Source organism: Type-F symbiont of Plautia stali (assembly GCF_059731105.1).
In genome coordinates this window covers 2,629,170-2,744,512 of record NZ_AP035909.1, presented here as the reverse complement: position 1 = coordinate 2,744,512, position 115,343 = coordinate 2,629,170, and the positions used below count along the sequence as shown (strand labels likewise).

At 56.7% G+C, this 115,343-nt stretch carries 80 protein-coding genes, 1 tRNA gene and 3 pseudogenes (2 of these 84 cut by a window edge); 43 read left to right on the top strand and 41 right to left on the bottom strand.

Annotated elements, in window-relative coordinates:
* Window positions 1–1,846 carry the 5' portion of a class 1a ribonucleoside-diphosphate reductase subunit alpha gene (nrdA, locus tag AC6I7A_RS12830; protein WP_009089060.1) on the bottom strand. It extends 440 nt beyond the left edge of the window, so the window shows 1,846 of its 2,286 coding nt (coding positions 1–1,846); its start codon is at window positions 1,844–1,846; the stop codon falls past the left edge of the window.
* A 502-nt stretch (window positions 1,847–2,348) separates the two neighbouring features.
* Window positions 2,349–3,074 (bottom strand): bifunctional 2-polyprenyl-6-hydroxyphenol methylase/3-demethylubiquinol 3-O-methyltransferase UbiG, encoded by a 726-nt coding sequence (gene ubiG, locus AC6I7A_RS12825; protein WP_009089062.1) that lies wholly within the window; start codon window positions 3,072–3,074, stop codon window positions 2,349–2,351.
* A 177-nt stretch (window positions 3,075–3,251) separates the two neighbouring features.
* On the opposite strand from ubiG, the gene gyrA reads away from it, so the two are divergent.
* Both gyrA and rcsC read left to right on the top strand, forming a co-directional pair.
* Entirely contained in the window at window positions 3,252–5,918 is a 2,667-nt protein-coding gene (gene gyrA, locus AC6I7A_RS12820; protein ID WP_058957784.1) for a DNA topoisomerase (ATP-hydrolyzing) subunit A, read from the top strand.
* A 668-nt stretch (window positions 5,919–6,586) separates the two neighbouring features.
* Window positions 6,587–9,439: a two-component system sensor histidine kinase RcsC gene (gene rcsC / locus AC6I7A_RS12815; protein WP_058957783.1), complete on the top strand. Its 2,853-nt coding sequence runs from the start codon at window positions 6,587–6,589 to the stop codon at window positions 9,437–9,439.
* Window positions 9,440–9,482: 43 nt separating this feature from the next.
* Here rcsC and rcsB read toward each other — a convergent pair whose 3' ends face one another.
* From rcsB to AC6I7A_RS12800, 3 genes are read right to left on the bottom strand one after another with little or no spacing between them, the layout of a single operon-like run.
* A complete protein-coding gene (gene rcsB / locus AC6I7A_RS12810; protein WP_009089068.1) occupies window positions 9,483–10,133 on the bottom strand; it encodes a response regulator transcription factor RcsB in 651 nt (216 codons plus the stop codon).
* Window position 10,134: 1 nt separating this feature from the next.
* A complete protein-coding gene (gene rcsD, locus AC6I7A_RS12805; protein WP_058957782.1) occupies window positions 10,135–12,792 on the bottom strand; it encodes a phosphotransferase RcsD in 2,658 nt (885 codons plus the stop codon).
* A gap of 19 nt (window positions 12,793–12,811) precedes the next feature.
* Window positions 12,812–13,966, bottom strand: coding sequence for an MFS transporter (locus AC6I7A_RS12800; RefSeq protein ID WP_058957781.1), 1,155 nt, complete (start codon window positions 13,964–13,966; stop codon window positions 12,812–12,814).
* Window positions 13,967–14,705: 739 nt separating this feature from the next.
* Between AC6I7A_RS12800 and AC6I7A_RS12795 the strand changes: the two genes are divergently transcribed.
* The 6 genes from AC6I7A_RS12795 to ompC all read left to right on the top strand — a co-directional run bounded on the left by AC6I7A_RS12795 (window position 14,706) and on the right by ompC (window position 41,375).
* Window positions 14,706–32,426, top strand: coding sequence for an Ig-like domain-containing protein (locus AC6I7A_RS12795; RefSeq protein WP_058957780.1), 17,721 nt, complete (start codon window positions 14,706–14,708; stop codon window positions 32,424–32,426).
* A gap of 350 nt (window positions 32,427–32,776) precedes the next feature.
* The gene (locus tag AC6I7A_RS12790) at window positions 32,777–34,675 is read left to right on the top strand and encodes an Ig-like domain-containing protein (RefSeq protein WP_058957779.1); all 1,899 of its coding nucleotides are present in this window, start codon (window positions 32,777–32,779) and stop codon (window positions 34,673–34,675) included.
* Between the two features lie 303 nt (window positions 34,676–34,978).
* On the top strand, window positions 34,979–36,334 hold the full coding sequence (locus tag AC6I7A_RS12785) for a TolC family outer membrane protein (protein WP_058957778.1): 1,356 nt from the start codon (window positions 34,979–34,981) through the stop codon (window positions 36,332–36,334).
* A 16-nt stretch (window positions 36,335–36,350) separates the two neighbouring features.
* Entirely contained in the window at window positions 36,351–38,492 is a 2,142-nt protein-coding gene (locus AC6I7A_RS12780; RefSeq protein ID WP_058957777.1) for a type I secretion system permease/ATPase, read from the top strand.
* The gene (locus AC6I7A_RS12775) at window positions 38,489–39,658 is read left to right on the top strand and encodes a beta-barrel domain-containing protein (RefSeq protein ID WP_046102252.1); all 1,170 of its coding nucleotides are present in this window, start codon (window positions 38,489–38,491) and stop codon (window positions 39,656–39,658) included. The genes AC6I7A_RS12780 and AC6I7A_RS12775 overlap by 4 nt, the downstream gene beginning before the upstream one ends.
* Before the next feature lie 598 nt (window positions 39,659–40,256).
* Window positions 40,257–41,375, top strand: a complete 1,119-nt coding sequence (gene ompC, locus AC6I7A_RS12770; RefSeq protein ID WP_058957776.1) for a porin OmpC — start codon at window positions 40,257–40,259, stop codon at window positions 41,373–41,375.
* 17 nt (window positions 41,376–41,392) lie between these two features.
* Here the strand turns inward: ompC and AC6I7A_RS12765 are convergent, their stop codons facing one another.
* Both AC6I7A_RS12765 and AC6I7A_RS12760 read right to left on the bottom strand, forming a co-directional pair.
* Window positions 41,393–41,584: a hypothetical protein gene (locus AC6I7A_RS12765; RefSeq protein WP_058957775.1), complete on the bottom strand. Its 192-nt coding sequence runs from the start codon at window positions 41,582–41,584 to the stop codon at window positions 41,393–41,395.
* Window positions 41,585–41,736: 152 nt separating this feature from the next.
* Window positions 41,737–41,847 (bottom strand): hypothetical protein, encoded by a 111-nt coding sequence (locus AC6I7A_RS12760; RefSeq protein WP_009089087.1) that lies wholly within the window; start codon window positions 41,845–41,847, stop codon window positions 41,737–41,739.
* Between the two features lie 171 nt (window positions 41,848–42,018).
* On the opposite strand from AC6I7A_RS12760, the gene apbE reads away from it, so the two are divergent.
* From apbE to AC6I7A_RS12745, 3 genes are all read left to right on the top strand, one after another.
* On the top strand, window positions 42,019–43,068 hold the full coding sequence (gene apbE, locus AC6I7A_RS12755) for an FAD:protein FMN transferase ApbE (protein ID WP_009089088.1): 1,050 nt from the start codon (window positions 42,019–42,021) through the stop codon (window positions 43,066–43,068).
* Entirely contained in the window at window positions 43,068–43,709 is a 642-nt protein-coding gene (gene alkB, locus AC6I7A_RS12750) for a DNA oxidative demethylase AlkB (protein ID WP_009089090.1), read from the top strand. Before apbE ends, alkB begins: the two co-directional genes overlap by 1 nt.
* Window positions 43,710–43,805: 96 nt before the next feature.
* Window positions 43,806–45,458, top strand: a complete 1,653-nt coding sequence (locus tag AC6I7A_RS12745) for a multidrug ABC transporter permease/ATP-binding protein (protein ID WP_058957774.1) — start codon at window positions 43,806–43,808, stop codon at window positions 45,456–45,458.
* Between the two features lie 156 nt (window positions 45,459–45,614).
* Here the strand turns inward: AC6I7A_RS12745 and AC6I7A_RS12740 are convergent, their stop codons facing one another.
* The 3 genes from AC6I7A_RS12740 to AC6I7A_RS12730 form a co-directional block, all read right to left on the bottom strand.
* A complete protein-coding gene (locus tag AC6I7A_RS12740; RefSeq protein WP_058957773.1) occupies window positions 45,615–46,331 on the bottom strand; it encodes a 4'-phosphopantetheinyl transferase family protein in 717 nt (238 codons plus the stop codon).
* Window positions 46,332–46,402: 71 nt separating this feature from the next.
* Window positions 46,403–46,606 (bottom strand): hypothetical protein, encoded by a 204-nt coding sequence (locus AC6I7A_RS12735; protein WP_009089095.1) that lies wholly within the window; start codon window positions 46,604–46,606, stop codon window positions 46,403–46,405.
* A gap of 446 nt (window positions 46,607–47,052) precedes the next feature.
* Window positions 47,053–47,439, bottom strand: coding sequence for a hypothetical protein (locus AC6I7A_RS12730; protein WP_153009213.1), 387 nt, complete (start codon window positions 47,437–47,439; stop codon window positions 47,053–47,055).
* Window positions 47,440–47,876: 437 nt separating this feature from the next.
* Here AC6I7A_RS12730 and AC6I7A_RS12725 point away from each other — a divergent pair, with 437 nt between their 5' ends.
* The 3 genes and pseudogenes from AC6I7A_RS12725 (at window position 47,877) to AC6I7A_RS12715 (ending at window position 50,319) form a co-directional block, all read left to right on the top strand.
* Window positions 47,877–48,824 (top strand): hypothetical protein, encoded by a 948-nt coding sequence (locus AC6I7A_RS12725; protein ID WP_058957772.1) that lies wholly within the window; start codon window positions 47,877–47,879, stop codon window positions 48,822–48,824.
* On the top strand, window positions 48,818–49,090 hold the full coding sequence (locus AC6I7A_RS12720) for a hypothetical protein (protein WP_058957771.1): 273 nt from the start codon (window positions 48,818–48,820) through the stop codon (window positions 49,088–49,090). The genes AC6I7A_RS12725 and AC6I7A_RS12720 overlap by 7 nt, the downstream gene beginning before the upstream one ends.
* Window positions 49,091–49,233: 143 nt before the next feature.
* Window positions 49,234–50,319 (top strand): annotated as a pseudogene (locus AC6I7A_RS12715) (IS3 family transposase).
* A gap of 31 nt (window positions 50,320–50,350) precedes the next feature.
* Here the strand turns inward: AC6I7A_RS12715 and AC6I7A_RS12710 are convergent.
* Both AC6I7A_RS12710 and AC6I7A_RS12705 read right to left on the bottom strand, forming a co-directional pair.
* Window positions 50,351–50,470 (bottom strand): annotated as a pseudogene (locus tag AC6I7A_RS12710) (relaxase/mobilization nuclease domain-containing protein); the annotation flags it as partial.
* A 10-nt stretch (window positions 50,471–50,480) separates the two neighbouring features.
* A complete protein-coding gene (locus tag AC6I7A_RS12705; protein WP_498003717.1) occupies window positions 50,481–50,873 on the bottom strand; it encodes a hypothetical protein in 393 nt (130 codons plus the stop codon).
* Between the two features lie 248 nt (window positions 50,874–51,121).
* Between AC6I7A_RS12705 and AC6I7A_RS12700 the strand changes: the two genes are divergently transcribed.
* The 6 genes from AC6I7A_RS12700 (at window position 51,122) to AC6I7A_RS12675 (ending at window position 58,351) form a co-directional block, all read left to right on the top strand.
* Window positions 51,122–51,316 carry a hypothetical protein gene (locus AC6I7A_RS12700; RefSeq protein ID WP_498003715.1) on the top strand — a complete coding sequence of 65 codons (195 nt, stop codon included), beginning with the start codon at window positions 51,122–51,124 and terminating at the stop codon, window positions 51,314–51,316.
* Between the two features lie 741 nt (window positions 51,317–52,057).
* Window positions 52,058–52,330, top strand: coding sequence for a His-Xaa-Ser system protein HxsD (gene hxsD / locus AC6I7A_RS12695; RefSeq protein ID WP_058957790.1), 273 nt, complete (start codon window positions 52,058–52,060; stop codon window positions 52,328–52,330).
* Window positions 52,327–53,721 (top strand): His-Xaa-Ser system radical SAM maturase HxsB, encoded by a 1,395-nt coding sequence (gene hxsB / locus AC6I7A_RS12690; protein WP_058957769.1) that lies wholly within the window; start codon window positions 52,327–52,329, stop codon window positions 53,719–53,721. Before hxsD ends, hxsB begins: the two co-directional genes overlap by 4 nt.
* Entirely contained in the window at window positions 53,714–54,826 is a 1,113-nt protein-coding gene (gene hxsC / locus AC6I7A_RS12685) for a His-Xaa-Ser system radical SAM maturase HxsC (protein WP_058957768.1), read from the top strand. Before hxsB ends, hxsC begins: the two co-directional genes overlap by 8 nt.
* On the top strand, window positions 54,823–55,455 hold the full coding sequence (gene hxsA, locus AC6I7A_RS12680) for a His-Xaa-Ser repeat protein HxsA (RefSeq protein ID WP_072215508.1): 633 nt from the start codon (window positions 54,823–54,825) through the stop codon (window positions 55,453–55,455). Before hxsC ends, hxsA begins: the two co-directional genes overlap by 4 nt.
* A 151-nt stretch (window positions 55,456–55,606) precedes the next feature.
* Entirely contained in the window at window positions 55,607–58,351 is a 2,745-nt protein-coding gene (locus AC6I7A_RS12675) for an SIR2 family protein (RefSeq protein ID WP_498003712.1), read from the top strand.
* A gap of 181 nt (window positions 58,352–58,532) precedes the next feature.
* On the opposite strand, the pseudogene AC6I7A_RS12670 reads toward AC6I7A_RS12675, so the two are convergent.
* The 4 genes and pseudogenes from AC6I7A_RS12670 to AC6I7A_RS12655 form a co-directional block, all read right to left on the bottom strand.
* Window positions 58,533–59,762, bottom strand: a pseudogene (locus AC6I7A_RS12670) (integrase domain-containing protein).
* Window positions 59,763–59,975: 213 nt separating this feature from the next.
* Window positions 59,976–60,052: transfer RNA gene (locus tag AC6I7A_RS12665), tRNA-Pro, on the bottom strand.
* Between the two features lie 73 nt (window positions 60,053–60,125).
* Window positions 60,126–61,880 (bottom strand): LPS biosynthesis-modulating metalloenzyme YejM, encoded by a 1,755-nt coding sequence (gene yejM, locus AC6I7A_RS12660; protein ID WP_058956728.1) that lies wholly within the window; start codon window positions 61,878–61,880, stop codon window positions 60,126–60,128.
* A 22-nt stretch (window positions 61,881–61,902) separates the two neighbouring features.
* Entirely contained in the window at window positions 61,903–62,130 is a 228-nt protein-coding gene (locus AC6I7A_RS12655; RefSeq protein ID WP_009089108.1) for a YejL family protein, read from the bottom strand.
* A 158-nt stretch (window positions 62,131–62,288) separates the two neighbouring features.
* Between AC6I7A_RS12655 and yejK the strand changes: the two genes are divergently transcribed.
* Entirely contained in the window at window positions 62,289–63,293 is a 1,005-nt protein-coding gene (gene yejK, locus AC6I7A_RS12650; RefSeq protein ID WP_058956727.1) for a nucleoid-associated protein YejK, read from the top strand.
* A 118-nt stretch (window positions 63,294–63,411) separates the two neighbouring features.
* On the opposite strand, the gene rplY is transcribed toward yejK, so the two are convergent.
* Together rplY and radD are read right to left on the bottom strand one after the other, a co-directional pair.
* Window positions 63,412–63,696 carry a 50S ribosomal protein L25 gene (gene rplY, locus AC6I7A_RS12645; protein ID WP_058956726.1) on the bottom strand — a complete coding sequence of 95 codons (285 nt, stop codon included), beginning with the start codon at window positions 63,694–63,696 and terminating at the stop codon, window positions 63,412–63,414.
* 153 nt (window positions 63,697–63,849) lie between these two features.
* A complete protein-coding gene (gene radD / locus AC6I7A_RS12640; protein ID WP_009089113.1) occupies window positions 63,850–65,604 on the bottom strand; it encodes a DNA repair helicase RadD in 1,755 nt (584 codons plus the stop codon).
* A gap of 155 nt (window positions 65,605–65,759) precedes the next feature.
* Here radD and rsuA point away from each other — a divergent pair, with 155 nt between their 5' ends.
* From rsuA to AC6I7A_RS12625, 3 genes are all read left to right on the top strand, one after another.
* Window positions 65,760–66,479: a 16S rRNA pseudouridine(516) synthase RsuA gene (rsuA, locus tag AC6I7A_RS12635; RefSeq protein WP_058956725.1), complete on the top strand. Its 720-nt coding sequence runs from the start codon at window positions 65,760–65,762 to the stop codon at window positions 66,477–66,479.
* A gap of 50 nt (window positions 66,480–66,529) precedes the next feature.
* Window positions 66,530–67,726, top strand: a complete 1,197-nt coding sequence (locus AC6I7A_RS12630; protein WP_058956724.1) for a Bcr/CflA family multidrug efflux MFS transporter — start codon at window positions 66,530–66,532, stop codon at window positions 67,724–67,726.
* Between the two features lie 283 nt (window positions 67,727–68,009).
* Window positions 68,010–68,327, top strand: coding sequence for a YejG family protein (locus AC6I7A_RS12625; protein ID WP_009089120.1), 318 nt, complete (start codon window positions 68,010–68,012; stop codon window positions 68,325–68,327).
* Here the strand turns inward: AC6I7A_RS12625 and yejF are convergent.
* The 9 genes from yejF to yeiP all read right to left on the bottom strand — a co-directional run bounded on the left by yejF (window position 68,314) and on the right by yeiP (window position 79,145).
* A complete protein-coding gene (gene yejF, locus AC6I7A_RS12620; RefSeq protein ID WP_058956723.1) occupies window positions 68,314–69,918 on the bottom strand; it encodes a microcin C ABC transporter ATP-binding protein YejF in 1,605 nt (534 codons plus the stop codon). The genes AC6I7A_RS12625 and yejF overlap by 14 nt on opposite strands.
* Window positions 69,919–70,941, bottom strand: coding sequence for an ABC transporter permease (locus AC6I7A_RS12615; protein WP_058956722.1), 1,023 nt, complete (start codon window positions 70,939–70,941; stop codon window positions 69,919–69,921).
* The gene (locus AC6I7A_RS12610) at window positions 70,941–72,032 is read right to left on the bottom strand and encodes a microcin C ABC transporter permease YejB (protein ID WP_009089127.1); all 1,092 of its coding nucleotides are present in this window, start codon (window positions 72,030–72,032) and stop codon (window positions 70,941–70,943) included. The genes AC6I7A_RS12615 and AC6I7A_RS12610 overlap by 1 nt, the downstream gene beginning before the upstream one ends.
* 10 nt (window positions 72,033–72,042) lie before the next feature.
* Complete coding sequence (locus tag AC6I7A_RS12605) at window positions 72,043–73,851, bottom strand: extracellular solute-binding protein (RefSeq protein ID WP_058956721.1); 1,809 nt, start codon at window positions 73,849–73,851, stop codon at window positions 72,043–72,045.
* Window positions 73,852–73,900: 49 nt separating this feature from the next.
* Complete coding sequence (pdeN, locus tag AC6I7A_RS12600) at window positions 73,901–75,463, bottom strand: cyclic di-3',5'-guanosine monophosphate phosphodiesterase PdeN (RefSeq protein ID WP_058956720.1); 1,563 nt, start codon at window positions 75,461–75,463, stop codon at window positions 73,901–73,903.
* Between the two features lie 221 nt (window positions 75,464–75,684).
* A complete protein-coding gene (mepS, locus tag AC6I7A_RS12595; protein ID WP_046102239.1) occupies window positions 75,685–76,260 on the bottom strand; it encodes a bifunctional murein DD-endopeptidase/murein LD-carboxypeptidase in 576 nt (191 codons plus the stop codon).
* A gap of 514 nt (window positions 76,261–76,774) precedes the next feature.
* Window positions 76,775–77,482 carry a phosphatase PAP2 family protein gene (locus AC6I7A_RS12590; RefSeq protein ID WP_058956719.1) on the bottom strand — a complete coding sequence of 236 codons (708 nt, stop codon included), beginning with the start codon at window positions 77,480–77,482 and terminating at the stop codon, window positions 76,775–76,777.
* Between the two features lie 42 nt (window positions 77,483–77,524).
* Window positions 77,525–78,499 carry a CobW family GTP-binding protein gene (locus tag AC6I7A_RS12585; RefSeq protein WP_058956718.1) on the bottom strand — a complete coding sequence of 325 codons (975 nt, stop codon included), beginning with the start codon at window positions 78,497–78,499 and terminating at the stop codon, window positions 77,525–77,527.
* A gap of 73 nt (window positions 78,500–78,572) precedes the next feature.
* Window positions 78,573–79,145 (bottom strand): elongation factor P-like protein YeiP, encoded by a 573-nt coding sequence (gene yeiP / locus AC6I7A_RS12580; RefSeq protein ID WP_009089138.1) that lies wholly within the window; start codon window positions 79,143–79,145, stop codon window positions 78,573–78,575.
* Between the two features lie 163 nt (window positions 79,146–79,308).
* On the opposite strand from yeiP, the gene AC6I7A_RS12575 reads away from it, so the two are divergent.
* From AC6I7A_RS12575 to fruA, 4 genes are all read left to right on the top strand, one after another.
* The gene (locus AC6I7A_RS12575) at window positions 79,309–79,563 is read left to right on the top strand and encodes a YkgJ family cysteine cluster protein (protein WP_009089140.1); all 255 of its coding nucleotides are present in this window, start codon (window positions 79,309–79,311) and stop codon (window positions 79,561–79,563) included.
* Between the two features lie 271 nt (window positions 79,564–79,834).
* Window positions 79,835–80,965 (top strand): fused PTS fructose transporter subunit IIA/HPr protein, encoded by a 1,131-nt coding sequence (gene fruB / locus AC6I7A_RS12570; RefSeq protein ID WP_058956717.1) that lies wholly within the window; start codon window positions 79,835–79,837, stop codon window positions 80,963–80,965.
* Window positions 80,962–81,900, top strand: coding sequence for a 1-phosphofructokinase (fruK, locus tag AC6I7A_RS12565; protein WP_009089145.1), 939 nt, complete (start codon window positions 80,962–80,964; stop codon window positions 81,898–81,900). Before fruB ends, fruK begins: the two co-directional genes overlap by 4 nt.
* A 16-nt stretch (window positions 81,901–81,916) precedes the next feature.
* Window positions 81,917–83,635 (top strand): PTS fructose transporter subunit IIBC, encoded by a 1,719-nt coding sequence (fruA, locus tag AC6I7A_RS12560; RefSeq protein ID WP_058956716.1) that lies wholly within the window; start codon window positions 81,917–81,919, stop codon window positions 83,633–83,635.
* Between the two features lie 111 nt (window positions 83,636–83,746).
* Here fruA and nfo read toward each other — a convergent pair whose 3' ends face one another.
* Complete coding sequence (gene nfo / locus AC6I7A_RS12555; protein WP_058956715.1) at window positions 83,747–84,592, bottom strand: deoxyribonuclease IV; 846 nt, start codon at window positions 84,590–84,592, stop codon at window positions 83,747–83,749.
* Between the two features lie 51 nt (window positions 84,593–84,643).
* Window positions 84,644–85,696: a YeiH family protein gene (locus tag AC6I7A_RS12550; RefSeq protein WP_058956714.1), complete on the bottom strand. Its 1,053-nt coding sequence runs from the start codon at window positions 85,694–85,696 to the stop codon at window positions 84,644–84,646.
* A 106-nt stretch (window positions 85,697–85,802) separates the two neighbouring features.
* On the opposite strand from AC6I7A_RS12550, the gene AC6I7A_RS12545 reads away from it, so the two are divergent.
* The 5 genes from AC6I7A_RS12545 to AC6I7A_RS12525 all read left to right on the top strand — a co-directional run bounded on the left by AC6I7A_RS12545 (window position 85,803) and on the right by AC6I7A_RS12525 (window position 90,807).
* Window positions 85,803–86,168 carry a YkvA family protein gene (locus AC6I7A_RS12545; protein ID WP_058956713.1) on the top strand — a complete coding sequence of 122 codons (366 nt, stop codon included), beginning with the start codon at window positions 85,803–85,805 and terminating at the stop codon, window positions 86,166–86,168.
* Between the two features lie 18 nt (window positions 86,169–86,186).
* The gene (gene yieE, locus AC6I7A_RS12540) at window positions 86,187–87,053 is read left to right on the top strand and encodes a DNA-binding transcriptional regulator YeiE (RefSeq protein WP_009089154.1); all 867 of its coding nucleotides are present in this window, start codon (window positions 86,187–86,189) and stop codon (window positions 87,051–87,053) included.
* A 116-nt stretch (window positions 87,054–87,169) separates the two neighbouring features.
* Window positions 87,170–88,636, top strand: coding sequence for an amino acid permease (locus tag AC6I7A_RS12535; protein WP_046102232.1), 1,467 nt, complete (start codon window positions 87,170–87,172; stop codon window positions 88,634–88,636).
* 306 nt (window positions 88,637–88,942) lie between these two features.
* Complete coding sequence (locus tag AC6I7A_RS12530) at window positions 88,943–90,019, top strand: FecCD family ABC transporter permease (protein ID WP_058956712.1); 1,077 nt, start codon at window positions 88,943–88,945, stop codon at window positions 90,017–90,019.
* Window positions 90,019–90,807 (top strand): ABC transporter ATP-binding protein, encoded by a 789-nt coding sequence (locus AC6I7A_RS12525; protein ID WP_058956711.1) that lies wholly within the window; start codon window positions 90,019–90,021, stop codon window positions 90,805–90,807. The genes AC6I7A_RS12530 and AC6I7A_RS12525 overlap by 1 nt, the downstream gene beginning before the upstream one ends.
* A 71-nt stretch (window positions 90,808–90,878) precedes the next feature.
* On the opposite strand, the gene fghA is transcribed toward AC6I7A_RS12525, so the two are convergent.
* The 3 genes from fghA to ptrR all read right to left on the bottom strand — a co-directional run bounded on the left by fghA (window position 90,879) and on the right by ptrR (window position 93,861).
* Complete coding sequence (fghA, locus tag AC6I7A_RS12520) at window positions 90,879–91,721, bottom strand: S-formylglutathione hydrolase (protein ID WP_046102229.1); 843 nt, start codon at window positions 91,719–91,721, stop codon at window positions 90,879–90,881.
* Window positions 91,722–91,733: 12 nt separating this feature from the next.
* Window positions 91,734–92,858 (bottom strand): S-(hydroxymethyl)glutathione dehydrogenase/class III alcohol dehydrogenase, encoded by a 1,125-nt coding sequence (locus AC6I7A_RS12515; protein WP_009089162.1) that lies wholly within the window; start codon window positions 92,856–92,858, stop codon window positions 91,734–91,736.
* 91 nt (window positions 92,859–92,949) lie between these two features.
* Entirely contained in the window at window positions 92,950–93,861 is a 912-nt protein-coding gene (gene ptrR, locus AC6I7A_RS12510; protein ID WP_033736177.1) for a putrescine utilization regulator PtrR, read from the bottom strand.
* Between the two features lie 117 nt (window positions 93,862–93,978).
* On the opposite strand from ptrR, the gene AC6I7A_RS12505 reads away from it, so the two are divergent.
* From AC6I7A_RS12505 to mglC, 7 genes are all read left to right on the top strand, one after another.
* Window positions 93,979–95,106 carry a YbfB/YjiJ family MFS transporter gene (locus AC6I7A_RS12505; protein WP_058956710.1) on the top strand — a complete coding sequence of 376 codons (1,128 nt, stop codon included), beginning with the start codon at window positions 93,979–93,981 and terminating at the stop codon, window positions 95,104–95,106.
* A gap of 124 nt (window positions 95,107–95,230) precedes the next feature.
* Window positions 95,231–95,896, top strand: coding sequence for a GTP cyclohydrolase I FolE (gene folE / locus AC6I7A_RS12500; protein WP_009089168.1), 666 nt, complete (start codon window positions 95,231–95,233; stop codon window positions 95,894–95,896).
* Between the two features lie 50 nt (window positions 95,897–95,946).
* Window positions 95,947–97,107 carry a DUF418 domain-containing protein YeiB gene (gene yeiB, locus AC6I7A_RS12495; RefSeq protein WP_058956709.1) on the top strand — a complete coding sequence of 387 codons (1,161 nt, stop codon included), beginning with the start codon at window positions 95,947–95,949 and terminating at the stop codon, window positions 97,105–97,107.
* A 147-nt stretch (window positions 97,108–97,254) separates the two neighbouring features.
* Window positions 97,255–98,295, top strand: coding sequence for an HTH-type transcriptional regulator GalS (gene galS / locus AC6I7A_RS12490; protein WP_009089173.1), 1,041 nt, complete (start codon window positions 97,255–97,257; stop codon window positions 98,293–98,295).
* A gap of 307 nt (window positions 98,296–98,602) precedes the next feature.
* Window positions 98,603–99,598, top strand: a complete 996-nt coding sequence (gene mglB, locus AC6I7A_RS12485; RefSeq protein ID WP_009089175.1) for a galactose/glucose ABC transporter substrate-binding protein MglB — start codon at window positions 98,603–98,605, stop codon at window positions 99,596–99,598.
* Between the two features lie 68 nt (window positions 99,599–99,666).
* A complete protein-coding gene (mglA, locus tag AC6I7A_RS12480) occupies window positions 99,667–101,187 on the top strand; it encodes a galactose/methyl galactoside ABC transporter ATP-binding protein MglA (protein WP_046102225.1) in 1,521 nt (506 codons plus the stop codon).
* A gap of 19 nt (window positions 101,188–101,206) precedes the next feature.
* Entirely contained in the window at window positions 101,207–102,217 is a 1,011-nt protein-coding gene (gene mglC / locus AC6I7A_RS12475; RefSeq protein WP_009089178.1) for a galactose/methyl galactoside ABC transporter permease MglC, read from the top strand.
* A gap of 645 nt (window positions 102,218–102,862) precedes the next feature.
* Here mglC and sanA read toward each other — a convergent pair.
* The 6 genes from sanA to metG form a co-directional block, all read right to left on the bottom strand.
* Window positions 102,863–103,582: an outer membrane permeability protein SanA gene (gene sanA, locus AC6I7A_RS12470; RefSeq protein ID WP_058956707.1), complete on the bottom strand. Its 720-nt coding sequence runs from the start codon at window positions 103,580–103,582 to the stop codon at window positions 102,863–102,865.
* Between the two features lie 135 nt (window positions 103,583–103,717).
* A complete protein-coding gene (locus tag AC6I7A_RS12465; RefSeq protein WP_046102224.1) occupies window positions 103,718–105,415 on the bottom strand; it encodes an NAD-dependent malic enzyme in 1,698 nt (565 codons plus the stop codon).
* A gap of 268 nt (window positions 105,416–105,683) precedes the next feature.
* On the bottom strand, window positions 105,684–106,574 hold the full coding sequence (gene cdd, locus AC6I7A_RS12460; RefSeq protein ID WP_009089184.1) for a cytidine deaminase: 891 nt from the start codon (window positions 106,572–106,574) through the stop codon (window positions 105,684–105,686).
* A gap of 120 nt (window positions 106,575–106,694) precedes the next feature.
* Window positions 106,695–107,387, bottom strand: a complete 693-nt coding sequence (locus AC6I7A_RS12455; protein WP_009089186.1) for a CidB/LrgB family autolysis modulator — start codon at window positions 107,385–107,387, stop codon at window positions 106,695–106,697.
* Window positions 107,380–107,772 (bottom strand): CidA/LrgA family protein, encoded by a 393-nt coding sequence (locus AC6I7A_RS12450; protein ID WP_058956706.1) that lies wholly within the window; start codon window positions 107,770–107,772, stop codon window positions 107,380–107,382. The genes AC6I7A_RS12455 and AC6I7A_RS12450 overlap by 8 nt, the downstream gene beginning before the upstream one ends.
* 206 nt (window positions 107,773–107,978) lie before the next feature.
* Complete coding sequence (gene metG / locus AC6I7A_RS12445) at window positions 107,979–110,012, bottom strand: methionine--tRNA ligase (protein WP_058956705.1); 2,034 nt, start codon at window positions 110,010–110,012, stop codon at window positions 107,979–107,981.
* A gap of 175 nt (window positions 110,013–110,187) precedes the next feature.
* On the opposite strand from metG, the gene apbC reads away from it, so the two are divergent.
* Window positions 110,188–111,300, top strand: a complete 1,113-nt coding sequence (apbC, locus tag AC6I7A_RS12440; RefSeq protein WP_058956704.1) for an iron-sulfur cluster carrier protein ApbC — start codon at window positions 110,188–110,190, stop codon at window positions 111,298–111,300.
* Here apbC and AC6I7A_RS12435 read toward each other — a convergent pair.
* Complete coding sequence (locus AC6I7A_RS12435) at window positions 111,297–111,752, bottom strand: GNAT family N-acetyltransferase (RefSeq protein ID WP_058956703.1); 456 nt, start codon at window positions 111,750–111,752, stop codon at window positions 111,297–111,299. The two genes, apbC and AC6I7A_RS12435, sit on opposite strands and share 4 nt — an antisense overlap.
* Window positions 111,753–111,986: 234 nt before the next feature.
* Between AC6I7A_RS12435 and ahpC the strand changes: the two genes are divergently transcribed.
* Both ahpC and ahpF read left to right on the top strand, forming a co-directional pair.
* Window positions 111,987–112,550 carry an alkyl hydroperoxide reductase subunit C gene (gene ahpC, locus AC6I7A_RS12430; RefSeq protein ID WP_009089196.1) on the top strand — a complete coding sequence of 188 codons (564 nt, stop codon included), beginning with the start codon at window positions 111,987–111,989 and terminating at the stop codon, window positions 112,548–112,550.
* 71 nt (window positions 112,551–112,621) lie between these two features.
* Window positions 112,622–114,190: an alkyl hydroperoxide reductase subunit F gene (ahpF, locus tag AC6I7A_RS12425; protein ID WP_009089198.1), complete on the top strand. Its 1,569-nt coding sequence runs from the start codon at window positions 112,622–112,624 to the stop codon at window positions 114,188–114,190.
* Between the two features lie 65 nt (window positions 114,191–114,255).
* On the opposite strand, the gene AC6I7A_RS12420 is transcribed toward ahpF, so the two are convergent.
* On the bottom strand, window positions 114,256–115,215 hold the full coding sequence (locus AC6I7A_RS12420) for an AEC family transporter (protein ID WP_058956702.1): 960 nt from the start codon (window positions 115,213–115,215) through the stop codon (window positions 114,256–114,258).
* A gap of 99 nt (window positions 115,216–115,314) precedes the next feature.
* Window positions 115,315–115,343, bottom strand: the end of a protein-coding gene (locus AC6I7A_RS12415) for a hypothetical protein (RefSeq protein WP_072052741.1). 169 nt of this gene lie beyond the right edge of the window; the window shows 29 of its 198 coding nt (coding positions 170–198); the start codon falls outside the window, past its right edge — the gene reads right to left on this strand; it ends in the stop codon at window positions 115,315–115,317.

Sequence of the window (115,343 nt, the reverse complement as noted above, 5' to 3'; positions counted from 1 at the left end):
GCGTCGAGTTGCGCAGGCCGTGAGTTTTGATCTCTTCACGCAGGCTTTCCCAGTCGAGATGCAGCGGTTCGTTGCTGATCGCGTCCAGATCTTTCTTGTAGGTGTCGATAGGCAGGATGCCCTGCGCATAGGTGGTTTCGTTGAACCACGGGCAGGCACCTTGCTCTTTCGCCAGCGCGTTTGAGGCTTTCAGCAGGTAATACTGAATGGCTTCAAAGGTCTTGTGCGTCAGGCCATTGGCGCTACCGTCGGAGTAGCGCACACCGTGCTTCGCCAGGTAGTAAGCGTAGTTGATCACGCCGATACCCAGGGTACGACGACCCATCGCGCCACGCTTCGCTGCCGGGATGGGGTAATCCTGATAGTCGAGCAGGGCGTCAAGCGCACGCACCGCCAGGGTCGCGAGCTCTTCCAGATCGTCGAGGCTGTCAATGGCACCCAGGTTGAACGCAGAGAGCGTGCACAGGGCGATCTCACCGTTCTCGTCGTTCACATCTTCCAGCGGCTTGGTCGGCAGCGCGATCTCCAGGCAGAGGTTAGACTGGCGAACCGGCGCGATGCTGGCGTCAAACGGGCTATGCGTGTTGCAGTGATCGACGTTCTGAATGTAGATACGGCCGGTTGAGGCGCGTTCCTGCATCATCAGAGAGAAGAGATCGACCGCTTTGACACGCTGTTTGCGGATGCTCTGATCCTGCTCATATTTGGTGTAAAGGCGCTCAAACTCATCCTGATCGGCGAAGAAGGCGTCATACAGACCCGGGACATCAGACGGGCTGAACAGGGTAATCTCTTCCCCTTTCAGCAGGCGCTGGTACATCAGTTTGTTGAGCTGCACGCCATAGTCCATGTGGCGCACGCGGTTGCCTTCAACACCACGGTTGTTTTTCAGCACCAGCAGACTTTCGATTTCCAGATGCCACATCGGGTAGAACAGCGTGGCGGCACCGCCGCGAACGCCGCCCTGAGAACAGGACTTCACCGCAGTCTGGAAATGTTTGTAGAACGGGATACAGCCGGTGTGGAACGCTTCACCGCCGCGGATCGGGCTGCCCAGCGCACGGATGCGACCGGCGTTGATGCCGATACCGGCACGCTGAGAGACATATTTCACGATCGCGCTGGAGGTGGCGTTGATTGAGTCCAGGCTGTCGCCGCACTCGATCAGCACACAGGAGCTGAACTGACGCGTCGGGGTACGCACCCCCGACATGATGGGTGTCGGCAGGGAGATCTTAAAGGTCGAAACCGCATCATAGAAACGTCTGATGTAATCCATGCGGGTGTCGCGCGGATAGCCAGAGAAGAGGCAGGCGGCAACCAGGATGTAGAGGAACTGCGCGCTCTCGTAGATTTCACCGGAGACGCGGTTCTGCACCAGATATTTGCCTTCCAGCTGCTTCACGGCAGCATAGGAGAAGTTCATGTCGCGCCAGTGATCGAGGAACTCGTCCATCTGTGCAAACTCTTCCGGGCTGTAATCTTCCAGCAGGTGGCGGTCATATTTGCCGAGGTCCACCATTTTTACGACCTGGTCATAGAGCTTTGGTGGCTCAAACTGACCATACGCCTTTTTGCGCAGGTGGAAGATTGCCAGGCGGGCAGCCAGGTATTGATAGTCAGGGGCATCGCGAGAGATGAGGTCTGCTGCGGCCTTGATGATAGTCTCATGAATGTCAGAGGTCCTGATGCCATCATAGAACTGAATATGGGAACGCAGCTCCACCTGTGACACTGAGACGTTGTTCAGCCCTTCAGCTGCCCAGTCCAGCACACGGTGAATTTTGTCGAGATCAATGCGCTCCTGGCGGCCATCGCGTTTAGTAACGAGCAGACTCTGGTTCATGTCGCGTTTTTACCTTTGCGTGAGTATCCAAAAATTAAAAGAAATCCCGGTTTATACACAGCATATTCATTGTGAATAATATGTGGATAAACACAACATCTAGGGGGTGATGGGAAAACCTGCAACTACATGGAGGCATATTTTAGTATTTTGCGGCGGGTTAACAAGAGCAAAAAATGATGACGGGAGGGGTTGTAATTCTGGCGAAAATTCTTAGCCCACGCCTTATAAGGCCTGACACCCTGTCAACCCGATCACACTTTTTTTTGTTAATTTGATCGGACGCGTATTTCTTATTCAATCCTCAGAAGTCAGCAGAAAAAGGGATGAAAATTGCGCAAAAGCCGCTAGCGCTCTGCGGCTCTGGCAGAAAAGGCGGGCGGGCAGGTGAAATCTGTCAGGGCCAGCCTGAGCTAAGTGACTGGCAGATATCAGAATGGTGTGGCGGTCTTAGCGGCTGCGCGGGGAGAAGGCCCGCCGGAGAAAGAGGCGGGCCAGAGACTTAGCGGGCGCGGTGGGTATGCACCATATAATTGACGTCGGTGCCGGGTGCCAGTTTGAAGCGGTTGGTCACCGGGTTGTAGTGCAGGCCAATGATGTGACGTTCACGCAGGGTGGTTTCATCGACCCAGCCGAGCAGCTCAGAGGGACGGATAAACTTTTTCACGTCATGGGTGCCGCGTGGCACCATGCGCAGCACATATTCTGCGCCGAACACCGCCAGCAGCCAGGCTTTGGGATTGCGATTCAGCGTGGAGAAGAAGACCTCGCCGCCCGGCTTAACCAGCTGCGCACAGGCGTGCACCACCGAGCGCGGGTCCGGAACGTGCTCCAGCATCTCCATGCAGGTCACCACATCATATTTTCCGGCATTCTCTTCCGCATGCGCTTCTACGGTCTGCTGCACGTAGTCCAGCGTGACGCCGCTCTCAAGGGCATGCAGACGTGCGACCGCCAGAGGTTCCGCTCCCATGTCCAGTCCAGTCACTACCGCACCTTCGCGCGCCATGCTCTCGGCTAAAATGCCGCCGCCGCAGCCGACGTCGAGCACGGTTTTACCGAACAAACCGTTGCTGTGCTCCGCGATATAGCCCAGGCGAAGCGGGTTAATGCGGTGCAACGGTTTAAATTCACCCTCCAGATCCCACCAGCGCGAGGCAACGGCCTCAAACTTGGCAATTTCCTGTGCATCGACGTTCTGCTGATGATTCTGCGGTTGTGCATTCATTGAATCGTAACTCCTGACAAAATGTCCCCACAGTATAAACGCTTAACCGCCGATGGCACACCTTTCAGGCACAAGGAAAAGCGGGTGAAATCGGTGGTTAACGTTCACCAGAGCATTGCAGTGTGATATACTTTCGCACCTTTAAAATCCGGGATTAAGTAGAGGGATAGCGGCTCCATGAGCGACCTTGCGAGAGAAATTACACCGGTCAATATCGAAGAAGAATTAAAGACTTCTTACCTCGATTACGCCATGTCGGTCATCGTTGGCCGAGCTTTACCCGATGTGCGTGACGGCCTGAAGCCGGTGCATCGTCGCGTACTCTTTGCGATGAGCGAACTGGGTAACGACTGGAACAAACCCTATAAAAAATCTGCCCGCGTCGTCGGTGACGTTATCGGTAAATATCACCCGCATGGTGATTCCGCCGTTTACGACACCATTGTACGTATGGCCCAGCCTTTCTCCCTGCGTTACATGCTGGTGGACGGACAAGGCAACTTCGGCTCCATCGATGGCGACTCTGCCGCGGCGATGCGTTATACCGAAGTCCGCATGTCAAAAATCGCCCACGATCTGTTAGCTGACCTGGAAAAAGAGACCGTCGATTTTGTGCCGAACTATGACGGCACAGAGCAGATCCCTGAAGTTCTGCCGACCAAAATCCCTAACCTGCTGGTTAACGGTTCCTCCGGTATCGCCGTGGGGATGGCAACCAATATTCCGCCGCATAACCTGCGCGAAGTGATTAACGGCTGCCTGGCCTACATTGAAGATGAGAACATCAGCATTGAAGGGCTGATGGAGCACATTCCGGGACCTGACTTCCCGACCGCCGCCATCATCAACGGCCGCCGTGGCATTGAAGAAGCGTACCGCACCGGACGCGGTAAGATTTATATTCGTGCGCGTGGCGAAGTGGAAGCGGATGCCAAAACGGGCCGCGAGACCATCGTCATTCACGAGTTGCCTTATCAGGTCAACAAAGCCCGCCTGATCGAGAAGATTGCAGAGCTGGTAAAAGAGAAGCGTGTCGAAGGCATCAGCGCGCTGCGCGATGAGTCTGACAAAGACGGCATGCGCATCGTGATCGAGATTAAGCGCGATGCGGTCGGCGAAGTGGTGCTGAATAATCTCTATTCACTGACTCAGCTGCAGACTTCGTTTGGTATCAACATGGTTGCCCTGCATCAGGGTCAGCCGAAGATTATGGCGCTGAAGGAGATTCTGGAAGCCTTTGTTCGCCATCGTCGTGAAGTGGTGACGCGCCGTACCATTTTTGAACTGCGTAAAGCCCGTGACCGTGCGCATATCCTTGAAGGTCTGGCGATTGCGCTGGCGAATATCGATCCGATCATCGAGCTGATCCGCCGTGCGCCAACGCCGGCAGAAGCAAAAGCGGGTCTGATTTCGCAGGCGTGGGATCTCGGTAACGTGTCAGCGATGCTGGAGCGTGCCGGTGATGACGCCGCCCGTCCGGAGTGGCTGGAGCCGCAGTTTGGCATCCGCGACGGTCAGTACTACCTGACCGAGCAGCAGGCTCAGGCGATTCTGGATCTGCGTCTGCAGAAACTGACCGGCCTTGAGCACGAGAAGCTGCTGGATGAGTATAAAGCGCTGCTGGATCAGATCGCCGGGTTGCTGCTGATTCTGTCGAGCGCTGAGCGTCTGATGGAAGTGATCCGCGAAGAGCTGGAGCTGATGCGCGATCAGTTTGGTGACGATCGTCGCACCGAGATTACCGCGAACAGCGCGGACATCAACATCGAAGACCTGATCAATCAGGAAGACGTGGTGGTGACGTTGTCGCATCAGGGCTATGTGAAGTATCAGCCGCTGACTGACTACGAAGCGCAGCGTCGTGGTGGTAAAGGCAAGTCAGCGGCACGCATCAAGGAAGAGGACTTCATTGATCGTCTGCTGGTGGCCAATACTCACGATACGATTCTCTGTTTCTCCAGCCGTGGCCGTCTCTACTGGATGAAGGTTTATCAGCTGCCGGAAGCGAGCCGTGGTGCGCGTGGACGTCCAATCGTCAACCTGCTGCCGCTGGAAGCGAACGAGCGTATTACGGCGATTCTGCCGGTTCGCGAGTATACCGAAGGCTTCAATATCTTTATGGCGACCGCGCTGGGCACCGTGAAGAAGACCGCGCTGAAAGAGTTCAGCCGTCCGCGCAGCGCCGGCATTATTGCCGTGAATCTGCGTGACGACGATGAGCTGATCGGTGTGGCGCTGACCAACGGTAATGACGAAGCGATGCTGTTCTCCGCCGCCGGTAAAGTGGTGCGCTTCGCCGAGAGCGCTGTGCGTGCCATGGGCCGTACCGCATCAGGTGTTCGCGGTATCAAGCTGGCTGAAGGCGATCGCGTGGTTTCTCTGATTGTGCCGCGTGAAGAGGGTGCGATTCTTACCGTGACGCAGAATGGTTACGGCAAGCGTACCGCCAACAGCGAATACCCGACCAAGTCGCGTGCGACGCAGGGTGTGATTTCAATCAAGGTGACCGATCGTAACGGTCCGGTGATTGGCGCTGTTCAGGTGGTGGATAGCGATCAGATTATGATGATCACCGATGCCGGTACGCTGGTGCGTACCCGCGTTTCAGAAGTCAGCGTCGTGGGTCGTAATACCCAGGGTGTGATTCTGATCCGCACCGCAGAGGATGAGAACGTGGTCGGATTGCAGCGTGTCGCCGAGCCGGTTGAAGAGGAAGAGCTGGATTCAATCGACGGCAGCGTGGCGGAAGGCGAGGATGATATCGCGCCTGAAGCGGATTCTGACGATGAAGAGATTGCACCGGAAGCGGAAGATGAAGACGACGCGGCTGAAGACGACGAGTAAGTTGTCTGGCATAAGCTGAGGTGCGTTGCAGAAACGGCAGGTCAGGGGAAACCCGGCCTGCCGTTTTTTTGTATGGGCCGTTCGGCCGCAGATGGGTGTGGCGGTGAGGCCGCTGCGATCGAAAGGCCCGCCATGCCCGATCGCAAAGGATTCCCGCATCCCTGCGGATCGGCCACGCCATCCCTGGCGTGGACGCTTTGCTCTTCGGGCATGGCAGGCCTTTCTCGCCGGGATGTGGTGTCGCTTCAGGCGGGTGAGTGCGCGGGCGGGAGGATGCGGATTCTTGTGGATGTGGCGGCGAGGCCGCTGCGATCGAAAGGCCCGCCACGCCCGACCGCAAAGGGTTCCCGCATCCCTGCGGATCGGCCACGCCATCCGTGGCGTGGACGCTTTGCTCTTCGGGTATGGCAGGCCTTTCTCGCCGGATAGGGTGTTGCTTCAGCTTTTTCTGGCCGGGATGTGGTGTTGCTTCAGCTCTTTCTTGCCGGGATACGATTTCGCTTCAGGCGGGGAATGGGGGACGTCAGGCGTGACAGCAAAAGCTGTCCGAAAAGCGTCCCAAACTGCCTGCCGGGCCTTCCGCTGGCTGGCTTTTTTCGCCCGATGAAGCTAGTGTATGGGCAATAAAAATTGATGATGCGACTAACCTTGCCAACTGCGAGTTCCCTTTGAAATATCCTGTCTCTTTCCGCACTACGCTTCGCATCTCGCGCTATCTTTTCCGCGCGCTGGCGCTGCTAATCTGGACGCTGGGCGCTGTTCTTACCGCGTTTTACATCATCAGCGTGCTGCACAATAAAGAGACGCAGGTTCGTCAGGAGTTTGCCAGCAACTACGGCACGATACAGTGGTATGTGCGGCACTCCGCCGACATGATGCGGGAGCTGAAATATATCACGGAGAACCGGCTGACGAATGCCAGCAACGGCATGGATGCGCTGACCGGCATGATCCCGGGTAAAACGACCCAGCCGCAGTTTACGCCGCTGTTTTCAGATGGCGACTGCACCGCCATGAGCAACACCTGGCGCAACTCGCTCGACTCCCTCAGTTATTACATCAACTACTGGAAAAGCAACTTCGCCTCCTCGTATGAGCTGAACCGGGTGTTCTTTATCGGAGGGGAAAGCCAGTGTCTGGCTGACTTTACGATTGGCAGCAGCACCGCCGATCGGGAGCGCAGCCTGAAATCGCTGCGTGAGAATGTGCTGCGCTACCGTAACAGCAACGAAGAAGAGCGCCGCAACCCGATGTACTGGATCAACAGCAGTGCTCAGCCGGGTGTCGGCACCTTCTATATGGTGGTGCCGGTCTACGTGGCCAACAAGTTGCAGGCGCTGCTGGGCGTCGAACAGAATATCCGCCTGGATGAGTTTATTCAGCCGGGCAGTCTGCCGATCATCGCCTCAATTACCGACGAAAATTATCGTCCACTGCTCAATTCGCGCCGTGGCGGGCTGGGCTTCTCGCTCGACAGTCTGCCCGATGACAAAACCTGGTTCGGTTATCTGAATGGTTACCGTCAGCTGGTGCTGAAAAAGCCGCTGCCGCCTTCCGATCTCAACGTGGTGTGGTCGATACCCACTGACGTGATGATGGATCAGCTGAAGCTGATGATCATCAATGCGCTGCTGCTCAATGTGTTCAGCGCCATTATTCTGTTTACGCTCGCCTGGCTGTTTGAGCGCCGGATGTTCCTGCCCGCCGAGGAGAATGCGCACCGGCTGGAGGAGCATGAGCAGTTCAACCGTAAGATTGTGGCCTCGGCGCCGGTGGGGATCTGTATTTTACGCACCAGCGACGGCACCAATATTCTGAGTAACGAGCTGGCGCACAATTACCTGACCCTGCTGACCCAGGAAGATCGCCTGCGGCTGAATGAGATTATCGGCGGCCAGCAGGTTAACTTTGTCGATGTGCTCACCGGCAGCAACACTAACCTGCAAATCAGCTTTGTCCATTCGCGCTATCGCAATGAAAACGTGGCGATTTGTGTACTGGTGGACGTGTCGGCCCGTGTCCGCATGGAGCAGTCGTTGCAGGAGATGGCCCATGCGGCAGAGCAGGCGAGCCAGTCGAAGTCGATGTTCCTTGCCACCGTCAGCCATGAGCTGCGCACGCCGCTCTATGGGATTATCGGTAACCTCGATCTGCTGCAGACCCGGCAACTGCCCAGCGGGATCGACTCGCTGGTGACGGCGATGAACAACTCCTCCAGCCTGCTGCTGAAAATCATCAGCGATATCCTCGACTTCTCTAAAATCGAGTCAGAGCAGCTGAAGATCGAGCCGCGTCCGTTTGCACCGCGTGAAATCGTGACCCACATCGTCGGCAACTATCTGTCGCTGGTGGTGAAGAAGCGGCTGACGCTCTACTGTTTCATCGAACATGACGTTCCGCAGGTGCTGGATGGCGATCCGCTGCGTCTGCAACAGGTGATCTCCAACCTGCTGAACAACGCCATTAAGTTCACCCATACCGGCTGTATTATCCTGCACGCCTACGTCTCGCAGGGCTATCTGGCTTTCCGGGTGCGCGATACCGGGGTCGGAATTCCGGCGAAAGAGCTGCCGCGCCTGTTTGATCCATTTTTCCAGGTCGGGAATGGCGTGCAGCGTAATTTCCAGGGCACCGGACTGGGACTGGCGATCTGTGAAAAGCTGATCAATATGATGGACGGCGACATTGAGGTCGACTCAGAGCCGGGCATGGGCAGTCAGTTCATTGTGCGTATTCCCGTCTACAAAGGGCAGAAGCCGTCGCTGATGCTGCTGGAGGATTTGCAGGAGAAGAAAATCTGGCTGGCGATGCGCAATGATTATCTGGCGGCGTTTATCACACGTCAGATGCAGCAGCAGGGGATTCAGGTTGCGGATTATAACGGCAGACCGGGCCCCGACGATGTGGTGATGACCGATTACGAGCTGGAGATCGATTTACCGCTGCGGGCGCTGGTCACATTTGATGGATCGCATGTGGATATGCCGCGTGAACGTCAGCCTGGACGCTGGGTTCACTCGACCGCCACACTGCATGAGGTACCGGCGCTGCTGGCGCGTATCTATCGCATCTCGCTCGGCCACGACGCGGCGGATGCGCTGCTGCTGGCTGGCCCGGTGGAAGAGAAGATTCACAACGATGACATCATGGTTCTGATCGTTGATGACCATCCGATTAACCGTATGCTGCTTTCAGAACAGCTCGGCACGCTGGGGTATCAGGTGAAAACCGCCCAGGATGGCGTCGATGCGCTTAACGTGCTGAGCCGCAATGAGATCGACATCGTACTGACCGACGTGAACATGCCGAACATGGATGGGTATCGCCTGACGCAGCGGTTGCGTCAGCTGGGGCATCTCTTCCCGGTCATCGGCGTCACGGCAAATGCGCTGGCCGAAGAGAAGCAGCGTTGTATGGACGCGGGCATGGATAACTGCCTGTCGAAACCGGTGACGTTAGATGTGCTGAAAAGCACGCTGGCAATCTATGCTGAGCGGGTGCGTAAAACGCGCATGAAGTAGGGCAGAGGGGAGGCGGTGCAGGCTGCACCGCCTCAGCGATCGATTAGTCTCTTTCGACCTGGGTCTGGCTGACAGAGGAGAGGTAGTTCAGCAGGGCAATATCGTTATCCACGCCCAGTTTCATCATCGCTGATTTCTTCTGGCTGCTGATGGTTTTGATACTGCGGTTCAGTTTCTTGGCAATTTCTGTCACCAGGAAACCTTCTGCGAACAGACGCAGCACTTCGCTCTCTTTCGGTGACAGGCGCTTGTCGCCGTAACCGCCCGCGCTGATTTTCTCCAGCAGTTTTGCCACGCTTTCCGGCGTATATTTCTTGCCTTTCTGCAGGGCTGCCAGCGCTTTCGGCAGGTCGGTTGGTGCGCCCTGTTTCAGCACGATGCCTTCGATGTCGAGATCAAGCACAGAGCTCAGGATCGCCGGGTTATTGTTCATCGTCAGAACAATAATGGAGAGATCCGGATAGTGGCGTTTGATGTATTTAATCAGCGTGATGCCGTCGCCATACTTCTCACCAGGCATAGAGAGGTCGGTGATCAGGACGTTAGCATCCAGCTTGGACAGATTGTTGATCAGTGCTGTTGAGTCTTCGAACTCACCTACAACGTTGACCCATTCAATTTGTTCCAGAGACTTTCGGATACCGAAAAGGACAATTGGATGGTCATCGGCAATAATTACATTTAAGTTATTCATCTTATTGGTTACCTTGCTGCAGCAGTTGATTGACGTAAGCGTCAATATCACTGGTGGTATTTGTAATGTTTGAATCGTCACACGCTTTAATGTGGTGTTCTAACTCTTCACAAAGCTGTTTGCCGGGAGACAGGTTGAGCATGGCAAACACGCCCTTCAGGCGATGCGCTGTCTGAGCAAGCGAGTCGTAGTCCTTTTCTGCTGACTCAGTATACAGTCTCTTCACATCAACCGGTACTGTCTCGGTAAACAGCTGGAAATAGCCGCCGCTCATCAATGGCGTGGCTGTGTCGTCTTCCCTGTCATTATCCATCACATCATGCGACAGTTGCTTCTCAATCAGGGCCAGCAATGCATCCAGCAGCGCATTACTGAGATTGAAATTGACCCGATACTGCTGGTCGTTCAGTGTATGATGACCGAGCTCATCTTCCGCCAGCAGCAGTGCCCAGCCGCTCAGCTTCGACGGATCGTCGGTTACCAGCACGTCGTGATCCTGTCCGGAAATACGCTCGTCCGGGGTGAGACAGCGCGCTCCCCAGTTTTCCAGATGGCGGCAGACGATTTTATGGACGTCCTCCACGGTGATCTCCACCAGGGCGGTGACCCCATCCAGAATTTTTTCCTCTTCTTCTTCCTGCTTCTGCTCCAGTGCCATCGGCAGCTGCATATTATAGCGGGTGCCGATATCCGCTTTCGCGACGATATCCAGACTGCCCCCCATCTGCTTGCAGAGCTGTTTGCAGAGGAAGAAGGCCATGCCTGACGCCTGACCATATCGATCCTGGCTGGTGTCGCCCAGGAACGGGAAATCGACATTCGCCAGCTCATCCACGGTCAGGCCCGCGCCGGTATCAACCAGTTCGATGATGAGTCTATCGGCCTGTTTATTCGCAACCTTAACTTCCAGGGTAATTTTTCCCCAGCGGGTGGTGGTCAGCGCATAGTGCATCAGGGTGGTCAGCACCTTACGCAGGGCGCGACGGTCGCCAAAGCGCATCTCATCATTGGCCAGATGGTTATTCACCACCAGTGACAATCCTTTGCGACGCATCAGCGGCAGGCTTTCCAGTGCGATCTCATCCAGCAGTTCCTGCAGGTTGAAGATGGTGGCATCCGGTGACCAGTCGTGCGCCTCCAGCCGGTTCAGCAGCACAATATCATCCACCAGCCGCGCCAGCCCCTGGCTTTCATCAAGCAGGTCGAGTACGGATTCATCGGCATCCCGCTGGCTGAGCTGCACCAGCTGCGCCACGATCTTCTCCAGCGGCTGATTCAGCGCATGGCCAAGATTGTGCAGCAGCTGCTGACGCATCTGATGGTTGCGATCCAGAACCTGCTGCGCTTTCTGCAGCTTCTTGTTCACCAGCAGTTCGCGATCCTGGTCACGCATCATAAACAGCTGGGTATGGGGTGAGAGCACGCTACGGGCGTGGCGGATCTCATACACTTCGTTATTGATGGTAGCCTGCAGAACGCCCTGATGCTGGTCGGACATATTAATAATCTTCTGCAGATTGAGGTGCGGCAGAAGATGCTCTGCAATCTTGTTGCTCAGCAGGGTGCGGTTGCTGGCAAAGTCATAGACCAGCAGGCCCACCGGCAGGCTGCCCACAATCTCTTCATTCAGTACCCGAAGCGAGTCGAGTTCCGCGCTCTGGTTCTCACTGGGGCGCAGGGACTGCTGACGCAGCAGCATCACACCGCCCAGCGACAGCAGGAACAGCAGCAGGTTGATCAGCAGCGGCCAGAGCAGGTTATGCAGGGTGTCGACGATCAGGCGGGTAATCGGCACCTGATAGACCAGCTGCAGCGGGGTGCTGGGCAGCGTGGCGGCAATCTCGACGTTCGGATTAACCAGCGAGATGTGTGTATTTTCCACCTCCTGCTGTTCACTGCTGGCAGAGGGCAGTGAGCTGTCCTGACGCAGCTGGAAATTCTCCAGCGGCATATTCTGCGGCACCAGATCGTTCACCGGCAGATCAAAGGCGACCACGGTGGCCAGGTGGCCCGGCTGATTAAAGGTGGTGCGCAGCGTGAAGTAGTGATCGTTCTGGAAGGCGAGGTGACGCAGGGGCGAGAAGCTCTCACGCTCGTCCAGCGCGTTTGCCTGCTGCAGCATTTCAGCGCGACGGCTGTCCACCATTGAACTGATGGCGCTCTCTTTGTAGCGCGTCGCCATATCCTTCAGCGGCAGCGTGGAGATCATGATCAGGCTATTGTCCTGACCATTTAAAAAGTACATCGACCAGGTCGGGTTTTCCGCGCCCCAGAGCGTATCCAGATAGTTGGACATCCGCATGGTCATATCCAGCGTGCTGCTGTCATGCGATCCGAAGATAAGCGCTTCGGTCTTGCGGCGGGTTTTTTCCAGATAGTAGACGTCAGGACGCAGGCGCGTCTCCTGCAGGCTGCTGCCCGGAGGCGTTCCTGCCGCACTGGTGGAGAGGTTTTCATAGATCTGCCAGGTGGCAAAGCGATAGGCGTCGATACGCTTCTGAACGTCGCGGGCCAGATCGTCCATAGCATAGCGTTTTCCGGTGAGCCAGGCATTCACGGAGTTCTGCACCATAAAGCCCAGCGCCAGCAGGAGCACCAGATTGAAAACCACAAAAAAGCGGGTGACATTGCCGGATGTCAGTGGAAACTTATACAACATAGCGTGTCAGGTACCTGAATTATCGCGCAACTCTTCGCGCACTGGCGGCTACCACTAACAGCAGCAGGGCGATCACTAAAAACGCGCCGCTGAGGCTGATCCATTGCGAAATGAATCCGATTAAAGCCGGACCTGAGAGAATACCCGCATATCCCAGCGTTGTCATGGCAGAAATCGCCAGGTTCGCGGGCATATCCTGTTGATTCCCGGCAGCATTGAACAACATCGGCACCGTATTGGATAAACCAAAGCCGACCAGCAGGAAAGCCAGCAGGGCGATCTCCGGCCACGGCAGCCACACCGCCAGCGTCATGCCCGCTGCGGCGGTCAGCGCCCCGGTTATCATCACCGGATAGCGACCAAAGCGCTGGATGATTTTATCGCCGCTGAACCGCCCCAGCGTCATTGCCACGGAGAAGGTGGCATAGCCGAGGCCGGCATAGGCCGTTGACATCGCCGGGTTCTGCAGCAGCAGCAGCGCGCCCCAGTCGAGCACCGCACCCTCTGCCAGAAAGAGAATAAAGCAGAGCAGGCCGAGAAACGCCACCCAGCCACGCGGTATCACCAGCCAGGGCTGGTCGGGCTGATGGAGACGCTCATTCATTAAAACCGGGATGCGCCACAGTAACAGCAGCAGCATCACGGCCATCACCACCAGCGTGGCGGCCAGCGGGGAGAACGACTGGCTCAGCAGCAGGCTGACCGTCCCTGCACCCAGAATGCCGCCAAGGCTGAAGAAGCCATGAAAGCCGGACATCATCGGTTTACCCGCCGCCTGTTCAACCTGAACCGCCTGATAATTCATGGCGACATCCAGCATGCCCAGCCCGGCACCAAACAGCATCAGCGCGGCCGCCATCAGCAGATGCGAGTCCGCCGTGGCCAGCAGCGGCATCATGACCAGCACTAACAGAGTGGAGAAGCACATCACCCGACGGCAGCCAAACCGCGCAACCAGCGTGCCGGTGACCGGCATCGCCGCCAGTGAACCGATGCCGAGACAGAGCAGCAACGCACCCAGTGAGGCGCCGCTCAGCTGCAGACGATCACGGGCAAACGGCACCAGCGGTGCCCAGGCTGACATGCCTAACCCGTTGATCAGAAAGATGGTGCGGGTGCCCCAGTTCAGGCGGCTCTGCTGTTGATGTTGTTGTGCAGCGTCCAGTGCGGTCATAGGTCAGATTCATCAGTGATAAAGCGAAAAAGTGTAGCACCGGCCGGCAATCTGTGGCCGTCGCGCCTCTTATCAGCAGGGGTGCAGCACCCTCATCAATATGACAAAACCGGGAGTTTACCGATTTTTAATGCGCTGCGGATTTTTTCCAGAACTTTCCTGGCAGGACGGGACGCCGCGCAGGTCGACTTAACTCAAATTTCAGTGCCGTTTTCAACGGGTTGTCTGCTTAAACGAAGCTGTCGTCCCGGTGGGAAATGCTGGCTGAATCGCATAACTAAAAAAATCTTTTCAGCGCCCTGAAGTTCTCAGAATGGCGATATTTTAGCCGTTTTGTGACATTTATGGAAACATCCCGCCACAAATTGACATGAAAAATCAAGGGCAAAGCGTTATTTCATGAACGTTTTATAGCAAGACTGACTTATGTAATAAAGGTTAAATCATAATTAAATCTGTACATTGGTGTTGATTTTCAGCACGTTTAGGATAAAAGTTATTTTGTCAGAACCGCTACGTTTCGCGTCCGTCTGTACAACTTAATCTAACAATAAAAGCGTTGTTTTCTGCCCGGACCAGGATCTGAGGCGCCGCTTGGCTTTGCCCTTACTACATACACCAGGTTAACGCGCCCGCTGTTTTTCAGTGGGTGGAACTAAGTGTGAATATCGTAAACGTAAAATAAATTTATGTTTACGGATTCAGTATATTAGCTAATCTGGTGGAGTAGAGGTTACAAATGGCAGAACTCACGCAAGGCCGTGTAGACATCATCTCGCGCGAAAACGGCACGCTCATCTCGCAGGCCACTCCCGGTTCATCACAATCCATTAACCTCACCGAGCCCAGCGTCGTGCGCATCAATGGCACCCGCGAACTGGTCACGCAATATGAGCGCCAGGGAAATGACCTGGTCCTGCACATGCGTGACGGCAGCACCGTCCGCTATCAGAAATTTTTTGTTGATGATGCCGAGGGTAATCACAGTGAGCTGGTGTTCGATGATGGGGTCAATCCACCGGAACATGCCCTGTTCCCGCAGACCGCAGAAGGCACTGAACTGGCCTCCGGTTCCGTCACACCAACCTACGAATCACTCGAGAGCGTCGAGCCACTGCTGCTGGCCGATAACACCAACGCCTCGATGGGTGTGATCACCGCGGGCGGTCTCGGCGTACTGGGCTTAGCCGGGCTGGCCGTGGGTCTGGGGGGGGGCGGCGGAGGCGGTGGCGGCGGAAATGACGGCGGCAGCGATCCCGGTACGAATCCCGGCACGGATCCCGGTACCGACCCTGGCACTGACCCCGGCACGCCAGGTACGCCAGGCAGCCCCGCCATCACGCTCAACACCTTTGCCGGCGATAATGTGCTGGATAATGCCGAAAAAACCACCGATCAGCTGCTGAGCGGTTCCACCAGCAATGTCGAGGCGGGACAGGTTGTCACGGTGACCCTGGGCGGCCAGACCTACAACACGACGGTGGGCGCTGACGGCAGCTGGAGCGTGACCGTGCCTGCTGCCGCGCTGGCGGCCCTGGCCGCCGGCTCTGCCACGATCGCGGTCAGCGTGACAAACGCAGCAGGCACCGCCGCCAGCGGGTCGCTGCCCATTACCGTGGCTGCTGCCGATCCGGGCACCCCTGCGACGCCCGCCATCAGCCTGAATCCTTTCGCCGGCGATAACGTGCTGGATAACACGGAAAAAACCACGCCGCAGGCCTTATCCGGCAGCACCAGCAATGTCGAAGCCGGACAGATTGTTACCGTCACGCTCGGCGGTCAGACCTACAGCGGCACCGTTGCCGGTGATGGCAGCTGGAGCGTGACCGTGCCTGCTGATGCGCTCGCAGCGCTGGCATCAGGCACCACCACGGTGACGGCCACGGTCGCGAATCAGGCGGGTGCCTCCGCCAGCGGCAGCCTGAGCGTCAGTGTTGCAGCCCCTCTGACCCAGCCGGGGACGCCGGTCATTACCATCGATCAGTTTGCCGGCGATGACATTCTCAGTAATCCGGAGAAAAACAGCGCCCAGACGCTGAGCGGTTCCACCACCAATGTGGAAGCGGGACAGGTTGTCACGCTGACGCTGGGCGACCAGACCTACAGCGCTGTGGTCGATGCCCAGGGCAACTGGAGCATTACGCTGCCGTCTGCCGCGCTGAATGCCCTGGCCGCCGGAACGGTCACGATCTCCGCAGTAGTCACCACCCAGGCGGGCATTGAAGCCAGCGAAAACCGCGCGATCAGCGTCGATACGCCCGCCGTCCCGGGCGCGCCCGCCCTCACGCTGGATGATTTTACCGGCGACAATCAGCTGACTAACGCAGAAAAAACCAGCGATCAGACCGTGACCGGCAGCACCAGCAATATTGAAGCCGGACAGATTGTCACCGTCACGCTGGGCGGTCAGACCTACAGCGGCAGCGTGGATGCGCAGGGCAACTGGAGTGTCACGCTGCCCCAGGCGGCCCTGAGCGCCCTGGCGGCTGGTGAAACCACGCTGACGGTGTCAGTCAGCGATGCAGCCGGTAACACCGTGACCAGTAGCCTGCCGATTACGGTAGAGGCCCCGGTGACACAGCCGGGCGACGTTACCCTGACCATCGATCAGTTCGCCGGGGATGACATCCTGAGCAACGACGAAAAAGGCACGGCGCAGACTCTCTCAGGCAGCACCACCAATGTCGAAGCGGGGCAGACGGTAACCGTTACCCTGGGGGGACAGACTTACCTCGGCACTGTGGATGGCAGTGGAAACTGGAGTGTGATTATCCCGGCCGCTGCCCTGAGCAGCCTGCCTGCGGGCAGCAATGCCATCAGCGTTACGGTCAGCAACCTCGCGGGGGCAACCGGCAGTGAAACCCGCGATATTGCGGTGGAAGCGCCTGCTACAGAACCTGGCGTGCCGGGGCTGATCCTGAATGATTTTGCTGGCGATAACCTGCTGAGCAACGACGAGAAGACGGTCGACCAGGCGGTCAGTGGCACCACCACCAATATCGAAGCCGGGCAGGTGGTCACGGTCACACTGGGCGGCCAGACCTACAGCACCACCGTGCAGCCGGATGGCAGCTGGAGCGTCACGGTGCCCGCCACGGCGCTCTCCGCGCTGGCAGCGGGCACAACCACGCTGACGGTTGCCGTCAGCAATGCGGCGGGTGACAGCGTGACCGCAACGCAGCCGATCACGGTAGACGCCCCGGCGACGCAGCCGGGAGCCGCCACACTGACCCTCGACGCCTTTGCCGGGGATGACATCCTCAGCAACAGCGAAAAAGCCAGCGACCAGCTGCTGACCGGTACGACCACTAATATCGCAGAGGGCCAGCAGGTTACCGTCACCCTGAACGGGGAAACCTTTACCGCCACGGTCGGCGCGGATGGCAGCTGGAGCCTCACGGTGCCGGCCAGTTCACTGGCGGCGCTGGCGGCAGGCAGCGCCACCCTGAGCGCCACGGTAACGGATCAGGCGGGGAACCCGGTCAGCGAAACGCGTGACTTCCTGGTGGAGTCCTCGGGCACCGCACCAGGCAACCCGACGCTGACCCTGAATGCCTTTGCTGAAGACAACGTGTTAAGCAATGAGGAGAAGCTGGAGGCGCAGGCCATCTCCGGCAGCACCACCAACGTCGAGGCGGGCCAGATTGTGACGGTCACGCTGGGTGGACAGAGTTACAGCGGAACGGTCAGCGCTGACGGCAGCTGGAATATTGCGATTCCGGCCGATGCGCTGGGCGCACTGGCAGCAGGCCCGGCCTCACTGGTGGTGACGGTCAGCAATGCGGCCGGTACAACTGTCAGCGACACGCTGGGTATCGTCGTTGAAGCCCCGGTGACCGAACCGGGCCAGCCGGTCATCACACTCAATCAGTTCGCCGGTGATGATGTGCTGAGCAACGACGAGAAAGCCAGTGACCAGCTGCTGAGCGGCAGCACCAGCAATGTTGAGGCGGGCCAGGTGGTGACGGTGACGCTGGGCGACCAGAGTTACAGCGCCACCGTCGGGGCCGATGGCAGCTGGAGCCTGACCATCCCCTCCAGCGCCCTGGCCGCCCTGGCGGCGGGCAACGCGACCTTCAGCGCCAGCGTAACCACCCAGGCGGGTGTGGTCGCCAGTGAAGATCGGGTCATTGTGGTGGAAGCCTCACCGGAGCCGGGCGCACCAACGCTGACGATCGCTGTTTTTGCCGGCGACGACCTGCTCGACAACAGCGAAAAAGCGCTGGACCAGACGCTGTCAGGCAGCACCAGCAACGTAGAGGCGGGCCAGACGGTCACCCTCACGCTGGACGGGCAGACCTACAGCACCACCGTTCAGGCGGATGGCAGCTGGAGTCTGCCGATCCCGTCCGCTGCGCTGAGCGCACTGGCAGCAGGCACCACCACCCTGGTCGCCAGCGTAACCACGGCGGCGGGCGTTTCAGCCAGCGGCAGCCGGGATATCAACGTCGCGCCTGCCGCAGGCGAACCGGGCGTGCTCACCATCGCTGAACCACTCAGTCTCGACGGTTTCCTGAACCAGCAGGAGGCCGCCAGCGATCTGATCATCAGCGGCTCGGCAGTGGGCGTTAACCCCGGCCAGACGGTGCTGGTGGCCTTTAACGACAACACCTACAGCGCGGTGGTAAACAGCAACGGCTTCTGGAGCGTCATCGTTCCGGCCAGCGACCTCACCGGCATCACCGACGGGACAAAACTGATCTCCGCAACGGCCACCGATGCCAGTGGAGCGCTGCTGACCGACGCCGCACAGCTCAATGTGGTGGTGAACACGCTGCCGCAAATCACCCTGGATGAGAGTGCGATCAGCGATGGCATTCTGAATCAGGCGGAAGCAGGCAGCGACCTGACGATCGGCGGAAACACCGGTAAAGCCGTGCCGGGCCAGCAGGTCACCCTGGAACTCAACGGGAAAACCTACAGCACCACGGTGAATGAGGACGGCAGCTGGAGCCTGACGCTGCCCGCCGCCGATCTCGCCTTACTGCCGCAGGGCGCTAACACGCTGACGCTGACCGCGATTGATGAGGCGGGTAACCGTGTCGACCAGACGCTGGACTTCAGCGTCGATACCCTGCCACCGAATCTGATTGTGGCGGCGGTGGCAGGCGGAGATGGCATTCTTAACGGCGCTGAAGTGGCGGCGGGCGTGCCGGTCAGTGGTTCAGGTGCCGCGCCGGGCGACGTCGTCTCGGTCACGCTGAATAACCTGATCTACAGCGCCACGGCAGATGCACAGGGTAACTGGACGGTGGATCTGCCCGCGGAGGATCTGCAGGCGCTGGCTGAGGGCAGCAGTTATACGCTGGTGGTCACCCTGACGGATGCCAGCGGCAATACGGTCAGCCAGTCGCAGACGCTGGCCGTCAGCACCCTGTCGCCGGACGTGTCAGTTAACGCGCCGGGCGGTGACGGTGTGCTGACCAGTAATGAACTGACCCAGCCGCTGCTGATCAGCGGAACCGGCACCCCGGGCGATCAGGTCACGGTTGAGTTAAACGACAAAACCTACAGCGCGCTGGTTGACGAAAATGGCAACTGGAGTGCGCAGGTGCCGGTGGCCGATCTGGGCACGCTGACCAGTCAGACCTATCCGGTGACGGTCACCGTGACCGATCCGGCGGGCAACAGCAGCGTAGAGAACACGTCACTGCGGGTTGCCACCGCAGTGCCTGCGCTGACGCTGGATGCGATCAGCGACGATGGCGTCATCAACGTCATCGATGCACAGCAGCCGCTGATCGTCAGCGGAAGCGGCGACGCGGGCGATACGATCAGCGTGACGCTGAATAACCAGACCTACACCGTCGTCGTGGCGGAGGGGGGCCGCTGGAGCGTCACCATTCCGGCATCCGACCTGGCCGCTGTTCCTGACGGAACACAGCCGCTGGCAGTGGTGGCGACGGATGGTGACGGGAATACCACGTTGATCAACAGTGCCCCAATCTTTGCGACCACGCCGCCGCAGCTGACCGTCTCCACACCGGGCAGTGATGGTTACATCAATATCGCGGAACATAGCCAGGATCTGACGATTGACGGGCGCGGAGGCGTGCAGGGCGACACGGTTTCGGTGAGTTTCAATGGCGAAACCTACACTGCCACCGTGGATACCAGCGGCGCGTGGCAGGTTACGGTGCCTGCGGCGGTCGTCAGCCAGCTGGGCGATGCCCGCTATCCGGTGGAGGTGGTGCTCAGCGACGCGTATGGCAACAGCAGCAGCGTCGCCTCCAGCGTGACGGTACTGGCGGCCGCATCGCCGGTGCTGACCCTGGATCCTGTGACCGGCGACAACCAGATCGACAGCGCGGAACAGCGTGTTGACACACTCATTACCGGCAGTGTGACTGGCGTACCGGCAGGCCAGCCGGTCGTGGTAACCATCAACAACCAGTCTTATGAGGGTGTGGTGCAGGCAAACGGAAGCTGGAGCGTGACGCTGCCTGCCGGATCGCTGGGAGGCGCGGGCGATAAGCCCTTTACCGTGGCGATCACCGATGTGGCTGGCAACCCGGCGCAGCCCGCGCAGGGGCTGATCACCGTGGTCACCAGTGACACGCCGCTGCTGTCGATTGCGCCGATAAGTGAAGATAACGCGCTGAATGCGCTGGAAGCGCAGAGCGATCTGATCCTCAGCGGCAGTTCCGCCAGCCTGCCTGAAGGCAGCTCGGTCAGCGTGACGCTGGTGCCGGGCGGGACCGTTTACAGCACCACCATCGATCCGGACGGTAACTGGACGGTTACCGTGCCCGCCGCCGATCTGGCGAACCTGTCGCAGGGTGACACCACGGTGACCGTTACTTCCGGCGACGTGCAGAGCAGCCAGACGCTGCTGGTGGCAACCACACCGCTGGCAGCCCCGCAGATTGATACTCCCTTCACTGACGGCATCCTCAGCAATAACGAGGTCACCGCGCCGCAGACCCTGACCGGTTCCGTCACGGAAGGCCAGGCCGTCAGCGTCACTCTGGGCGGCGTCAGCTATCCGGCAACGGTCGCGGCGGATAACACCTGGAGCGTCACGCTGCCGCCGGAAGCGCTGCAGGCCCTTGCTCAGGGCAGCAACCCGATTACCGTAACGGTGAGCGATAGCGCGGGTAACAGCACCAGCATCAGTGAACCGCTGACGGTGGATACCGGCACACCGGCGCTGACCGTGAACCCGATTGCCACCGATGGCGTCATTAACGCGGCGGAAGCCGCCGCCGACCTGATCGTCAGCGGTACCGCTGCGCCGGGCAGCAGCGTCAGCCTTCTGCTGGGCGGCGAAACCTATAACGCCGTCGTGGCCGCCGATGGCAGCTGGAGTGCAACGCTGCCCTCCGCCGATCTGATTCAGCTGGCCGATGGCCGTTACGATCTCAGCGTCACCGTAACTACCGTGGGCGGCAACGTCGCCACCACGCCGGTGCCGGTTACCGTCGACACCAGCGTGCCGGACTTCAGCATCAACCCGCCAACGGGCGATGGTGTGCTGAACCTTGCTGAACAGGCGGCCGGGTTCAGTTTCAGTGGTGCAGGCAGTGAGGGCGACCAGGTCAGCCTGACCCTGAATGGCGTGACCTACACCGGCACCGTCGGCGCAGACGGTCTCTGGGCTCTGGCCGTGCCGCCTGCGGCACTGGCCGGTCTGGCCAGCGGCAGCAGCTATCCGGTTGTGGTGACGGTGACCGATGCAGCCGGTAACAGCAGCAGCCAGAACAGTTCGCTGACCGTCGACACGACGCCACCTCCGCTGGTGGTTGCGCCAATCAGCGAGGATAACGCGCTGAGCGTCGGCGAACTGGCAGAGCCGCTGGTGGTCAGCGGCAGCGGACAGAACGGCGACCTCGTGACGGTTCAGCTTAATGGTCAGACTTACAGCACCACCGTCGCGGTGAACGGTCAGTGGACGCTGGAGATCGCGTCTGGCGATCTGGCGGCGCTGCCGTCCGGCCCGAATCCCGTTACGGTGACCGAAACGGACGCCAGCGGAAATCAGAGCAGCCAGGTGGTGGATCTCAATGTGGCCACCTCGCCAGCGGTGCAGCCGCAACTGAGCGTCGACAGCAGCACCTTTGCCGGTGACGGCATCGTCACCGCCGCGGAGCAGTTACAGCCGATTACCCTGCGCGGCAGCAGCCTCAACGTCGAGCCAGGTCAGCAGGTCACGGTTTCACTGAACGGCACCGATTACAGCGGGGTGGTTGAGGCAAGTGGCAACTGGAGCATCATTCTGCCCGCGGGCGCGCTGGCGGATCTGGGCGAGGGCAGTCAGACGCTGATTGTCAGCGTGAACAACGCCGTCGGTAACAGCGCCAGCGCGCCGCTTAACTTCAGTGTGGACAACACACTGCCTGCGATTGCGCTGGCACCCGTCAGCGACGATAACTATCTGAATGCAGGCGAGCTGAACGGCCCCGTCGTCGTCAGCGGCAGCAGCAGCGGTCTTCCTGCCGGAAGCCTGGTCACCGTTGACGCCAACGGGACGCCGTTCACCACCACGCTTAACGCCGATGGCAACTGGAGCCTGGCATTACCGGCAGGCACCTTCAGCGGCGTGGCGGATGGGCCGCAGACCCTGACCGCCACCGTCAGCGATGCAAACGGCCAGCCGCTGGCGACCACAGACACCACCCTGACGGTCGTGGCCAGCGCGCTGCCGGTCGCGACGCCGGGCGTGGCCTTTGATGATGGCATTGTGAATAGCGGCGAAGCCGCAACCGGAGGGGCTATCACCGGTAACACCGGCGTAACGGGTGACGGTCAGACGGTCACCATTACGCTGGATGGCGTCAGCTACAGCGGCACGGTCGATGCTGCGGGCAACTGGCAGGTCACGGTTCCGGCTGGCGCACTCGCTGCGCTGCCGCAGGGCGACACGGCTTACAACGTGGTGGTCAGTGATGTGGCGGGCAACAGCAGCCAGGCGACAGGCACGCTGCGGGTCGATACGCTGCCGCCGGTGCTGACCGTTGTCACGCCGTCCGACGGCATCATCAACGCCGCTGAAAGTCAGCAGCCGCTGACGCTGAACGGCAGCAGCGAAGCCAATGCACTGATTGTGGCCAGCTTCAACGGCACCAGCCTGAGCACCACCGCTGACGCCAGCGGCAACTGGTCGCTGACGCTGCCCGCCACCGTCTACAGCGGGCTGGTTAACGGCAGCTATCCACTGACGGTTACCGCCAGCGATGCGGCCGGCAACGTCACCACCACCAGCCGCGATCTGGCGCTGAAAGTGGAGGCGGGCACGCTGCCGACGCTGACCCTGGATGCCTTTGCTGGCAACAATGTGGTCGATGGCGCGGAACGCCTCACCGACCAGCGGCTGAGCGGCACGACAACCAATGTCGAGGCGGGCCAGCTGGTGACCGTCACGCTTGACGGAACGGTCTACAGCGCCGCCGTCCAGGCCAGCGGGGCCTGGAGTCTGATTGTGCCAGCCGGCGCGCTGGCTGCGCTTGCCGATGGCAGCGCCACATTTACCGTGGCGGTCAGCGACGTGGCGGGTAACACCACCACCAGCAACCTCGCTTTTGACGTCAACAGCAACGCGTCTGGTCTGGCGCTGGATGCCATCAGCGAAGATAACTACCTCAATGCGCAGGAGCTGAGTCAGCCGCTGATTGTCACCGGCACTGCGGTAAACGTGCCGGCGGGCAGTACCGTCACGCTGCTGTTCAACGACACCGCTTACACCGCCCAGGTTTCGGCCAGCGGGCGCTGGAGCGTTATCGTTCCGGCGGAGGCACTGACGGCGCTCGCCGATGGACCTTACACGCTGACGGTCACCGCGACCGACAGCGGCGGAGCAACCCTCAGCAGCGAAGCCACGCTCAGCGTGCTGGCGACCGGCCTGCCTGAACCGCTCATCGTCTCGGCGTTTGGTGATGGCGCGCTCAACAGCAGCGACGTTACCGCGGCACAGAGCCTGAGCGGCACCACCGGCGTAACGGGCGACGGACAGAGCGTCAGCGTGCTGCTGAATGGCGTGACCTACACCGGCACCGTCGACGGCAATGGCAACTGGCTGGTGACCGTTCCCGCGACGGCGCTGGCTGACCTGCCGGAAGAGACCCTCAGCTACACCGTCACGGTGCAGGATGCCGCCGGTAACACAGGCAGCACCCAGGGCAGCGTCACGGTGGATCTGACGCCACCTACGCTGACGCTGGCGGCCGTCGCGGATGATGACATCGTGAATATCGCAGAGAGCACCGGACCGATCGTGCTCAGCGGGACGACCAGTGCCGAAGCCGGACAGACGGTCTCCATCACCCTCAACAACCAGCGCTATACCACCACTGTGACTCAGGATGGCGACTGGAGCCTGACACTGCCAGCCGGTGCGCTGGCCGGTATCCCGGCCGGGGCCTATACCCTGACGGTAACGGTCAGTGATGCGGCGGGTAATCCGGTGACGGAAACCCGTGACATTACGCTGGCGACCGGCGCGCTGTCGGTGACGATTGATACCCCGTTCGGCAACGGTTATCTGAACCAGAGTGAGACCGGCGTCAGTCAGACCCTGAGTGGCAGCACCGGCGTCACCGGTGAGGGCCAGACGGTCACCGTCTCCCTGGGTGGCGAAGACTACAACGCCACGGTGGATGCACAGGGCAACTGGACGCTGACCCTGACGCCGGAGGCGGTGCAGACGCTGGATGAAGGGGTGAATACCCTGGTGGTGAATGCCAGCGATGGGGCCGGAAACAGCGGTTCGCTGACCAGTGCGGTCACGGTGGATCGGACGCCGCCTGCGCTGAGCCTGGACCCGATCAGTGACGATAATATTGTTAACGCTCTGGAAGTGCTGGAAGCCGTCACCATCAGCGGCAGCGCGTCAGCGGAGGATGCCGGACAGACGGTCACCGTCACTTTCCAGAACAGTAATTACACCACTCTGGTGCTCTCTGATGGCAGCTGGCAGGTGACGCTGCCGGCCAGTGTGATGCAGGGGCTGACCGATGGCGGCTACCCGGTCAGCGTGACGCTGACGGACGCGGCGGGCAACAGCAGCAGCGCGACCACCACCCTGACGCGTGATGCAGACAGTGCCGGCCTGCCGACCCTGACGATCGGGCCGATCAGCGGTGACAATTTCCTGAATCAGGCTGAGTCGCTGCAGGATCTGAGCATCAGCGGCAGCAGCACCAATCTGGCCGAGGGCCAGCTGGTCACGGTGACGCTGAACAACGTTCAGTACAGCGGCACGGTGACTCAGGATGGCAGCTGGACGGTAACCGTGCCGGCCGCCGATCTGGGCGCGCTGCCGGATGGCGATCAGCTGCTGGTGGTGGTCTCTGCGGATGCCTCCGGCAACCCGGCCAGCAGCAGCGCCTCACTGGTGGTGCTGGCCAGCGCCCAGGCGCAGCCAACGCTGACCCTGGATGTGGTGGCAGGGGATGATGTGATCAATGCCAGCGAGGCCGCCGCGGATGTGGTGGTCAGCGGTAGCAGCACCCAGCTGGCCGCGGGCACCCCGGTGACCGTGTCGTTTAACGGCACGGACTATGTGACGACGCTGGACGCTGACGGCAACTGGACGGTGATTCTTCCCTCCACCGCCTTTGCCGGCGTGACGGCGGGCAGCACGGAGACCCTTACCGTGACCGCCAGCGACATTGCCGGGAATCCGGCCACTGCCAGCCAGACGGTGACGTTCAGCACCACACCGCCAGCACTGACGGCGATCACCGTCAGTTCAGGTGACACCCTGAACTTTGCAGAGTCGCTGGAGGATATCAGCGTCAGCGGTTCCACCACGGGGGCCCTGCCGGTGACGGTGACGCTGAATAATGTCAGCTACAGCACCACGGCCGATGCCGACGGTAACTGGTCCGTCACCATCCCGTCAGCCGATCTGCAGCAGCTTGCAGATGGTGCTAACGCGATCGCGGTTTCCGTCACCGACGCGGCGGGCAATACCACCACGGATACCACCACCTCGCTGGACGTGGCGTTTAATACGCTACCTGCGCTGACGCTGGATACGCCGTTTGGCGATGCGCTGGTCAGTGCTGCAGACGCTGCGGGCGCGCTCACGCTGAGCGGCGACAGCACCAATCTGCCGGAGGGCAGCCTGATTAGCATCACCATTGGCGGGCTGGACTTCAGCACCACGACCAATGCCAGCGGCAACTGGACGCTGAATCTGGCCGCGGGCGCGCTGTCAGGGCTGGACGATGGCGTGACCGACGTGGTGGTGACTGCCACCGATGCGGCGGGCAATCCGGCCCAGGTGACCGCCGGGGTTGAGATCCTGCAGGCTGCGCCGGATAACGCCACCTTTGACAGCACGTTGTTCGGCGACAACATCATTAACATCAGTGAAGCGGGTGTCGTTCAGCTTGTCACCGGGACATCGGACCCTCTCCCGGGCCAGACCCTGAGCGTGACGGTGGGCGATCAGAACATCCCGCTGTCCGTGACGGTGGATGCCAGTGGCAACTGGACAGCCAGCCTGACGCCAGAGGTGATCGCCAGCCTGGGGGCGGGTGAACAGACGCTGACCCTCACCACCACCGATCGGGCAGGTAATACCAGCGTCACGACCCAGACTTTTGTCTCGGCGATTACGCCGATTGCGGCGCCCACGCTGGACACGCCCTTTACCGATGGAAGGCTCAATGCGGATGAGGCGGCCGCAGGGGGTTCACTGAGCGGCGCGGTCAGCATTGATAACGCGGCGTCGGTGACGGTAAATGTGAATGGCTCCGTCTACGCCGCCCAGCTCAGCGAGGATGGGACGCGCTGGTCGCTGGCGCTGTCACCGGCGCTGTTGCAGTTCCTGCCGGATGGCAGCTGGCCGGTGACGGTGACCGTCACCGATGAGGACGGCAACATTGCCAGCACCAGCGGCAGCCTGCTGGTCGCCGTTAACGCGCTGCCGGACGTCACGCTGAACCTGCCGTTCGGGGATGGTGCGCTGAATGCTGAAGAAGCGCTCAGTGAACAGACGCTCAGTGGCACCACCGGCATTACCGGTGCCGGGCAGACGGTCTCGGTACTGATTTCAGGCTTTAACGGCGATGCGCCGCTGACGGCCACGGTGCAGGAAGATGGCAGCTGGTCTCTGGCGCTGTCGCCTGCGCAGTTAAGCACCTTCACCAGCGGGGCGCACACCATCACCGTGACCGCCACCGATGTCGCCGGTAACAGCGACACGACGGCGCTGAGTGTGGTAACGGAAGTGGCGGTGCCGGTGCCGACCTTCAGCCCGGATGCCTTTGGCGGCGACGGCCTGCTTAACATCAGTGAAGCGGCGGCTGGCGTGATCCTGACCGGCACCACCGGCAGCGTCGGGGCAAACCAGGCGGCCAGCATTACCGTTGATTTCAATGGCAGCCGTTATTCGGGTGTCGTTGACAGTAACGGGAACTGGCGCGTCACGATCCCTGCTAACGCGCTGAGTGCCCTGGATGATGGCGCGCAGACGCTGACGGTGAACGTGGTGGATGCGGCAGGCAACAGCGCCTCGGCGCAGCTGCCGTTCACCGCCGATCTCAGCGCACCTCAGCCTGCGCTCAATCCGGACTACTTCGGGGGCTATGTTAATGCGGCTGATGTGGCAGGCGGCATTACCCTGGGCGGCACCGCGGGTGTCAATGAGACGGTGCAGCTCACGCTGGCAGGCACAGTCTATACCGCGACTGCGGATGAGAACGGCAACTGGTCGGTGCCGCTGACGACGGCGCAGCTTTCCGCGCTGACGGATGGCACCTATCCGGTCATCATCACGGCCACGGACGCGGCGGGTAACAGCACGACGCTTAACAGCGCCTTTGTTCTGGACAAAACCCCACCCGTGCTCACTGCCTCGGCGTTCACTGGCGACAACGTACTCAATTACGCGGAGAGCATTCAGCCACAGACCCTCAGCGGCACCGCAACGGGAGCAGGGACGGGCGCAGTGGTCACCGTCTCGCTGAATGATACCCCGCTTGGCACGGCGATAGTGGCGGCCAACGGCAACTGGAGTCTGACGCTGACGCCAGAGCAGATGGCCACCTTCGGGCCTTCCACCACGCTGGCCTTGTCGGTGACCGATCTGGCAGGCAACCTCGCCACCGGCTCCGTTCCGCTGACGGTCGATCTGACCCCACCGCCAGGCCCGCTGGTGACACTGGGCACCGTGTCGGGCGATAACATCATCAGCACCCAGGATGTCGCGGGGGGCGTGGTGGTGAGTGGCACCTCGGCCAATCTCGGCACCGGGGGCACGGTGACGGTGGTGATCAATGACCTTGAATACACCACCACGCTGGATGCGTCAGGCAACTGGTCAACGGCGACCCTGCCGGTCAGCGCGTTTGGCGAAACAGATGGCAGCGCGACCGTCACGGTAAATGCGACGAACGGCACGGATACCGTCAGCGTCAGCAATAACATCGTGATTGACCTGACGCCACCGACGCTGAACCTGGATGCCTTTGCAGGCGACAATCAGGTCAACGGCAGTGAAAGTGCCACCAGTCAGACCATCAGCGGCACCGCCGATGTCAGCGAAGCCGGTCGCACGGTGCTGGTGACCTTTAACAACAAAACCTACAACGCGGTGGTGCAGGGGGATGGCAGCTGGTCGGCCACGGTGCCCGCCAGCGATATGCAGGCGCTCACCAGTGGCAGTTCACTGCAGATCACCGCGCAGCTGGCGGATGTGGCGGGCAACGTGACCACGGCGACACAGACGGTCACGGTGGATACCGGGGCGCCCGTGTTGCAGGTGGATGCCCTGGCGGGCGATAACGTCCTTAATGCCACGGACCTGGTGACCACGCAGGTGCTCACCGGCAGTGCGCAGGGCGCAGAAGGCCAGACCATCGGCCTCTACCTGGGCGATGCCGCGCCGATTGCCACCGCCATTGTCGGAGCCGACGGCCGCTGGAGTATCGATCTGACGCCGGAGGTGCTGACGAACCTCACTGAGGGCGCGCTGGTCTTTGGCGTGCGGGTCAGTGACACCGCCGGGAACCAGACGGATGCCACGCTGACGGTCAACAAAGTGGTCAACAGTGCGCTGACGCTGGTCGTCGATTCGGTCTTCGGCGACGGCACACTCAGCGCGCTGGATACCACGGTGGCGCAGACCATCTCCGGGGTGGCGACCTCGGCGGGCGTCGGTGCGACGGTCTCCGTGGTGCTGGGCGGTACGACGCTCTCGGCAGCGGTGGGGCAGGATGGTAAATGGGCTATCGTGGTGCCGCCGTCGGTGCTGGGTCTGTTAAGCGATGGTCAGCTGGACGTTGACGTCACGCTGACGGATGCGGCAGGCAACACCCGTACCGTGGGTGAAACCGTCACCGCGATTGTCGATGCGGTGCCGGTCGTCGGCGCGCTCACCGGGCTGTTTGGCGGTGATAACCTGCTGAACATCGCGGAAGCCGCAGCCGGACAGGTGGTGGGTGGCGTCATCGACAATGCGGCGGTGGGTTCACAGGTCACCGTGACCCTGGGCAGCAGAAGTTACAGCACTACCGTGCAGGCGGGCGGTGCCTGGAGCGTTAACCTGCCAGCCAGCGATCTCACCTCCCTGCTGGATGGCAACCTGACGCTGGGCGTCAGCGTCCGGGATGTGGCGGGCAATGTCGCCTCCAGCAGTGCCACGGTCGGCATCTTCACCCAGACGCCATCCATCTCGCTGACTTCGCTGTTCGGGGATGGGGTGCTTAATCTGGCGGATATCGCGACCGGGCAGGTGATCAGCGGGGTGGTAAATAACGTCGCCCAGGGCAGTGTCGTCACACTCTCGGTGGGGAACAGCCAGCTGACGGCTACCGTCGGCGCGGGCGGGGCCTTCAGCGCCACGGTCACACCGGATATCCTGGGCACCCTGGCGCAGGGGAACCTGACGGTAGGGGCATCGGTGACCGATGCGGCGGGTAACACCGCCAGCACCAGCGCCGGCATCCGCGTCGACACGCTGCTGCCGACCATCACCGTCAATCCGCTGTTTGGTGACGGTCTGCTGAACGTGGCGGATGCGCTGGTCACCCAGGTGATCGGTGGCGTGGTGGGCGGCGCGGAAGCGGGCTCGCGCGTGGTGGTCTCCGTAGGCGCCCAGCAGTTTGTGACGGCGACCGATGCGAACGGTAATTTTAACGTCTCGCTGACGCCGACGCTGCTGCAGGGCATTGCGGACGGCAATCTCACGGTGGGCGTGAGCGTCACCGACAGCGCCGGTAACACTAACAGTGCCACGGCGGGGGCACTGGTCGGCATTCACAACGTGCCGAAAGTGACGCTCAATCCGCTTTTTGGTGACGGGGTGCTCAACCTGGCCGAGTCGCTGGTCACGCAGACCATCAGCGGCACCGTCTCCGGCGTGGCCGCGGGCAGCAGCGTCAGGCTGGCGATTGGTAACACCACCGCGACCGCGCTGGTCAACGCCGACGGCACCTTCTCAACCACCGTCTCTCCTGCCGTGCTCTCGACGCTGCTGAACGGTAACTTCACTGTCAGCGCTTCGGTCACCGATCCGGTCGGCAACGTCAGCAGCACCAGTGCAGGCGTTTCGCTGGGACTGGTTCAGCCGACCCTCTCGGTTAACACGGTATTCGGCGATGGCGTGCTGAGCGCGGCCGATCTGGCCTCAAACCAGACGCTGAGCGGCAGTTCCAGCCTCTCTGCGGGGTCAACCGTCAGCGCCACGCTGAATGGTATTACCTACACCACTAAGGTGGCCAGCGGCGGTAACTGGAGCATCAGCGTGCCGAAAGCGGATCTGGCTGCGCTGACGGACGGCAGCAAAACCGTGACGGTGACCGGTACGGATGCCTACGGCAACGTGGCGAATGCCAGCGGCTCGCTGAACGTCATCAGCCAGTCGACGCCGGTGGTGGCGATTACCTCGCTGTTTGGTGACGGCGCGCTCAGCGCGGCGGATGTGAAAACGGCACAGACCATCAGCGGCACCGCGAGTAACGCCGAGGGATCGGTGGTGCGGGTCACGCTGGGCGGCCAGACCTACAGCACCACGGTGAGCAGCAACGGCAACTGGAGTCTGTCGGTTCCGGCGGCCAGCCTCGCCGCCATCGCGGATGGTCTGCAGACCGTGACGGCCAGCGTCACCAACGGCGCGGGCAGCAGCGGCACCATCTCCGCGTCGCTGGGTGTCGTCAGCCACACCACGCCAACGGTCAGCGTAAGCAGCTTCTTTGGCGGCGATGGCTACCTCAATATCGCGGAAGCCAGTGCGGCGGAAACCATCAGAGGCACCAGTACTAATGCGGCGGGCGGCACGGTGACGGTAAACGTGGCGGGTAACATTCTCACGACCACCATTGGTGCCAATGGCGCATGGAGCGTCAGCGTGCCGTCAGCGACGCTGAAAAGCATCCCCGATGGCAGCCGTCCTCTGACGGTGACGGTGACGGATATTGGCGGTAACACCGCCACCAGCACCAGCAGCTTTACCGCGCTGTCGCATAATCAGCCGGTCGTGGGGGTCGATCCGGTGCTCAGCCTCGTCGGTTCGCTGCTCACCGGTCTGGTGGTGCAGGGCGGATCGCTCAATGCGGCGCAGGGATCAAGAGTCAGCGTGACGCTGCTGCTCGCCAACGGCAGCAACGGCCCAACGCTGAATACCACTACCGACGCGCTGGGGCGTTATGCCGTCAACTTCTCACCGTCACTGCTGTCGGTGGGTGGCCTGCTGCTGTCGCTCAACACGCTGGCAAAAGTGTCGATTACCGACGTGGCGGGTAACAGCTATACCACCACCAACACCCTGCTGCTGGGTTCTGTACTGCCGGTCACCCTGGCCGCTACCGAGTCCGTGGCCCTGTTCTCTGTGGTGGATGACAGCGCCACGGTGGCCAGCACGGAGACGCAGCACAACAGCAGCACCAGCAGCGATGACGGCAGCGCCCATGTGGCCGTGGCCTCTACGCTGGTGACCGACGCGGATGTTGCGACGCCGGTCAGCAGCAACCAGAGCGCCATGGTCAGTGACACCGCGGTGGCTGCAGCCCCGGCCGAAGAGGCGGGTTACACCATCGGCGGGGTAGTCATTACGCTGGCGGATGGCAGCACGGCGCAGGGGGCCTCGGTTACCGGCAGCAGCGGCGCGGATACCGTGACGGTCAGTGACCTCAGCTTTACCCATATTGATGGCGGCGCAGGCACCGATACCCTGGTGCTGAACGGTGAGAACCTCACTCTGGATCTCACCGCGCTGGGCCTGAAAGTCGAACACATTGAAGTACTCGATTTGGGTAAAACCGGCACCAACTCGGTGAAACTCGATCTCAATGAGGCACTCAATCTGACGGATAAACAGAGTGACGATTTGCTGATCAAAGGCGCGGACGGCAGTCAGGTGACTCTGGCTAACAGCAATGGCGGTATCTGGGAAGTGACCGGCGAACGGACGGTGGATGGCAGAGTCTTTGAGATCTACCACAACTCGGCGCTGACCAGTGATAACACCCTGGGGGATGTGCTGGTTCAGCAGAACCTGCAGGTTCATGTGATGTAGCCACGACGTTGTCTGTCAGGCGGTTATGAGGCGCGGGTGCGAAAGCACCCGCTTTTTTTGTGTCAGCCCCGTGATAATTTCACTTTCCAGATTTTCGCCACTATTCATTAGCGGAATGAAAGCTTAGGGTAGGCGCAGCAAACGGCGACACGCCGTCAATCACGCTTCTGATTTTATTTGACGCGTTATTCGCGTCCTGTTCATCACGCCCTGTTACCTGCGGGTAACCGGTTCAGACCAGCGGAAACGGGCAGCTTCGGCTGACTCACTACCACGTTGTCAGAGTCAGCTATCGGGTTATCCGACGGTTTTGCTCTGCGTTTCTGATCTGTTATGAACTGAGGTGACCGATGTCAACACGCGATACGTTTCGTACCACCCGGCTCGACGCCATTTTCCAGGCGGCAGTCAGCGACTTTGCCGTCGCCGACAGCGCCGTGCCCGCTGTGCCGCCCGTGGCCACGCCGCGCCTGAACCTGCCCATAAACCCGCTGCCCGCCGAAACAGCCCCTACCCTGGCGACCGCCGACAGCGCCCGCACCGTCAGTGCGGTTGAGAGTGCGCCACCCGCAGCCCTTCGGCCCTACGAACCTGTCGCTGCCGATGGCGTGATCGCTGGCTGGGAAGCGCAAAAGCGGGTGCATCTGCGCGGCCGGGCTGAAGGCGAAGCGGGTTCGACCGTCACACTCACCTTCAACGACCAGAGCTGGTACAGCACCGTCAACAAGTGGGGCTACTGGAACGCCTCAATGCCGGCGGAGGCGCTGAAAGGGGTGCCGGATGGCAATCACACGCTGACGCTGACCCTGACCAATAAAGCAGGCCACAGCACCACGACTGAGGTGGGGTTTGGTCTCTATACTGACCGCACCCTCAGTCCGACCCTGACCATCGACACGGTCAGCGGTGACAATGCGGTGAATATCGCTGAAAGCATCTACGGTGTTGAGATCAGCGGCAGCGCAACCCACCTGCCGGTGGGGTCCGTGCTCAAATTAACCCTGGGCACGCAAACGACCACCGCGACCATGGGAAGGGATGGCAGGTGGTCTGGCACATTTTCTGAAAGCGATATGCAGGCGCTGCAGGATGGCGTCTACAGCCTGAAAGTGACCGCGACCGATCCCAACGGGAAAACCGCAACCGACTATCACGATCTGACGCTGATCACGCACCTGAGCAGCCTGCCACTCATTACGTTCGACAACGTGACGCCGGATGATGTGATCAATCTGGCGGAAACCCAGCAGGACCTGCTGCTCAGTGGGACTCTCTCAACGGTTATGCCGGGTCATCGGCTGGTGATCACCGGTGCGAATCAGAAAGATTACGCTGCCACACTGGACGAAAGCGGGCACTGGCAGGTGGTGATCCCGGCTGTAGAGGTGAACGCTTTCATCAACGTGGGTGAGATCCGCGCCTGGTCGATCGACGGGGCCAGCAACTACACCGACGTCACGCATGTACTGAATATCCACACCGGGTTTATCCCGGTTTACACCGAGATGAATATCGGCGGTGACATGACGCTTAACTATCAGGAGGCGCAGCACGATCTGAGCTTCTACGTTGAGGGATGCAACACCGTTGAGATCAACGGCATAACTTACCAGCCCGATAGCGGGGGAATGGTGACGCTGACTTCCGCCGAGCTGATGGCGCTGGCGGATGGCCCGGTTGCCGCCACGTTTCATCGCTGGGATCAGTATGGCAACAGCGACAGCCAGACCCAGGATGCGCTCTTTACCGTCGCTGTGCATCAGCGGCCGACGCTGACGCTGGAGACCGCCTTTGGCGATAACGTCATTGATGCCGCCGATGTGAACAGCTGGCATCTGATTCAGGGCAGTTCCAGCCATCTGCAGCCGGGCAGCCTGGTGCAGCTGACGCTCGGTGACCAGCACTACAGCGCCAGTGTGAAGGCCGATGGCGGCTGGGCGCTGACCATTCTGGCCGGACAGCTGGCTCCGCTGGAGGAGGGTGACTACACGATGACGGTCAGCGGCCAGGACAGCGCCGGAAATCTGGCCACGGCCAGTCAGAGCGTGCGGGTGGCCTCCCATACGGAAAGCGCCGGCACATTGCCTGCGCAGACGGTGGATCGGCTGCTCGACGGTTTCAGCGTGACGGCGGAGCACGCGCCAGAGGCGCAGGTGTCGTCCGCGTCCGAAGGGGTGATCGTCTCTGGCATGCCCTATACCCTGGCCGATCACCTGTTACAGCATCCGGCAGCGCATCCCCTGGCCTGATGCGGAAACATTAAAAAAGGCAGGGCCTTCCGGACAGGTCTGTTCAGTCTGTCTGGAGTGGCTCAGGCTGTTAAGATGGCGTTTTTTTATGCAATCGGCAGAAAGATGAAAGATTTCATCAGTTTTTAACAGGACTCGGTGCAGAATATGATCTAATAATGTTAAGGGTTATTCAGGCTCCGGCTCGTAAAACATAAATAAAATAACGCAATAAAACCTTTAAGTGCGCCGTAACGCCTTTTCTGTCTGCTTTGTTCACCAGGAAAAAAACCATGATCATAAGAACGCCTGTTGGTATGGATAATGAACAAAGCACGATTAACTTTTCTGATATGCGCCCTGAGTGGCGTGGCACTCCCGGCGGCCTGGGCCGCACCGTTACCGAAGGCGGAGTTTAACTGGCGTGCCGCGCCCAGCGAAGAGCAGATTGCCAGCTTAACGCTGCGCGACGCCATCCTCCGGGCCTTCGCCCGTAATCCAAAAATCTCGGAAGCCGCGGCACAAATCCATGTCGGTGAGGGCGATCTCGACGCCGCCCGCAGTGCCTGGTATCCGCAAATCTCACTGCAGGGCGCGGCGGGGCGTTCGCATCAGACCGACTCCGCAGGCAGCCTGAACAATAATGGCTCCGGCGGCGTCACGCTCAGTCAACTGCTCTACGACTTTGGTCGTACCGGCAGTGCCATCGACGAGCAGCATGCCCTGTCGGATGCCTATCGTTACGGCCTGTTCGACGCAATGACCACCGTGGCGGAAGATACGCTGCAGGCCTACCTCGAAGTCAAACGCTATCAGGCGCTGGCTGAAACGGCGCACACCAATATCGCCTCACTGCAGCGGGTGCGGGATATTGCCGGACTGCGCGCCGACGCCGGACTCAACTCCCGATCCGATGTGCTGCAGGCGGAAACCCGCATCGCCGCCATGCAGGCCACGCTGGAGCAGTATCGCGCCCAGCTGCGCTCTGCCACGGCCCAGCTGACCGTGCTGACCGGCGTGGTGCCCGCCACGCTGCCGGAACTGCCGCAGGCGCTGCTGAAACAGCAGATTACCCTCGACAAAATCGCCTATGAAAGCAGCGCTGCGGTTCGCAGCGCCCAGTCTAAGCAGGAAGCGGCCCGCGAACGGGTGCGTCAGGCGCAGTCGGGTCACTGGCCGACGATCAAAGTGCAGGCGGGCCGGACCCGTTATGAAAACGATCGCCAGTCCTACTGGGATGATGAAGTGCAGCTTCAGGTGGAAGCGCCCCTCTACCAGGGGGGCATGGTGAATGCGAAAACGGCCTCAGCCGAGGGCGATCGGGAGGCGGCGCAGGCGGCCGTGCAGCAGGCCAAACTCGCCATCAATCAGAACGCCTCAACGGCCTATGCGGATATGATCGGCGCGCAGCAGCGGCAGGCTGCCGGAGAAGTGCAGCTGGCCAGTGCCGATCATACCCGCGCCGTCTACGCCGACGAATATCGCCTCAGCAAGCGCAGCCTGAACGATCTCCTGAGTGTGGAGCAGGATGTGTTCCAGGCCGACAGTTCGCGGATCACCGCGCTTTATGATGGCTGGGATGCCACCGTTCGCTACGCCGCCGCAGTCGACAATCTGCTGGATATCATGGGTATCGATCGCCAGCAGAGCAGCGGCGATCTTCTTCCTTCGCTGCAATAGCGATAAGGCAATAATAATGAGTACAGCCACCCTGAACACTGAAAACTGGATTGCCGCCATGCTGCGCGTGGCCGCGCGATTCGGTAAACCGGCCGATGGCAAAACCCTGCGCCAGCAGATGCGCTGGTTTGAACATCTGCCGGTGTCCCAGCAGCTGGAGCGGCTTTCCGGTCTGCTGGGACTGCATCTGACAATGGTGCCCCAGAATAAACTGCGCTGGCGTCAGGAGATCACCCCTGTGGTGCTGGTGCTGGAAAATGCCAGCGTGGCGGTGCTGGAGAGCATCGATAAAGAGGGCAGCGCGCGCTACTGGCTGAGTGAAGGCGGCGACGTGGTGCGGGAAAGCCCGTTATCTGAACTGCTGGCGCGCGCCCAGGGGGATGTGGGGGTCACGGGCGTCGCGGCGCGGGGCCGGGATGCACGCATTGATGAGTTTATCCAGCCCTATGAGCCGCACTGGTTCTGGAAAAATTTTCGTGGCATGGGACGCCGCATCACGGAGATTTCGCTGGCCTCGGTGGTCAGCAATGTCCTGGCGCTGGCCGGCATCCTCTTTTCGATGCAGGTCTACGATCGGGTGATCCCGGCGCAGTCGCAGTCGACGCTCTGGGTGCTGTTTGTCGGCGTGCTGATTGCGGCGGCTATCGAGTATCTGATCCGGCTGATGCGCACCCAGGTGTCGGACCTGATGGGCAAACGGATCGACCTGAAAGTCTCCGCCATGCTGTTTGCCCGGGCGATGAGCATCCGCAATGAGGCGCGGCCAAAATCGACCGGTTCGTTTATCTCGCAACTGCGCGAGATTGACCAGGTGCGCGAGCTGCTGACCTCCACCACCGTGGGGGCGGCTGCCGATCTCCCCTTTGTTATTCTCTTCCTGTTTATCATGTCGTTTGTCGGCGGCTGGCTGGTTCTGATTCCGCTGGCGGCCATTCCGCTGATCGTGATCCCCGGTCTGCTGGTGCAGATCCCGATGGCGCGGCTGGCGAAAGAGGGGCTGCGTGAGGGGGCGCTGCGCAATGCGGTGCTGGTGGAGACCATCGAAGGCATTGAGGATATCAAGGCTCTGCAGGCCGAGCCCTATTTTCAGCGCCAGTGGGAACAGACGCATGAAGTCAGCGCCTCAATCAGCAATCAGCAGCGCCTCTGGGGTGCGCGTCTGACCGGCTGGGCGGCGACCGTGCAGCAGCTCACCTACGCGGGCATGCTGGTCTTTGGCGTCTACCTGGTGCTCGATTCGCAAATCACCACCGGGACCCTGGTCGCCTGTAGTCTGCTCTCCTCACGGACCATCGCCCCGCTGATGCAGCTGACGATGGTCTTCTCACGCTGGCAGCACGCTAAAATGGCGATGAAAGGGCTGGATGAGCTGCTGAAGAAGCCGCTGGATCAACCGGAAGCCAGCACGCTGGCGCACTGTCCGACGCTGACCGGCCATTACGATCTGCGCAATGTGCACTACAGCTATGACGAAGAGAATGAAAAGACGGTGCTCAGCGTGCAGCAGCTGCAGATCAAGCCGGGCGAGAAAGTGGCGATTCTCGGCAAGGTGGGAGCCGGAAAGTCGACGCTGCTGAAGATCCTGGCGGGTCAGGCACTGGCGACCCAGGGCAAGGTGATTGTCGATGGCGTCGACATCGAACGCATCGATCCCGTCGACCTGCGCCGTCAGCTCGGCTGGCTGTCACACGACTCCCGCCTCTTCTTTGGCACGCTGCGGCAGAACCTGATGCTGGGCAATCCCCACGCCAGTGAGCAGGAGATGCTGCAGGCGCTGCGCATCAGCGGCGCGCTGTCGCTGGTGCAGCAGGATGCCGCCAGCCTGGATCGCATTATCAATGAGGGGGGACGCGGACTGTCGGGCGGACAGAGACAGATGGTGATGCTGAGCCGGATGATCCTGCGTCAGCCGCAGGTAGTGTTGCTGGATGAGCCCACCGCGGCGATGGATGAACAGCTGGAGGAGCAGGTGATCCGGCAGCTGCAGGGCTGGATCAGCGGGCGAACGCTGGTGCTGGTGACTCACCGTCCGGCGCTGCTGAAAATGGTCGATCGTATTGTCGTCATGGATAACGGCCGGATTGTGGCCGATGGCCCGCGCGACGACATTCTGCGCCGCGCGACGCCGCCGTCGCCCGGTAAAGGAGGTGCCGCATGAGTCTGGTGATTGTTGATAAAGATCTTGCCCGCCATGAGCGCCGCACATCGGCGATTATCTGGCTCTGCACCGCCGCGCTGGCCCTTTTTCTCATCTGGGCGCACTTCGCCATTCTGGATGAGGTCACGGTCGGCACCGGCAAAGTCACCCCCTCCAGCCGCGCACAGGTGATCGACAGCCTGGACGGGGGCATCGTCAAGCAGCTTAACGTCCATGAGGGTGACATCGTTGAGAAAGGTCAGGTGCTGGCAACGCTCGATCCTACGCGCTTTCAGTCGAACTTCGGCGAGGCGCAGGCGAAGGTGCGCACGCTGCGCGCCTCTGCCGAGCGGCTGGAGGCGGAGCTCTCCGGCACGCCGCTGACCTTCAGTGCAGAGACCCTTAAAGAGCCGCAGCTGGTGACGCGGGAACGTCAGCTCTATGAGTCGCGACGTCGCAACCTCACCGAAACGATCAGCAATCTGCAGCAGTCGCTGCGGCTGGTGCAGGATGAGCTGCGGCTGACGGAGCCGCTGGTGGCCAAAGGCGCGGCCGGGCAGGTGGAGGTGATTCGTCTGCGCCGTCAGGTCAGCGATCTGCGCGGCAAAATCGATGAGGCGCGCAATGACTATCTGGTTCGTGCGCACGAAGAGCAGGTGAAAAACAATGCGGAACTGGATGCGCAACTGCAGGTGGCCGCTGGCAAAGAGGATCAGCTGACCCGCGCCACGCTCTACTCGCCGGTGCGCGGCATCGTCAAAGATATTCAGGTTACGACGGTGGGGGGCGTGCTGGAGCCGGGTGGCAAACTGATGGAGATCGTCCCGCTGGAGGATCAGCTGCTGATTGAAACGCGCATCAACCCCCGCGATATCGCCTGGATCCGGCCTGGCCTGGCGGCCATCGTCAAGGTGACGGCCTACGACTCCTCTATCTATGGCGACCTGCCGGGTGAAGTCGAGACGGTCTCACCGGACACCCTGCAGGATGAGGTAAAACGCGATCAATATTACTACCGGGTCTACGTGCGCACCCGGAAAGCGGAGCTGACCAACCGGGCCGGGCGAAAATTCCCGATTGTGCCCGGTATGGTGGCCAACGTGGAGATCAAAACCGGTCAGAAATCGGTGATGGATTATCTGATTAAGCCCCTGAATAAAGTCAAAGAATCGCTGCGGGAGCGCTGAGACTTTTCTGAAGCCACTCTAACCGCCTGCTTAATTACGGTGATAAATTAACATGGCGGTTATTTCAGCATTCAGGCGGGAAAAGGGGGCGAAATTTACCACTCTGTGCGGTAACCGCCGGATGTTAATTTAACCCACTTAAGAAAGTTTACGCAGATATAGCGAAACGGTAAATCGCAGGCAAAAAAAAGCCGGACAAATTGTCCGGCGGGAAATAATAAGTTGTACATCTCATTCGGGGAGAATGAAGGTAATAATGGAATAAATGATGATAGCGGGGACTATTCTATTCTCAGATGAGTCATAAGTTTTATCATTCAGTGCTTCGGAATGATCTGAAATAACTCATTGATAACCAATGAATCTGAATAGGTTTAGCGATTCGTGCGGCAATTTTTATCGATCTGTGCTGGTTATTAGTTCCCCGTAATTTACATTATGAAATAACTGTTTCGACTTGTGTAACACTTTTGGAAATTTAGTAGCATTTTCCAGGTGGATTATTACCCGTTATAAAAGAACAATGGCCTGCCGGCTGAATTTTAAACATTCAGTTAGCAGTGGCAAATTATAAAGGCACATAACAGAGGGTAATAAAATGAAACGTCGCGTTCTCTCCCTGGTGATCCCTGCATTACTGGCAGCAGCAGGATCCGCAAACGCAGCTGAAATTTATAACAAAGACGGCAACAAACTGGATCTGTTCGGTAAGGTTGACGGTCTGCACTACTTCTCTGACAACGACGGCTCTGACGGTGACAAGTCATACGTTCGTTTTGGCTTCAAAGGTGAAACGGAGATCAGCAACGAGCTGACCGGTTATGGTCAGTGGGAATATCAGGCTGCGCTGAACAACTCCGAGGATGAAGGCACCGCCGACAGCTATACCCGCGTGGGCTTTGCCGGACTGAAGTTCGGTGATGCCGGTTCATTCGACTACGGCCGTAACTACGGTGTCGCCTACGATATCGGCGCATGGACCGACGTGCTGCCAGAGTTCGGCGGGGATACCTATGGCGCTGATAACTTCATGTTCCAGCGCGGCAACGGCATGGCGACCTACCGTAACAATAACTTCTTTGGTCTGGTGGATGGCTGGAACTTTGCGGTTCAGTATCAGGGCAAAAATGATAACAACACCGAGTCGGCTGGTGGCCGCGACGTGCTGGGTGAGAATGGTGACGGCTGGGGTCTGAGCACCACCTATGATCTGGGCTCAGGTTTCGGTATCGGTGCAGCCGCATTCCAGTCCGATCGCACGAACCGCCAGAATGGCGGATCAGAGGGTATCCTGGGACGGGGTGATAAGGCGGAAGTTTACACCGGTGGTCTGAAATATGATGCCAACAACGTCTACCTGGCGGCAATGTACTCACGCTCTTACAACGCCACCCGCTTCGGCGACAGCAGTGACAGCTCTTCAGCCTACGGTTATGCCGATAAAGCGGACAACTGGGAACTGGTTGCCCAGTATCAGTTCGACTTTGGCCTGCGTCCTTCTCTGGCCTACGTGACCTCACGCGGCACCGACGTGCAGAACTGGGGCAAACAGAACCTGAAAAAATATGTTGATGTCGGTGCGACCTACTACTTCAACAAAAACATGTCCACCTATGTTGATTACCAGATCAACCTGCTGGACGACAACGACTTCACCGACGCAGCCGGTATCAATACCGACGACGTGGTGGCACTGGGTCTGGTTTACCAGTTCTGAGTCAACAGGGAGCGCAGTTACCGCTGCGCTCCTGCGTGACCCTGCGGGCTGACCGCGTCAGCCTTGCGCCATTTTGCCGGTGCCGCCAGCGTGGTTTCTGGCGATACCACGCTGCCAAATCGCGCACCTTCAAAGGCCACACCCGCCAGGGTGAAAGCTGAAAAGCTCAGCCAGTGCTGCCAGGCTGCCTGCCATCCGGAATTTTTCATTCTGCACCTCTCATCAGAGATAAACACTGTTTCAACAGTGCAGAATTCATGCCAGCTTAACCGCTCTCACAGCCACAGACTTTACGCCTGCTTTGATACACTTGCTGCGCCCGACGGGAGCAGATTGCCCCACGCCGGTGCAGTGCAGCCTTTTAATGGCGCGGCCGGGAAGGGAGCATGTGACGATGACGACGCTGATGCAGAACTTTATAGGTGCTGAAAACAAACAGCCCCAGGGCAATGGCGAGAATCAGATAGATCATCTGCTGCTCCTTTATTAAATGAATGTCGATCGCCTGATTAAAGGCGGGCAGAGGGTAGATGACGGGTCAAGTTTGAGGGGCTTAACAGAGAGATTCAACTCTCTTTAAGCGTCTTTACCCGAAGTTTATGCTTTGTAGTAGGTCGGAATAAAGTGTTACAAGTGAGGAAGGATGCGTTATCAGACTAATCTGCTGCTTACAGCAGTGCTGGCACTGTCATTAGTGGCCTGCGATAAACCTGCGGCTGAACCGGCGCTGGTGCTGGAAGGGAAAACGATGGGAACCGTCTGGCGGGTGAGCCTGGCGGGTGTCGATCAGGCGCGCAAGGCGGAACTGCAGCAGCGTATTCAGCAGCGGCTGGATGCTGACGATGCGGAACTCTCGACGTGGAAGCCGGACTCCGCGCTGTCACGCTTTAACCAAAGCCGCGATCTCACACCGCAGCCGGTGAGTGAAAACATGGCAGACATTGTCACCACTGCACTGCGGATTGGCCGTAAAACCGGTGGCGCGATGGATATCACTGTCGGCCCGCTGGTCAATCTGTGGGGCTTCGGCCCGACGAAACAGCCCGTCCACACCCCCGATGCTGCACAGATCGCGGCTGCCCGGGCGGAGACCGGTCTGCAGCATCTGCGGGTGGTGCAGGGCGCCGGGGGGCAGTGGCTGCAGAAAGATCTGCCGGGACTCTATGTTGACCTCTCAACCGTCGGCGAGGGCTTTGCGACCGATCATCTGGCGCGACTGATGGAGCAGCTCGGCATCAACAACTATCTGGTGTCGGTGGGCGGCGCGGTGCTGAGCCGCGGGCTGAATGCGCAGCAGCAGCCCTGGCGGGTGGCGATCCAGAAACCTACCGACCGCGAGAATGCCGTTCAGGCGCGCGTTGATCTGCAGGGCCACGGCATCAGCACCTCCGGCAGCTATCGCAACTATTATGAACTGGACGGCAAACGGATTTCTCATGTCATCGATCCCGTTACCGGACGGCCTATTGAGCATAAGCTGGTTTCCGCCACGGTGATTGCCACCACGGCGCTGGAAGCGGATGGCTGGGATACGGGCCTGATGGTACTCGGCACGGAGAAAGCCAAAGCGCTGGCACTCGAACAGCATCTGGCGGTCTATCTGATCAGCAAACAGGGCGATAAATTTGTCAGCTGGATGTCGCCGCAGTTTGCTGCTTTCCTGATCCCCGCTGAAACGACCGGAGAACCCTGATGTTAGATCTCTTTAGTGAAGAGCAACCCTGGCAGGAGCCGCTGGCAGAAGGCGCCGTGATCCTGCGCCGCCGCGCGCGTGAGGATGCAGAAACGCTGTATCAGCAGGTGATGGCGATTGCAGAACAGAATCCGTTTGCCCACCGCATTACGCCCGGCGGGCACCGCATGTCGGTCGCGATGACCAACTGCGGCGACTTTGGCTGGTCGGTGGATTCGCGCGGCTATCAGTATGAGCAGCAGGACAATCTTAATGGCCGCCGCTGGCCCCCGATGCCGCCCCTGTTTCGCACCCTGGCGCAACAGGCCGCCCTTGAAGCGGGCTTTCCCGGCTTCAATCCGGATGCCTGTTTACTTAATCGCTATGAACCGGGCGCAAAGCTGACGCTGCATCAGGACAAAGATGAAAAAGATATGCGCCAGCCCATTGTCTCCGTGTCGCTGGGGCTACCGGCCGTGTTTCAGTTTGGCGGCTTTGAGCGGGGCGACGCTACCCAGCGGGTGCTGCTGGAACATGGCGACATTGTGGTGTGGGGCGGGCCGTCACGCCTGCGTTATCACGGTATCCTGCCGCTCAAGCCCGGCGTGCATCCGCTGGTGGGTGCCTGGCGTTATAACCTCACGTTCCGCCGCGCCTTCTGAGCCCTGGGGCGCGGGGCGGCGTGGTGAGAATAACTATTGCTATCATTCCGCATCCCATTACACTGCAGGCTGTTTTTTGACTGCTGGATTGCCTGCATGACGTTGCTACACGTTGTTTTTCGCCAGTTCCGCTGGCCTTTCATTGGGGTGATTGCCCTGACGCTGTTAAGCGCAGTGCTGGGCATCGGGATGATCGCCTTCATCAACCGCGAAATGATTGTCGCCATTAACACCTCTTTTGCGGTGCTGCCGCAGTTCCTGTTGCAGCTGGTGGTGCTGATGGCGGTCACGCTCGCCTCGCAGCTGGCGCTGACGACGCTCGGCCATCAGTTTGTCTGGCGGCTGCGCGGTGAATTTATCAAACGTATTCTCGACACCCGGGTCGAGCGCATTGAGCAACTCGGCAGTGCCCAGCTGCTGGCCGGGCTGACCAGCGATGTGCGCGCCATTACGCTGGCCTTTGTGCGCCTGCCGGAGCTGTTTCAGGGCGTCATCATTACCCTCGGTTCGGCGATCTATCTCGCCTGGCTCTCCCCGGAGATGTTACTGGTGACCAGTCTCTGGATGGCCGTCACGCTGGTGGGCGGCTGGCTGCTGGTCTCGCGGGTCTATCAGCATATGGCGAAGCTGCGGGACATCGAAGATAGCCTCTATCGCGATTACCAGACGGTGATAGAGGGGCGTAAAGAGCTGCAGCTTAACCGGTCGCGCGCTCAGCAGGTCTACGACACGGTTTATCAGGAAGATGCCCGCGCCTGGCGTCATCATATTGTGCGGGCCGACACCTATCATCTCAGTGCGGTTAACTGGTCGAACATCATGACCTTAGGCGCTATCGGCATCGTCTTTTTTATGGCCAACAGCCTGGGCTGGGCTGACACGGCCGTCGCCGCGACCTTCTCTCTGACGCTGCTGTTTCTGCGCACGCCGCTGCTCTCGGCGGTCGGCGCGCTGCCTACGCTGCTCAGCGCGCAGGTGGCGTTCCGTAAGCTTAACGCCTTCGATCTCGCTCCCTATCAGCCCGGCTTCCACGCGCCAGCCGCCACCGCGGCGTGGCAGACGCTGGAGTTACGTGATGTCTCCTTCCACTACGGCGACAACGGCTTTAAGGTCGGGCCGATCAACCTGACGCTGCGCCGGGGAGAGCTGGTCTTTCTGATTGGCGGTAACGGCAGCGGGAAATCGACGCTGGCGATGCTGCTGACCGGGCTTTATCAGCCGCAGTCCGGCACGCTGCTGCTGGATGGCCAGCCGATCACGGCAGATGAACTCGATCGCTGGCGCAGTCAGTTCTCGGCGGTCTTTACCGATCTGCACCTGTTTGATCGGCTCATCGGGCGGGAAGGGGTTCCGGCCAATCCGGCGCTGGTTCAGCAGTGGCTGGAGAGGCTGAAGATGCAGGATAAGCTGAAACTTGCCGGTAATAAGGTGCTGAACCTCCGGCTGTCCAAAGGACAGAGCAAGCGCCTGGCACTGCTACTGGCGGTGGCAGAAGAGCGGGATGTGCTGCTGCTGGATGAGTGGGCGGCCGATCAGGACCCCCATTTCCGTCGCATCTTCTATCGTGAGCTGCTGCCGTGGCTGCAGGAGGCGGGCAAAACGGTATTTGCCATCAGCCATGACGATCACTATTTCATTCACGCTGACCGGCTGCTGGAGATGCGCGAAGGGCAGTTAACGGAGCTGACCGGTAATGAGCGCGACCTCGCCACGCTCGACTCGGTAAAACGCACCGACACCGGCCTTTAGCGGCAGATGGCAAAACTTAGCAAAAAAGCGTATTGGCAGGCCGCGCCTGAAAGCGGTTACTGTAGCAGACAGCAGAAACAGCGGTTTCTGCGATCCTGAAACTTCTTCTTTCGTCTGTGTTTACCCCCGGCTAAGCTGTGTTGTTTAGCCGGTTTTTTAAACCGGATGCACTACCTGCGTTATCACCAGATTCTCTCGCCACAAAAATGTCGCCTGTAATAATGTGCCCGCCGGAAATCGCTTGCTGAAGTGCTGAGTCAGCCGCAGCGTGGCGCGCTGTCGGGCACAATCCACCGACACCAGCGCCGCCTGAAGAAAGTCCATCGGCTGATGCAGTTGAGGCCAGAGTGCCTTGTAAACACTCTCTTTCAGTGAGAACAGCAGGGTCGCGGCGGCACTGAAGCTGACCGGCAGCGACCGCAGCAGTTGCTGCTCCTGCGCATTCATCAGCAGCCCGGCCATGTCGTTTGCCGTTGTCTCCGCCATGATCTGTTCAACATCGACCCCGACAGTGCAGGACTGACGCGTTGCCGCGACGACCACAACGCCCGCACTGTGTGACAGCGACGCCTGAATACCCGCTGGCCAGCAGGGAGAGCGATCGGGGGCATTGTTCAGGATAAAGTCAGGGATGCCCAGCTCTGCCATGACCGACCTCACCAGCATCCGGCTGGCCAGATATTCGGCACGACGTTTGCGGACAGCCTGTTGCAGGCGGGCAGGCAGCGTGATGCCCCAGGCAGCAGCCAGTGCCTCATCGTAAGCGTGCAGATTAAAGTGACTCACCGCCAGCAGCGGATCGCTGTGGCTCAGATGCGAGGAGAGAATAAAGCCGCCTGCAACAGGCGGCAGCGGCAGGTCGGGATAGCGCATGCGGAACCATGATGGATGCCAAAACGGCATTAAATCAGGTGCATGCGAACAGGGCAAGCAGCCTGCCGGGATCAGTCGTTGGGCGGGATGGCAAAACTCTTCAGAGAAACAACAAAATGGTGATGACCTTTGCTGATACGCGCGCCGCGGTCGCACCAGTGGCTTGCCAGGCGAAAGAAATCGTCGCTGCCGATGTCATACGCCAGTTCCACTTTGCTGATGCCTGAGTGCAATAACGTTTCTGCATCTTTCAGGCTCTTTGCTTTAATCGCCATACACATTATCCGTCAGTTTCAGGGGAATTCAGGGTAAGGCGTTTCTGTGACATTTTTGTTTCACTTTGATGAAAAAGCGTAGCGGGAGGTAATTTCTGTGAGGCGGATCCACCTCTCTTGCAAGCCATAACTGGCTGATTGCACGAATAATGTTAACGGCTGGCAGGATTAATCTGAATGTTGCGAACAGGAACTACGCGGACAGAGAAAGGCCGCGTCACGCGCGGCCCTGGTGGGTTACTTCTGGTCTGGCGGGGAAGGTTGCTTATCGCCTGACTCAGGTGCTTCTGTTGGATCGTCTTTTTCAATAAAGGTCATAAACTCTCCTCTTGTTACCCACAGGCTGTTAAGTATAGATCGGATTGGCGGGGACGCGAGGAGAGGGGGATTTGATCAAGTCGGCGGCATGACGACGTAAACGCAGGCCGCCCACTGTTGCTCTGCGCTTAAACCACATTGAATCTGATCAGAATTGCAATAAACGCTAACAGAAAGCAGCAAAAGAAACCGGCTAAAAATGTGTAATAAAGGGGTTTCAGGCTGTCGATCCTTTCCTGGTTTTTACGCTCACTGGCGAAGTCATAATTCTGGCTTTTCTGCTCTAAAAAGAAAATCTTCTTTTTATCTTTCAGTCGGATGAAGAACCAGGTCATTAGTGGTGAACCCAGATATCCCATATTACATTGAAAAAGATAAGGTGCAGGAAGTGTACGTCCTTTTTGGAAGTCTGAAATAAGACGTTGATATTGCGATCTGTTGACCAGATATAAAATAAAACTTATCACCAGGCAACAAAAGGGAAGGATGATTAAAACCATCATGGCCGATTTCATTTTTATATTCCCCTTTAGCCCCTGTCAGATTGATGTGCGACATAACATAACTTTCTGACTATCTTATCGCTTTTACGGATTCAGTGCACATCCATAAGCCCATGAATTGGTTTTTTCGACTCTTCTGTTATGTAACATAGAAGTTATCGCTGTGCTTCATAATCAGTTACGCTGAAAAAAATAAGCATTTTTTTAAAAAAAAAGGGGCTATTCAAATTCTGTTTCTCTTTGAGTTTAGCGTCAGTCTTCTTTGGTCATAAAGGTGATGCACTATATACAGCAAACCTTTATGGATTAACGTTAATTAAACGTGTCATCTCTTTTTTTACAGTTCCAGCTATGACAAGTGACCTGCTTTAATTTATTAAAAAAGAGTGGAGGGAGGGGACTGCAAAGAGCTAATCTACTACTCTCTTAACGTTATCAGAGGATGAATCATGGAAGTTATCCCTGGCGACTTACAGTCAAGGCTAAAACGGGTTATCTCTAAAGCGGCTGCGCTTTTACCGGCTGATGTTGGTCAGCAGCTTCTTGCAATGACCACACCTGCAGCTTTAGCCACTATGGCGTGGGTGATTGTAATCTGGGCTGGCGCACATTTTTTTGGAATCGGTGAAATCGCTGATTTAGTGCTGCTCATCGTCGGGTGGGTTGCTGCAGGCGGTGTGGCATTAGAAGCAGCAAAGAAATTGTTTGATTTTGCCACTAAAACCAACGGAGCACGCAGCGAACAGGAACTCGACGCGGCAGCCGCGGATCTGGCAGATGCGATTACCCTGTTAGGTGTGAATACTGTCCTTGCGCTTCTGATGAAGAAAAAACCAGGTGATACATTTAAAACGCCTTTCAGGGGAGTAAAAATGCCGGTTTACAGTAGCGATATAGGAAGAAAAATGAATCTGCCTCGTAATGGAGGCTGGCGGTATACCCCTAAGATTAAAATTACGAAGTATCGCGATGTCCTCCAGGGAGGGACCAAACCTTGGGGAGATATAGAAGTTGGGCGCAATTATTATCCTGGCGCAATGTCAAAGGAAGACGCCTATTTGCAGATGCTTTCTACTCTTTATCATGAGCAGGTCCATATGGCGATTGCGCCTAAGTTTTACCTGCTACGAGAACTTAGAGTGTTTATGAGGCAAAGTGCTTACAATAAATCCTGCATACTGCGCTACCTGGAAGAAGCACTTGCTGAAACTATTGGGCTTCTGAGAGCGAGAGGGATGAGAAGAGAGTACATCATTGAGGGTTTTAAATTTCCTCTGGGGAACACTTACGAAATTACCTATACGATGTTGCGGCATGAAGCGGCAGGTTTCCTCTTAGGCCCGGTTGTTGTGGGAGGATTAATGTATAACGTCTGGTATGGAGCTCAGAAATGCTAACGGAAAATCAGGCGATTGAAATAGCGAAAGAATATGCGCTGGAAACAGGCTCCGGATGGGATGAGCGTTTTCATGAGGTTGAAAACGCTTTTTTAGACGGTCAATCTGTCTGCGTTGTTTCCACCTCAGACTTAACATTTTCTGAAGAACTTCCCTGGATGATGGAAAATATGCCTAATCCAGTGAGATATTACATAGATATGTCCCGCGGTAAGTGTATTGCAGTGGGAGGCAGAGGAGGTGTAATCGTTCGCTTAGATGAGTAAGAATGTGGCGGATGATTCAGAGAGGGGGGGTACCGATTGCACATGTGACCTGCTCCCCGTTGATTAATACACCACGATGTTAGTAATGTCTTCATAAGCCATATGAGGACACCCCCATGAAGAAGCGTTTTTCCGACGAATAGATCATCAGTATTCTTCGCGAGGCTGAAGCCGGGGTTTCTGCCCGTGAACTCTGCCGTAAGCACGCCATTTCTGACGCCACCTTTTACACCTGGCGCAAGAAGTATGGCGGTGCCCGAGGTTAAGCGCCTGAAGTCGCCTGAGGAAGAGAACGCCCGCCTTAAGAAGCTGCCTGCAGAAGCCATGCTGGATAAGGAGGCGCTTCAGGTGGCTCTTGGCCGAAAGTTCTGACGACAGACCAGAAGCGGGAAGCCGTGGAAGTCATGTGTGAGGCCGCAGGTCTGTCGCAACGTCGGGCCTGCAGGCTGGCAGGTTTGCCCCTGTCGACCTGCCGTTACTCGGCTCAGCGTCCGGCTGCTGACGCGCAGCTGTCTCTGCGCATCACAGAGCTGGCACTTGAACGTCTCCGGTTTGGTTACCGGCGCATCTGGCAGTTATTGCGTCGGGAGGGCCTTCACGTCAACCACAAGCGGGTTTACCGCATCTATCACCTTAAAGATCTGGGTGTAAAACGCAGGCGACGCCGTAAGGGTCTGGCGACTGAGCGGCTTCCGCTTCTCCGCCCGGATGCGCCGAACCTGACATGGTCGATGGATTTTGTCATGGATGCACTTGCCAGCGGCCGCCGGATTAAGTGTCTGACCTGCGTGGATGATTTCACGAAGGAGTGCCTGACGATCACCGCCGCTTTCGGTATTTCAGGCGTTCAGGTCGTGCGTATTCTGGACGGCATAGCGCTGTTTCGTGGCTATCCGGCAACGATAAGAACGGATCAGGGCCTGGAGTTTACCTGCCGTGCGCTCGAACAATGGGCCTTTGAACATGGTGTTGAGTTGCGCTTAATCCAGCCGGGCAAGCCAACGCAGAACGGATTTATTGAGAGTTTCAATGGCCGCTTCCGGGATGAATGCCTGAATGAGCACTGGTTCAGCGATATTCTACATGCCCGGAAAATCATTAATGACTGGCGGCAGGACTATAACGAGTCCAGACCGCATTCATCGCTGAATTACCAGACGCCGTCTGAATTTGCAACATGCTGGCGAAACGGGAAACAAGAAGAAAAACCAACCGACATTACTAACTGAAGGTTGTATCTAATACTGGGGGCAGGTCAAAGCCAATCATGTTACCGCCGATTATCATGGGGGCTATCTTGTGATGTGGTGCTGGCGCAAGTGCATATGAGACGACACCTCTGAAGCACTTACCTCTGCGAATCTTCTGCATTCCCTTCATGAAGGGATAGTCACTTATCGAGAGATAGCAAGGCATCTCTCACATGCGACAGCTTCAGCCTAAGAGTATCAACCTCCTTACTCAAAGGCTGAGCATCAGTTCCGCGACGATTTAGATATGAAGTGAGGTCATTCAACTTTTGCAGGGAAGGCGTTAGTTGGTGCCAGGCTTCTTTGTTCACCTCTGGAACTGAGGGAGGTAATTGCTTAAGAGCTGAAGATCTCAGCCAACAGCTCCTGCTTAGCTGTCCTCTGGACTGGTTTACTTTATTCAGCTCAACCTCGTTTAATCTTACTGTCACTGAGTATCTGCGAAGACGATTCGGAGGCAACTTCTTTGCGGCAGAATTATTGGTAAACGAAGAAGGAAACTCATCATCGAAAATAATATTTATTTTTTCCATATCAACTCCTTTTGATATTTATAATTAATAGCAAGTCCGTATGTTATATATAATAAATACCATAAAAAACAATAGTGTCAATGGGTTGGGTTTTGATTGGGCAGTGGCTTTAATCTTTCTTTTTCAACCGAAGGGCGGAAAAAGCAAGGCAACTCAAAGATGCGGAGCATCTATGAGTTAGCCCTTGCTTAAATTTGACTTTTTATTTTTTATATTGCATATAAATGTTATTAATACTGGAGGTGTTTATGAATGAATTTGTGAAAGTTTCTACTTTGTTTTCCATTTACTTTTCTATTGTGTTTTTTTCTGTTGCAGAAATGTTTTCATTTAAAATGGATAATCCACTCTATTGGGTATTGATTTGTGTTAACTGTATTTTGATCTTTTTAACACCTGTGGTAATAGTTATGGGTGTTAAAGAGCTTAAGAAAAAACACTAATTATACTTCTTCTCATATTCGGAAAAGCTATAAATAGTTATCATTACTTTAATTAACGCACAAAAAGATATATAGCTAAAGACTGCTGCTGAATATTCGGATTGACCCAATCCGAGTGAATCATACCATTTTTGGTCGTATGATTTTGCTATCGAAGCAGTTGCGACAATCATTGCTGATACGGCTAAAGATAAATCTGTAGACCATATGATCAAATATTTCGTTTTTTTCCAAAAGTAAAGTAAAGAGCCTATTAAACCAAAAATAATTGGTAATAAAAATGCTAGGAATACTGGGAGTGTTTTAGCTTTAATCAACAATAAAAATAGGAAAGTTACAATTCCAATAATCCCTAAAGCTATGCAACTTTTAAAAAATAAACAAAAAAATGTTTTAAAAGCGACATAGATTTTTCTTTTGGCTCAATGCTATCTGTGCTCATGTGCAAATCCTACTCAGATGTTTTTGAATGTCTTTTTGTTCATAAGGCGAACTATTGGTTAGCTTATCTAACTATGTTCACATGTACACTAAAATATTACAAAACAAATTTACATCTAAAAATACACTCATTATAATGTGGAATGAGATTTTTCTCCATTTAATGTTAAAAAATTAGAATTTAAACAATAAGTTATGTTTTCAATCCTTTGAGTGGCTGATTTTTAGCCTCTTTTGTGTTTAAAGATTTATAAGAAAAACTTTACATTCCAGTTATACTACTTTATGAATGGTAATGCTATGCATAAAATACTAATAAAAACAGCGGCTTCTGAATGGGTGATTCGAAACAGCCTCTACTGGATGAGCACTGTCGCCCGCTGGAAGCTGGATGAAGATGAGGAGCATTGGCTTGTATCGTTTGAATATTGGAATGACGAGGTTGAGTTCGAGTTTGAGCGATTGCTGAATGATTACAAGCTCAGGGAGAAGCTTCAGGCACATACCGGACAGGTCAGGGCTTCTATCATCGACAATGTTTTGAGGAGCATCGATACGAGACTCTCTCAATGAACACTATGCCATTCAACTTTGAACGCCTGAGCAATGGCAAAGTCTTCATCAGCAACCTTGCTGGCTTTCACAGCTTCGTCGATGACGAAGATCTGCATCTTCTTGCCGATAACAAATTCCCTCCAGAACAAACAACATCCCGGCTACTTGAAAGCCGATTGTTCATTTCAGACGATGCTACTCAGGCTGTTTCAAAAGCCTCCCTGAGTTCTGCCTTTGCCAAACGACTGATGAACGAGCTGGCAGTAAGACCAATCTTTATGATTGTGCCGACTCTCAGGTGCGATCACACATGCAAGTATTGCCAGGTCAGCAGAGCATCGGTCACCGCTGATGGTTACGATCTGAACACAGAACTGATACCGGAAATCGTAAGCACCATTAAGAAGCTGGGCACCCCTCCATACAAGGTTGAAGTGCAGGGCGGAGAACCGCTTCTCAGGTTCGATCTCGTCCAGTCAATTTACGAGGAGTGTGTTAGTTTGTTAGGTAGTGATGCTTTCGAAATGGTTATTGCCACGAGTCTCTCAATACTCGATGAAACCATCCTCTCTTGGGTTGAAGACCGGAATATCACCTTTTCTGTGTCTCTTGATGGTAATGAAGCCGTCCATAATAAAAACCGTATCCTCACCGACTCTCAGGCTCACAACAAAGCTGTCACGGGCATTAGAAAAATCACAGAAGAACTTGGAGCAAACCGGGTAGCTACGGTAACCACAGTTACTAAGGAGCTGACAAAAGAGCCAGCTTCCATAGTAGATGCTCATCTGTCTCTTGGCCTAACCGACATGTTTATCAGGCCAGTCAGCCCATATGGGTTTGCTCAGAAGCAGAGCTTCACTTTTTCAATGCCTGAATATTTTGAGTTTTATAAAAAGTTGATGCAGGAAGTGTTGCTTCAGAACCAGAAGGGTATACCTGTAGTTGAGCATTCGGCTTCAATCCATCTAAAGAGAATTTTCAATCCAGGCTTCAGTGGTTATGCAGATCTGAAATCACCAAGCGGAGTTGTGCTGAACTGCATCCTGTTCAACTATGACGGCAAGGTCTACGGCAGCGACGAAAGCCGTATGCTCCAGAAAGTAAATCCCGAAGCAGATTTCAGTGCAGGAGAGTTTGCTTCACTGTCATTCAGTAGCAACGAATACTACCGTTCCGCTCTCTCATCTTCATTTAATTTCGCCATGCCCGGTTGTGATACCTGTGCTTACCAACCTTTCTGTGGAGCAGATCCTTGTCAGAACATCAGTGTTCATGGCGAACCTGTTGGTGACAAGAGTCGGTCAACCTTCTGCCAGTATCACAAAGGGATGTTCCGCTTCCTGCTGAATGAAATCTCTCAGGATGGACCAATGGCTGAGATGCTCAAAAGGTGGGCTTATGTCTGAGGTGCTGAGAAACGATGTTTTCCGGTTTTCATCGGACTTGCCAGTTCAGCAAGGCTTCTATCGCCTGTGCAAAGCTAAGCCCGAAAATCCTCAATTTTATCTGCCAAATTTGTTTGTCACTACAACACAACGCGATTCCAGACTGCCTGCATATTTTGCAGACTCGATTGTGAGCCAGGAACTTTACGATTCCATCGAAGATGGTGACATTGGGATCGTCAACAACGGCAACATGCTCCGGGTGATACTGTCCCGTAGAGCAAACCACAACACTGTCCTTGTCACTGAAAGGTGCAACAACAGTTGCCTGTTTTGTTCTCAACCTCCTAAAGCTGGAAACGATGACTGGCTTCTCAACCAGTCAGCTCTCGCTATCGCTTCCTTCTCTCTGAATGGAGTAGTGGGAGTGAGCGGGGGAGAGCCTTTGCTCTATGGCGTAGACTTCCTGTATTTTCTGGACTTCATAATCGAAAATTCCCCTGACACAGCACTGCATGTTCTAACCAACGGTCGGAAGTTTGCGGATGTCAGCTTTACTAAGCAGATGAAAGAAAGAAGCGATAAGATCAAAATCACGTTTGGGATACCGCTTTATTCTTCAAGAGCATCAGTGCACGACCACCTGGTCGGAAGCGAGGGAGCATTTGATGAAACAGTCAGGGGAATGATCAATGCCGGTAACTCAGGGATCAACATAGAACTGAGAGTCATCCCTACTCAGGCGAACTATACAGAGCTTGATGACATTGTAGAGTTTGCTGGCCGTGTGTTCTCGAACATTAACCAAATCTCACTGATGGGACTGGAGTCGATTGGATGGGCCCGTAAGAACTGGTCATCAATCTTCATAGAGCACGACAACTACAGCGAACAAATCCTTTCGGCTGTAGATACTGCACACAGGTCAGGTATCCCTCTTACCATCTTCAATTACCCACTGTGTCACCTCCCTGAAAGGGCATGGGATTTTGCCACACAGTCCATCTCAGACTGGAAAAATTACTATCCCAAAGAATGTGATGAATGCACTCAGAAGTCTTCCTGTGCTGGTTATTTCAGTTCATCAAAAGGCCGTTTTCATCAACCTCCGAGACCAATAATATGAAAAAGTTTAATTTCGCGGCTCTGCTTCCTGGATTTTTTGCTCTTAATAACTCTGTATGGGCAAGTGATTCATCTACCGGTGCCAGTGACTTACCTGGTATGGCTTTGAACGAACATGATTTGGTTATAGCCCCGCTCAACACCGAAGTGCCGTTCTACATTGCAGGACACAGAAGTCACAGTTCTCATCGTAGCCATAGCTCACACCGTTCCTCATCAGGCGGAGGTTACTATGGCGGAAGCGCTCCTTACTATCCCAAAACATACAGCTCGCCAAGCACCTCAGACTCATCCAGTTCAGGAACTCGCTCCTCCTCCTCCTCCTCTGTCCGTTCACTTCGCTCTAATGACACAGATAGCACAACCACAACAAACTCAGCAGGAACCACAGGTGCTAATCGAGCAAGTAGCGGGCTGACTTCGGATACAGAAAAACGTAAGCGGTTGATCATGAGAGTGCAGTTCGCCTTGCTCGATAAAGGTTTTTACAACGGTAGTATTGACGGGAGTATGGGGCCTGCAACACGAACAGCCATCAAGAATTATAGAGTTGCAAATGGGCTACCCACACCGGTAAGGGAAACCTTGGACACTCAGTTATTAAATTCACTCAATATCCTCGCAAGGTAAATGGAATGGAAGACATAGTGCATCAACAAAATATAAATGATTTTATATAAGAATAAACTGGTTTTTAAGTATGACAGTGTAAATATCAAGACTTAAGATTAATTTTTTCTATCAGAAAATTGATTTCATAATTCGAGTGAGAGGGTGGAAAATGGAGTACTTGTCTTTTTTAGAAAGTAATCTCAAAGAGATACTTGACGCTAAAGAAAATAACAAATTAGTTTTTTTTATAGGTGCTGGCTATTCTAAATTCAGCGAAACTGAATTGTTAAAAATACCAAGCTGGGGTGAGCTAATACAGGAGTTAAAAGAAGAGTTAGGTGTTGTGGATGAAGGCGATTATTTAAAAATAGCACAGCTTTATTTTTTGAAATTTGGTCAGCATTCATATGTTAATAAAATAAAATCTTCTATCAGAGAACTTGAACCAAGTGATTATCATAAGAAAATTTTTGAATTAAATCCACATTATATAATTACAACTAATTGGGATGATTTGATTGAAAAAACGGTGAAATCAATGGCGCTGCCATATGACATTATAAGTTCAGATATAGACTTGGCTCAGAGTAAGTTAGATAAAAAAATAATAAAGATGCATGGGGACTTTAAACAGCACAACTTCGTATTCAAAGAGGATGATTACTTACAGTATAATAAAAATTTCCCTTTGATTGAGAATTATATAAAAGGAATATTCTCTACTTGCACTATCGTTTTTCTTGGTTACTCATATAGCGATTATAATTTAAAGCAAATTATTACTTGGATTACAAATATCTCGAAAGCTACACCTAACAAATTTTTAATCCAAAAAGACTTCAGTTATGCGCATGCTCAATATCTTAATAATCATGGGATTTCATTACTTACTCCTACTACAAAAAAAATGACATATGAAAATCTGTATGGTTGTTTCTTTGATGACCTAAACACTATCGCAGATCGAGGCGCACTAATTATAGAAATGTTAAAGTTTTCTGAGAATAATTTGAATGATAAAAAACTTCTAAAGATTATTAATAATAAAATAATTGATTATTTTGAGTATAAATTTAGAGCTTTAAAGCAGTATAATGTTCTTCTTCCAGAACAGATAACAAAAAAAATAACTAATTGTACTATCAATTTCATACCAAAGGTCAGATTGGAATTTCCAGATAATCTTTTGACAAATGATTATGATGTATATAAAAGAAAAATAAATTTTATATATAATTCGTTGTTCTTGAGTGGAAATGATAAATGCAAAGCTAGTTTTGATGCTATTCTTAATAAAGCATTTATTGATTCAGTTTTAATATCTGGAAAAGAATACAAAATTCTGGAGAGAACGGATAATGTAAGTGAAAATATTTTAAATAAACTTACTTTTAAGTACAGTAAAAATAGTTTAGAAATTATGATGATGAATAATAATTTCAAGGATGTTTTGAGTTTTTATTTGTCAAAAGTTAATTTTTACCTAGATGAAAGTAACTTCATTATGGCTACCATTAACATGGCTAATTTTGATTCAGTTTATCAGCGAGTTGAAAGCCATGCTAAAAATGTTAATGATAGACACTATAGCACTTGTATAATTTTACTTAATGAGTTTAATTGTTTTAATTATAAGAATAGAATTAAGGACTTTCCAAATGATCTACAATCTGACTTAAATGAGCTTGTTGACATTTTAGAGTTTAAAGAGATTTACAAGGCGTATTATAGGTTTAGCGTAGAGACAAGAAAGTATAGGAAATACTCGGATATTAGAAATAATGGTGGTATTGCTTATTCTGCTGATGAAGCCAATATAAGAGCAAAGCTTTACCCTTATATTAAATTCATTTTAGGGAACGACCTTTTTATTGAAAATTACATAGAAACTAAGTCTTTGTTTGAAGACACAGTCATGGATAGTTTAAACTATAACTTTAGCGAGAATTATTTCAAAATTCAACTTGTTGATGTTTTCATTTTAATAAAATATTGCAAGCATGATGTAGTTAAAAGCTTTGCAAACAAGCTGTTAGAAAATAAAATAATATTCGAAATAATACACATGGAATGTAAAGAAATTCGTTATGTTAAAAAATATGTTTTAGAGTCTCTTAAAAACATATGTTTGCTTTTCAAGGATAAAGATCAATCGAATATTTATTCGACATTCGTTGATGGTTGTTATAAAAATATAATTATCATACTAAGCTTTATTCGTTGGAACGAAGTAGAGTTAAAAAATATCATCGAGAATATCTTGTCGGTATCCTATTTTAGAACGCAAGGCACTGATCTCTATGATAGCATTATGTATTTTATTTCTGTTAATAATTATTTATACAATAGATCAAATAAAATAATTCTCAATATTATTGACATTATTGTTGAAAAGATTATTTATGAAAAAATTAACGGTTATGACAATATATCTTTGGATATAGGTATTCTTAATAACTTGTATCATGTTTCAACTGTGCACGGTTATAAATATGAAAATGTTTCTTTAGTAAAAATGTTGATTTCAAAAGTGGAAAATATAGAAATAAGGTCAAAGAGGTTTTATACTGAGAAATTACTTCTTAATATTAGAAGAATAGGAAATGATGAGGTTCGCGATGAGATTGATAGCTTTGTTAAGGATGAAATATTGAATTTCTCTTGCGAAGAACCGAAAGATTATATTTTTAAGTTAGTTCTAATTTCTGAGGGTTATTGTTTTCCTGAGGTTTTTATATCTGAGCTTGAAAATTTTATTGAGAACATCTTTTCTAATGACAGTTTAGATGCTCAACTTACGAAAATAAAAATTCAAAATGACTTGTCATGGTATTTGAAGTATTTGATTGAAGAAAAAGGATTGAGTCAATTTCAAGCATCATTTGATAAGTTTACAGCTTTAAGTAAATCTTAGTTTTTAAAATAATTTTACTTAAAATTATCAAAGATATTTAACGCACCGCTTTATTTCATGCTAAGGTGGTGTGTTATATTCTAATATTCAATGATAATTTATCTGTATTTCTTTGTTGGATGATATGAATGGTTTGGCAGGTGGCTATTGAATATTAATCTCTCAGTTTAAAATAATTGTATTAACTTAATGAAGCAGAAATATGAAATAAGCCATTTGAAGCATTGACAATATATTGCCCCCACCAAGCCATCATCTCTCTACGTTGTTCCAAGTATTGGGCACGGTTATAAGCTCTTCTAACCTCATTTGTATCAATGTGAGCCAAAGCTGCTTCAATCACGTCAGATGGGAAACCTTTCTCATTAAGGATAGTTGAGGCAATTGATCTCATACCATGAGCTACTAACAGATCTTTGAATCCCATTCGTTTCAGCGCCATGTTAGCAGTCTGACTGTTCATCGGTTCAAGCGGGTTTCGATAACCGGGGAAAACAAAATCTCTATGCTGACTAATTGGCTTCATGACATCTAATACACCAAATGCCTGCTCTGACAACGGAATGACGTGTTCCCGTTTCATTTTCATTCTGCCAGCCGGAATGCGCCATTCCTTAGTCTCAAAGTTAATCTCATCCCAGCGGGTCATTGCTGCTTCTCCGGGTCTTGTCATAGTCAGTAGCTGCCACTCGATGAGACAACGTGTTTGTCTGCCAATACTGGCAAATGCGAGAGTCTTCATCAGAAGGGGAAGTTGTTCAGGTAAAAGGGCAGGGCGATGTTTAACTTTAGGTTTATGGAATGTTCTACCAATTCGCGTTGCTGGGTTTGAACTGACTAAACCAGAGTTCAGAGCGAAATCCATGACTTCGTTGATACGTTGTGTAAGCCGTTTTACTGTTTCCAGCCTGCCTGCTGCATGTGTAGGTTCAAGAGCAGCAATGAATTGCTGAGCAGTAATGCTGGAAATAGGCATGGAGCCAATATGTGGGAACACATATTTACTCATTGAACGCCAGATATCGTTAAGAGTGTGAGTTGTTAATCCTGCTGCCTTTTTGGTCTTAAACCACTTAGCTGCAACTTTTGCAAACGTACTTTCACTCACACTCTTCTGACGAAGTTGCTCTGCTTTTTTGTGCTCTTGAGGGGCGACGTCTTTGCTGAGAAGAGCGCGGGCTGATTCACGATTTTAGCGGGCTTCAGAAAGCGAAACGGAAGGGTATGAACCAAAGCTGATCATGGCCCGTTTACGAGTAAAGGGTTTTTAATAACGAAACAGCCAGAGTTTTGAGCCTCCGGGAGTTACCTGCAGTTCCAGACCGTCCCCGTCATAAATAACCAATGCTCGTTCAGCAGCTTTGGCGTTCTTCACTTCGGTATTGTTTAAGGGTTTGGTCTGTCTTGCCATGAGCAGTCTCCATTCTGTTCCTCGGAAGGCTTAATCATATCAAAAAGCCGTCTTAGAAACGTATGCCCATGAGTATGGCTGAATCAGGTGGATTCCACTGTATCAATCAGGATTTCACTAGACAACAGAAAAACAGCAGGTTTCAACAACCTAACGTTTAAACTGTTTTTATGGTTCTCTCTGGACTTCACCAGACAAAACGTTGGGAGAATTTGGTCGGCACGAGAGGATTTGAACCTCCGACCCCGGACACCCCATGACCGTGCGCTACCAGGCTGCGCTACGTGCCGAACACTGGAGGATTAGTCTACTGGTTATCGGCATGAATGCAAGACACCAGCTGACTATTTGCCTGATAATTAATCAGTTAGCGATAAATCGCTTCTCCTCAGTCAATACCTGCAACAGCAACGTCAGTTCCGGCTTGTGATCTTTCAGCGCATTGCCCGCGGCATCATAAGCGCGATAGCTGCCGTTGTTGTTGAGCACCAGCGTCACCTGCGGCGTGGTGATCACCAGCTTGTTCTCTTCGCTGCTGGCCACCCAGTCATGGCGACGACGTGCAGCAAACAGATCTTCACCCTGCGAATAGTTCACCGGATTGGTTCGCACATGCAGCAGGCGCTGCATCAGCGTCGTCATCACATCCTGATGATCGGAGAGACGATCAACGGTCTGCGCGGGCGTATCAGGCCAGTGAATCACTAATGGCACCTGCAATGTCTGGCGATTGCCTGCGCTGTCAGGGTTACCCTCTAGGGCCAGACCGCGCTGCGCGGTGATCACCACCACTGTGTTCTTCAGCAAATCACGCGCCTGCAGGCTGCTCAGAACGGCATGAATCTGCTGATCGACGGCGGGTGCCTGACGCAGATAACTGCGCTGACGGGCTTTGGCACTGTCGCCGGTGACGTCAGGGCCGTTCAGCGCGATCCAGGAGAACCAGGGTGCCTGGGAACCTGTCTGCTTCTCCAGCCAGTTCTGCCATTGCGCGACGGTGCTGGCGTTCGGCTGGCTGGTCATCGCCGGCAGTGAATAGTCGGTCAGCAGCGCCTGTCGGTAGAGCGGCGGGTTAAAGCCCTCAGAGGAGAACAGGCCAAACTGATAACCCTGCGTGCTCAGCGCGCCCAGCAGGGCAGACGGCGTACGGGATGCCAGAATACCGTTCATGTAGCTGGAGGAGATGCCGTAGAAGAGGCCAAACAACCCTTTCTCCGGGGTATCTCCGGCGCTGTAGTGCTGCGTGAAACGCACGTTTTCGCTGGCAAACTGGTTGAGTTGAGGCAGCGCACTGGCCATCGTGGCATTATTCAGGCCATCTACGGTCAGCACCAGCAGGTTATTGCGTGTACCGCCATCGCGGAAGGTAATGTCGCTCAGCGGATATTCCACCGCCAGCGCTTCCGGGTCGCCCTGCTGAACCAGGCGACGCTGATACTCCTGCGCATCCAGCAGACCGTGACGCTCCAGGAAACGGCGGGCGGTCATCGGATAGGAGAGCGGCAGGTTAGCGCGCTGCATGGTTATCGGGCGATAGAAGTTGGCATCAGCCCAGATATACATCAGGTGGCTGGCAAAGAAGGCGCTGATAAACAGGGCCGCGAGCGGCTTACCAAACGACCGGCGATTCAGGCTGCGCAGTTTCTGCCAGCTCCAGGTCGCAAACAGCATCTCGACCAGAAAAATCAGCGGCACGCTGATAAACATCAGCTGCCAGTCGCGCGCCATCTCGCTCTGATCGGGGTTAATCACCAGCTCCCACACCACCGGGTTCAGGTGAAGGTGGAAGCGGCTGAACACCGCGCTGTCGACCATGACCAGCGTCAGACCCGCGGTGGCGACCACTGCGGACACTACCCGCATCAGCCGTTGCGACATCACCACAAACGTCAGCGGGAAGATGATCAGCAGATAGGCGGCAAAAACGATAAAACTGAAGTGGCCAACCCAGCTGGTATAGGCGTAGATACGCCCCGCCAGTGAAGAAGGCCAGTCGGCGACCAACAGGTAGCGACTGCCTAAAATCAGCGCGAATAAGATATTAAACAGAGCAAACCAGTGCCCCCAGCTAATCATCTGGGAGACTTTTTCGCGGTAGCGCTGCCGGTTGGTTACCATATTATGAAATCAAATCAGCCAATTAGTGAGCGTTGTCGTCACGCACTGACGCCTGCAGGGCATCGGCGAAAGATCGGGCCAGAGAGCGACGCTGCGCCGGGGCAACATCGCTGTTAATCAGGTTGGTCACCATATTGCCCAGGACCATCAGGGAGAGGTCTGTGGGGGCCTTATCCTTCTGCAGGATTTGGGCCATTTCCGCGAGGAGTTGTTCCACGCGTTCGTCGCTGTAACGGGATGATTGTGGCATAAGGTCGTCTGAGCTCATTTCAAAAGGCGATATAGTACCGGAACAGCGTACTTTTTTCCGCAATTTTATCGAAAGTACCGCGTCCGCTTTACGTATGGAGTTGAAAGCCGATGCCGGCGGTGTTTGAATACGCGCCTGAGCTAAAAGGAGAGTCTACCATGAGTCTGGATATCGACCAGATTGCCCTGCACCAGTTAATCAAACGCGATGAAAACCAGCTTGAGCTGGCGCTGCGCGATTCGCTGCTGCCTGCCACCAACACGGTCAACGCGATGGTGGAGGAGTTGCACCGGGTTTACAGCGCAAAAAGCAAAGCCTACGGCCTGTTTAATGCAGAGAGTGAACTGGCAGAAGCGCTGCGTAATTGTCGTAAGGGCAACGATGATTTTCTCGCCTTTAGCCGTGCCGCCACCGGCCGTCTGCGTGACGAACTGGCGAAATATCCGTTCGCCGAAAGCGGCGTGGTGCTGTTTATTCACTACCGCTATCTGGCCGTAGACTATCTGCTGATCGCCGTGCTGAACAGCCAGTCCAGCATGCGCGTCAACGAGCAGATGGATATCAGCAGCACCCACTATCTCGACATCAATCATGCGGACATCGTCGCGCGCATCGATTTAACCGAGTGGGAAACCAACCCGGAATCGACCCGCTATCTGACCTTCCTGCGCGGCCGCGTCGGACGTAAAGTGGCTGACTTCTTCATGGACTTCCTCGGTGCCGAAGTGGGATTAGACACCAAGGCGCAGAACCGGGGACTGTTGCAGGCGGTGGATGACTACTGCAACGAATCCGGGCTGGATAAGCAGGAGCGGCAGAATTATCGCCAGCAGGTCTACAGCTACTGCAACGAGCAGCTGCAGGCGGGCGAAGAGATTGCGCTGGAAGATCTGTCAGGCGAACTGCCACCGGTGGGTGAAAAAACCTTTCAGGCCTTTACCCAGGAGCAGGGCTACGAACTTGAAGAGAGCTTCCCGGCGGATCGCAGCACGCTGCGCCAGCTGACGAAGTTTGCCGGCAGCGGCGGGGGACTGACCCTGAATTTCGACGCCATGTTACTGGGCGAGCGTATTTTCTGGGACCCGGTAACGGACACCCTGACAATCAAAGGCACGCCACCCAATCTGCGTGACCAGCTACAGCGCCGCACCAGCAGCAAATAAAAAAGCCGGGCTCAGCCCGGCTTTTTTGACGCTGCGCGGTGATAACCTTTGGCAGCGACAGACAAAATAAAAGGGCCGGTTTCGCAACCGGCCCTTCTACGTTCAACAAGGCTCGCGATTACGCGCGAACGAAGTCGATGTGAAACAGTTTTGGCTTGAACGGGTGACGCTGAACAGCCTGAACTTTCACTTTGGTTTCTTTACCGTCAACAACCAGGGTCAGCACTTCTTCGTAGAAACCTGGTTTTACCTGCAGGTTCATTACGGAGTCGTGATCCAGGTCGATGGCAACAGCCGCTTCAGAACCACCGTAGATGATGGCCGGGAAACGGTTTGCTGTACGCAGGCGGCGGCTCGCACCCTTACCCTGCTCTTTACGTTCTACTGCATTGATAGTGAACATTAATACGTCTCTTTATTTAATTCCTGCTACAGGCGACCCAGTAACAGGCAGGTTATTCAATTCCGCTGATGCACATGCAAAAGCGGGCGGCAGTATAGCGGTTATCCCTGCCGGGAGCAAACGATATAGCCGCCTGCCAGCGGTGCATCCGCGTCAGCGCAGCTCATTCGCGCGGCGGTAGCGGCCCTGATAATCAAACATCTTTTCACGGATCTGCCAGAACTGGCCTTTGGCCCTGGCCACCACAAAATCGGGATGACGCAACAGCGGCTGCAGCGCCAGCACGTCGGCGGCGGTCTGCCAGCCAAGCGGTACGCCGGGTGCGCGCTGATGCGGGCGCATAAAGAGCTGCTCAAACGCTTTCCGCTGCGCGGGCGTCTGCAGCCGGAAACGTTCGCTGACGCTGGTGCCATCCTCGTCATGGTAGGTCGCTTTGAGCCACTCACCTTTGGCATCCGAACCCTGTTCCAGCGTCATGCCGCCACAGCGCAGCACCAGTGCATCCTTGAGTTTCAGTGCCGCTTTGAGCATATCGTCGGGATCGACCAGCACTTTATCGCACTGGTGACAGCGCCGGGCGGCGATATCATTTTCCGCGCCGCAGTCGGGACAGCTCTTAAAGCGGAAGCGATAGTCGCACTGTTCGCGTTCTCCCTCATCATCTTCCAGCACCCCCTGGCAGCGCCGGCCAAAATGTTCGATGACCATGCCATCTTCGGTCGCCTTGCCCCAGAAGGTATTGGCAAAGCCGCAGGCGGGGCAGAAAACCTGCACCGGCTGATTGTCGCTGGCCCCTTTCGGCGCGCCGACTTCCGGCGTGAAGAGGTCGTGGGGATTACCGGCATAATCGAGGATCAGGCAGTCGCGCTTACCGGGCGAGAGCCGCAGGCCGCGGCCGACGATTTGCTGATAGAGGCTGACCGACTCGGTCGGGCGCAGTATCGCAATCAGGTCTACGTGCGGCGCATCAAAGCCGGTGGTCAGTACCGCTACGTTCACCAGGAATTTCAGCTGCTGTGCTTTAAATGCCAGGATCAGGGCATCACGCTCGCGGGCGGGCGTTTCGGCGGAGACCAGCGCGCTGTTTTCGGGCAGCAGCTGCAGGATTTCACGCGCATGATCCACGGTGGAAGCGAAGATCATCACCCCCAGCCGATCCTCAGCGAACTCCACAATCTGACGAATGATATGGGGCGTCACGCGCTGCTGCTGTTTCAGTTCGCGATTCAGATCGGCTTCGCTGAACAGGCCGTTCGACTGCGCCGTGAGACGACTGAAGTCATACTGTACCACCGGCATATCCAGCCGCTCCGGCGGCACCAGGAACTGATGCTTGATCATGTAACGCAGCGGCAGTTCATAGATGCAGTCGCGGAACAGCGATTTCTCGTCGCCCCGCACCATGCCGTGATAGTGGAACTGATAGATCCAGCCTTTGCCCAGCCGGAACGGCGTGGCGGTCAGGCCAAGTAAACGGAGCTGAGGATTGTGCTGGCGCAGATGACTGAAGATCTGCTGATACTGGCTCTCTTTGTCATCGCCGATGCGATGGCACTCGTCGACAATCACCAGTGAAAAGGCGCTGTCGAACTGTTCGAGGTTACGCGCGATGGACTGCACGCTGCCAAATACCACTTTGCGCTGGCTCTCTTTGCGCTGCAGTCCGGCTGCAAAGATGTCCGCCTCCAGCCCGTACGCTTCATATTTGCTGTGGTTCTGTGCCACCAGCTCTTTGACGTGCGCCAGCACCAGCACCCGGCCACGTGCCAGCCGTGCCAGCTCGGCGATCACCAGGCTCTTCCCGGCGCCGGTGGGCAGTACGATCACTGCAGGTTCCTGATGACGACGGAAATGCGCAACGGTGGCATTAACCGCATCCTGCTGATAGGGGCGTAAGGTAAAAGACATGGCGCTCACTTTTGCAAAACTGGCGGCAATTATGCCATGAAAGTCCGGTAAACGCGCTGTCAGGCGGACGCAGATCACGTTATACTTCCTGCACATTTTCAACGGTTAACCAGGCCGTTTCAGATTCCCTCCGCAGTAACAGGCAAAACGAATTCATGCGACTCGACAAATTCATCTCTCAGCAACTGGAAATCAGCCGCGCCATCGCCCATCGCGAAATCCGCGGCCAGCGTGTCACCGTGAACGGGGAGATCGTACGCGATACCGCGTTTAAACTGCTGCCCGACCACGAAGTCGCCTATGACGGCAACGTGCTGCAGATGCTCACCGGTCCACGCTACTTTATGCTGAACAAACCACAGGGTTACGTCTGCTCAACCGACGATCCCGATCATCCCACCATCCTCTATTTCCTCGAAGAGCCGATGTCTTTCAAACTGCACGCAGCAGGGCGTCTCGATATTGACACCACCGGACTGGTGCTGATGACGGATGATGGTCAGTGGTCACACCGGATTACCTCGCCGCGTCATCACTGCGAGAAAACCTATCGCGTCACACTGGAATCGCCGGTCAGTGACGATACGGCCGCGCAGTTTACGGCGGGCGTACAGCTGCACAATGAGAAGAGCCTGACCAAACCGGCACAGCTGGAGGTGATCACGCCGACCGAAGTGCTGCTGACCCTGAGCGAAGGGCGTTATCACCAGGTGAAACGGATGTTTGCGGCGGTCGGCAATCGGGTGGTTGAGCTGCATCGTGAGCGCATTGGCGACATCGTGCTGGATGCCGATCTGGAACCGGGCGAATACCGGCCGCTGACGGAAGAAGAGATCGCCAGTATTGGTCTGCCAAAAGAGTTACAGGCTAAATAAGCGGACGGGCTGCCAGCAGCCCGTGCCAGTCCCACAGGGCAGGAGAAGGTGTGCGTAAGGAAAAGAATTCGCCAACAGGTCTGGTCGTCATCCTCGGTCTGTTAGCCATGCTGATGCCGTTGTCGATAGACATGTATCTGCCTGCCATGCCGCAGATTGCGCGTGAGTTTGGCGTGTCGGCGGGTAGCGTGCAGATGTCGCTGAATCTCTACATTCTGGGGTTCGCGATCGGGCAGCTCATCTATGGGCCGCTGGCGGACAGCTACGGCCGCAAGCCGGTGATTGCGCTTGGCACGCTGATCTTTGCCTGCGCCGCCGCGGCCTGTGCGTTGTCACAAAGCATTGATCAGCTGATTACCATGCGCTTTCTGCATGGGCTGTCGGCCGCGGCCGCCAGCGTGGTGATCAACGCCCTGATGCGCGACAGTTACTCGAAAGAGGACTTTTCGCGCATGATGTCGTTCGTGATGCTGATCACCACCATTGCGCCGCTGCTGGCGCCGATTATCGGCGGCTGGCTGCTGGTGCTCTGGAGCTGGCACGCCATCTTCTGGGCGCTGTCGGGCGCGGCATTAGTCACCACACTGCTGGTGACCACGCAGATCCGCGAAACCCTGAAGCCGGAGCAGCGCCAGCGATTCCATCTGCGCACCACGCTGGGTAATTTCGTCACGCTGTTTCGTCACAAACGGGCCTTCAGTTATATGCTGGCGAGCGGCTTCTCCTTTGCCGGACTCTTCACCTTTCTTAACGCCGGTCCCTTTGTTTATATCGAACTGAATCACGTTTCGCCGCAAAACTTCGGCTACTACTTTGGCCTTAACGTGGTGTTTCTCTTCGTGCTGACCCTGATTAACAGCAGGGCCGTGCGCCGCTTTGGCCCGGTCGCGATGTTCCGGCTGGGGTTGCTGATCCAGTTCTCTATGGGGATCTGGCTGCTGCTGGTCAGCGCCTTTGACCTGGGCTTTTTGCCGCTGGTGCTGGGTGTCGCACTGTTTATCGGCTGTGTGTCGATCGTCTCATCCAATGCGATGGCGGTGATCCTCGATGCGTTCCCGCATATGGCGGGCACGGCTTCCTCACTGGCGGGCACCCTGCGTTTTGGCGTCGGGGCTTTTGTGGGGGCGCTGCTGTCGCTGATGAGTTTCAACAGCGCCTGGCCGATGGTAGGCACCATCGCGCTGTGCGCGACGATTTCCCTGCTGCTCTTTCTCTACGCGTCACGTCCCCATCCTGCGTCCCGCTAGCCGGGCGCAGGGGGTTTTCCCCGTTACCGCTGGCTCTGTTAGCGGCCTTTCTTGTTATGTTTCTATATTGTGAAAATCTTTAGCTAAAAAAGTAATCATATTGCGTCTAAAATGATTGTTAACGGCGTGTGAACGCGGTACATATAGCCAGAAGTGCGATGAGAGTCGCAAAAAATGCGCGCGGGCAGACGATTAACACTCGTCCGGACTCAGCGGTTGTCGGTCAGCTTTCAGCGTCGGTTGCTGTGTGTTGCGACATAAACTCATTCGGGGAGAGTAAACGATGCTGCAACTTTCAATTGTGCATCGCCTGCCGCAGCGTTTCCGCTGGGCCAGCGATCGCCACAGTGCTATTGAGCCTGATGAAGCCCTGGATGACCAGGAGTTCGTGGCGCTGCGTCTGATCAGCCACGATGGCATTCCGGCGTGGGAAATCCTGCAGCAGTTAAAAGAGGTGCTGGCAGAGATTCAGGTCGACTGTAAAGTGGCCGAATGTGAAGGGCAGCCCTGCCTGTTCATTCAGCGCCGTGACGAGAGTGCCACTAACTGCTGCCTGAAAAATCAGGGCGTGGCGATTGCCGAAACCTTTAACGCAGGCTGAGCCGGGACGACTGCAGCAGCTCGCGGGTGTAGTCGTTCTCAGGTGAAGCAAACAACTTTTCACACTCTCCCTGTTCTGCCACTTCTCCCTGACGCAGCACGATAAGCTGGTGACACAGGGATCGAACCACATCGAGGTCGTGACTGATAAACAGATAACTGAGCTGGCGCTGCTGCTGCAGACGACGTAGCAGCGTCAGGATCTGTTTCTGCACCGTGCGGTCCAGCGAGGAGGTCGGTTCGTCCAGCACCAGCAGCTCCGGTTCCAGAATCAGCGCCCGCGCGATGGCGATACGCTGTCGCTGCCCCCCCGAAAATTCGGCCGGATAGCGGTGGCGGCTTTCCGGGTCGAGTCCCACCTCTTGCATCACCGCGATGACGCGCTGCTCCTGTTCTGCCCGACCGATAGCGGGCAGATGTACCGCCATGCCTTCGGCAATAATCTGCTGCACCGTCATCCGCGGATTCAGGGAGGAATTGGGGTCCTGAAACACCACCTGAATGCGCTGGCGCAGCGGCAGCAGTTGCCGGCGCGTCAGCTGATGCAGCGGCTGACCATCAAACCAGACTTCCCCGCGCGAGCGAATCAGCCGCAGCAGCGCCAGCCCGGTGGTGCTTTTGCCCGAACCGGACTCGCCAACCAGGCCCAGACTTTCGCCGCGCCGCAGGGTAAAACTCAGCCCGGCGAGTATGATCTTTTCGGCCGCCTGCCGCCGGAACAGTCCGCGCCGTAGCGGAAAACTGACCTGAAGCTGTTCGACCCGAAGTATCACCGGGGCGACCGCAGGCAGCGGCAGCGCGGTTCCTTCCGGTTCGGCGGCCAGTAACTGCTGGCTGTAGGGATGCTGCGGCTGGTCCAGCAGAACCTGACCGCGGTTCTGTTCCACGATGCGACCCTGACGCATCACGCTGACGCTATCCGCCAGCTGGCGCACAATATTCAGGTTATGAGTGATAAACAGCATGCCCATGTTCATCTCCCGCTGCAGTTCGCGGAGCAGCTTCAGGATCTGCGCCTGCACCGTCACATCCAGCGCGGTGGTCGGCTCATCGGCGATCAGCAGCTGGGGTTCGGTCAGCAGGGCCATGGCGATCATCACGCGCTGGCGTTCGCCGCCGGAGAGCTGGTGCGGAAAATCGTTGAGCCGGGCGGCAGGCTGCCGGATGCCGACCCGATCGAGCACGCTGAGTATCTCTCCGCGGGCCGCCGGACGACGCAGTCCGCGATGCAGCGAGAGCACTTCATACAGCTGCTTCTCCACGGTGTGCAGCGGGTTGAGCGACACCATCGGCTCCTGAAAAATCATCGCCATCTGGTTGCCGCGAAGGGCACGCAGCCGCGCCTCCGGGGCGCGCAGCAGATCTTCACCCTGAAACAGGATCTCGCCCCGGGGATAAACCACCGACGCCTCATGCAGCAGTCGCATCACCGACAGCGCCGTTACGCTCTTGCCGGAGCCTGACTCGCCCACCAGCGCCAGGGTTTCGCCTGCATTGATGCGCAGGGAGAGATCCTCCACCACCGGGCGAAGCGCATCGCCCTGACGAAAGGCAATCGAAAGATCGTTGATGGCCAGTAAGGGTGTCGTCATTCAGGCTCCTTTGCCCGGATCGAAGGCATCGCGCACCGCTTCGCCAATAAAAATCAGCAGCGAAAGCAGGATCGCGAGCGTGAAAAAGCCTGCCAGGCCTAACCATGGCGCCTGCAGGTTGTTTTTGCCCTGCAGCAGCAGCTCCCCCAGCGAGGGCGAGCCCAGCGGCAGACCAAAGCCGAGAAAGTCGAGTGAGGTGAGGGTGGTGATCGACCCACACAAAATAAACGGCAGAAAGGTCAGGGTCGCCACCATGGCGTTAGGCAGCATATGGCGCAGCATAATCCGGCCGTCGCTGACGCCAAGGGCCTGCGCCGCGCGAATGTAATCGAAGTTACGGGTGCGCAGAAACTCGGCCCGCACCACGCTGACCAGACTCATCCAGCCGAAGGCGACGGTGACCAGCAGCAGCCACCAGAAGCCGGGCTGGATCACGCTGGAGAGTAAAATCAGCAGAAACAGCGCGGGCATGCCGGACCAGACTTCAACCAGCCGCTGCCCGATCAGATCGATTCTGCCGCCGAAATAGCCCTGCACCGCGCCGACCACAATGCCAATTACGCTGGAGAAGAGCGTCAGCAGCAGACCGAACAGCAGCGAGATACGCGTGCCGTAAAGCAGCCGCGCCAGCACGTCGCCCCCGTTGGCGTCGGTGCCAAGCCAGTTCTGCGCCGACGGCGGAGAGGGGAAGGGCACCTGGGTCGCAAAATTGAGGGTGCTGTCGCTGAAGCGAATCGGCGCCCACAGGGCCCAGCCCTGCCGGGCAATGCGCTGCTGCAGCCACGGGTCCTGATAATCGGCGGCGGTCGGCAGCACGCCGCCATAGTCCGTTTCGCTGTAGTCAAACAGCAGTGGCAGCATCCAGCGCTGCTGATAATGCACCAGCAGCGGCTTTTCATTGGCAATCAGCTCGGCACCCAGCGACAGCAGAAAAAGGACCAGAAAGATCCACAGCGACCAGTAGCCGCGCCGGTTATGGCGAAAGCGCTGCCAGCGCTGCTGAGTGAGGGGAGAAAGCGGCATCAATGGCTCCTGAAATCGATGCGCGGATCGACCAGCGTATAGGTCAGATCGCTGAGAATGTTCATCAGTAACCCGATCAGGGTAAAAATATAGAGCGTGCCAAACATGACCGGATAGTCGCGTTGCAGGGTGGCGTCATAGCCGAGCAGCCCCAGCCCGTTCAGGGAGAACATTACCTCGATCAGCACGGAACTGGTAAAGAACATGCTGATAAAGGTGGCAGGAAAGCTGGCGATGACCAGCAGCATCGCATTGCGAAACACATGATGATAGAGAATACGCCGCTCCGGCACTCCTTTGGCGCGCGCGGTCACCACATAGAGTTTGCGGATCTCATCCAGAAACGCGTTTTTTGTCAGCATTGTCAGCGTGGCGAAGCCGCCGATCACCGTCGCCAGCACCGGCAACGCGATGTGCCAGAAGTAATCCAGCACCTGACCATACCAGGGCAGCGTGTCGTGCTGCGCAGAGGTGAGCCCGCGCAGCGGAAACCAGTCCAGATAGCTGCCCCCGGCAAACAGCACGATCAGCATGATGCCGAACAGGAAAGCCGGAACGGAGTAGCCCACAATAATCAGGGCGCTGCTCCAGATATCAAACGCAGAGCCGTTGCGCACCGCCTTGCGGATACCCAGCGGGATCGACACCAGATAGATAATCAGGGTGCTCCATAACCCCAGGCTGATGGAAACCGGCAGGCTCTCTTTGATTAGCCCCACTACCGAGGCGCTGCGAAACAGGCTGTCGCCAAAATCGAAGCGCAGATAGTTCCACAGCATCTCGCCGTAGCGCTGCCACAGGGGTTTATCGAATCCGTAGCGCTGTTTGATCTCTGCAATTACCTCCGGGTCCAGCCCGCGTGCGCCCCGGTACTGATTGTCGGCAGGATTGAGATGACTGCGCGTGGCATGTGAACCGGCGCTGTCGGCGCCGCTGCCGGGCAGGCCGGTTGTCTGACCAAACTCAATATTAGCCAGCGCCTGATCGACCGGTCCGCCGGGGGCGATTTGCACGATAAAGAAGTTCAGCGTGATGATCGCCCACAGCGTCGGAACGATCAGCAGGACTCTGCGCAGAAAGTAAGCGGCCAACGGTGTCTCCTTAGCGTTTACTGGCCGGCAGGCGTCCGGCTTTGTGTGCGTCGTACCACCAGCTATCCAGACCGGTACTGTAGGCAGGCTTGCGGGCGGGATGGGAAAACTTATCCCAGTAAGCCAGCCGCTGCTCTGCGTTGTACCACATCGGGATCATATACGCATTCCACAGCAGTACGCGATCCAGTGACTGCGCCAGCGGCCGCAGCGCAGCGGGATCGCCCTGGTGCGCCACGATCTGCTGCACGAAGTGGTCAACGACAGGATCTTTCACCCGCGCGGTATTCCAGGAGGAGCTGATGTAGTCCGACTGCCACAGGATCTGCAGGCTGGAGGTGGGGATCGGCATCGCCTGATAGAGGGTAGCGATCATGTCATAGTCGCCTTCACGCCAGCGCCGCAGATATTGCGAGCTGTCGACCTGCCGCAGGTTCAGGGTGATGCCGAGCCGCGAGAGCGCGTGCTGGAACGGCAGTGCCCACTCAGTGCTGGTGCCGCCGCGCAGCAGCAGCTCAACGGTGAACGGCTGACCGGTTTTGTCATTGACCAGACGCTGATCCTTAATCTGCCAGCCCGCCTCTTTCAGCAGCGCGTATGCTTTTAACAGGCTGGCGCGGTCGTAGCCACTGCCATCGCTCGCCGGAGGCTGGTAGGGCTGAGTGAACAGTCCGGCGGGCAACTGCGCGCGCCACGGTGCCAGCAGGGCCCGCTGTTCCGCATCCGGCGCACCCTGAGCAGCATACTCTGTGTTCTGGAAGTAGCTGCTGGCGCGCTGCCAGGCACCGTAATAGAGCGCCTTATTCATCCAGTTAAAATCGAACATCAGTGAAAAAGCCTGGCGCACGCGACGGTCATGGAACAGCGGTTTCTCATTGTTAAACGCCAGCCAGCGGGTATCAGTAGCGGCCTCGTTGGGCGTGGTCTGCTTCACTATATCGCCCTGGTCGAAGGCGCGGCCGCGATACTGGGTGGCCCATTTCTTCGCTGAGACCTCCTCACGCCAGTCGTAAGCCCCCGCTTTAAAGGCTTCGAACGCCACGTTGTCATCCAGATAGTAGTCGTAGCGCATCCGATCAAAATTGAAGCGCCCGCGATTCACTGGCAGATCGGCGGCCCAGTAATCTTTGACCCGGCTGAACTCAATAAACTGACCCAGCTTCCAGCGGCTGATGCGATAGGGCCCGCTGGAGAGCGGCGGGGCGCTCAGCGGCTCATTAAACTGCTTATCTTTCCAGAATGACGCCGGGATGACCGGCAGCGTCAGCAAGCCCATCAGCAGATCTCTGTCCGGTTTAGTGGCGTCGATGCGCACCGTAAGATCGTTCAGCGCGGTCACCGTCACGCCGCGATAGGCCACACGGAACTGAGGCACGCCTTCGGTCATAAACTTCTGAAAGCTGAAAGCCACATCGCGGGCCGTAATCGGTGAGCCATCGTGAAAGCGGGCGCGGGGATTCAGGCGAATCTCAGTCCACGAAAAATCGCTGGCGTAGCGCGCCGACAGGGCGATCAGCGGGTAGTAACTACCCGGCTCGTCGTCTGAACTGGTGTAGAGCCCATCATAAAGCGCACCGGTATTGATACCCGGATTGCCGCGCGAGGCGTAGCGGTTGAAGTTGTCGTAGGTGCCAATGACCGCCAGGGTGATGCTGCCGCCTTTGGGCGCATCGGGATCGGCATACTCATAGTGGCTGAAGCCGGGCGGATATTTCGCTTCCCCGGCCTGAGTAAAAGCGTAACTTTGCAGAACGGAGGCGGCCAGCAGCGGGGCGCTGAGTAGGGCACCTGTCAGCAGAAGTCCAGCGCGAAGCAGCATAGCGAATGCCCTCTCCAGTAAGTGTTCGGCTCCGCCCGGGCCAGACCGGTCAGGCGCGATGACGCTGAAAATAGTCTATCAGCGTTTCCGGCCGCAGCGGGCGACTAAAGATATAACCCTGCAGATGAGTCACGCCGCGATTGATCAGCCACGCCGCCTGTTCGCCCGTTTCCACGCCCTCGGCCACGCTTTTCAGGTTCAGCTTTTTCGCCAGCTGCAGCACGGTATCCAGCACCGGCGAGGTCAGCGTCTCGGTGCCGATACTCTGCACAAAGCCGCGATCGATTTTCAGGTAATCAAAGGCGTAGCGCTCCAGATAGATCAGTGCGCTGTGCCCGGTGCCGAAGTCATCAATGGCGATGCGAATCTGCTGCTGATGCAGCCAGTCAAACAGCTCGCCGACATTTTCGTCGCGCACCATGACGCGTTCGGTAATCTCGAACACATAATTAAAGTGGCCGGCCGGCATGCTCTCAAGCCAGTTCAGGACATCCTGACGGAAGCTGCGATCGGCCAGGTGCAGGGGCGAAATGTTGAGGCTGAGACTGGCATAACGGGGAACGGTGTGACAGAGCAGGTGTGCATCGCGGGAAACCAGCTGAAACAGATGGCGGGTCAGTGGAACAATCAGGTTTTGCGACTCGGCATACTGAATAAAGACATCGGGTGGAATCGGGCCTTCCGTCGGGTGCGTCCAGCGCAGCAGTGCCTCCATGCCATAAGGCTGACTATCGTGAGAGGTAACCAGCGGCTGATACTCCACGTGAAACTCGCCGCGCTTCATGCCCCGAATCAGCTCTCTGCCCGGACGCTGATAGTGGGCGAGCAGCAGCCAGCAGCCACCGGCAACCAGCAGTGACAGCAGCAGACCACTCAGCAGGATGTTCTGATAATCGCTGAAGGCGAGAGTGGAACCGTAGAGAACAAACTGCAGCGGATAGCCTTCCAGCGACCGCTGAACCAGCGGTGTCGGCAGGTTCTCATTTTCCGTTACGCCATGCTGCCAGCTGGTCAGGGCACTGTGCTGAGCCACCAGCGCCATACCGGTAATCTCCGGATGCCAGGAGGCCATCAGCTGATAGGGAGCCAGGCTGATGTTGAGTGTCGCGAAAACCCCGGTCTGCAGATTGCCGGGATTCTTCACCCACAGGGCCAGGGCCGGTTTATCCGGCTGCAACGGCGTGCCCGGCATCAGCTGCAGATCGGTATCGCGCGAGATATCACTCTGGGGCGAAATCACATTGATCGGCAGACTGAAACTGCCGGTGGCCGAGGAGCAAAAGGCATTGCCATTATTCACCAGCAGGATGGCACGAAGATTCCCGGCAAAGGCGGCGCGTGAGGTCAGTTCACGATTGATGGTGTGGCAGGCATTATGGGTAAACGGAAGCAGGGGGCTGAGGGTGCTGTTAAACAAACTGGCGAGCGTTTGCTGTAATGCCGCCCGGCTGTGCTCCAGCAGGTGCTGATGTTGTCGCTCGCGCTTATGCCAGGTGTGATGAATCGCCAGCAGGGTGAACAGGAGAAAGAATAGGCCGCCGACGAGCGCGCTACGCCATGCGATTCGGTGAGGATAGGTGGCATGGCGCTGTAGCGCCCCCGACAGTGGCATGAGGAGCTTCCCCTGATCAAATTATTATTATGTTAATGCACACGACTGCTTCGGTTTAAGCGACCGAGAATATAACGAGAATGCCGGGGATGTCTCGTTATTAATCTGAAATACAATGCTTTTATCTGCTATGGCGAAAGCGGATAAAACAAAAGACGAAAAAAAACGCTGCGTAAGCAGCGTTTCATGTTCTCTGGCTGAGAGAAAATCGAATCTGAGGATCAGGACGGGTTACGACTCAGTACCCGGCGCCCTTCACGGTAACGCTTTTTCCAGTAGTCATCATTCAGACTGGAGATCATGACGCCACTGCTGGTTGAGGCATGAACGAAGTTATCGTTGCCCAGATAGATCCCGACATGACGACCGGTTGAACCTGCGCGGAACATCACCAGATCGCCCGGACGCAGTTTACTGCGGGTAATCTCTCTGCCGGTGTCCTGCTGCTCAGAGGTGGAGCGGGGTAATTCCAGGCCAAACTGATCGCGGAAGGTGCGTTGTACAAAGGCGGAACAGTCGATTCCGCGTTTGGTATCGCCACCGAGACGATAGCGAACACCTTTCCAGACGGCGTATTGTTCCATGATGCGCGACTTAACGTCGACATTACGCACCATTTCTTCAAACTCATCCTGAGACGCCTGAAGTAAAAAACCATTCTGGTTGTTAACTTCATGATTCTCGTTATTCGCGTTCTGACTGCTATGGGTACTGCTACAAGCTGAGAGGAGGGTTGCCAGCGCCAGTGCGGGCACAATCCGCAAAATATATCTCAGTATTGGTTGAGACTTGACCATTATTCGGGTTTTCCTTCGATGTCCTTACGACAGAATTGTCGCCAGCCAGATAACAAAACAGGGAGATTAATAAGCGAAACAGACTAAGACAAATCCTTAATGACTAAAATGTGTTAATGGACACATTTTTTCACGGTAAAAATCCGAATTTTCTGCCGCTAATGCCTCACAGGGACTGAGGTTAACTGATTACACACGCCGTGGCGAGTGCTTTTAATCAATTTTATATAGGTTTTTTTGATGTGAAATCAAACCGTAACACGCTGACTAATTTAGCAACAATTATGGGGAAATGATGGCGATAACAAGCGGTAAAAGGGGCGCCAATTCGGCGCATAGAAACGGATTCTGGAATTTTCTTTATTGACAGCGGCGGGTGACGACTATTTAACCACCTGGCGGGGTCATAACCTTTTCTTCTCGCTATTTTAATTAGCAGACTAATAATGATGAGCTGTTTTTTATTAGCGCGGGCAGTTAACATCCTGTCAAATAAACCGACCGCGCTTAACATTTACATCACGGGCTTATATTTTCCCGGTAATTTGCGATAAAACCAGTTAACCAGCACGTCACTGGCAGGGGTTAAAAGCCACCAGCTCAGACCCACCAGAACCACGGACAGCGATCCCACGGCAATATCGGTAAACCAGTGCGCCCCGGCCATGACGCGCGGCAGAGAAAATAGCACCACAATTGCCAGCGCGATTAAAAAACGGCTGAAACCAAAATAACGCCAGATAAAGCAGGCGAAAATAATCAGCATCATGCCGTGGTCGCCAGGGAAGCTGTCTTTCGACGCATCTTTGGCGGGAATGCCGGTCAGCTCACTGACGCGATGCACGTTTTCGAAGAAGAGGGTCGGGCTGGAGTGTTTCACCGGCAGCAGATGCCCCAGCTGATTCAGCACCACGGCAGTCAGCAGCATGGTGATACCGATAGCCAGCATCCGGCGACGTGCCTGAGGCGCTTCATGGCGCCAGATCGACAGATACAGCAGGCCCATCGCCAGCAGTGACACCACATCAAAGCCACGGAAGTTGGTGATGGCGACGATCAGCGCAAACAGCGGATGGGTCACCATCTGATTATTGAAGCCATAAAAAATGGATTTATCGATGCCGAACCAGAAACCATGCTGAGGCGGCAGATACCACGAAAGAAAGAGCACGACGCCCAGGGCATTCAGCAGCAGGATAGTAATAAGACGAATTGCGCGCATAAGTAAGCTCAATTAAAAAAATAACCGCCGACAATACCTCTGTTAGCGTAAACGGCACTTCAACAACGCCGATTGTAGCCGATTCCAGTCAGCCTGCTCAGAATGAATAATCTCGATGCGGCTGTCGGGTGGCGTGGCGGCGAGTGTCTCACTCTGCAACTCTTTTGCCTGACGGTTAATACGCATTGTGCCTTCGCGGATGCGCATCACGCCTTTGATCCGATCCACCGGCGCCTGCCGGACCCACTCCAGCAGCGCAGCGGCGTCAAACACTGTGTCACCATCAAACAGCCAGCCGCAGGCGCTATAGCCCTGTCCGTGGTTCAGCGCCCGCCGCCAGCGCGCCGCTCCCTCCAGCTGCAAGGCGGCCAGTCCGCTCGCCGGTTTCGTCGTGTGAGGGTGATGATGGTGTGGCAGGGGGAGTTCTCGTGGCTGGCGCGGCGTATCAAGCAGGCCGGAGGGAATCCGGCCAAACTCGGTCGCTATCACCGGACGTGGCGGCTGCATCTGCTGCTGCCAGTCAGTCAGACGCTGACGATCTTCATCCTCCCAGCAGTCGCGCTTGTTGGCGATAATGATGTCGGCGGCGGCCAGCTGGTCGCGGAAGTTCTCATCGGCGACCACGCGCGGGTCGGCAAGCTGGCGCGCATCGAGTAGCGTCAGGGTGGCATTGAGTTGCAGCCACGACTGATAGACCGGCGCGCTGAGCATCTCCAGCACCTGGCGCGGATGCCCCAGGCCGGTCGGCTCTATCAGCAACCGGTCAGGCCTGCTCTTCAGCAGCATATTCAGCCCGACCTGCATGGGCAGGCCATTGACGCAGCAGAGGCAGCCGCCAGGGATCTCTTTCAGCGTCGCGCCGCGATCCGCCAGCAGCGCGCCATCAATGCCGATTTCGCCAAATTCATTGACCAGCACGGCCCACTGTTCGCCTGCGGGCCTGGCGGCCAGCAGATGGCAGAGCAGGGTGGTTTTTCCGCTGCCTAAAAAACCGGTGATGAGATTAACGCGCGTCATGGAAAAGGCTCCTGCCGGGATAGCGTGATAATGTAATACTATAACATTATCACGATCGGTTTCCCGCCCTCGCTTACTCGGCGCGCCCCATATAGCGACGTTCGGCAATATGGATGCGGATGCGGTCACCGTTGCTCAGGTATTCCGGCACCTGAATCGAGAGGCCGGTGCTCATTCCGGCGGGTTTGGTGCGGGCGCTGGCAGAAGCACCTTTAATACCCGGCGAGGTTTCAACGATCTCCATATCGACCGTCTGGGGCAGTTCCAGTGCCAGCACCTGGCCTTCCATCGTCAGCACATGGATACCCGGAATGCCTCCTTCCGGAATAAACAGCAACTCTTCTTCGATCTGATCGCGTTTGAAGGTGTAGGGGGTGTAGTCTTCGTCATCCATAAAGATATATTCGTCACCATCTATATAAGAGAAGGTCACGCTGCGACGGCTGAGCGAAATCGCATCAATAATCTCGTCGCCCTTAAAGCGCTCTTCAACTTTTAAACCGGTGCGGACATCGGTAAAGCGCATCTTATAGAGGGTGGCGGCACCGCGTGCGCTGGGGCTCTGGACATCAATGTCCTTAACCAGCAGCAGTTTACCGTTGTGCGTGACGGCCATCCCTTTTTTGATTTCGTTGGCTTTTGGCATTGCTGTTCTCGCTATCTTGAGAGTGAAGTGCGCGCAACGTTACTCGCGCCGGTGAAAACTGGCAATATCGCGGGTGCGAAATTTTGCGTCAGGCCGCCGCATTCATGGTAATTGTCGCGCCGGACTGCTATTGTCGCCGCGACTTTCTTTGCCGGAGCTCAGCATGCAATGCCGTAGCCAGTGCGGTGCCTGTTGCACGGCACCCTCTATCTCATCCCCCATCCCCGGTATGCCCGACGGCAAGCCCGCCAATACCCCCTGCATTCAGCTTGATGCGCTGCTGCGCTGCAAACTCTTTGGTTCGCCCCTGCGTCCCGCCGTCTGTTCCGGGCTGCAGCCGCAAGCGAGCATGTGCGGCGACTCGCGCGAGCAGGCGATGACCTGGTTGCTGCAGCTGGAAGCGGACACGGCCCCCTGAGGCGCTGACGCAGCTGACGTTTTTCTGCCGGCGTCGTTGCCTTACAGCAACAGCTTCAGCCGGATCGACCTTTCTGCCTCACAACCGTCATGAAATGTGCGTAACATCAAAAATCTGCTACGCCGTTTGCGCATTTTCTTGCCTGCAGAATCGCGCTGTACCACAATCCCTGAAACGTTTCAGCGGTGGTCCGGCAACCTGTCCCTGACAGTGCGACGCAAAAATCTCCCCACCGGCTGAAACGATTCAATCTCAGCAAGCGAGGAGAATTATGTTCCAGCTCGAATTGCAGGCTATCCATACCGGAGCCAGCGCCCAGAATAAAGAAGAGGCCATTCGTCAGGTCGCTGCCGCGTTAACCGCGGCGGGCAATGTGACTGAAGGGTATGTCAACGGCATGCTGGCGCGCGAACAGCAAACCTCCACCTTTCTCGGTAACGGCATCGCTATCCCTCATGGCACCACAGACACCCGCGATATGGTGCTGAAAACCGGCGTTCAGGTGTTTCAGTTTCCGCAGGGCATTGCCTGGGGTGACGATCAGACCGCCTATGTCGCCATCGGCATTGCCGCGAAGTCTGATGAGCATCTGGCGCTGCTGCGTCAGCTGACCCACGTACTGAGCGATGACTCCGTTGCCGAACAGCTGAAAACCGCCTCTGCTGAAGATCTTCGTGCGTTGCTGATGGGCGAGAAACAAGCCGCCGAATTCAGCTTCGACACCGCATTAATTACCCTTGACGTCGCGGCCAGCGACCTGATCACCTTACAGGCGATGAACGCCGGTCGTCTGCAATCCGCTGGCGTTGTGGATGCCAGCTATGTGGCGGATGTGGTTTCAGCCTCCCCGCTGAATCTGGGGCAGGGCATCTGGCTCAGCGACAGCAGCCTGGGCAACCTGCGCAGTGGCGTGGCGATCAGCCGTGCTGCGCATCCCTTCGACCATCAGGGCGAATCGGCTGCGATGCTGATCAGCGTGTCGGCAACCGATGAACGTCCGCTGGAGGTGCTGGGTTACCTGAGCGCCTTACTGCAACATGGGAAAGCCGATCGTCTGCTGAAAGCGGATGCCGCAGGCGTTTATGCGCTGCTGACCAGCGAAGTCGATGAGCAGGCTGACGTCCTGACCGCTGAATTCACCATCCGCAACGAACATGGCCTGCATGCCCGTCCGGGCACGGCGCTGGTCAGCGTCATCAAGCAGTTCAACAGCGAGATCACCGTGACCAACCTCGACGGCAGCGGTAAACCTGCCAATGGTCGCAGCCTGATGAAAGTGGTGGCGCTGGGCGTGAAGAAAGGGCATCGCCTGCGCTTTACCGCCAGCGGCGACGATGCACAGCAGGCGCTGAACGCCATTGAAGAGGCGATCAGCAGTGGTCTGGGCGAGGGGGCAGCATGAGCAGACGTGTCGCCACCATTACGCTGAATCCGGCGTATGACCTGGTGGGCTATACCCCTGAAATTGAACGCGGCGAAGTCAATCTGGTGAAAACCACCGGACTGCATGCGGCGGGCAAGGGCATTAACGTCGCCAAAGTCCTGAAAGATCTGGGCATTGACGTGACCGTCGGCGGTTTCCTGGGCAAAGAGAATCAGGATGGCTTCCAGCAGCTGTTCAGCGAGCTGGGTATTGCTAACCGTTTTCAGGTGGTGCCAGGCCGCACCCGCATCAACGTGAAACTCACCGAACAGACCGGCGATGTGACCGATCTGAATTTCTCCGGTTTTCAGGTGACGGGTCAGGACTGGGATCGCTTCACCACCGACTCCCTGACCTGGCTGGGCCAGTTCGATATGGTCTGCGTCAGCGGCAGTCTGCCGGAAGGGGTCGATCACGACGCCTTTACCCGCTGGATGACCGAACTGCGCACCCACTGCCCGTGCATCATCTTTGACAGCAGCCGTGAGGCGCTGGTGGCAGGACTGAAAGCCGCCCCGTGGCTGGTGAAGCCTAACCGCCGTGAGCTGGAGATCTGGGCCGGTCGCAAACTGCCGACGCTGCAGGATGTGATTGGTGCCGCGCACGAACTGCGCGAGCAGGGCATCGCCCATGTGGTGATTTCACTGGGCGCAGAAGGGGCGCTGTGGGTCAACGCCTCCGGCGAATGGATTGCCAAACCCCCGGTCTGCGATGTGGTCAGCACCGTGGGTGCCGGCGACTCGATGGTGGGCGGCCTGATTTATGGTCTGCTGATGCGCGAGTCCAGCGAGCATACGCTGCGTCTCGCCACTGCCGTGGCGGCGATGGCCGTCAGCCAGAGTAATGTTGGTGTATCCGATCGAACTCAGTTGGCCGCCATGATGGCGCGTGTCGACTTACAACCCGTTAACTGACAGCAGGAGAGCGATAATGAAAACGCTGCTGATAAAAGACCCTACACTGGGACTGGCTTCCGCTTACATGGCGCAACAGCGCCTGGCTGCTGCGGCAGCTGCTGCGGGCCTGACCCTGACTGAAAACCCTGCCGATGCTGAACTGGTGATTGTGCTGGGTAAAAACGTGCCGGACGACGCGGCGCTGAACGGCAAAGCGCTCTGGCAGGGCGATGTCCAGCTGGCCGTCCGTGAGCCGGAAACCTTCCTGAACCGCGCGAAAGCAGAAGCCAAGACCTGGCAGTCGCAGGCTGCGGTGGCGACACCGGCGGGCGCATCTGCTGCGGCTCCGGCTCAGGCTGGCGCGCAGAAACGTGTGGTTGCCGTTACCGCCTGTCCGACCGGCGTGGCGCACACCTTTATGGCGGCAGAGGCGATTCAGGCCGAAGCAACCCGTCGCGGCTGGTGGGTGAAAGTTGAAACCCGCGGTTCAGTCGGGGCCGGTAACGCCATTACCCCGGAAGAAGTGGCAGCAGCCGATCTGGTGATCGTGGCCGCCGATATCGAAGTCGACCTGGCGAAATTTGCCGGTAAGCCGATGTACCGCACCTCAACCGGACTGGCGCTGAAGAAAACCGCCCAGGAACTGGATAAAGCGGTAGCCGAAGCGAAGCCTTATAAAGCGGCTGCCAGCGGACAGAGCAACGCCAGCGCAGAAGAGGAGAAAAAGCAGGGCGGCGCAGGGGCGTATCGTCATCTGCTGACCGGCGTCTCCTATATGCTGCCGATGGTGGTCGCAGGCGGTCTGAGCATCGCACTCTCATTTGCCTTTGGTATCACCGCATTCAAAGAGCCGGGCACGCTGGCGGCTGCCCTGATGCAAATCGGTGGTGGCAGCGCCTTTGCCCTGATGGTGCCGGTACTGGCGGGCTTTATCGCCTTCTCCATCGCTGACCGTCCGGGTCTGACCCCGGGTCTGATTGGCGGGATGATCGCCACCAGCATCAACGCCGGCTTCTTAGGCGGCATTATCGCGGGCTTCATTGCCGGTTATGCGGCGAAGCTGATCAGCGGCAAAGTTAAACTGCCGCAGAGTATGGAAGCGCTGAAACCGATACTGATTATTCCGCTGTTTGCCAGTCTGATTACCGGCCTGCTGATGATCTACGTGGTAGGCAAACCGGTTGCGGGCATCATGAATGGTCTGACCCACTGGCTGGCGAACATGGGCACTGCGAACGCGGTTCTGCTGGGCGCGATTCTGGGCGGCATGATGTGTACTGACATGGGTGGTCCGGTGAACAAGGTGGCTTATGCGTTTGGCGTTGGCTTACTGAGCTCGCAGACGTATGCCCCGATGGCCGCTATCATGGCCGCAGGCATGGTGCCACCGCTGGCGATGGGTGTGGCTACGCTGGTTGCGCGTCGTAAGTTCAACAAAGGTCAGCAGGAAGGAGGCAAAGCGGCGCTGGTTCTGGGTCTCTGCTTTATCTCTGAAGGTGCGATTCCGTTCGCGGCCCGCGACCCGATGCGTGTTCTGCCTTGCTGCATCGTGGGTGGCGCAGTGACCGGTGCCATCTCCATGGCGATTGGCGCGAAACTGATGGCGCCGCACGGTGGACTGTTCGTTCTGCTGATCCCGGGTGCGATTACCCCGGTACTCGGTTATCTGATGGCGATCGTCATCGGCACCGCGATTGCGGGTCTGAGCTACGCGGTACTGAAACGTCCGGAAGAGCAGCTGGCGAAAGCCTGATACGCGGAAGTGAAATAAACAGGGAGCCAGATGGCTCCCTGTTTGCTTTGATACGGCTGCTTCCCTCGGCATCATGTCATCACCGTCTGGAAAGCCTTCAGGCTCCTTATCCTAGGCCTGCTGCTCGGCTTTCAGCCACGCAATTTCATCTTTCCAGATATCGGGATTGATGGTTTCCAGAATCAGCGGGATACCATCGAAGCGGGGATCTTTCATCAGCCAGCTGAACACCGTCCTGCCGATATTTCCTTCTCCCAGACTGTGATGGCGGTCAACGCGGCTGTCGAAGGCGCTCTTGGCGTCGTTCAGGTGCATGCCACGCAGATACTGAAAACCGACGATGCGCTCAAAGCTGGCAAAGGTCGCTTCGCAGTCTGCCTCGGTACGCAGATCATACCCGCCGGCAAACGCATGGCAGGTATCAATGCAGACCCCGACACGCGATTTGTCTTCGACATGCTCAATAATGGTGGCGAGATGCTCGAAGCGGAAGCCCAGATTACTGCCCTGACCGGCCGTATTTTCGATGACGGCGGTAACGTTCTGCGTCTGGTCGAGCGCGACATTGATCGACTCGGCGATGCGCTTCAGGCAGCTCTCCTCATCGATCTGATGCAGATGGCTGCCGGGGTGGAAGTTCAGCAGCGTCAGCCCCAGCTGGTCAGCACGCCGCAGTTCATCAATGAAGGCCGCGCGGGATTTCTCCAGCGCCTCCTCAACCGGATGGCCCAGGTTAATCAGAAAACTGTCGTGCGGCAGGATCTGCTGTGATGTGAAGTGATAAGTCTCGCAGGCGGCGCGAAAAGCATCAATAACCTCAGTGGTCAGCGGGGCGGCCTTCCACTGACGCTGATTTTTAGTAAAGAGGGCGAAGGCGGTGGCTTCTAATTCATGGGCGCGGATCACGGCCTGATCCACTCCCCCTGCCGCACTGACGTGTGCGCCAATATATTTCATGCCTTTCTCCTGGGGCTATGCACGGATGAAACGGCATGATACCCGATGCGCTTAGCCCATGAAATGTTGCACCAGCAGATTGATCGTGCCACCGCCTGCGATTAACCAGCCAAAGACCAGCGCACCCAGCAGCAGGGGTTTAACGCCCGCTTCACGTAGCGCGCTGAAACGGGTGGTTAAGCCCAGCGCGGCCATCGCCATCGCCAGCAGCAGGCCAGCCAGCTGATTCAGTGAGGCCACCAGCGCCGCAGGCAGCAGCTGCAGCGAGTTAAACAGCGCGACCGCAATAAACAGTAAGGCAAACCAGGGAAAGGTTACCGGCTGACGGGCGCGGCCCTGACGCCCGCCGCGCAGCATCGTCCCCAGGCAGAGCAGGAACGGGGCCAGCATCATCACCCGCAGCATCTTGGCAATAACCGCGCTGTTTTCGGCTTCCGGGCTGATACTGTGTCCGGCTGCTACCACCTGCGCCACTTCATGAATCGTGGACCCGGTGAAAACGCCAAACTGTGCAGCACTCAGAGCCGGAAACAGATGATGCGCCAGCGGCCAGAGCAGGGGATAGATGAAGATCGCCAGCGTGCCGAACAGCACCACGGTCGCGATGGCCACCGCGACTTTCGACGGCGCGGCTTTGACAACCGGCTCGGTCGCCAGCACCGCTGCCGCACCGCAGATGCTGCTGCCTGCGCCAATCAGCCAGACGGTTTCGCGATCCAGCTTCAGTAACCGGATACCCAGCAGACAGGTGATAAAGAAGGTGCTGCTCAGCGTCAGCGCATCGATCAGGATGCCGCTGACGCCGACATCGGCAATCTGCTGTAAAGTAATACGAAAGCCAAACAGGATAATCCCGAGCCGCAGCAGCTTCTGCTTCGCCAGCGCGACGCCGCTGTCGCAGTGTGATGAGAGAGGGGAATAGACGCTATTCCCGACCACGATGCCCAGCATGATCGCCAGCGTCAGTGAACCCAGTCCCAGCCCCGCGATCAACGGCTGTTGCGCCAGCCAGCTCGCCGCAGCGGCGAGCGCGGCGGTCAGCAGCAGACCGGGAAACAGGCGCACAACGGGATAGTGCGTTTTAACGATGCTCAGTTCGGCCATAAGGGTCACTCCTCTTCAGTGAGTGTCGATCATGGCGCGCACTGGCTTAAAAGTGAAATTGATAATATATTTATAATCAACCGGAATAAACGATAAGGCCGACATTATGAGCGTTTTGCGTCTGCGCCGCTGGGCAACGCTGATCAAGAGGGATGTGCTGGTACTCTGGTTCGCCTTTCGCGACCCGCGCACGCCCTGGTGGAACAAGCTGGGCATGCTGGGCCTGGTCGCCTATGGCGTCAGCCCGATCGATTTCATCCCGGATGTGATCCCGTTTGTGGGACTGCTGGATGACGCGGTCATTATCCCGACCGGTGTTATGCTGCTGCTGCGCCTGCTGCCACGTGAGGTGCGCATCAGCAGCAGCGAAAGAGCCGCAACCCGGCGTTCCCGCGGCAAAAAAATCGCAGGCTGGCTGGTGGTAGTGGGGCTGATCTGGCTGGCGCTGATCATCTATCTCGTCAGACATTAACAGACTTAAGGATCGACGATGCACATTACGCTGCGGCAAATCGAAGTCTTTACCGAAGTGCTCAAGAGTGGCTCGACGACCCAGGCGTCGCAGCTGCTGGCGCTGTCGCAGTCGGCGGTCAGCGCGGCGCTGGCCGATCTGGAGAGTCAGCTTGGGGTTCAGCTCTTTGATCGGGTCGGTAAACGACTGGTGCTGAACGAACATGGCCGCCTGCTTTATCCCCGCGCCGTGGGTCTTCTGGAGCAGGCGGGGGAGATTGAGCAGCTGTTCAAAGAGGACAACGGGGCCATCCGCATCTTCGCCAGCAGCACCATCGGTAACTATCTGCTGCCGGGCATGATGGCGGCCTGGCGACGCGATTTTCCCGGCCTGCCGCTGGAGCTGAGCGTAGGCAACAGTCAGGATGCGATTCAGGCGGTCTCCGACTTCCGCGTCGATGTCGGCCTGATTGAGGGGCCGTGCCATATGACAGAACTGGTCAGTGAACCCTGGCTGGAGGATGAGCTGGTGGTGTTTGCCGCGCCGGATGCGCCTGTTCTGCAGCAGCCGGTCACCCTGAAAACGCTGGCGGACGCCCCCTGGATCCTGCGCGAACGCGGCTCCGGCACCCGTGAAATCGTCGATTATCTGCTGCTGTCTCACCTGCCGAGCTTTCAGCTGGGGATGGAGCTCGGCAACTCTGAAGCGATTAAACATGCGGTGCGCCACGGCATGGGGATCAGCTGCCTGTCGCGCCGGGTGATCGCCGATCTGCTGGAGGCGGGAACGCTGATCGAACTGGCTATTCCGCTGCCGCGCCTGACCCGGACGCTCTATCGCATCCATCACCGGCAGAAGCATATTTCCAAAGCGCTGACGCGCTTTTTATCCTACTGCCGTGAGTGACCGCTAATAATTCGGGCGCGATCATGAACTTAACTAATAACAGCGTGGCTTCGCTATACAGAGGCGAGCTGGCTGCTACAATCTCGCCTCATTTTTACCCTTCGTAGCGTTTACACATGCATAATGACTCAAAAACAACACAACAACCTGCGTTACAGCGTGCACTAAAAGCACGCCATCTCACCATGATCGCCATCGGCGGCTCCATCGGAACCGGCCTGTTTGTCGCATCGGGTGCCACTATTGCTCAGGCCGGACCCGGCGGAGCACTTCTCTCCTATATGCTCATCGGTCTGATGGTCTATTTCCTGATGACCAGCCTGGGTGAACTGGCGGCATTTATGCCCGTGTCCGGTTCGTTTGCCACCTACGGCGCAAAATATGTCGAAGAGGGCTTTGGTTTCGCACTCGGCTGGAACTACTGGTACAACTGGGCGGTGACCATCGCGGTTGATCTGGTGGCGTCACAGCTGGTGATGAATTACTGGTTCCCCGACACGCCAGGCTGGATCTGGAGCGCGCTGTTCCTGGGCCTGATGTTCCTGCTCAACTACATTTCCGTCAAAGGCTTTGGTGAAGCGGAATACTGGTTCTCGCTGATCAAAGTGGCCACCGTGGTGATTTTTATCGTGGTTGGCGTGCTGATGATCACCGGCATTATGCGCGGTGCAGAACATGCGGGCTGGCATAACTGGCAGGTGGGCGAAGCGCCGTTTGCGGGCGGTTTTGCGGCGATGATCGGCGTGGCGATGATTGTGGGATTCTCCTTCCAGGGCACCGAGCTGATCGGTATCGCGGCGGGCGAATCTGAAGATCCGGCAAAAAACATCCCGCGTGCGGTGCGGCAGATCTTCTGGCGTATCCTGCTGTTTTACGTCTTCGCGATTCTGATTATCAGCCTGATCCTGCCGTACACCGATCCCAAGCTGCTGCACAATGACATCAACGATATCAGCGTCAGTCCGTTCACCCTGGTGTTCCAGAATGCCGGTCTGCTGTCAGCGGCGGCGGTGATGAATGCGGTGATCCTGACGGCCGTGCTGTCAGCGGGTAACTCCGGCATGTACGCCTCAACCCGTATGCTTTACAACCTGGCCTGTGAAGGCAAAGCGCCGCGGATTTTCGCCAGACTCTCTAAAGGCGGCGTGCCGCGTAATGCACTCTGGGCGACGACGGTGGTGGCGGGACTCTGCTTCCTGACCTCGAAATTTGGCAATCAGGAGGTTTACCTCTGGCTGCTGAACACCTCAGGCATGACCGGTTTTATCGCCTGGCTCGGTATCGCGATCAGTCACTACCGCTTCCGTCGCGGCTATGTCGCTCAGGGACGTGACCTGAACGCGCTGCCTTACCGCTCCGGCTTTTTCCCGCTGGGTCCGATTTTCGCCTTTGTGCTCTGCCTGATCATCACGCTGGGTCAGAACTATCAGGCGTTTCTCAACGACACCATCGACTGGTACAGCGTAGCGGCCACCTACATCGGCCTTCCGCTGTTCCTGATCATCTGGTTCGGCTACAAGCTGACGCGCGGCAGCCGTTTCGTGAAGTACAGCGAGATGGAGTTCCCGGTTCATAAAGATTAGTTCTGTGCGCTGACTCCTGCGCACGGTGCCTGCCGCAGTTCTGGCAGGCCGCAGGAATCGTGAAGCGATGGGAGCCTGTGCCTGTAGCAAAGCATAGCGGGCCAGGGATGGTCCGCGCTGAGCCCGCCACGGATGGCGGGTTTTGCGTCTTTGCGAAAGGCACAGGCTCCCTGAGCCATTCTCCCGCCTGCAACACCGTTTTTTACCCTTTTTTCACGTCTCGCTTATCTTCACGAATTGATAATTATTATCACCTGCACTATTGTGGCTGCGTTTTCTGACAGGATAGCCACACAGGGTTAAAACATGACTACCGAAACTTCGCTGCTGGCGGGAGAAGAGACGCGTCAGCACAGCATGCATAGCTACCACCTGGTGCTGCGTCGCCGCGTCATCTGGATCGGCGTGCTGCTGCTGGCCATCATCGCCTCGCTGATCCTCGACTTCACGCTGGGTCCGGCCGGACTCTCGCTGGAGACGCTGTGGAATACGCTGCTCAGTCCCGATAGCGTCGACGCCGGAACCCGCGTCATCGTCTGGGATATCCGTCTGCCCTATGCCCTGATGGCGATTGTGGTGGGTCTGTCGCTCGGCCTCGCGGGCGCAGAAATGCAGACCATTCTGAATAACCCGCTGGCCAGCCCCTTTACTCTCGGTGTCTCCTCGGCGGCGGCATTTGGTGCCGCGCTGGCCATCATCCTCGGCGTCGGCATCCCCGGCATTCCTGACCAGTGGTTGATCTCCGCCAACGCCTTCGTTTTTGCGCTGTTTGCCGCCCTGATGCTGGACGGCATCACCCGCTGGACCCAGGTCTCCTCGGCGGGCGTGGTGCTCTTCGGCATTGCACTGGTCTTTACCTTCAACGCGCTGGTCTCCATGATGCAGTTCATCGCCAGCGAAGATACCCTGCAGGGGCTGGTTTTCTGGACCATGGGCAGCCTGGCGCGCGCCTCCTGGGAGAAGCTGGGCGTCCTGACCGTGGCGCTGGCGGTCCTGGTGCCGTTCTCCATGATGAGCAGCTGGAAGCTGACGGCGTTGCGGCTGGGTGAGGATCGGGCGGTCAGCTTTGGCATTGACGTGCGTCGTCTGCGTCTGGCGACGCTGCTGCGCATCAGTATTCTCTCGGCGCTGGCCGTGGCCTTTGTCGGCCCGATTGGCTTTATCGGCCTGGTCGCTCCCCATATTGCCCGCATGATGTTTGGTGAAGATCACCGCTTCTATCTGCCAGCCAGCGCGCTGGTCGGAGCGCTGGTGCTGTCGCTGGCCTCGGTCGCGTCGAAAAATCTGCTTCCGGGCGTGATCATCCCGGTCGGCATCGTCACCTCGCTGATTGGCGTGCCGTTCTTCCTGAGTATTATTCTGCGTCACCGGGGGACAGTGTGATGGAACAGGGTCTGACGTTACGCGGCTTCAGTGCCGGTTACCCAAAACATAAGGTGATTGAGAATCTCAACGTGACGCCGCTGCCGCGTGGGGAGATCACCGTGCTGCTGGGGCCCAACGGCTGCGGCAAATCGACACTGCTGCGGGCCCTGGCCGGACTGAACAAAGGGCAGGGCGAAATGTGGCTCAACGGCGAGGATCTCATGACCCAGCCGTTTGCCCGCCGGGCGAAGAACGTGGTCTATCTGCCGCAGTCCCTGCCTGCAGGCGTGCATCTGCATGTGCTGGAGTCGATCATTGTGGCACAGCGCGCCTCCGGCGGCCTGCACAGCGCCAGCAGCGAAGCCGAAATCATGCACCTGCTGGAGCAGCTGGGCATTGCCCATCTGGCGATGCGCTATCTCGATCAGCTCTCCGGCGGACAGAAGCAGTTAGTCGGGCTGGCACAGTCGCTGATCCGTCGCCCTGAGCTGCTGCTGCTGGATGAACCGCTGAGCGCGCTGGATCTCAACTACCAGTTTCATGTGATGGATCTGGTGCGGCGCGAAACCGCCCTGCGCAACATCGTCACGGTGGTGGTGGTGCATGATATCAATATTGCGCTGCGCCATGCGCAGCATGCGCTGATGCTGAAACAGGGGGCACTGGTAGCACAGGGGCAGCCGGATAAGGTGATTACGCCCGCGACCCTGGCGAAAGTCTATGGCGTCGATGGACGAATCGAGCACTGCTCGCGCGGCATTCCGCAGGTGATGATTGATGGCCTGACCGGTCCGGCGCTGGTCTGACACAACAGCAGGCCGTTACCGGCCCGGCATCGTGCAAAAAAGTTCAGGGCCGCAGTTGCGGCCCTGATTTTTTACGCCAGAAGATGCTGCGCGTGGAAGCGCAGGTGATCTTCCACAAAGCTGGCGATAAAGAAGTAGCTATGGTCATAGCCCGGCTGAATGCGCAGCGTCAGCGGGAATCCCACCTCACTGGCCACGCTTTCCAGCCGCTCCGGTTGCAGCTGGTCGGCCAGGAACTGATCGCTGTCGCCCTGGTCGATCAGGATCGGCAGACGATGCGCCACCTCCGCCATCAGCTGACAGCTGTCATATTCCCGCCAGGCCGCCGGGTCATCGCCCAGATAGGCCTGAAACGCTTTCTGACCCCACGGCACCTGCATCGGGTTTACAATCGGTGCGAAAGCCGACGCCGAAGCAAAGCGGTTGCCCAGACGCAGCGCCAGCATGAGCGCGCCGTGTCCGCCCATGGAGTGACCCATGATCGACTGACGGTCGCTGACCTTAAAGTTATCCGCAATCAGCGCAGGTAACTCGCTGCTCAGGTAGTCGAACATGCGGAAATGCGCGGCCCAGGGCTGCTGGGTGGCATTGAGATAAAATCCCGCTCCCTGACCCAGATCGTAGCCCTCATCGTTGGCCACCTCATCGCCGCGCGGGCTGGTGTCCGGCATAATCAGCACCAGACCCAGCTCCGCCGCCACCCGCTGCGCGCCCGCTTTGGTCGTGAAGTTCTCATCGTTGCAGGTCAGCCCGGCCAGAAACCAGACCACCGGTGGCGGCGCATCGCCCTGCGGTTCAGGCAGATAGATGCTGAAGGTCATCGGGCAGTTCAGCACGGCCGACGCATGACGCCAGCGCTGCTGCCAGCCGCCAAAAATACGGTGTTCTTCCAGTAGCTCCAGAGTGGATGCCATAACGCCTCCTGATTACCTGTTGAAATGCACAACCGAGCGGATCGATTTTCCTTCGTGCATTAAATCAAAGGCGTCGTTGATCTCTTCCAGCGGCATGGTGTGGGTGATGAAGTCGTTCAGGGCAAATTTACCGTCGAGGTAATCCTGCACGATACCCGGCAGCTGTGAGCGGCCTTTCACGCCACCGAAGGCGGAGCCGCGCCAGACGCGCCCGGTCACCAGCTGGAACGGACGGGTAGAGATCTCTTCACCGGCACCGGCCACACCGATAATCACGGACTCGCCCCAGCCTTTGTGGCAGCACTCCAGCGCGGAACGCATGACGTTGACGTTGCCGATACATTCAAAGGAGAAATCCACGCCGCCATCGGTCAGCTCAACAATCACCTCCTGAATCGGCTTATCGTAATCTTTCGGGTTGATCAGGTCAGTGGCACCCAGCTTGCGCGCCAGGTCGAATTTGCTGGTATTGATGTCGATGGCGATGATGCGGCCGGCTTTCGCCATTTTGGCACCGATAACGGCCGACAGGCCAATGCCGCCGAGGCCGAAAATCGCCACGGTGTCGCCTTCTTTCACTTTGGCGGTGTTCATGACCGCGCCCATGCCGGTGGTGACGCCACAACCCAGCAGGCACACTTCTTCCAGCGGCGCTTCTTTACTGATTTTAGCCAGTGAGATCTCCGGAACGACGGTGTACTCCGAGAAGGTCGAGGTGCCCATATAGTGGAAAATCGGTTTGCCATCTTTAAAGAAGCGGGTGGTGCCATCCGGCATCAGACCTTTACCCTGGGTTGCACGGATCGCCTGACAGAGGTTGGTTTTACCCGACAGACAGTACTTACACTTGCCGCACTCCGGAGTGTAAAGCGGGATGACATGGTCACCCACTTCCACGCTGGTCACGCCTTCACCTACGGCTTCCACGATGCCGCCGCCTTCATGGCCCAGGATCGCCGGGAAGACGCCTTCCGGATCGGTGCCGGAGAGGGTGTAGGCATCGGTATGGCAGACGCCGGTCGCGACGATACGCACCAGGACTTCGCCTTTCTGCGGTGGCATCAAATCCACTTCTTCAATTTTCAGCGGTTCGCCAGCAGCCCAGGCAACGGCGGCACGGGTTTTGATCATTTTCATGCAATCCCTCTTCCAGTCAGATTGTGACGCACGGTGGCGCCAGGTGGTCGTGATTAATCAGAGCCAGGCTCTTAAACATAGCGCGGAACGCTTATTCCGCCGCCTGTAAGGGGTAGATCAGCTCATCATTGAGCGGCCGATCGTCAAATTTTTCGATAATCAGGTACTTCAGCGCCTCCACGTTGGGAGTAAAGGCGTCCCGTCGCCACATCAGCCAGGTGGCCGTATTGCGATAAGCAGGGGGGAGGGTGTGCGCCTGCACCCGTGAACGGTCCGGCATCTGTTTCAGCACCGAGGCCGGGATCATGGCGACGCCCGCACCGCCCGCCACGCAGGCCAGCATGGCGTGATAGGACTGAATCTCCATCACATTGTCCGGCGCGGTCTGGCTGTCGCGATACCAGCTCTCCAGCTTCACCCGATAAGAGCAGCTGTTGCGGAAAGCAAACAGGGTATCGTCCTGCACATCGCGGGCGGTGGTGATAGGGGCATGATCCAGCCCGGTAATCAGCACCATCTCCTCGCGAAACGCGATGCAGCCGTTCAGGTCATCATGCGCCACCGGGCCATCCACCAGCGCCGCCGCCAGGGTGCCTTCACGCACCCGATCGATAATTTCGCCCGAAGTGCCGGTAATCAGCGAGAGGGCAACACCGGGAAAGCGCTGGTGATAGGCGGCCAGTAAACCGGGCAGGCGGGTGGCGGCGGTGCTCTCCATCGAGCCGAGCGCAAAGTTACCCGCCGGTTCACCGGTGCGGGTCATGCTCAGCGCTTCTTCACTCAGGGCCAGAATGCGCTGCGCATAATTGAGGAAGTTATGGCCCATCGGTGACAGGCGAATGCGCTGCTTCTCACGAATAAAGAGGTCCACACCCAATTCTTCTTCCAGCTGACGCAGCCGCGTGGTGAGATTAGAGGGTACGCGATGCAGCTGTTCGGCGGCGCGTGCCAGGGAACCCGTTTCGGCGACGGAACAGAACATACGTAGTTGTACTAAATCCATATCTTCTCTTCCTGTAAACAAGTTGGTCATGATTATTCACTTTTCGTGAGTGTAAACATCCTGCAAGCTGTTAGCAAGTCAGAAAAGATCCCAGCCCGAAACCACAGGAGTTCAGCCATGGCGTTACGCGTCGCGCTCAGCGCGTTCTTAACTTTGTTTGTCGCGATGGGTATTGGCCGGTTTGCCTTTACGCCACAGGTGCCACTGATGATTCAGGCGCACCAGCTGACCCTCACCAGCGCCAGCCTGGTGGCCGCACTCAACTATCTTGGCTATCTCTGTGGCTCGTTCGATGCCATGCGGGCGCATAAGCGGGTAGAGCTGCGCCTGACGGCGGGCATATGGGGCGCGGTGATCCTGACGCTGCTCTCGGCCTGGGCCAGCGGGCCGTGGCTGCACGGGGCCATTCGTTTCCTGATCGGCTGGGCCAGCGGCTGGGCGATGGTGCTGGTGGCCGCCTGGAGCAATGAACAGCTGCATCGTCATGGCCGGGCGGGGCTGTCGGCGGCCGTGTTTGCCGGGCCAGGCTGCGGCATCTTTGTCAGCGGCCTGCTGGGGGTGGCGCTGCACACGCTGCAGGTCTCCGCGGGGCTGGCCTGGGCCGCCTATGGCGCACTGGCGCTGCTGCTGGTGGCGCTGATTGCCCGTAACCTGCCCCGGCGTGGCGAGCTGCATCGCCCCGATCAGGCCCCGGAGCCGCTGGTGCTGGACCGCAACCTTAAACGGCTGGTGCTGAGCTACAGTCTGGCGGGCTTTGGCTACATCCTGCCTGCGACCTTCCTGTCGCAGATGGCTGCTGCGCGTTTTCCGGATGGCGCATTCGCCCAGTTTGTCTGGCCGATTTTTGGTGGCGCAGCGATGGTGGGGATCCTGCTGGGCATCCTCACGCGCCACCTGGGGCGCAGCCACGTCCGTCTGGCGCTGGTGCTCTGGGCGCAGGCGCTGGGGGTCTTTGCGGCGGCGCTGCTGCCGGGCTTCAGCGGCCTGCTGGTGGGCGCATTGCTGGTCGGCGGCGGCTTCCTCAGCGTGGTGCAGCTGTCGCTGCTCTGCGCGCGTGAGCTGGCCCCCAGTCATCTGCGCTATATGGCTGGCCTGCTGACCACCGGCTATGCCGTGGGACAACTGGTGGGCCCGCTACTCTCGTTTCTCTCCACCGCCTTTTTACACCGGCTGGAACCCGCCCTGTGGGTGGCCGGCGCGAGCCTCATCTGGGCGGGCCTGCTGGTCTGGCGGCGGAGCCGATAAACGCTTTCTTCACCAATCTGATTGATTGCTGGATTCCCCGCAAAGAAAGTTTCACAATACGCGCCTGATTACAGGGCCCGCCGCAACAGCCGACGGGCGCAACACCCAGCCGGAGAAGAGTACGATGAGCACCCTAAGTCAGGAAGCTGCCCTGGTTCATGAAGCGCTGCTGGCGCGTGGCCTGGAAACGCCATTACGCGCACCGACACGCGACATTGATGACAATACGCGCAAGAGCCTGATTGCCGGGCACATGACCGAAATCATGCAGCTGCTGAATCTGGATCTTGAAGATGACAGCCTGATGGAAACCCCGCATCGCATCGCGAAGATGTATGTGGATGAGGTCTTTTCCGGTCTCGATTACGCCAACTTCCCGAAAATCACCGTCATTGAAAACAAGATGAAGGTGGATGAGATGGTGACCGTGCGTGACATCACCCTGACCAGCACCTGTGAACACCACTTTGTGATTATCGATGGTAAAGCGACCGTCGCCTATATTCCCAAAGATAAGGTGATTGGCCTGTCGAAAATTAACCGCATCGTGCAGTTCTTTGCACAGCGCCCGCAGGTGCAGGAGCGTCTGACACAGCAGGTACTGGTTGCCCTGCAGACCCTGCTCGGCACCAACAACGTGGCCGTTTCCATTGATGCGGTGCATTACTGCGTGAAAGCGCGCGGCGTGAAGGATGCCACCAGCGCGACCACCACCACCTCACTGGGCGGCCTGTTCAAGTCCAGTCAGAATACCCGCCAGGAATTTTTGCGCGCGGTACGTCATAGTTGAGTTAACGGCGGGCGCATAATGCTGCCCGCCTCAATGGGGCAGGGTGCCGCATGCAACGCTATCACGCGCTGGATTTTATTCGAGGCTGTGCCATTCTCGGCATTCTGCTGCTCAATATCGTCGGCTTTGGTCTGCCCTCTGCGGCCTACCTGAATCCGGCCTGGCAGGGGAGTGTCACCCTCGCTGACGCCTGGACATGGGCCCTCTCCGATACCTTTGCCCAGCTCAAATTCCTGACGCTGTTTGCGCTGCTGTTTGGTGCCGGTCTGCAGATGCAACTGCCGCGCGGCAGTCGCTGGCTGACTGCCCGGCTGTCACTGCTGGTGCTGATCGGTTTTCTGCACGGGGTGTTTCTCTGGGAGGGGGACATCCTGCTCGATTATGGCATCATCGGGCTGGTGGTGTGGCGGGTCGTGCGCGATGTTCCTTCCACCCGCAGCCTGATGAATACCGGCATTCTGCTTTACCTGGTGGGCTGCGGTGTGCTGCTGGTATTCGGGTCGATCTCCGATCCTGAGCCGACCCGCTCCTGGCTGCCCGGCGCGGCCGAACTGCAATATGAGCGCTACTGGAAACTGGCCGGCGGCTGGGAAGCGATTCAGAACCGGCTTGATCACCTCTCATCGGGACTGATGGCGCTGGCGGCGCAGTATGGCTGGCAGCTGGCGGGCCTGATGATGATCGGTGGCGCGCTGCTGCGCTGTGGCTGGCTGACGGGCCAGTTTCCCCTGCGGCACTACCGTCAGGCCGCCGTCGTGCTGCTGACGGCGGGATTCTCGATAGCGGTGGCCGGTGTCGCTGCGCAGTGGCTGTTACACTGGGAGTTCCGCTGGAGCGGCTTTTATCTGCAGACCCCGCGCGACCTTGCCAGCCCGCTGATCAGCCTTGGCTACGCGGCGCTCTGTCTGGCCTGGTGGCCGCAGATTTCACGCTGGCGGTTCAGTTATGCCATTCAGTGTGTCGGGCGCATGGCGCTGACCAACTACCTGATGCAGTCGCTGATCTGTACCACGCTGTTCTACCGCTTTGGCTTCTATATGCACTTTAGCCGGCTGGAGCTGGTGCTGATGGTGCCTGCGGTCTGGCTTATCAATATCCTCTTTTCACTCATCTGGTTACATTTCTTCGCACAGGGCCCGCTGGAGTGGCTGTGGCGGCGGCTTACCCAGCTCTCAGCCGGAAAACCGCGCCTGTCCGACCACGCCAGATAATGACCGCCATCACAAAGGTTACAGAATTGTATGTAACCGCTTTCATTGATGTGACGCAATTCACGCTGCACATCGCCCGCCCCTGACAAAATAGCGCCGGTGTTCAACCCGGCGTGATGCCCTCTTTTTCCTTTCTGGAACTGCTGCATGATAACAATTCGTGATGTTGCCCGTCAGGCTGGCGTCTCAGTGGCGACCGTATCGCGCGTCCTCAATCAGAGCAGCGCCGTCACCTCTGATACCCGCGACGCTGTGTTACAGGCGGTTGAGGCGCTGGGGTATCGTCCTAACGCCAACGCGCAGGCGCTGGCGACTCAGGTCAGCGACACCATCGGGGTGGTGGTGATGGATGTTTCCGATCCCTTTTTTGGCGCGCTGGTTAAAGCGGTGGATACCGTGGCGCAGCGCGTCCATAAGCATGTCCTCATCAGCAACTCCTGGCATCAGGAAGAGAAAGAGCGTCATGCCATTGAAGTGCTGATTCGCCAGCGTTGCAGCGCCCTGGTGGTGCACGCGAAAACGCTTTCAGACGCGGAGCTGGCTGACTTTATGCAGCATGTGCCGGGCATGGTTGTCATCAACCGCGTCATACCGGGATTTGAGCAGCGCAGCGTCAGTCTGGATAACGTCGCCGGTGCGCTGATGGCCTCCCGGACCCTGATACAACAGGGGCATAGCCGCATCGGCTATCTCTGTTCCAGTCATCCTATCGAAGATGTCGCCCAGCGCCGCGAAGGGTGGATGCAGGCGATGGCAGAGCAGGGCATCCGGCCGCATGAGAGCTGGATTGCCAGCGCAGAGCCCGACATGCAGGGCGGCGAAGCGGCGATGGTGGAGCTGCTGGGGCGCAATCTCAATCTCAGCGCGGTGTTTGCTTACAACGACGGTATGGCAGCGGGCGCGCTCACGGCGCTGAAAGACAATGGCATTCAGGTGCCACAGCATTTTTCTGTCATTGGCTTTGATGACATCCCTATCTCGCGTTACACCGATCCCCAGCTTACCACTGTGCGTTATCCTATTGTTTCTATGGCAAAAATTGCGACAGAGCTGGCGCTGCAGGGGGCGGCAGGCCTGCTGGATGACACCGCCACGCACATCTTTATGCCGACGCTGGTGCGGCGTCATTCAGTCGCGCAGCGGCAAAATGTGGAGTCCGTCACTAATTCAGGCGATTCAGCCATGTAACCGCTTTCAATCTGTGATTACATTCACAGTTAATTAACATTGCTCTCACTATGATGGCAGCGTCTTACCGGACTGAAACATTATGTAACGCCAGTGTAACGGCATCAGTTGTGGTCTCAGTAGCCGGTTAACGGGTTCATCCCCTCTTCACGGACGTGTTCAGGCACAGGGAAGTCAGGTTTTAGACGGCGTCAGCGGTAAGCGGCAAATTGCGCAGACTGCCCCGCCGATCTGTTTTACCGATTGCTTTCGCGCCACGTTGCGCGGCAGCGCTAAAAAGACCCTGCATAATAAAACCGGAGATACCATGAATAAGAAGGTTTTCACGCTTACCGCACTGGTTGCCAGCATGATGTTTGGTGCAACCGCTCACGCAGCTGACACCCGTATCGGCGTGACCATTTACAAATATGATGACAACTTCATGTCAATGGTGCGCAAAGACATTGAGAAAGAAGCGAAAACCCTTGGCGGCATTCAGCTGCTGATGAATGACTCGCAGAACGACCAGTCCAAACAGAACGACCAGGTTGACGTACTGATGGCAAAAGGCGTGAAAGCGCTGGCCATTAACCTGGTTGACCCGGCTGCCGCAGCCGTGGTGGTCGACAAAGCGCGCGCGAATGACGTGCCGGTGGTCTTCTTCAACAAAGAGCCTAACGCGAAAGTGCTGGCCGGTTATGACAAAGCCTACTATGTCGGGACCGACTCTAAAGAGTCCGGCATCATTCAGGGTCAGCTGATTGAGAAACACTGGAAAGCGACCCCGGCCTGGGATCTGAACAAAGATGGCACCATCCAGTTTGTGCTGCTGAAAGGTGAGCCAGGCCATCCTGATGCGGAAGCCCGTACCAAATATGTGATCGATACGCTGAACAAAGATGGTCTGAAAACCCAGCAGTTAGCGATGGATACGGCGATGTGGGATACCGCACAGGCTAAAGATAAGATGGATGCGTGGCTGTCAGGCCCGAACGCGAAGAAAATCGAAGTGGTGATTGCCAACAACGATGCGATGGCGATGGGTGCCGTTGAAGCGCTGAAAGCGCACAACATGACCTCTATCCCGGTCTTCGGCGTCGATGCCCTGCCGGAAGCGATGGCGCTGGTGAAATCGGGTGCGCTGGCCGGTACCGTACTGAACGATGCGGAAAACCAGGCGAAAGCCACGCTGGATATCGCCAACAACCTGGCTAACGGCAAAGCTGCGACCGAAGGTACGAACTTCAAGATGGTGGATAAGATCGTCCGCGTACCTTACGTTCCGGTTGATAAAGAGAATCTGGCTCAGTTCCAGAAATAAGTTCGATTCCGGGCGCGACCCCTGTCGCGCCTTTTTTATGTCACCACCGTTTTTTAGCCAGGTAAAATATGGCCAGTGATAATACGACCGCGCAGCGAGAATATCTGCTGGAGATGAAGGATGTCTCAAAATCATTTCCCGGCGTTAAAGCGTTAGATAATGTGAATTTAAAAGTGCGGCCTCACTCTGTTCATGCGTTAATGGGCGAGAACGGTGCCGGTAAATCCACGTTATTAAAATGCCTGTTTGGTATTTATAAAAAAGATTCCGGCAGTATCCTGTTTCAGGGTAAAGAGATCGACTATAAAAGCTCCAAAGAGGCGCTGGAAAATGGCGTGTCGATGGTGCATCAGGAATTAAACCTGGTCCTGCAGCGCACTGTGATGGACAACATGTGGCTGGGGCGTTATCCGCGCAAAGGCTTCTTTGTCGATCAGGATAAGATGTATCAGGATACCAAAGCTATTTTTGACGAGCTGGATATCGATATCGATCCGCGCGACAAAGTGGCGAATTTGTCTGTGTCGCAGATGCAGATGATTGAAATTGCCAAAGCTTTCTCTTATGACGCAAAAATTGTGATTATGGATGAGCCGACCTCCTCGTTAACGGAGAAAGAGGTTAATCACCTGTTCACGATTATTCGTAAGCTGAAAGATCGTGGCTGCGGCATCGTCTATATCTCACATAAAATGGAAGAGATTTTCCAGCTGTGTGATGAGATTACGATTCTGCGTGACGGACAGTGGATTGCGACTCAGCCGCTGGAAGGGCTGGATATGGATAAGATCATCGCGATGATGGTCGGCCGTTCACTGAACCAGCGTTTTCCTGACCGTACCAACGTGCCGGGGGAAACCATTCTTGAGGTGCGGAATCTGACCTCTCTGCGTCAGCCTTCGATTCGTGACATCTCATTTGATTTGCGTAAAGGGGAGATCCTCGGCATCGCCGGGCTGGTGGGCGCCAAACGTACCGATATCGTCGAAACGCTGTTTGGCATTCGCGAAAAATCGGGCGGCACCATCAAACTGCATGGTAAACCGATTAATAACCACAGTGCGAATGAAGCGATTAATCACGGGTTCGCACTGGTGACGGAAGAGCGTCGCTCAACCGGTATTTATGCTTATCTGGATATCGGATTTAACTCCCTTATCTCGAATATTAAAAAATATAAAAGCAGTATGGGGCTGCTGGATAATAAACGCATGAAAAGTGACACCCAGTGGGTGATCGATTCCATGCGCGTAAAAACGCCGGGCCACCATACGCAGATTGGTTCGCTTTCGGGCGGTAATCAGCAAAAGGTGATTATTGGCCGCTGGTTATTGACCCAGCCTGAAATCCTGATGCTTGATGAACCAACACGCGGTATTGATGTTGGTGCAAAATTCGAAATTTACCAGCTGATTGCTGAGCTGGCGAAAAGAGAGAAGGGCATCATTATTATCTCATCCGAAATGCCGGAGCTGTTAGGCATTACCGATCGTATTCTGGTAATGAGTAATGGTCTGGTAGCAGGCATAGTTGATACCAAAACGACCACGCAGAACGAAATATTGCGTTTAGCGTCATTACACCTTTAATGAAGCAAGGGCTGTTAACATGAAAGCGACTACAAAAAAGAATGCGCTAACCTGGTTAAAAGAGGGCGGCATTTATGTCGTGCTGCTGGTATTGCTGGCTATTATTATTTTCCAGGACCCGACATTTTTAAGTTTAATGAACCTGAGTAATATCCTGACCCAGTCTTCAGTGCGCATTATTATTGCACTGGGCGTGGCGGGCCTGATTGTGACCCAGGGGACTGACCTGTCAGCCGGACGTCAGGTTGGGCTGGCGGCGGTTGTCGCAGCGACGCTGCTGCAGTCGATGGACAACGCAAACAAAGTGTTCCCGACGCTGGATACGGTGCCAATTCCGCTGGTTATCCTGACCGTGTGTGTGATCGGGGGAGTGATTGGTCTGGTGAACGGTGTGATCATTGCCTATCTGAAGGTGACGCCTTTTATCACCACGCTGGGCACCATGATTATCGTTTACGGTATTAACTCACTCTATTACGACTATGTGGGTGCGTCACCGATTGCCGGTTTTGATGCAGGCTTCTCGAAATTCGCACAGGGCTTTTTGCGGTTTGGTGATTTTAAACTGTCGTTTATCACCTTCTACGCGGTGATTGCGATTGTGTTCGTCTGGGTGCTGTGGAACAAAACCCGTTTCGGCAAAAACATTTTCGCTATCGGGGGTAACCCGGAAGCGGCGAAAGTGTCAGGCGTGAACGTGCCGCTGAACCTGATCCTGATTTATGCGCTCTCTGGTGTGTTCTACGCCTTTGGCGGGATGCTGGAAGCGGGTCGTATCGGTTCGGCGACTAACAACCTCGGCTTTATGTATGAGCTGGATGCGATTGCAGCCTGTGTGGTCGGCGGCGTCTCGTTCGCCGGGGGTGTGGGTAGCGTGGCGGGTGTGGTAACCGGTGTGTTGATCTTCACCGTTATCAACTACGGTCTGACCTATATCGGCGTTAACCCTTACTGGCAGTACATTATTAAAGGCGGCATCATCATCTTCGCCGTGGCGCTGGATTCACTGAAGTATTCGCGTAAGAAGTAACGTTCTCTGCTGCGAAAAAAGCGACCTTCGGGTCGCTTTTTTTATGAGGATGGCGCTGGGCGGTTGATGTGAGACGGAGTATGCGAAGGGAACAGGGTCAGATCGGAAAGACGCAAAAGCCGTTGTCCGTGACACACTCGGCCTGCTTGAAGGCTGAGGTCATTGCTTTGAGACGGAGCCTGCGCAGGAAACAGGGTAAGATCGGAAAGTCGCAAAGGCCGTCATCCATGACACGCTCGGCCTGCTTAAAGGCTGAGGTCATTGCTTTGAGACGGAGCCTGCGCAGGAAACAGGGTCAGATCGGAAAGACGCAAAAGCCGCCATCCATGGCACGCTCGGCCCGCGCCGTCCCTGGCGCGGGACGCTTTCCTCTTCTGACCCTGTTCCCTGCGCTTCAGGCTTATTTATTGCTGTTAGATTCGCCTAAGCCTCAGGGAATTCAAACAGACGACTCACCCACTTAAAACGATGGGAGCGTACGCCTGCAGCAAAGCATAGCGGGCCATGGATGGCCCGCGCTGAGCCTGCCAGGGATGGCATCTTTTGCGTCTTTGCGAAAGGCGTATGCTCCCTGAGTCTTGTACCTTGCTGCCAGACTGCAGCTCAGTGCATATAACAGAGTTTCATTCAACCGCTGAACGTCAGCTACTTCCGTAACTTCTGTTCCAGCTCCAGCAGCTGTTCCGGCGTCACAGCAGGATAACTCTGCGCATCCTCCGGGACGGTTCGCACGGCGGGAATGGGCACCAGCGGGCCAAGGAAACGGGGTTCTCGCTTGAGCAGGAAGAGGTCTGCCAGCGCACCCAGCCGGGCCCCCACTTCACGGAAGCGCACGCTAAGCATGTTCTTCGGCGAGGGCACGGCATAACACTGCGCCTGAATGCCCAGCTGCAGGGCGATGAAGAGTGCGCGCTCACAATGAAAACGCTGCGTGATGATAATGAAGTCGTTGGTATCAAAGACCTTACGGGTACGCACGATCGAATCCAGCGTGCGGAATCCGGCGTAGTCGAGCACGATATCGGCCGGATCGACGCCCGCTTTGATTAAATCACGGCGCATTGTCATCGGCTCGTTATAACTCTGCAGCGCATTATCCCCGCTCAGCAGCAGATAATTGACTTTACCGCTGTTGTAAGCGTTCAGCGCACCCTGCATACGATAGAGGTAATACTGATTAATTACGCCGGTGCGGTAATATTTTGCCGTTCCCAGTACCACGCCCACCTGACGATGCGGCAGAGAAGAGACATTTTCGTAGATGAAAGGCGCCGTTTTCCAGCTGATCCAGCGATCGAGGCCGAGCGCAGTTGCCACCATCACTAAGATGATGAAAAGCAGACCAATGAAAACGCGTTTCAGCATGCGCCTGGAGACTCGGTGTCAGAATGTTGAGATGGCACAAGGCTACTTGAGGCGTCGCAGCGAAGCAAGTTACTGCCGGCTGGCTGTGCGCTTTTTGAACACTGCCGGACCCCATCAGGTCCGGCAGGCTGAGGATTAAATCGAGGTACGGCGATAGTGACGGTACTGCGGCAGCCAGAAGTTGTTGGCAATAGCCTGTGACAACACATCTTCTGAGGTCACCACGGCAACGCCCGCCAGCTGAGCGGCTTTACCCACTTCCATCGCAATGATCTTCGACACGCCCTGAATATCTTTGATCTCGGGCAGTACCGGGCCTTCGCCTTCGTTGACCAGCGGAGAGCAGTCAGCCAGTGCGCGGCTGGCGGTCATCAGCATGCTGTCGGTGACGCGGCTGGCGCCTGAGGCAATCACACCCAGACCAATTCCCGGGAAGATGTAGGAGTTGTTGCACTGCGCGATCGGATAGGTTTTACCGTTCCAGCTTACTGGCGAGAACGGGCTGCCGGTTGCGACCAGTGCAGCACCGTCAGTCCAGGCGATGATATCGGCTGGCGTCGCTTCCACGCGTGATGTCGGGTTCGACAGTGGCATCACGATAGGGCGCTTACAGTGCTTGTGCATCTCACGGATGATCTCTTCGGTGAACAGACCCGGCTGACCGGAAACACCAATCAAGATATCGGGCTGGGCATTGCGCACTACGTCCAGCAGCGAGATTGCGTCGCTGGCGACATCCCAGTTCTGCAGGTTTTCGCTCTTCTGCACCAGCTTGCTCTGGAAATCGAGCAGGTTAGGCAGTTTGTCAGTGAGCAGACCAAAACGATCCACCATCATCACCCGGCTACGGGCTTCGTCGTCGCTCAGACCTTCAGATTTCATCTGCGCAATGATCTGTTCAGCGATACCACAACCCGCGGAACCGGCTCCCAGGAAGACCACTTTCTGCTCGCACAGACGGCTGCCGGCTGCGCGGCTGGCGGCGATCAGCGTGCCGACGGTGACGGCAGCAGTGCCCTGAATATCATCGTTAAAGCAGCAGACCTCTTCGCGATAGCGGTTCAGCAGCGGCATCGCGTTCTTCTGGGCGAAATCTTCGAACTGCAACAGCACCTTCGGCCAGCGGCGCTTAACGGCCTGAATGAACTCATTGACGAAGGCGTCATACTCTTCGCCGGTGATACGCGGATGACGCCAGCCCATATAGAGCGGGTCGTTCAGCAGCTGCTGGTTATTGGTGCCGACATCCAGCACGACCGGCAGGGTGTAAGCCGGGCTGATGCCGCCGCAGGCGGTATAGAGTGAAAGCTTACCAATCGGAATCCCCATTCCACCGATGCCCTGGTCGCCCAGACCCAGGATACGCTCGCCATCGGTCACCACAATCACCTTCACATTCTGTTTGGTGGCGTTCTGCAGCATATCTTCGATGCGATCGCGGTTCGGGTAGGAGATGAAAACGCCACGCGCACGACGGTAGATTTCAGAGAAGTGTTCGCAGGCTGCGCCGACGGTCGGGGTATAGATGATGGGCATCATCTCTTCGAGATGGTTATCCAGCAGGCGGTAGAACAGCGTTTCGTTCGTGTCCTGGATGTTTCGCAGGTAGACGTGCTTATCGTTATTGTTTTTAAAGTCCTGGAACTGACGCCAGGCGCGCTTTGCCTGCTCTTCAATCGACTCCACCGCTTCAGGCAGCAGACCATTGAGGTTAAATTCGTTACGTTCTTCGAGGGTAAAGGCGCTGCCTTTGTTCAGCAGGGGAAATTCAAGCAAAATCGGGCCAGCATATGGGATATAAAGCGGGCGTTTACTTTCGTAGTCGAGTTCCATGCGGTGATGCTCCGGTTGCAGTGTTGTCTGGCGTCACGCCGGAAAGGTAGCGCCAGTTTTCTTACCCGTTATAGCTCAGACTGCAGGCCTGTAGCGGCAGGGTCACCGCTGCGGGAAAATTCACGACCGTGCTGCCATCCTGCAACCTGAATTATTCAGAGTAATTTGTCATGACGTGAATTCTGGCGCCAGATCCTATGAAATTTCCCGCAGAAGTACAGCGTTTGTTCATAAAAGCTCACAAAACTGTGGCCTTTCTGACAGCCGGTTATGCTTTGTTCAGCGTCACATGCAGCAGCTCACTGCAGCCAAATGTCTGCAGCGTGGCTTGCGTGGCGGCAAACTGGCTCAGCGTGGCATTTTCTGCTTCCGCTAATACCGCTCTTTTTATCTGACGGACATCGCCGCCCTGCATGTTCAGCCGCACCAGCGCCGCCTGAAGGGGCGGGAAGCTGGGATTAAACGCGGCGTTTTCCGCATAGCGGCCGGTGACAATCGAACCGCTCACGGTCAGCAGCGCAACCCCGGCGTGCGACTGGCTGTAGGGGGCGTGACTGGCATTGGCGGCGGCAACGGCCGCCTGCACCAGTTCGTCACCCGCAGCGACGTAGCCGTGATCAACGCGGTCCATCAGGAAAGTGCTGATGTCGAGGTCGCGCGGGCCAAATGCATCCGGCAGATAGTCAGCCAGGGTACTCACTGCGCGCTGCGGCAGGCTGATACGAATAGCGGTGCCGCTGTTCAGCTCGTTCATAAACTGGCGGCAGTGACCGCACGGCGTGTAGTTGACGGTGATGCTCTCCAGCTGCGGCTCGCCGCACAGCCAGGCGTGGGTAATCGCGCTCTGCTCGGCGTGAACCGTCTGCTGCAGCGGGGCGCCGACAAACTCCATGTTCGCCCCGAAGTACCAGGCACCGCTGACGCCACGGGCAATCGCGCCGACGTTGAAGTGGGAGACGGTGGCGACAGCGCAGGCCGCTGCCAGGGGCAGCAGCGCCAGCGCCAGCGTATCGGCGTCCATCTGCGTCTGTTGCTGCAGTGCAGCGACCTGGCTGGCGCTCAGTCGCGCCTCAAAGTCAGGATCGTCCAGCAGGGGAGCCAGCGCCGTTTGCAGCGTTGATGGCAATGCCTCAAAAGCGGAGAGGAAACGGGATTGCATGAGAGCCTCATTAAATTCAGCAGGGCGACGTGCCGGTCACCGGTTTATATGTGATCCAGGTCGCTCTGACAATGTAACCTGTGTTGCATGTTTCAACTTTGCGAGATCTCTCGCAAAGTTTTAGCCAAACCAGTGCAGCAGCAGCGGAAAAACAAAGGGGGCCAGCAGTGAGGTGATGATGCCGCAGATCACCAGGGCCAGCGAGCTGAAGGCACCCTCCTGAAAATCGAGTTCGGCTGCACGCGCCGTGCCGAGTGCATGTGACGCATTGCCAATCGCCAGACCGCGTGCGGCTTTAGACTTCACACCGAGCAGGTTCAGCACCATATGACCGAAGACCGCACCCAGCACCCCGGCGATCAGCACACAGATGGCGCTGATGGCCGGAATACCGTGCAATGAACCGGAGACGGCCATGGCAATCGGTGTGGTCACCGATTTCGGCACGATAGTGGCCGCAATTTCGGGCGTCGCTCCCAGCCAGAGCGCAATGGCCGTGCCCGAGGTCATGGCGGTCAGACTGCCGATAAAGCAGACGCCGATAATGGATTTCCAGCGGGCGCGGATCTGATGGATCTGTTCATAGAGCGGCAGTGCCAGGGCCACCACCGCCGGTTGCAGCAGCTGATTGAGAATCTGGCTGCCGGCGAAATAGCGCGAGTAGGGCAGCTGCAACAGCAGCAGTATCGGAATAATTATCGCCATCGCGACCAGCAGCGGATTGAGCAGCGGGAGCTTCAGCCGTATTGCCAGTTTGCGCGCCAGGAAAAAGGCCGCCAGCGTCAGCGGCAGTGACCACCAGATTTCACTCATCGCCCGACTCCCCGGCCGGCTTCCGGCTGTGCAGCTTGTGGGCGCTCACGCCGACAATCGAGAGCACCAGCAGGGTGCTGACGACACAGGAGATCACGATAGGGCCAAACTGCGCGGTCAGGACATCGGTGTAGTTCATCACCCCGACGCTGATCGGCACAAACAGCAGGGCCATATAGCGAATCAGCAGATGACAGCCCGGTTTCACCCAGGTTACCGGCAGGATTTGCGACGCGAGCAGGGCAAACAGAATTAACATGCCGATAATGCTGCCGGGCAGGGTAATGGGCAGCAGCGAGGCGATGCCGATTCCGGCATACAGGCAGAGATAGATGATGATAAAGGCGCGCAGATAGCGCCCGCAGACAGACAGCACGGTGAGCATGGCAGGCTCCTGTTTTTACTGAGCTTCATCATACGCATTAACCGCTTAGCGTGCTAGCGATCACATTTATGCGCCAGAAAGCGGCAGGAGAGGAGGCCGCGTTCACCTGTGCAGGAAGAGAGCGTGCGTGGCGGACATAAAAAAACCCTTCGCACCTGCAGAGGCGCAAAGGGTTTCAGTCCGGAACGGATTTCGTCAGCGGCAGGTTACTTAACCGGCATACCCGGTACCGCACCGCTATCCACGGAGAGCACGAAGAGATCTTTGCCGCCCGGTCCTGCTGACAGCACCATGCCTTCAGAGATGCCGAAGCGCATCTTACGTGGTGCGAGGTTGGCGACGATGATGGTCATTTTACCGACCAGCACTGACGGATCAGGATAAGCGGCGCGGATGCCGGAGAAGATCTGACGTTTTTCCCCGCCCAGGTCAAGTTGCAGACGCAGCAGCTTGTCTGAGCCCTCAACCAGTTCCGCCTGCTCAATCAGCGCCACGCGCATATCCACTTTGGCGAAATCGTCGATGGTGATGGGCTCACCGACAGGTGAATCTGCCAGCGGGCCGCTTGCGGCCGGTGCAGCTGCGGCGGCAGCATCCTCTTTTGAGGCCGCAATCAGTCCCTCAACCTTCGCCATTTCAATGCGGCTGTAGATCGCTTTAAACGGCGCGACCTGGTGATCCAGCAGCGGCTGGGCGATAGCATCCCAGCTCAGCTCGCACTTCAGGAAATCTTCGGCGCGTGCGCTCAGGGAAGGCAGCACCGGCTTCAGCCAGGTCATCAGGATGCGGAACAGGTTGATACCCATTGAGCAGATAGCCTGCAGGTCGGCATCGCGGCCTTCCTGCTTCGCCACCACCCATGGTGCCTGCTCATCGACATAGCGGTTAGCCAGGTCGGCCAGCGCCATGATCTCACGAATCGCACGGCTGAACTCACGGCTGGCCCAGGCTTCACCAATCTTCTCTGAGGCATCCACGAAGGTCTGATAAAGGGCCGGATCGGCCAGCTCAGCCGCCAGTTTGCCGTCAAAGCGTTTGGTGATAAAGCCCGCGTTACGTGACGCCAGGTTAACCACTTTGTTGACGATGTCGGCGTTCACGCGCTGAACAAAATCTTCCATGTTCAGGTCGATATCGTCGATGCGTGAAGAGAGTTTCGCCGCATAGTAATAGCGCAGGCTGTCGGCATCCAGATGCTGCAGCCAGGTGCTGGCCTTAATAAAGGTGCCACGCGACTTCGACATTTTTGCACCGTTGACGGTGACATAGCCGTGCACAAACAGGTTGTTTGGCTTGCGGAAGTTGCTGCCTTCCAGCATTGCGGGCCAGAACAGGCTGTGGAAATAGACGATATCTTTACCGATGAAGTGGTATAGCTCGGTGGTGGAGTCTTTACGCCAGAACTCGTCGAAGTCGATGTCGCCGCGCTTATCGCACAGGCTTTTGAACGAGCCCATATAGCCGATAGGCGCATCCAGCCAGACGTAGAAATATTTGCCCGGCGCACCCGGAATTTCAAAGCCGAAGTAAGGCGCATCGCGGGAGATATCCCACTGCTGCAGGCCCGACTCAAACCACTCCTGCATTTTGTTCGCAACCTGATCCTGCAGTGCGCCAGAACGGGTCCAGGCACGCAGCATCTCGCTGAAGGAGGGCAGATCAAAGAAGAAGTGTTCGGAATCACGCAGCACCGGCGTCGCACCGGACACCACGGATTTCGGATCGATCAGCTCTGTCGGGCTGTAGGTCGCGCTGCAGACTTCGCAGTTGTCGCCATACTGGTCAGGTGACTTACATTTCGGGCAGGTGCCTTTCACAAAGCGATCCGGCAGGAACATCCCTTTTTCCGGGTCATACAGCTGCGAAATCGTGCGGTTCTTGATGAAACCGTTCTCTTTCAGGCGACCGTAGATCAGCCCGGCCAGCTCACGGTTTTCGTCGCCATGCGTTGAGTGATAGTTGTCATAGCTGATATTGAAACCGGCAAAGTCCGTTTCATGCTCCTGTTTCATTTCTGCAATCATCTGCTCCGGTGCAATCCCCAGCTGCTGCGCTTTCAGCATGATAGGGGTACCGTGCGCATCGTCGGCGCAGATGAAATAAACCTGATTGCCACGCATTCGCTGATAACGCACCCAAATGTCTGCCTGGATATGCTCGAGCATGTGGCCGAGATGGATTGATCCGTTCGCGTAGGGCAGGGCGCACGTTACCAGAATTTTTTTAGCGACTTGAGTCATAGTTTGCGTAGCTTTCTGTTGATTGAAAAAACGGGCTTAGATGGTAACTGAAGGCTTCTCCTGCGTAAACACAAGGGATTCATCCCGCCAGTCGCCGCGAATCCATGTGCTTCTGATATCATTGAGGTTACCTCGCTGAAAACAGCGTAAGCAGAGCAGAAATAAGGAGTGAGGGATGACAGCACAATCCCGGGAACCGCATACGCCAGAAGGGCTGCGCGCCATCGTGGCTGGCGTACTGAAACGCTTTGAGCATCCGACCCTGCATCAGAACCTGACCGCGCTGAAGGCGCTGCATCATGTGGCACAGCTTGACGGTACGCTGCACATTGAAGTGATGATGCCTTTTGCCTGGGCCAGCGGGTTCGACGCCCTGAAAGAGCAGGTCAGCGCCGAACTGCTGCGCCAGACCGGCGCGCGTGCGATCGACTGGCGGCTCAGTCATGATATTGCCACCCTGAAGCGGGTGAAAAATCAGCCGGGCGTGAACGGTGTGAAAAATATCATTGCGGTCAGCTCCGGCAAAGGGGGCGTCGGCAAATCGAGCACTGCCGTGAATATGGCGCTGGCGCTGGCCGCCGAAGGCGCGCGCGTCGGGATCCTCGACGCCGACATCTATGGCCCGTCAGTGCCGAACATGCTCGGCACGCAGGACCAGCGGCCGACTTCGCCGGATGGCACCCATATGGCACCGATTATGGCGCACGGGCTGGCGACGAACTCGATTGGCTATCTGGTCACCGATGATAACGCGATGGTGTGGCGCGGCCCGATGGCCAGTAAAGCGCTGATGCAGCTGCTGAACGAGACGCTGTGGCCGGAACTGGATTATCTGGTGCTGGATATGCCTCCGGGTACCGGCGACATTCAGCTCACGCTGGCGCAGAACGTGCCGGTCACCGGGGCGCTGGTGGTCACCACGCCGCAGGATATTGCCCTGATTGATGCCCGCAAAGGGCTGGTGATGTTTGAGAAGGTCAATGTTCCGGTGCTGGGCGTGGTGGAAAATATGAGCCTGCATATCTGCAGTCAGTGCGGCTTCCATGAGCCGATTTTCGGCACCGGCGGGGCGCAGAAACTGGTTGAGGATTACCAGACGCAGCTGCTGGCCCAGCTGCCGCTGCACATCGACCTGCGCGAAGATCTCGATGAAGGCGAACCGACGGTGATCCGCCGGCCAGACAGCGATTTTACGGCGCTCTATCGCCAGCTGGCCGGACGCGTCGCCGCCCAGCTTTACTGGCAGGGTGAGGTGATCCCTGGCGAGATCGCCTTCCGCGCACTCTAAGCCCGCCCCGACCCGCTGGCATAGGCCGACGCCAGCGGGTAGTGCATCAGCACGTAGCCGCCATGCTCCCCTTCACCTTCCGAAATCATCTTCCAGCCATGTTTCAGGTAAAACGCCTGGGCTGCTTTGTTCATCTGCAGACACTTCAGCGCCCCGGTTGAGGTGAAGCGCGCCTGGACGTTCTCCAGCAGGGCACTGCCCACGCCGCGCCCCTGCCAGTCGGGATCGACATAGAGACTGTGCAGAAAGTTGTCGTTCTCCAGCAGTCCGGCAAATCCGACGCGCTGCCCCTCAGCCTCGGCGACCAGCACCGTCTCCCCCAGGATCACCCCATCAAAATCTTCCAGCTGCCACTCGCTGCCATCCAGCCAGCGCCAGTTATGCCGTCGCGCCGCCAGAAACAGCGTTCGCAGGAAAGGACGATCGGCTTCAGTAAACGGACGTATCTCCACAGCTCTGCTCCCTTTTTATCCGGTCTTACAAAACTAGCAGCGATTCGGGAAGAGAGGGGGAAAGACAAAGCGGGTTTAATGTCATGAAAATCGCTGTACACTGCCCGGCGGGCCAGAGAGCATCAGGCTCTCAGCGTTTGATAGCTTTCGTTAATCAGATTGATAACGTCTGCATATTAGATGTTGGCCCGAAAATTATGTAACCTGCATCACATATTTTAACGGAGGCCACAGATGTCTATTATCAATACCAAAATCAAGCCGTTCAAAAACGCAGCATTCAAAAACGGCGAATTCATCGACGTAACCGAGAAAGACGTTGAAGGTAAATGGAGTGTGTTCTTCTTCTATCCTGCTGACTTCACCTTCGTCTGCCCGACCGAGCTGGGTGACGTGGCTGATCACTACGAAGAGTTCCAGAAACTGGGCGTAGATATCTACTCTGTTTCTACCGACACCCACTTTACCCACAAAGCCTGGCACGGTTCTTCTGACACCATCGCGAAGATCCAGTATGCGATGATCGGCGACCCGACTGGCGCGCTGACCCGCAACTTCGAAATCATGCGTGAAGCAGAAGGTCTGGCTGACCGTGGTACTTTCATCGTTGACCCGGAAGGCGTTATCCAGGCTATCGAAATCACCGCTGAAGGCATTGGCCGTGACGCCTCTGACCTGCTGCGCAAAGTGAAAGCGGCTCAGTACGTTGCTTCTCACCCAGGTGAAGTCTGCCCGGCGAAATGGAAAGAAGGTGATGCAACGCTGGCTCCATCTCTGGACCTGGTTGGCAAAATCTAATCCCGCTTCGGCCTTTCGACCATTCTCCAATCGGGTGCCACGGCACCCGATTTTTTGACCAGGATATCACTATGCTCGACACAAATTTGAAAACGCAGCTCAAGGCTTACCTTGAGAAATTAACCAAACCTGTTGAGTTGATCGCCACCCTGGATGAGGGTGCAAAATCAACCGAGATCCGTGAACTGTTGGTTGATATCGCCGGTTTGTCTGACAAAGTCAGCTTCCGCGAAGAGAACGATCGTCAGGTGCGTAAGCCCTCGTTTCTGATCACTAACCCAGGTTCGAACAGCGGCCCGCGTTTTGCCGGTTCACCTCTGGGTCACGAATTTACCTCACTGGTGCTGGCACTGTTACAGACCGGTGGGCATCCGTCTAAAGAAGCACAAAGCCTGCTGGATCAGGTTGCTGAGCTGGACAGCGATCTCCATTTCGAGACCTACTATTCACTTTCCTGCCACAACTGTCCTGATGTGGTGCAGGCGCTGAACCTGATGGCGGTGATTAACCCGCGCATCAGCCACACCGCAATCGACGGTGGCCTGTTCCAGAATGAGATTCAGGAACGCAACGTGATGGGCGTGCCAGCGGTTTACCTTAACGGTAAAGAGTTTGGTCAGGGTCGCATGAGCCTGGCGGAAATCGTCAGCAAAGTGGATACCAACGCGGACAAACGCGCAGCGGAAGAGCTTAACAAGCGTGACGCGTACGAAGTTCTGATTATCGGCAGCGGCCCGGCGGGCGCAGCAGCCGCCATCTACTCCGCGCGTAAAGGTATCCGTACCGGCCTGATGGGCGAGCGTTTCGGCGGGCAGGTGCTGGATACGGTCGATATCGAAAACTATATCTCTGTCCCTAAAACCGAAGGTGCAAAACTGGCAGGTTCACTGCGTGCACACGTTGATGATTACAATGTGGATGTCATCGACAGCCAGAGCGCCATTAAACTGATCCCGGCGGCGAAAGAGGGCGGACTGCACGCCATCGAAACCGCCTCCGGTGCCGTACTGAAATCACGCAGCATCATCCTGGCGACCGGCGCACGCTGGCGTAACATGGGCGTGCCGGGTGAAGAAGAGTATCGCACCAAAGGTGTTACCTACTGCCCGCACTGTGATGGCCCGCTGTTTAAAGGCAAGCGCACCGCGGTCATCGGCGGCGGTAACTCTGGCGTGGAAGCGGCAATTGATCTGGCCGGTATCGTGGAACACGTGACGCTGCTGGAGTTTGCTGGTGAGATGCGTGCTGACCGCGTGCTGCAGGATAAACTGCGCAGCCTGAAGAACGTTGATGTGATCCTGAACGCGCAGACCACGGAAGTGAAAGGCGACGGCAGCAAAGTGACCGGCCTGCACTACATTGACCGTACGACGCAGACCACCCATGAGCTGCCGCTCTCCGGTATCTTTGTCCAGATTGGTCTGTTGCCGAACACCCCATGGCTGGAAGGCGCGGTTGAGCGCAACAAAATGGGCGAAATCATCATCGATGCGAAATGCGAAACCAGCCTGAAAGGCGTCTTCGCAGCAGGCGACTGCACCACCGTGCCGTACAAGCAGATCATCATTGCCAGCGGCGAAGGTGCGAAAGCGTCACTGAGTGCCTTTGACTATCTGATCCGTACCAAAACGGCTGAGTAAGTTTCATCAGCCAGGCAATAAGCCCTTCAGCCCCCCAGTGCTGAGGGGCTTTTTTTATGCGCCTGTTAATAGCCCGCCAGCGTCATCAGCATCATCCATACCGGCGTCGTCACGGCCGCAAACACCGTAGAGAAAAGCATACTGGCCGCCGCCGGGCCGGTAATGACATTGAATTTCTGCGACATCAGATAGACGTTAACCCCGACCGCCATCGACCCCAGTAACACCACCACTTTACTCTCCAGCGGGGGTAGACCGGTCAGCCACGCGATAGCCCATACCGTCATCGGTTGCAGAACCAGCTTCAGCAGGCAGATCGTATAACTCTCTTTTAAGCCATCCCGCACCCGATAATGTGCCAGGCTCATGCCCAGCGTGACCAGCGACAGGGGGGCCGCCAGCGAGGCCAGCATCCGCAGCGGTTCAGCGGCGATCTGCGGCAAGGGGTGCTGAAGAAAGCTCCAGGCCGTGCCGCTGAGAATGCCGACGATCAGCGGATTCTTCAGCACGCCGATCAGGGTGCGCCAGAGACCGGTCAGGGAAAAGCTGCCCTGTTTTGCCCACTCGACCGAAACGGTCAGCAGGGTCCAGAGGATGAGGCTGTTAAACACCAGCACCAGCGCCACCGGTGGCAGCGCTTCTGGCCCGAGCAGGACGGTGGCCACCGGGATCCCCAGCATCACGTTGTTGGAGAAGATCCCCCCCAGCGCAAAGACCGAGGCGGCCACGCCGTCAAGCTTAAACAGCCGTGTCGCCAGCAGGCGTCCCACGATAAACACCAGCAGGCAACTGCCAAAAAAGGCCAGCAGCAGGCGCGCATCCACCGGCGGGCTTTGCGAGAAGGTACTCATCACCCGAAACAGCATGCAGGGCAGCGCAACGTTAAACACAAAGCGGTTCATGCCTTCGCTGATGCTGGCAGGCCATTTTCCGAAGCGTGTCAGCCCATATCCGAGCAGGATCAGGATAAACAGCGGGGCTGACAGGTAAATCTGATGGCTCAGGCTTTCAAACAGCAGTGGCATAAGAGGCGTCTGGGTAAACCATGGATAGTTACCAGACTAACAAATCGCTAACTAACTGTTAACACCTCCCTGCTTTGGAACCGGCCGTCGGGCGGGCTGTCAGCCTAACCAGCGACGCGCCTGCTGGT

Bases quoted from the DNA above. Each gene is read 5' to 3' on its own strand.
- ubiG (WP_009089062.1), bottom strand. From the start codon at position 3,074: ATGAATGCACAACCGCAGAATCATCAGCAGAACGTCGATGCACAGGAA.
- gyrA (WP_058957784.1), top strand. From the start codon at position 3,252: ATGAGCGACCTTGCGAGAGAAATTACACCGGTCAATATCGAAGAAGAA.
- rcsB (WP_009089068.1), bottom strand. From the start codon at position 10,133: ATGAATAACTTAAATGTAATTATTGCCGATGACCATCCAATTGTCCTT.
- rcsD (WP_058957782.1), bottom strand. From the start codon at position 12,792: ATGTTGTATAAGTTTCCACTGACATCCGGCAATGTCACCCGCTTTTTT.
- AC6I7A_RS12800 (WP_058957781.1), bottom strand. From the start codon at position 13,966: ATGACCGCACTGGACGCTGCACAACAACATCAACAGCAGAGCCGCCTG.
- AC6I7A_RS12795 (WP_058957780.1), top strand. From the start codon at position 14,706: ATGGCAGAACTCACGCAAGGCCGTGTAGACATCATCTCGCGCGAAAAC.
- AC6I7A_RS12790 (WP_058957779.1), top strand. From the start codon at position 32,777: ATGTCAACACGCGATACGTTTCGTACCACCCGGCTCGACGCCATTTTC.
- AC6I7A_RS12785 (WP_058957778.1), top strand. From the start codon at position 34,979: ATGAACAAAGCACGATTAACTTTTCTGATATGCGCCCTGAGTGGCGTG.
- AC6I7A_RS12780 (WP_058957777.1), top strand. From the start codon at position 36,351: ATGAGTACAGCCACCCTGAACACTGAAAACTGGATTGCCGCCATGCTG.
- AC6I7A_RS12775 (WP_046102252.1), top strand. From the start codon at position 38,489: ATGAGTCTGGTGATTGTTGATAAAGATCTTGCCCGCCATGAGCGCCGC.
- ompC (WP_058957776.1), top strand. From the start codon at position 40,257: ATGAAACGTCGCGTTCTCTCCCTGGTGATCCCTGCATTACTGGCAGCA.
- AC6I7A_RS12765 (WP_058957775.1), bottom strand. From the start codon at position 41,584: ATGAAAAATTCCGGATGGCAGGCAGCCTGGCAGCACTGGCTGAGCTTT.
- AC6I7A_RS12760 (WP_009089087.1), bottom strand. From the start codon at position 41,847: ATGATCTATCTGATTCTCGCCATTGCCCTGGGGCTGTTTGTTTTCAGC.
- apbE (WP_009089088.1), top strand. From the start codon at position 42,019: ATGCGTTATCAGACTAATCTGCTGCTTACAGCAGTGCTGGCACTGTCA.
- alkB (WP_009089090.1), top strand. From the start codon at position 43,068: ATGTTAGATCTCTTTAGTGAAGAGCAACCCTGGCAGGAGCCGCTGGCA.
- AC6I7A_RS12745 (WP_058957774.1), top strand. From the start codon at position 43,806: ATGACGTTGCTACACGTTGTTTTTCGCCAGTTCCGCTGGCCTTTCATT.
- AC6I7A_RS12740 (WP_058957773.1), bottom strand. From the start codon at position 46,331: ATGCGCTATCCCGACCTGCCGCTGCCGCCTGTTGCAGGCGGCTTTATT.
- AC6I7A_RS12735 (WP_009089095.1), bottom strand. From the start codon at position 46,606: ATGGCGATTAAAGCAAAGAGCCTGAAAGATGCAGAAACGTTATTGCAC.
- AC6I7A_RS12730 (WP_153009213.1), bottom strand. From the start codon at position 47,439: ATGAAATCGGCCATGATGGTTTTAATCATCCTTCCCTTTTGTTGCCTG.
- AC6I7A_RS12725 (WP_058957772.1), top strand. From the start codon at position 47,877: ATGGAAGTTATCCCTGGCGACTTACAGTCAAGGCTAAAACGGGTTATC.
- AC6I7A_RS12720 (WP_058957771.1), top strand. From the start codon at position 48,818: ATGCTAACGGAAAATCAGGCGATTGAAATAGCGAAAGAATATGCGCTG.
- AC6I7A_RS12705 (WP_498003717.1), bottom strand. From the start codon at position 50,873: ATGGAAAAAATAAATATTATTTTCGATGATGAGTTTCCTTCTTCGTTT.
- AC6I7A_RS12700 (WP_498003715.1), top strand. From the start codon at position 51,122: ATGAATGAATTTGTGAAAGTTTCTACTTTGTTTTCCATTTACTTTTCT.
- hxsD (WP_058957790.1), top strand. From the start codon at position 52,058: ATGCATAAAATACTAATAAAAACAGCGGCTTCTGAATGGGTGATTCGA.
- hxsB (WP_058957769.1), top strand. From the start codon at position 52,327: ATGAACACTATGCCATTCAACTTTGAACGCCTGAGCAATGGCAAAGTC.
- hxsC (WP_058957768.1), top strand. From the start codon at position 53,714: ATGTCTGAGGTGCTGAGAAACGATGTTTTCCGGTTTTCATCGGACTTG.
- hxsA (WP_072215508.1), top strand. From the start codon at position 54,823: ATGAAAAAGTTTAATTTCGCGGCTCTGCTTCCTGGATTTTTTGCTCTT.
- AC6I7A_RS12675 (WP_498003712.1), top strand. From the start codon at position 55,607: ATGGAGTACTTGTCTTTTTTAGAAAGTAATCTCAAAGAGATACTTGAC.
- yejM (WP_058956728.1), bottom strand. From the start codon at position 61,880: ATGGTAACCAACCGGCAGCGCTACCGCGAAAAAGTCTCCCAGATGATT.
- AC6I7A_RS12655 (WP_009089108.1), bottom strand. From the start codon at position 62,130: ATGCCACAATCATCCCGTTACAGCGACGAACGCGTGGAACAACTCCTC.
- yejK (WP_058956727.1), top strand. From the start codon at position 62,289: ATGAGTCTGGATATCGACCAGATTGCCCTGCACCAGTTAATCAAACGC.
- rplY (WP_058956726.1), bottom strand. From the start codon at position 63,696: ATGTTCACTATCAATGCAGTAGAACGTAAAGAGCAGGGTAAGGGTGCG.
- radD (WP_009089113.1), bottom strand. From the start codon at position 65,604: ATGTCTTTTACCTTACGCCCCTATCAGCAGGATGCGGTTAATGCCACC.
- rsuA (WP_058956725.1), top strand. From the start codon at position 65,760: ATGCGACTCGACAAATTCATCTCTCAGCAACTGGAAATCAGCCGCGCC.
- AC6I7A_RS12625 (WP_009089120.1), top strand. From the start codon at position 68,010: ATGCTGCAACTTTCAATTGTGCATCGCCTGCCGCAGCGTTTCCGCTGG.
- yejF (WP_058956723.1), bottom strand. From the start codon at position 69,918: ATGACGACACCCTTACTGGCCATCAACGATCTTTCGATTGCCTTTCGT.
- AC6I7A_RS12615 (WP_058956722.1), bottom strand. From the start codon at position 70,941: ATGCCGCTTTCTCCCCTCACTCAGCAGCGCTGGCAGCGCTTTCGCCAT.
- AC6I7A_RS12605 (WP_058956721.1), bottom strand. From the start codon at position 73,851: ATGCTGCTTCGCGCTGGACTTCTGCTGACAGGTGCCCTACTCAGCGCC.
- pdeN (WP_058956720.1), bottom strand. From the start codon at position 75,463: ATGCCACTGTCGGGGGCGCTACAGCGCCATGCCACCTATCCTCACCGA.
- mepS (WP_046102239.1), bottom strand. From the start codon at position 76,260: ATGGTCAAGTCTCAACCAATACTGAGATATATTTTGCGGATTGTGCCC.
- AC6I7A_RS12590 (WP_058956719.1), bottom strand. From the start codon at position 77,482: ATGCGCGCAATTCGTCTTATTACTATCCTGCTGCTGAATGCCCTGGGC.
- AC6I7A_RS12585 (WP_058956718.1), bottom strand. From the start codon at position 78,499: ATGACGCGCGTTAATCTCATCACCGGTTTTTTAGGCAGCGGAAAAACC.
- yeiP (WP_009089138.1), bottom strand. From the start codon at position 79,145: ATGCCAAAAGCCAACGAAATCAAAAAAGGGATGGCCGTCACGCACAAC.
- AC6I7A_RS12575 (WP_009089140.1), top strand. From the start codon at position 79,309: ATGCAATGCCGTAGCCAGTGCGGTGCCTGTTGCACGGCACCCTCTATC.
- fruB (WP_058956717.1), top strand. From the start codon at position 79,835: ATGTTCCAGCTCGAATTGCAGGCTATCCATACCGGAGCCAGCGCCCAG.
- fruK (WP_009089145.1), top strand. From the start codon at position 80,962: ATGAGCAGACGTGTCGCCACCATTACGCTGAATCCGGCGTATGACCTG.
- fruA (WP_058956716.1), top strand. From the start codon at position 81,917: ATGAAAACGCTGCTGATAAAAGACCCTACACTGGGACTGGCTTCCGCT.
- nfo (WP_058956715.1), bottom strand. From the start codon at position 84,592: ATGAAATATATTGGCGCACACGTCAGTGCGGCAGGGGGAGTGGATCAG.
- AC6I7A_RS12550 (WP_058956714.1), bottom strand. From the start codon at position 85,696: ATGGCCGAACTGAGCATCGTTAAAACGCACTATCCCGTTGTGCGCCTG.
- AC6I7A_RS12545 (WP_058956713.1), top strand. From the start codon at position 85,803: ATGAGCGTTTTGCGTCTGCGCCGCTGGGCAACGCTGATCAAGAGGGAT.
- yieE (WP_009089154.1), top strand. From the start codon at position 86,187: ATGCACATTACGCTGCGGCAAATCGAAGTCTTTACCGAAGTGCTCAAG.
- AC6I7A_RS12535 (WP_046102232.1), top strand. From the start codon at position 87,170: ATGCATAATGACTCAAAAACAACACAACAACCTGCGTTACAGCGTGCA.
- AC6I7A_RS12530 (WP_058956712.1), top strand. From the start codon at position 88,943: ATGACTACCGAAACTTCGCTGCTGGCGGGAGAAGAGACGCGTCAGCAC.
- AC6I7A_RS12525 (WP_058956711.1), top strand. From the start codon at position 90,019: ATGGAACAGGGTCTGACGTTACGCGGCTTCAGTGCCGGTTACCCAAAA.
- fghA (WP_046102229.1), bottom strand. From the start codon at position 91,721: ATGGCATCCACTCTGGAGCTACTGGAAGAACACCGTATTTTTGGCGGC.
- AC6I7A_RS12515 (WP_009089162.1), bottom strand. From the start codon at position 92,858: ATGAAAATGATCAAAACCCGTGCCGCCGTTGCCTGGGCTGCTGGCGAA.
- ptrR (WP_033736177.1), bottom strand. From the start codon at position 93,861: ATGGATTTAGTACAACTACGTATGTTCTGTTCCGTCGCCGAAACGGGT.
- AC6I7A_RS12505 (WP_058956710.1), top strand. From the start codon at position 93,979: ATGGCGTTACGCGTCGCGCTCAGCGCGTTCTTAACTTTGTTTGTCGCG.
- folE (WP_009089168.1), top strand. From the start codon at position 95,231: ATGAGCACCCTAAGTCAGGAAGCTGCCCTGGTTCATGAAGCGCTGCTG.
- yeiB (WP_058956709.1), top strand. From the start codon at position 95,947: ATGCAACGCTATCACGCGCTGGATTTTATTCGAGGCTGTGCCATTCTC.
- galS (WP_009089173.1), top strand. From the start codon at position 97,255: ATGATAACAATTCGTGATGTTGCCCGTCAGGCTGGCGTCTCAGTGGCG.
- mglB (WP_009089175.1), top strand. From the start codon at position 98,603: ATGAATAAGAAGGTTTTCACGCTTACCGCACTGGTTGCCAGCATGATG.
- mglA (WP_046102225.1), top strand. From the start codon at position 99,667: ATGGCCAGTGATAATACGACCGCGCAGCGAGAATATCTGCTGGAGATG.
- mglC (WP_009089178.1), top strand. From the start codon at position 101,207: ATGAAAGCGACTACAAAAAAGAATGCGCTAACCTGGTTAAAAGAGGGC.
- sanA (WP_058956707.1), bottom strand. From the start codon at position 103,582: ATGCTGAAACGCGTTTTCATTGGTCTGCTTTTCATCATCTTAGTGATG.
- AC6I7A_RS12465 (WP_046102224.1), bottom strand. From the start codon at position 105,415: ATGGAACTCGACTACGAAAGTAAACGCCCGCTTTATATCCCATATGCT.
- cdd (WP_009089184.1), bottom strand. From the start codon at position 106,574: ATGCAATCCCGTTTCCTCTCCGCTTTTGAGGCATTGCCATCAACGCTG.
- AC6I7A_RS12455 (WP_009089186.1), bottom strand. From the start codon at position 107,387: ATGAGTGAAATCTGGTGGTCACTGCCGCTGACGCTGGCGGCCTTTTTC.
- AC6I7A_RS12450 (WP_058956706.1), bottom strand. From the start codon at position 107,772: ATGCTCACCGTGCTGTCTGTCTGCGGGCGCTATCTGCGCGCCTTTATC.
- metG (WP_058956705.1), bottom strand. From the start codon at position 110,012: ATGACTCAAGTCGCTAAAAAAATTCTGGTAACGTGCGCCCTGCCCTAC.
- apbC (WP_058956704.1), top strand. From the start codon at position 110,188: ATGACAGCACAATCCCGGGAACCGCATACGCCAGAAGGGCTGCGCGCC.
- ahpC (WP_009089196.1), top strand. From the start codon at position 111,987: ATGTCTATTATCAATACCAAAATCAAGCCGTTCAAAAACGCAGCATTC.
- ahpF (WP_009089198.1), top strand. From the start codon at position 112,622: ATGCTCGACACAAATTTGAAAACGCAGCTCAAGGCTTACCTTGAGAAA.
- AC6I7A_RS12420 (WP_058956702.1), bottom strand. From the start codon at position 115,215: ATGCCACTGCTGTTTGAAAGCCTGAGCCATCAGATTTACCTGTCAGCC.